The organism is Ochrobactrum sp. PL_is483, assembly GCF_055816855.1.
Map to the genome: position 1 here is coordinate 1 of NZ_JBVPGS010000028.1, position 89,936 is coordinate 89,936.

Below are 89,936 nucleotides of genomic sequence, written 5' to 3' on the forward strand. Positions count from 1 at the left end.
TGGTCATGCCTGGCGATAACGTCGCCATGGACGTTACCCTGATCGTGCCGATCGCGATGGAAGAGAAGCTTCGCTTCGCTATCCGTGAAGGCGGCCGCACCGTCGGTGCAGGCATCGTCTCCTCGATCATCGAGTAATGAAGGTTTGTGCAGGAACGCTCGCTTCAGAGCGAGCGTTTCCGCGTAACAAGGAACAGATGAAATGAACGGTCAAAACATCCGCATTCGCCTGAAGGCGTTTGATCATCGGATCCTTGACGCTTCGACGCGGGAAATCGTGTCGACTGCCAAGCGTACCGGTGCAAATGTGCGCGGACCGATCCCGCTTCCAACGCGGATCGAGAAGTTCACGGTTAACCGGTCGCCGCACATCGACAAGAAGAGCCGCGAGCAGTTCGAGATGCGCACGCACAAGCGTCTTCTCGATATCGTTGACCCGACCCCGCAGACGGTGGACGCGCTGATGAAGCTCGATCTGTCCGCCGGTGTCGATGTCGAGATCAAGCTTTAATCGGCTTGAGGACGGAAGGAACGAACCCGATGCGTTCAGGTGTTATTGCACAGAAGCTGGGCATGACCCGCGTCTATAACGACGCTGGAGAGCATGTGCCGGTGACGGTTCTCCGCATGGAGAATTGCCACGTGGTAGCTCAGCGTACAGTTGAAAAGAACGGTTACACGGCTGTTCAGCTTGGCGTTGGTATCGCCAAGGTAAAGAACACGTCCAAGGCTATGCGCGGTCATTTCGCGAAGGCCGAGGTCGAGCCGAAGGCGAAGGTCGCGGAATTCCGCGTTTCGCCGGATAACCTCCTCGAAGTCGGCGCTGAAATCACCGCCGAACACTTCGTCGCCGGCCAGAAGGTCGACGTGACGGGTACTTCGATCGGTAAGGGCTTTGCCGGTGTTATGAAGCGTCATAACTTCGGTGGCCATCGTGCTTCGCACGGTAACTCCATTACCCACCGCGCTCACGGCTCGACCGGTCAGCGTCAGGACCCGGGTAAGGTGTTCAAGGGCAAGAAGATGGCTGGTCACATGGGCCAGACCCGCGTAACCACGCAGAATATTGAAGTTGTCTCGACGGACAGCGATCGCGGCCTGATCCTGGTTCGCGGTGCGGTTCCGGGCTCCAAGGGCGCCTGGATCCTCGTGCGCGACGCGGTAAAGGTTTCGCTGCCTGAGAACGCGCCGAAGCCGGCCGCTCTGCGTGCAGGTGCCGCGAAGGCTGAAGCTGCCGTGACTGAGGGAGCCGAATAATGGATCTCACGATTACCACTCTTGAAGGCAAGGATGCCGGCAAGGTCAAGCTGAACGAAGAAATCTTCGGTCTCGACCCGCGTGACGACATTCTCCAGCGCGTCGTGCGCTGGCAGCTGGCTCGCCGCCAGCAGGGCTCCCATAAGGCTCAGGGCCGTGGCGACGTAAGCCGCACCGGCGCCAAGATGTACAAGCAGAAGGGTACGGGCCGCGCTCGTCACCATTCGGCTCGCGCTCCGCAGTTCCGCGGCGGTGGTCAGGCTCACGGACCAGTTGTCCGTTCGCACGATCACGATCTGCCGAAGAAGGTTCGCGCTCTTGGCCTGCGTCATGCCCTGTCTGCAAAGGCAAAGGCATCCGACCTGATCATCATCGATGATCTGGCTGCAACGGAAGCCAAGACGAAGCAGCTTGTTTCGCAGTTCGCCAAGCTCGGTCTCGAAAATGCACTCCTTATCGGCGGTGCAGAGATCGACGTGAACTTCCAGCGCGCGGCTTCGAACATCCCGAACATCGACGTTCTGCCAGTGCAGGGCATCAATGTTTACGACATCCTTCGCCGCGGCAAGCTCGTTCTTTCCAAGGCGGCTGTCGAAGCCCTTGAGGAGCGTTTCAAATGACTGATCTTCGCCATTACGACGTGATCGTCAGCCCGGTTATCACCGAGAAGTCCACCATGGTTTCCGAACACAACCAGGTGGTCTTCAACGTAGCCCGCAAGGCAACGAAGCCGGAAATCAAGGCTGCAGTCGAAGCGCTGTTCGGCGTCAAGGTTACGGCAGTCAACACTGCAGTGCGCAAGGGTAAGGTCAAGCGGTTCCGCGGCCTTATCGGGCGCCAGAGCGACGTCAAGAAAGCGATCGTTACTTTGGCCGAAGGCCAGAGCATCGACGTTTCGACCGGTCTCTGAGAGGCCATGGAGTAAGAGACAATGGCACTCAAGCATTTTAATCCGATCACGCCAGGCCAGCGTCAGCTGGTCATCGTGGACCGTTCGGAACTCTACAAGGGCAAGCCGGTCAAGTCCCTGACCGAAGGTCTGTCCAAGAAGGGTGGCCGTAACAACACCGGTCGTATCACCGTCCGTTATCAGGGCGGCGGTCACAAGCGTTCGTACCGTTTCGTTGATTTCAAGCGCCGCAAGCTTGACGTCGTCGGCACTGTCGAACGTCTGGAATACGATCCAAATCGTACTGCGTTCATCGCGCTGATCCGTTACGAAGACGGTGAACTGGCCTACATCCTGGCTCCGCAGCGTCTGGCTGTCGGCGACAAGGTTGTTGCAGGCAATTCCGTCGACGTGAAGCCGGGCAACGCAATGCCGCTCGCTTCCATGCCGGTTGGCACGATCATTCATAACGTCGAGCTGAAGCCGGGCAAGGGCGGTCAGATCGCACGTTCGGCTGGCACATATGCCCAGCTCGTCGGCCGCGATCAGGGCATGGCCATTCTGCGCCTCAACTCCGGTGAACAGCGTCTGGTTCCAGGTGCCTGCTTCGCTTCGGTCGGTGCAGTGTCCAACCCGGACCATGGCAACATCAACGACGGTAAGGCCGGTCGTTCGGTATGGCGTGGCAAGCGTCCGCACGTTCGCGGCGTTGCAATGAACCCGGTCGATCACCCGCATGGTGGTGGTGAAGGTCGTACTTCGGGTGGTCGTCACCCTGTCACTCCGTGGGGCAAGCCTACGAAGGGCAAGAAGACGCGCTCGAACAAGTCGACCGACAAGTTCATCATGCGTTCGCGCCATCAGCGCAAGAAGTAAGAGAGGTAGTCTGAAGTGGCTCGTTCAGTTTGGAAAGGTCCGTTTGTCGACGGCTATCTTCTCAAGAAGGCTGAGAAGGTACGCGAAGGCGGTCGTAATGAAGTTATCAAGATGTGGAGCCGCCGCTCCACCATCCTGCCGCAGTTTGTCGGCCTGACTTTCGGCGTCTACAACGGCAACAAGCATGTGCCGGTGTCGGTTTCGGAAGAAATGGTCGGACACAAGTTCGGTGAATTCGCGCCTACGCGTACCTATTACGGTCACGGCGCGGACAAGAAGTCGAAGAGGAAGTAACGATGGGCAAGGCTAAAGCTCCCCGTCAGCTCAAGGACAACGAGGCTCAGGCCGTTGCCCGCACGCTGCGCGTCAGCCCGCAGAAGCTGAACCTTGTTGCGAGCATGATTCGCGGCAAGAAGGTGAATGCGGCACTTGCCGATCTGACGTTCTCGCGCAAGCGGATCGCCGATACGGTGAAGAAGACGCTTCAGTCCGCAATTGCGAACGCTGAAAACAACCATGATCTCGACGTCGATGCTCTGATCGTCGCCGAAGCTTATGTCGGCAAGTCGATCGTCATGAAGCGCTTCCACGTCCGCGGACGTGGCCGCGCCAGCCGTATCGAAAAGCCGTTTTCGCATCTCACCATTGTTGTCCGCGAAGTCGCGGAAAAAGGGGAGGCCGCATAATGGGTCAGAAGATTAATCCGATCGGTCTTCGTCTCGGCATCAACCGCACCTGGGATTCGCGTTGGTACGCGAATACCGGTGAGTACGGCAAGTTGCTGCATGAAGATGTCAAGATCCGCGAGTTCCTCTCCGAAGAACTCAAGCAGGCCGCGATCTCCAAGATCGTGATTGAGCGTCCGCACAAGAAGTGCCGCGTGACGATCCATTCGGCACGTCCCGGCATCATTATCGGCAAGAAGGGTGCAGACATCGAAAAGCTCCGCAAGAAGCTTTCCGAGATGACCAATGCCGATACGTCGCTCAACATCGTCGAAGTTCGCAAGCCGGAAATCGACGCTACGCTGATCGCCCAGTCGATCGCTCAGCAGCTCGAACGCCGTGTGGCATTCCGTCGCGCCATGAAGCGTGCCGTTCAGTCGGCAATGCGTCTTGGAGCCGAAGGCATCCGTATCAACTGCTCGGGTCGTCTGGGTGGCGCGGAAATCGCTCGCATGGAATGGTACCGTGAAGGTCGCGTTCCGCTTCATACGCTGCGCGCCGATATTGACTACGGCACGGCAGAAGCGAAGACCGCTTATGGTATCTGCGGCGTGAAGGTCTGGGTCTTCAAGGGCGAAATCCTTGAACACGATCCGATGGCTTCCGAGCGTCGTGCGGTCGAGGGTGACAATCAGGGTTCCTCGTCGAACCGCCGCCGCGAAAACGCTTAAAAGCGGGCCGCGGGCGAGAAATTTGGAGTAGAGAACAATGATGCAGCCTAAGCGCACCAAGTTCCGCAAGCAGTTCAAGGGCCGTATTCACGGCAACTCGAAAGGCGGCACGGATCTGAATTTCGGTGCATTCGGTTTGAAGGCCGTTGAGCCGGAACGCGTCACTGCACGTCAGATCGAAGCGGCTCGCCGCGCGATCACCCGTCACATGAAGCGTGCCGGTCGCGTGTGGATCCGCATCTTCCCTGACCTGCCGGTAACTTCGAAGCCTACCGAAGTCCGTATGGGTAAAGGTAAGGGTTCGGTTGACTACTGGGCGTGCCGTGTGGCACCAGGTCGCGTGATGTTTGAGCTTGACGGTGTCCCTGAAGATGTGGCACGGGAAGCCCTCCGACTCGGCGCAGCAAAGTTGCCGATCAAGACGCGCTTTATCCAGCGCATTGCTGAATAAGAGAGGCAACGATGAAAGCCGCAGACGTTCGGGCGAAGAGCCTCGATCAACTGAATGACGAGCTGGGCACCCTGAAGAAAGAGCAGTTCAACCTGCGCTTTCAGAAGGCCACCGGCCAGCTCGAAAAAACCGCGCGCGTGAAGCAGGTTCGCCGCGACATCGCGCGTATCAAGACTATTGCCCGCCAGAAGGCGGCCGCAAGCAAGGCATAAGGAAGAATATAATGCCTAAACGCGTTCTGCAGGGCGTTGTCGTCAGCGACAAGAATGACAAGACTGTTGTGGTCAAGGTTGAGCGGCGCTATTCGCATCCGCTTCTCCAGAAGACCGTGCGTCAGTCTAAGAAGTACAAGGCGCATGACGAAAACAACCAGTTCAAGGTTGGCGATCAGGTTTCCATCCAGGAATCGGCCCCAATCTCGAAGGACAAACGCTGGGTCGTTCTGACGAACGAAGCAGCAGGCTAAATTATAAACACGCAGCTTAGGTAGGGCAGGAGCCCTTAACCAGCTGAGAGGAAAGAAGGCGGCCAGTCATGATTCAGATGCAAACAAACCTCGACGTGGCGGATAATTCCGGCGCACGTCGTGTCATGTGCATCAAGGTGCTGGGCGGCTCGAAGCGGCGTTACGCTTCCGTTGGTGACATCATTGTGGTGTCGATCAAGGAAGCTATTCCGCGCGGCCGCGTCAAAAAGGGTGACGTGATGAAGGCGGTTGTTGTACGCACCGCCAAGGATATCCGTCGTCCGGACGGCAGCGTTATTCGTTTCGATAACAATGCAGCCGTTCTCATCGATAACAAGAAAGAGCCTATCGGCACGCGTATCTTCGGACCGGTTCCGCGCGAACTTCGCGCAAAGAACCACATGAAGATCATCTCGCTGGCTCCGGAAGTTCTGTAAGGAAGCAAGACGATGCAGAAGATTCGCAAAGGCGACAGCGTTGTCGTGCTGTCCGGTAAGGACAAGGGCCGTAAGGGCGAAGTTCTCAAGGTTATGCCGAAAGACGAGCAGGCGCTCGTTCGCGGTATCAACATTGTAAAGCGCCATCAGCGTCAGACCCAGACCCAGGAAGCCGGCATTATCTCCAAGGAAGCGCCGATCCACCTGTCCAACCTGGCAATTGCTGATCCCAAGGACGGCAAGCCGACTCGCGTCGGTTTCCGCGTCGAGGACGGCAAGAAGGTTCGTGTCGCAAAACGTTCTGGAGCGCTGATCGATGGCTGAAGCTAAGGCACTTCCCCGCTTCAAGAAGCTTTACAACGAAAATATTCGTAAGGCTCTGCTTGAAGAATTCAAATACGACAACGAGATGCAGATTCCGCGCATCACCAAGGTTGTCCTCAACATGGGCGTTGGCGAAGCCACTGGCGATTCCAAGAAGCCTGCGGTTGCTGCTGAAGACCTCAGCCAGATCGCTGGCCAGAAGGCTGTCATCACGCGCGCCCGTAACTCGATCGCAACGTTCAAGTTGCGTGAAGGCATGCCGATCGGCACGAAGGTTACCCTTCGCCAGGACCGCATGTACGAATTCCTTGATCGTCTTGTCACGATCGCTCTTCCTCGCGTCCGCGACTTCCGCGGCCTGAACCCGAAGAGCTTTGACGGCCGCGGCAACTATGCCATGGGCATCAAGGAGCACATCGTGTTTCCGGAAATCAACTACGATAAGGTTGATCAGATCTGGGGCATGGACATCATCGTTTGCACGACCGCCAAGACGGATGATGAAGCACGCGCTCTTTTGCGTGCATTCAACTTCCCCTTCCGGCAGTAACGGCAAGCGTAGCGAGGTATATTAATATGGCCAAGACTAGCGCAGTCGAAAAAAACAAGCGCCGCGAAAAGTTGGTTAAGCGTCACGCTGGCAAGCGTGCACGTCTGAAGGCGATCGTAATGGATCAGGGCCTTCCGCTGGAAGAGCGCTTCCGCGCCACCATCCGGCTTGCCGAACTGCCGCGCAATTCATCGAAGGTTCGTATTCGCAACCGTTGCGAAGTTTCGGGCCGTCCGCGTGGTTACTACCGTAAACTGAAGATGTCGCGTATTGCGCTCCGTCAGTTGGGTTCGCTCGGTCAGGTACCGGGCATCGTCAAGTCGAGCTGGTAAGGAGTAGCATATGTCTGTGTCAGATCCTATCGGCGATATGCTGACCCGTATCCGCAACGCAGTAGGCCGCAAGAAGACCAAGGTTACGACCCCGGCTTCGAAGCTGCGCGCCCGCGTTCTGGATGTCCTTCAGTCTGAAGGATACATCCGCGGATACACGCAGAGTGAATTCGTGAACGGCAAGGCCGAGATCGAAATCGAACTGAAGTACTACGAAGGTGTTCCGGTTATCCGTGAGATCAGCCGCGTATCGAAGCCTGGCCGTCGCGTTTACGTGTCGGTCAAGTCGATCCCGCAGGTCGCGAACGGCCTCGGCATCTCGATCCTCTCCACGCCGAAGGGCGTGATGGCGGATCATGAAGCCCGTGAACAAAACGTTGGTGGTGAGCTGCTCTGCCGCATCTTCTGATGCGGCTGACAGCGAACAGATAAAAGACAGGTATCAAAATGTCTCGTATCGGTAAAAAACCCGTGCCGGTCCCGGCAGGCGTGACCGCCAGTGTTGATGGGCAGATCGTCAAGGCAAAGGGCGCGAAGGGTGAACTCTCCTTCGTCGTGCACGATGAAGTTCTGGTCAAGATGGAAGACGGCGCTGTCAGCGTCGATCCGCGCGATCAGTCGAAGGAAGCTCGTTCGAAGTGGGGCATGTCCCGCACGATGATCTCCAACATTTTTGTTGGCGTGAAGGACGGCTTTGAAAAGAAGCTCGAAATCAGCGGCGTCGGTTACCGCGCTGCCATGCAGGGCAAGAACCTGCAGCTTTCGCTCGGCTTCAGCCACGAAGTGGTCTACGACGTGCCTGCTGGCATCACTGTTGCTGTTCCGAAGCCGACGGAAATCGTCGTTTCGGGTATCGACAAGCAGCAGGTCGGTCAGGTCGCGGCTGAGATCCGCGAATATCGCGGCCCCGAGCCTTACAAGGGCAAGGGCGTCAAGTATGCTGGCGAGAAGATCGTCCGCAAAGAAGGCAAGAAGAAGTAAGGGAAGCGCGTCATGGCATCGCCAAAAGAAACTTTGCAGCGTCGCGCTGCTCGTGTACGCCGCCAGGTCAAGGCTGTCGCCAATGGCCGTCCGCGTCTCAGCGTGCACCGTTCTTCCAAGAACATCTACGCCCAGATCATCGACGACGTCCGCGGCGTTACGCTTGCGGCGGCTTCGACCCTCGATGGCGACCTCAAGGGCAAGCTCAAGACCGGTGCCGACTCCGCAGCAGCCGCTGCTGTTGGCAAGCTGGTTGCTGAGCGCGCCGTCAAGGCTGGCGTCAAGGACGTAGTGTTCGACCGTGGTGCATTCATTTACCACGGCCGTGTGAAGGCTCTCGCCGAAGCTGCTCGCGAAAGCGGCCTCAGCTTCTAATTAGCATTTGTGCTTCCGGAAAAGAAAAAGGAAATCAGGATATGGCACAGAGAGAACGTAACCGCGAAGATCGCGGCCGTGAGGAGCGCGACAGCGAATTCGTCGATAAGCTCGTTCACATCAACCGTGTTGCCAAGGTCGTCAAAGGCGGCCGTCGCTTCGGTTTTGCTGCGCTCGTCGTTGTTGGCGACCAGAAGGGCCGCGTAGGCTTCGGTCATGGCAAGGCACGTGAAGTGCCGGAAGCTATCCGCAAGGCAACCGAAGCTGCCAAGCGCGACATGATCTTCGTACCGCTGCGTTCGGGCCGTACGCTGCATCATGATGTTGAAGGCCGTCACGGCGCCGGCAAGGTTCTGCTTCGCGCAGCTCCTGCTGGTAAGGGTATCATCGCCGGTGGCCCGATGCGTGCAGTGTTCGAAACGCTCGGCGTTCAGGACGTTGTTGCCAAGTCGCTCGGTTCGTCGAACCCTTACAACATGGTTCGTGCGACGTTCGATGCTCTGAAGCATCAGATGCATCCGAAGGACATCGCTGCACAGCGCGGCATCAAGTACTCGACCCTTCAGGCTCGCCGCCATGATGTGGTCGGTTCGGAAGAATAGCCGATAGTTTGTGTTCGTCCGGGGCCGCTCAGGCGACCGGATACGCCATAGACAAGGGATTTGAGTGATGGCTGAGAAGAAGGGCAAGACGGTTACGGTCGAGCAGATCGGAAGCCCAATCCGTCGTCCAGCCGAGCAGCGTGCAACGCTGATCGGTCTGGGTCTTAATAAAATGCACCGCCGCAGCACGCTGGAAGATACTCCGGCGGTCCGTGGCATGATCGCCAAGCTTCCACACCTCGTTCGCGTTGTGGACGAGGCGTGATAGCGCAGGGAGATAGAGATATGAAACTCAACGATCTGCGTGACAAGCCAGGTTCGGTCAAGGCGCGCAAGCGTGTTGGTCGCGGTATCGGTTCGGGCACCGGCAAGACCGGCGGTCGCGGCGTCAAGGGTCAGAAGTCCCGTTCGGGCGTTTCGATCAATGGCTTCGAAGGCGGCCAGATGCCAATCTACCGCCGTCTGCCGAAGCGCGGCTTCACCAACATCTTCGCAAAGAGCTTCAACGTTGTATCGCTCGGCCGTATTCAGGCTGCTATCGATGCAGGCAAGCTCGATGCCAAGGCTGTTGTGAACCTCGATTCGCTGAAGGCTGCTGGCGTGATTCGTCGCGCCAAGGACGGCGTTCGCATCCTTTCGGACGGTGAACTGAAGGCAAAGGTTGCCTTCGAGGTAGCCGGTGCTTCCAAGGCTGCGGTCGAAAAGATCGAAAAGGCCGGCGGTAGCATCAAGCTTCCAGAAGCCGCTGCCGAATAAGGCTTCGATACAAAAATAAAAAGCGGCGGCCTTAGTGCCGCCGCTTGCACATTTATGCCAATGCGCATATCTGGGTAGGGTCTTTTCAGTCTCGAGGCGCGACCGCTATAGATTGCGCTGACGGGGGCGGAGGACCGGAGACTTTTCACCGGAGAAATTTAATGGCATCGGCTGCTGAACAGCTAGTTTCCAATCTCAATTTTTCGGCTTTTTCGAAGGCAGAAGAACTCAAGAAGCGCATCTGGTTCACGCTGGGGGCTTTGCTCGTATACCGGTTCGGCACCTATATTCCGCTTCCCGGCATCAATCCTGACGCGCTTGCGCAGGCTTTCCAGCAGCATAGCCAGGGTGTGCTCGGGCTCTTCAACATGTTCGCCGGTGGCGCCGTCGGTCGTATGGCCATTTTCGCGCTCGGCATCATGCCCTATATCTCAGCCTCCATTATCGTGCAGCTCATGACGTCGGTCGTCCCGTCGCTTGAAGCGCTGAAGAAGGAAGGCGAGGCGGGTCGCAAGATCATCAATCAGTACACGCGTTACGGCACGGTGCTTCTGGCGCTTGTGCAGGCCTACGCGATTTCAGTCGGTTTGCAGTCCGGTAACGGCATTGTCACCAGTCCAGGACCTTTCTTCATCGTTTCGTCGGTGATTACCCTTGTGGGTGGCACGATGTTCCTGATGTGGCTCGGCGAGCAGATTACGGCGCGCGGTATCGGTAACGGCATTTCGCTGATTATCTTCTCGGGCATTGTGGCCAACCTGCCGCATGCAATTTCCGGCACGCTGGAACTCGGTCGTACAGGCGCACTGTCTACAGGCCTTATTTTGGGTGTCATCATCCTTGCCGTTGTGCTGATCGCGGTCATCGTTTTTGTTGAACGCGCACAACGTCGCCTTCTGATCCAGTATCCGAAGCGTCAGGTCGGCAACCGTATGTTCCAGGGCGACACGTCGCATCTGCCTTTGAAGCTCAATACCGCAGGCGTTATTCCTCCGATTTTCGCCTCGTCGCTGCTGCTTCTGCCTGCGACGGTTGCAGGCTTTGCCAACACGACTGAAATGCCCGCCTGGGCGACGACAATTCTCAATGCGCTCGGTCACGGGCAGCCGCTTTACATGCTGTTCTATGCTGCATTGATGGCATTCTTCTGCTTCTTCTATACGGCCATTGTGTTCAATCCCAAGGACACCGCTGACCAGCTCAAGAAGCATTCCGGCTTTATTCCGGGCATCCGTCCGGGTGAGCGCACTGCCGAATACATAGACTATGTGCTGACACGCATCACTGTTGTCGGTGCCATCTATATCGTGCTTGTCTGTCTCCTGCCGGAATTCCTGATTTCCGCAACCGGTGTGCCGTTCTATCTCGGTGGCACCTCGCTGCTGATCGTTGTGAGCGTGACGCTCGATACGGTTGCGCAAATTCAGGGGCATCTGATCGCCCATCAGTATGAAGGGTTGATCAAGAAGTCCAAACTCAGAGGTGGGAAACGCAATAAATGAGACTGATACTTCTTGGGCCGCCCGGAGCAGGTAAGGGGACGCAGGCTGGACTTCTTACCAAGAAGCATGGGATTCCTCAGCTCTCGACCGGCGACATGCTGCGTGCGGCAGTCGCCCAGCAGAGTGAGATCGGGAAGCGCGCCAAGGCCGTGATGGATGCCGGGCAACTGGTTTCCGACGAGATCGTGAACCAGATCGTATCGGAGCGCATCGATGCTCCTGACTGCGCAAACGGTTTCATCCTCGACGGTTATCCGCGCACGGTTCCACAGGCTCAGGCTCTGGGAACGATGCTGGCGGGGAAGGGCTTGAAGCTCGACGCAGTTATTGAGCTGAAAGTCGATGAAAATGCTCTCGTCAAGCGGATGGAAAGCCGGGTGGCCGATACGATCGCCAAAGGCGGTCAGGTTCGTTCGGATGATAATCCGGAAGCTTTCCGCAAGCGCCTCGTGGAGTACCGCGAAAAGACTGCGCCGCTTTCCAGTTATTATGCAGGAACCGGTGAATTGCGCGTCATCAATGGCATGGCGCCGGTTGAAGAAGTTACTGCCGAAATCGAGAGAATTCTCGTTCCGGCGTGAAAATTGAAGAGGCTTGAAGAAGCCTTGTTCGAATACGGGCAGGGAAAGCGTGAAGCGTTTTCTGCCCGTTTATTGCTTCCAGAAGTTGCTTGGGTTGCCTGTTAGGCCGGTTTGATGGCTTTACGGACAGTTAAGAGTTGACTTTTTCGGGCGATTCCGTCAAAGACTGCGCCACTTCAACTGGTTTTGAATGGCGGGTATCGGCGGAAATCGAAAGAGGCCGGTACCGGTCATTTAATGCTGTCTGGTTGATCGCATCTGCCAGATGGAAATTTTTATAACTCAAGGAGAACAGACGTGGCACGTATCGCTGGCGTCAACATCCCGACGAACAAGCGCGTTGTTATTGCGCTTCAGTACATTCACGGGATCGGACCGAAATTTGCTCGGGAAATCGTAACGAAGGTTGGCATTGCTGACGATCGTCGCGTTAACCAGCTGTCGGATGCTGAAGTCCTTCAGATCCGCGAAGCAATCGATGCTGACTACCAGGTCGAAGGTGACCTGCGTCGTGAAGTTTCGATGAACATCAAGCGCCTGATGGACCTGGGTTGCTACCGCGGCCTGCGTCATCGTCGTTCGCTGCCGGTTCGCGGCCAGCGCACGCACACCAACGCACGCACTCGCAAGGGTCCGGCGAAGGCAATCGCAGGCAAGAAGAAGTAATATAGACGGGACGCAAGTTCCGTCGAGCCTTTCCGGTGTGCCGGTTGGGTTTGATGCTGGTCCTTTCTTGAGGACCGGTGTAGCCGCTGGAATTACGGCGGTGTAGAGATCGATTGAAAGGACTATCATGGCCAAGGAAGCCACGCGCGTTCGCCGTCGCGAGCGTAAAAACATCTCGTCGGGCGTTGCCCACGTAAATTCGACGTTCAACAACACCATGATCACCATTACGGATGCTCAGGGCAATGCGATTGCCTGGTCGTCTGCCGGTGCTCAGGGTTTCAAGGGTTCGCGTAAGTCGACCCCGTTTGCCGCACAGATCGCTGCCGAAGACTGCGCCAAGAAGGCACAGGAACATGGCATGCGCTCCCTCGAAGTCGAGGTTTGCGGACCGGGCTCTGGCCGTGAATCCGCGCTGCGCGCCCTTCAGGCTGCCGGCTTTGTGATCACGTCGATTCGCGATGTTACGCCGATCCCGCACAACGGTTGCCGTCCGCGCAAGAAGCGCCGGGTCTAATCCTCGTTCACATGCCGTACGAGCCTCGGGCTTTTCAAGTTCGGGGCTCCTCTGCGGTTTCTTCACTTGATCGCTACGATAGGATGGTAGCGACGGATGATAGAGGGATATCTATATGATCCAGAAGAACTGGCAGGAACTCATCAAGCCGAACAAGGTGGATTTCATCACCAACGGCTCCCGCACGCATGCAACCGTCGTCGCTGAACCGCTGGAACGCGGCTTCGGTCTGACGCTCGGCAATGCCCTGCGTCGCGTGCTTCTGTCGTCGCTTCGCGGCGCTGCCGTGACCGCCATTCAGATCGATGGCGTTCTGCATGAATTCTCTTCGATCCCGGGCGTCCGCGAAGACGTTACGGATATCGTTCTGAACGTCAAGGAAATCGCTATCCGTATGGAAGGCGAGGGCCCGAAGCGCATGGTCGTCCGCAAGGAAGGCCCAGGCGTCGTTACGGCTGGCGACATTCAGACCGTCGGCGATGTCGAGATCCTCAATCCGGATCACGTCATCTGCACGCTGGACGAAGGCGCTGAAATCCGCATGGAATTCACCGTCAACACCGGCAAGGGCTACGTGCCTGCCGACCGCAACCGCGCGGAAGATGCTCCGATCGGGCTTATCCCGGTTGACAGCCTGTATTCTCCGGTTCGCAAGGTGTCGTACAAGATCGAGAACACCCGTGAAGGTCAGGTTCTTGACTATGACAAGCTGACGCTGAACATCGAGACAAACGGCTCGGTTACAGGCGAAGACGCGGTGGCATATGCCGCTCGTATTCTCCAGGACCAGCTGGCGATCTTCGTCAACTTCGAAGAACCGCAGAAGGAAGCTCCGCAGGAACAGGTTGCGGAACTGGCTTTCAACCCGGCTCTGCTCAAGAAGGTGGACGAACTCGAACTGTCTGTCCGTTCGGCAAACTGCCTGAAGAACGACAACATCGTCTACATCGGCGATCTGATCCAGAAGACGGAAGCCGAGATGCTGCGGACTCCGAATTTCGGCCGCAAGTCGCTCAACGAGATCAAGGAAGTTCTGGCATCGATGGGTCTCCATCTCGGTATGGAAATCCCGTCCTGGCCGCCGGAAAATATCGAAGACCTCGCCAAGCGCTACGAAGACCAATATTGAGCATTTCCAGCGAAAGTGCGCCGCGGTTTCGCGTCGGATAATGCGTAAAATGAAAATGAGACCGGAAATATCCCGGCTAGAACTAATTAAGGAGAAGGCTCATGCGTCACGGTAACGGATACCGTAAGCTGAACCGCACTGCCTCGCACCGCAAGGCGATGTTCGCCAACATGGCTGCTTCGCTTATCGAACACGAGCAGATTGTGACGACGCTTCCGAAAGCTAAGGAAATTCGCCCGATCGTTGAAAAGCTTGTCACGCTCGGCAAGCGCGGCGATCTGCATGCCCGCCGTCAAGCTATCTCGGCTATTCGCGACGTCAAGCTCGTCGCAAAGCTGTTCGATACGCTGGCTGCTCGCTATGCAACCCGCAACGGCGGCTACATCCGCATCATGAAGGCTGGCTTCCGCGCTGGCGACAACGCGCCGCTGGCAGTTGTCGAGTTCGTGGAACGCGACGTCGATGCAAAGGGCAAGGCTGACCGCGCCCGCGTCGAAGCCGAACAGGCCGCTGAAGCAGATGCAGCGTAATCTGCGCTGATTTCTGATCAATAAAAGGGCCGCCTCGTGCGGCCCTTTTTGTTTGCTCATTTGACGGAAAATTGCACGGCTTTTATCCAACGTCACAATGTAGCCCTTTATCCTTGTCCTCAGTTGACTACATTCAAGATTGATTCATGTCCGCTTTCACAGAAGCGGCAGTAAGCTTGATAAGCGCGGAGTATGTGCATGAATTGGCGACGTCTAGGTATATTGGGGCTTGTACTGACAACCATCGGATTGGCTGTGCCGCCAGCTCTGGCGCAGGACGCGCCTGCGACGCCTCAAAAACAGATACCTCTCAATCGTGCCGATATGCAGTTGTCTTTCGCTCCGCTTGTGAAGGAAACAACACCGGCTGTTGTGAATGTCTATGCGGCGCGTCAGGTGCAGGCACGTTCGCCGTTTGCCGGTGATCCATTCTTTGAGCAATTCTTCGGCCGGCAGTTCGGTGAAAGCAAGCCGCGCATTCAGCAATCGCTCGGTTCCGGGGTTATCGTTGACAGTTCGGGTATCGTGGTGACGAACAATCATGTCATCAAGGATGCCGATGAAATCAAGGTCGCCCTGTCAGACGGTCGCGAGTTTGAAAGCAAACTGCTTCTGCGCGATGAAACAACAGACCTTGCCGTTCTCAAGATCGAATCCAAGGACAAGTTTCCGGTGCTTGGCCTCGGCAATTCCGATGACGTAGAAGTCGGCGATCTGGTGCTAGCCATTGGCAATCCATTCGGCGTTGGCCAGACGGTAACGAGCGGTATCGTTTCCGCGCAATCGCGCACTCAGGTCGGCATTTCCGATTTCGATTTCTTCATACAGACCGATGCGGCCATCAATCCCGGAAATTCGGGCGGTGCGCTGATCGACATGCGCGGACGCCTGATCGGTATCAACACTGCGATCTATTCGCGCTCCGGAGGCTCGGTGGGGATCGGGTTCGCGATTCCTTCGAACATGGTTCGCGCCGTTGTCGAGGCCGCCCAGAAGGGCAGCGCGAGTTTTGAGCGCCCTTATATCGGCGCTACTTTCCAGGGTGTGACCGCCGATTTGGCCGAAGGTCTCGGCATGGATAAGCCATACGGCGCCTTGATCACCGCGATCGCAAAGGGCGGTCCGGCTGAAGCTGCTGGGCTGAAAATTGGCGATGTGGTTTTGTCCGTTCAGGGCGTCCGCGTCGATAATCAGGACGTTCTTGGCTATCGTCTTTCGACTGCCGGCATTGGTAACACCGTGTCGATCGAAGTCATGAGGAAAGGAAAGAACCAGACCATCCCGGTGAAGCTCTCCAAAGCGCCTGCTGTGAAGGAAACGGAACCGCAGGTTATCGAAGGCGACAATCCCTTTGCGGGCGCATCCGTGCTTGAACTCACGCCTTCGACGGCTGCGAAATTGCGCCTCAAGCGCGATAGCCAAGGCGTGGCGGTCGTTGACGTCTATTCCGGTTCTCCGGCAGCACGTTTGGGCTTGCGCCCCGGCGATATCGTTCGCAGCATCAACGGAAACTCCATCCGCACCGTAGGCGATTTTACTGCGATTCTGGAAGCGGGGCGTGGCCTCGCGTGGCGGCTTGAAGTGGAACGCAACGGCATGCTGTTGCGCCAGTTTGTGCGTTAATCCGATGCCCGCCGATCGCTAAACGTTGCATGCCGCTTCGGGCCGCATTATGCCTGAGGCGGTATAGTCTTTTGATAGAGCAATGGAATGAGCGACCTTTTCTCAGCAGCGGCAGACCCGAACGCGGATCGCAACCGGCCGCTTGCTGACCGCCTGCGACCGAGACACTTGTCGGAAGTGACCGGCCAGGAGCATTTGACCGGGCCTGAAGGTGTGCTGACACGCATGATCGCGTCCGGCTCGCTCGGCTCCATGATCTTCTGGGGGCCTCCAGGTACCGGCAAGACGACGGTCGCTCGCCTGCTTGCCGGAGAGACCGATCTGGCGTTCGAACAGATTTCGGCGATCTTCTCCGGCGTTGCCGATCTCAAGAAGGTATTTGAAGCCGCCCGCGCGCGCCGCATGTCCGGTCGACAGACGCTGCTTTTCGTGGACGAAATTCATCGGTTCAATCGCGCGCAGCAGGATAGTTTTCTGCCGGTCATGGAGGACGGTACCGTTATCCTGATCGGCGCCACGACGGAGAATCCATCGTTCGAGCTCAATGCCGCTCTTTTGTCCCGGGCGAGGGTGCTGACCTTTCATCCCCATGATGGCGAAAGCATCGCAACCCTTCTGACCCGTGCCGAAGAGCAGGAGGAGCGTCCTTTGCCGCTGGACGAGGAGGCGCGTGCAAGCCTCATTCGCATGGCCGATGGAGACGGACGTGCTGCGCTGACGCTTGCCGAGGAAGTCTGGCGCGCTGCGCGCCCGGATGAGGTGTTCACGGCAGAAAAATTACAGGACGTGGTACAACGTCGCGCTCCGGTCTATGACAAGGGGCAGGATGGGCATTACAATCTGATTTCTGCGTTGCATAAGTCCGTTCGCGGATCGGACCCGGATGCGGCGCTCTATTATCTTTCGCGTATGTTCGATGCAGGCGAGGACCCCTTATACCTCGGTCGGCGGCTTGTTCGCATGGCGGTCGAAGACATAGGCCTTGCCGATCCACAGGCCCTTGTCATCTGCAATGCCGCCAAGGATGCCTACGACTATCTGGGGTCGCCGGAAGGTGAACTGGCGCTAGCGCAGGCTTGTGTTTATCTGGCGACCGCACCGAAATCGAACGCTGTTTATGTGGCCTACAAAGCATCGATGCGCGCTGCGAAGGAAAATGGTTCTCTGCTGCCGCCGAAGCATATCCTCAATGCGCCGACCAAGCTGATGAAGAACGAGGGGTATGGCGAGGGCTACGCTTATGACCATGATCAGCCGGATGCTTTTTCAGGGCAGGATTACTTTCCGGAAAGCATGGGAAGGCAGAAATTCTACGATCCCCCGGAGCGGGGCTTCGAGCGGGATATTCGTAAGCGCCTGGAATACTGGGCTCGCTTGCGACAGGAGCGCCAAGGACGACGCTGACCTCTGGAGCGGGTTTGCTTTTGGTGGGAGCGCTACAATCCCCATAGTTATCCACATTCGTCCACAGTTTGAGCCGCGGCCGCTTTGATCGCGGCTTTTGTTTTGCTTCTTCACACGGTTTTGAAGGTGCCGGAAAGGGACGGCCCATCGTTAGAAAGGTCTTTTTAATTTTTACGCTTTATCAATCTTTGCAAAGAGACGAGGTTTTCCATGATGCGCGTTTTGTTTCTCGTCGCGCTCGTGATCCTTGGAGGCTGCGCAACCGCCCCACGGCAGGTCAACAATGTGTGCGCGGTCTTCGATCAACGCGACGGTTGGTTCAATAATTGGCAGACGGCTGCCACGCGGGTTTCACGCGAGTTCGGTGTGCCGGTTCCGGTTCTGATGGCGACGATATATACCGAATCCGGCTTCCAGCCCTATGCTCGCCCGCCACGCACCAAGATTCTCTGGATCATTCCGTGGAAGCGGGCTTCGAGTGCCTATGGCTATTCGCAGGCGCTGAACGGCACCTGGGACCGTTACAAGCGGGAAACCGGTCGCTGGACCGCGTCGCGTACCAATTTTGCGGACGCTATCCATTTCATCGGCTGGTATCATTATCAAAGCTATCTGAAGAACGGCATCAACCGCTCTGATGCCTACAGCCTTTACCTCGCTTACTATTCGGGTCATGGCGGCTATGCGCGCGGTGCCTGGCGCGGAAATGCAACGGCGCTTAACGGGGCGAAACGCGCCCAGGCCATGGCTAATCGCTATGCTGTGCAATTGCGAAGCTGCGGACGATTCAGCTAAAATGCGGGAAGGGCGGGCTTTTGCCTGCAATCGGAACACCATCCGGCCTTATTCGCTATTATCATGCAAGCCGAATCGCTAATTGAGGATCACCATTTCATGCTGAAGAAGATCGGGATTGCCCTTTTCGCCGCCACTTTTCTTGCCGGTTGCACCACTGATCCCTATACCGGGGAACAGAAGATGTCGAACACCGCCGGTGGTGCCGCGATCGGCGCGGCTGTGGGCGCTCTGGGTGGCCTGATGGTCGGTGGGTCCAGCCGTGCGCAGCGTAATGCCGTGCTGATCGGTGCTGGTATCGGCGCACTCGGTGGCGGCGCCATCGGCAATTACATGGATCGTCAGGAAAACGAGCTTCGCGCACAGTTGCAGGGGACGGGCGTGTCCGTGACCCGCAATGGCGACCAGATCATCCTGAACATGCCTTCGAGCATTACTTTCGATACCGATCAGGATCAGGTGAAGAGCCAGTTCTATCCGACGCTTAATTCAGTCGCGATTGTGCTGCGCAAGTTCAACCAGACGCTTGTGGACGTTTACGGTCATACCGACTCGACGGGCAGCGCCAGCTACAATCAGGGCCTCTCGCAGCGTCGTGCCGCCTCGGTTGCAAGCTACCTCGGTTCGCAGGGAATCGATCCGCGCCGCTTTGCAGTTATCGGCTATGGTGCGAGCCAGCCGGTCGCGACCAACGCAACGCCGGAAGGACGCGCACAGAACCGTCGCGTGGAAATCCAGATTTCACCGCTTCGCGCTGCGAGCTGATTCCGTTTCGCAGAGTTAGATGCTGCAATGACGCGGTCCTTCGAAAGAAGGGCTGCGTTTTTGTTTGTCCTCGCGAATCGTCGGCCGTCATGATTGGGCTTGAACTAGGCTAATTGCTGAATGGTTCAATTATTTTCGCAATCTCTGATATTAGAGAACAATTATAGAACAAAAATACAGAGTCCTTTTTAATCAATGGCTTAGCCTCATTGCCAAATGAGAACAAAAAGGATACAAATAGATCGTGGCAACGAGCCTGCCGGGCTTCTAGCGAGACAAGAGGATGGTGTAAGATGTCTCAGAATTCATTGCGACTTGTTGAGGAAAATTCAGTGGACAAGACTAAGGCTCTCGATGCGGCACTGTCGCAGATCGAAAGGGCGTTCGGCAAGGGCTCGATCATGCGCCTTGGCCAGAACGATCAGGTTGTCGAGATTGAAACGGTATCGACCGGATCGCTCTCGCTGGACATTGCGCTTGGCGTTGGTGGCTTGCCCAAAGGACGTATTGTCGAGATTTACGGCCCGGAAAGCTCCGGTAAGACGACATTGGCGCTGCACACGATCGCGGAAGCACAGAAAAAGGGCGGTATCTGTGCATTCGTCGATGCGGAGCATGCGCTTGATCCGGTCTATGCACGCAAGCTGGGTGTTGACCTTGAAAACCTGCTGATTTCGCAGCCGGATACGGGCGAGCAGGCGCTTGAAATCACCGATACGCTTGTGCGTTCGGGCGCTATCGACGTTCTCGTCGTCGACTCTGTCGCTGCCCTGACGCCGCGCGCCGAAATCGAAGGTGAGATGGGTGACTCCCTGCCTGGCCTCCAGGCGCGTCTCATGAGCCAGGCGCTGCGCAAACTTACTGCGTCGATCTCGCGTTCGAACTGCATGGTGATCTTCATCAACCAGATTCGCATGAAGATCGGTGTCATGTTCGGCTCGCCGGAAACGACGACTGGTGGTAACGCTCTCAAGTTCTATGCTTCGGTTCGGCTCGATATCCGCCGTATCGGCTCGATCAAGGAGCGCGACGAAGTTGTGGGCAACCAGACTCGCGTGAAGGTCGTCAAGAACAAGCTTGCGCCGCCCTTCAAGCAGGTCGAATTTGACATCATGTACGGAGCTGGCGTTTCCAAGACCGGCGAACTGGTCGATCTTGGCGTGAAGGCTGGTGTTGTCGAGAAGTCCGGTGCGTGGTTCTCGTATAATTCCCAGAGACTGGGACAGGGCCGTGAAAACGCCAAGCAATATCTCAAGGACAACCCGGAAGTGGCCCGCGAGATTGAGACGACACTTCGTCAGAATGCCGGGCTGATTGCCGAGCAGTTCCTTGAGGACGGCGGACCGGAAGACGACGCAGGCGACGCTGCAGAAATGTAAGAAGCAGTGTCGGTTGAATTTTCAAAGCCCCGTGCATTCGCGCGGGGCTTTGTTTTGGAAAGATGAATTCCTGCGGCGTGAAAAGTGCCTACCTGATCATCTTTCAGCAGAAATTGCTTTTATGGGGCAGCGTACTTATCTGGACAGAAAAGCAAGGCACCGTTAAAAGCGGTCAACCGAAAACTCCACTTCACGTCCTAGCAGTGCGGGAGAGCCTCGGGCCTTCGACGACCGTTGGCGGCTGTGGGAGTTTGAACAGGACAATTGATGTAGCTTTCTGCGAAGCTTCATCCGTGCAGGGCAAACAAGCCCAAAGGTGACTTATGGCTGGCGTCAACGAGATCAGGTCCACATTCCTCGATTATTTCCGCAAGAACGGGCATGAGGCCGTTCCATCGAGCCCACTCGTTCCGCGTAACGATCCGACGCTGATGTTCACCAATGCGGGCATGGTACAGTTCAAGAACGTTTTTACGGGACTTGAGCATCGCTCCTATAATCGCGCCACGACTTCCCAGAAATGCGTTCGCGCCGGCGGCAAGCACAACGATCTGGACAATGTCGGTTATACCGCACGTCACCATACTTTCTTTGAAATGCTGGGCAATTTCTCGTTCGGCGACTATTTCAAGGAAGATGCCATCAGCTTCGCCTGGAACCTGATCACGAAGGAATTCGGCCTTCCAAAGGACAAGCTGCTCGTCACCGTTTATCATACGGATGATGACGCTGCGAATTATTGGAAGAAGATTGCCGGTCTTTCCGACGACCGCATCATTCGCATTGCTACCAGCGATAATTTCTGGGCGATGGGCGATACCGGTCCTTGCGGTCCATGCTCGGAAATCTTCTTCGACCACGGCGATCATATCTGGGGCGGCCCTCCCGGATCGGCTGACGAAGACGGGGACCGTTTCATCGAAATCTGGAACCTTGTTTTCATGCAGTTCGAGCAGATCACGCCCGAACAGCGTATTGACCTGCCGCGTCCGTCCATCGACACCGGCATGGGGCTGGAGCGCGTCGCAGCGGTCTTGCAGGGCGTGCATGACAATTACGATATAGATCTCTTCAAGGCATTGATCCGCGCTTCCGAAGAAGCGACCGGCGTGAAGGCTGAGGGCGAATTTCGCGCCAGCCATCGCGTGATTGCCGATCATCTGCGCGCTTCGAGCTTCCTGATCGCGGATGGCGTGCTGCCGTCCAATGAAGGTCGTGGCTATGTGCTGCGCCGCATCATGCGCCGCGCAATGCGCCACGCACAGTTGTTGGGCGCGAAAGAGCCGCTGATGTGGCGTCTGCTGCCCGCCCTGATCCGCGAAATGGGACAGGCCTATCCGGAATTGATCCGTGCCGATGCGTTGATTTCGGAAACGCTCAAGCTCGAGGAAACCCGTTTCCGTAAGACGCTTGATCGTGGCCTTGGTCTTCTGTCGGATGCAACGGAAAACCTCGTTGAAGGTGATCGCCTCGACGGTGAAACCGCTTTCAAGCTTTACGATACTTATGGTTTCCCGCTTGATCTGACGCAGGATGCGCTGCGCCAGCGCGGCATTGCTGTCGATACGGAAGGTTTCAGTGCCGCCATGGAACGCCAAAAGGCCGAAGCGCGCGCCAACTGGGCCGGTTCTGGCGAGGCTGCGACAGAAACCATCTGGTTCGGCGTAAAGGACAAGGTCGGCGCGACTGAGTTCCTTGGTTATGAAACCGAAAGCGCGGAAGGTGTTATCACGGTGCTTGTTCGCGATGGTGCAGAAGTGCAGTCCGTTGCCGAGGGCGAAGCTGTTTCGGTCGTTGTCAACCAGACGCCGTTCTACGGAGAATCGGGTGGTCAGCAGGGCGATACGGGTACGATTTCCGGTGAAGGTTTTGTCATCACCGTCAAGGATACGCAGAAGAAGGGCGAGGGCGTCTTCGTTCACATCGGCGAAGTTACCAAGGGTACGGCCAAGACCGGCGATGCGGTTGAGTTGAAAGTGGATTCGGTGCGCCGCACGCGCATCCGCTCCAACCATTCGGCGACCCATCTTCTGCATGAGGCGCTGCGGGAAACGCTCGGCAGCCATGTCGCGCAGAAAGGTTCGCTCGTAGCACCCGACCGCTTGCGCTTCGACTTCTCGCATCCAAAGCCGATTTCGGCAGAAGAGCTGGCACAGGTTGAAAACCTTGCCAATGAAATCATTTTGCAGAACGCGCCCGTCAGCACGCGCCTGATGGCCGTAGACGACGCCATTGCCGAAGGTGCCATGGCGTTGTTCGGCGAGAAATACGGCGATGAAGTTCGCGTTGTTTCCATGGGCACCGCCAAGCATGGCCCGAAGGAAGGCAAGGCCTATTCTGTCGAGCTTTGCGGCGGCACGCATGTGCGCCAGACAGGCGATATCGGCCTTGTCCGCATCGTTTCGGAAGGTGCGGTTGCCGCCGGTGTTCGCCGTATGGAAGCACTGACGGGTGAGGCGGCACGTCTTTATCTCGAAGAGCAGGACGAGCGCGTAAAGGCCATTGCTGGTGCATTGAAGACGACGCCGTCGGAAGCGCTGGAGCGGGTCAATGCGCTGCTTGATGAACGCAAGAAGCTCGAACGCGAACTCGCAGATGCCCGCAAGAAGCTGGCGCTCGGCGGCGGTTCGGCAGAGGGTGGCAGCGCCGTTGAAGCCGTGAATGGCGTCAATTTCCTCGGCAAGATCGTGACCGGCGTTTCCCCGCGCGACCTGAAGCCGCTTGCCGATGAAGGCAAGAAACAGGTCGGCTCCGGCGTCGTGCTGTTCATCGGCGTGGGCGAAGATAACAAGGCCAGTGCTGTCGCCGCCGTGACGGAAGATCTGGTCGGCCGTTTCAGCGCGGTCGATCTGGTCCGCGCAGCTTCGGCGGCGCTTGGTGGCGCAGGTGGAGGCGGTCGCCCGGACATGGCGCAGGCCGGTGGGCCCGATGGCGCGAAGGCACCAGATGCAATCGCCGCTGTTAAGGCTTTCATTGGTTAAGGCAGATATGGAAGTGGAAAAGCCGGGTTTTTGCCCGGCTTTTCTTATGCGGCATGGACAGCCCGGCTGTCTTCGGGTGCTTCAATACGCTCCTTCAGGCCATAATCACGCATGACGGCCGCTACGCGCAGACGGTAATTCTCAAAAACACCGTCGCGGCCCTGTCCCTGTGCCACCCGATGAGAGGGCAGATTGCGCCATTCGCGCACGGCTTCTTCGTCGCGCCAGAAAGAGAGCGAGAGCAGCTTGTCGGGATCGGCCAGGCTCTGAAAACGTTCAATCGACAGAAAGCCGTCGATCTTTGCAAGATCTTCCCGCAGGTTTGCGGCAATGGAGAGATATTGGCCGCGTCTGTCGTCGTTGGCTGGCCAAACTTCGAATATAACGGCGATCATGGCTTGATGAACTCCCCATGCGGTGCGGATTGGAGTTTGAGGAAGATGCGATCCTCGGATCGGATGAATTGCTCCCGGCGCGCGAATTCATAATTCTCCCGTCCCAGCGGATCGGCGGCGAGCCGGGCCCGGTATGCCTCGTAAGCAGCAAGGTTTTCGATAGAGTAGACGCCGTAGGCCGTTGTCGACGAACCCTCATGCGGCCCGAAATAACCAATGAGATTGGCGCCGCATCGCGGAATGGCCTGTCCCCAATTGCGTGCATATTCGGCAAATGCATCCGCCTTGAACGGGTCGATCTGATAGCGGATGAAACAGGTAATCATGCATGTCTCCTTCAAATGCCTGTCTTCAATGGTGACAATATAGCAATTGAAACATCTTTATGGTTCGGTTAGCATCGAAGTATGAAAGATGGTCCGATCATAGCTTCCGTTGCCGCACTCCTTGGCGATCCTGCGCGCGCAAACATGCTCACGGCGTTGATGGATGGCCGCGCGCTGACGGTCAGCGAACTTGCGTCGGCGGCGGGCGTGACGCTGCAAACGGCAAGCGGACATCTTGCAAAGCTCGATGCAGCCAATCTGCTGGTTGCGGAGAAGCAGGGGCGGCACCGCTATTTCCGTCTTTCAGGAACGGATGTTGCACAGGTTCTGGAAGGACTGATGGGGCTTGCGCAACGTACCGGCGCTGTGCGGGTGCGGACTGGTCCCAAAGATCAGGCGCTGCGCAAGGCGCGGATTTGCTATGATCATCTGGCGGGCGAACGCGGTGTCGAGATGCTCGATGCCTCGCATCGGCTGGGGTTGATCGCCGATGGCAATGAGCCGGTGCTGACAGAGAAGGGCAAATCGTTTTTCAGCTGCCTTGGCGTGGATGTGAGCCATCTGGAGCGGGGCAAGCGCCCGGTCTGCCGCCACTGTCTCGACTGGAGCGAACGCCGCAACCATTTGGGTGGTGCGCTTGGTGCCGCGCTGTTGAACCATTTCATTTCGCAAGGATGGGCGCGTCGGGAAGAGGGACGCGTCATCGCGTTTTCGCCCAAGGGGGCGCAGGCTTTCTCGCGGACGTTTGAACTGACTGGCCAGATTACGTGATCTGAACAGCCAGTGAATTCAGGATCAGTGTTGTGTGGCGGCCGCGGCTGCGTCGTCCAACTCTGTGGCCCGTTTCATCGCGGGGCGATCCTTAAGGCGATCCCAATAGGTGACGAACGCGCCACGAGCAGGCAAAGTGCCAAAGCGCAGACCCCAGCCAATGTGTGAACCGACATAAACGTCAGCGGCCGTGAAACGGTCGCCGGTGATGTAGGGATGCTGTGATACCGCTTTTTCCAAAGTGTTGACCACCGTGTCGTAATTGCCGTAGCCGACCATCCCCTGCTTGTCTGCCGGGATCTCGAAGCCAAGCGCATGATTGGACAAGGCGGCTTCCACGGGGCCGGATGCGAAGAAAAGCCAGCGGAAGAAATCCGCGCGCTCATCGGGGTGCGGCGCCAGACCGACCTCGGGAAATGTCGTCGCCAGATAGGCGCAGATCGCCGCCACTTCCGTCACCACCGCATCGCCGTGGCGGAGGGCTGGAACTTTTCCCATCGGGTTGATCGTGCAGTAGTCGGGTCCCTTCATTGGAGGTCCGAAATCCAGTATTTCCACGTCATAGGGTTTGCCGATCTCTTCCAGCATCCAGCGCGCGATACGTCCGCGCGACATCGGGTTGGTATAGAGCTTCAACTCAGCCATTTCATCCTCCTGTAAGAATGGGCAGGATGCGCTTTTTCCCTTGAAAAAGAAATAAAAAACCCGGCAGCAGCGCTGCCGGGTTTTCATTTCGACGATAGGGTCGAATATTCTATCAGGCGGCCATAGCCTTCTTCAGGTTCTCATCGATCTTGTCGAGGAAGCCGGTGGTCGAAAGCCAAGGCTGATCCGGGCCGATGAGCAGCGCCAGATCCTTGGTCATGTAACCGCTTTCAACGGTGTCCACGCAGACCTTCTCCAGCGTGTCGGCAAAACGCTTCAGCTCGGCATTGTCGTCAAGCTTGGCGCGATGAGCGAGACCGCGGGTCCATGCGAAGATCGAAGCGATCGAGTTGGTCGAGGTTTCCTCGCCCTTCTGATGCTGGCGATAGTGACGGGTCACGGTGCCGTGGGCAGCTTCAGCTTCAACGGTCTTGCCATCCGGCGTCATCAGAACGGAGGTCATCAGGCCGAGCGAACCGAAGCCCTGTGCCACGATGTCCGACTGAACGTCGCCGTCATAGTTCTTACATGCCCAGACGTAGCCGCCCGACCACTTGAGCGCCGAAGCAACCATGTCGTCGATGAGGCGGTGTTCGTACCAGATTTTCTTTTCTTCGAACTTCGACTTGAATTCTGCGTCGAAGACTTCCTGGAAGATATCCTTGAAGCGGCCGTCATAGGCCTTCAGGATGGTGTTCTTCGTGGAGAGATAGACCGGATAGCCGCGCTGCAGGCCATAGTTGAACGAAGCGCGGGCGAATTCGCGGATCGATTCGTCAAGGTTGTACATGGCAAGAGCCACGCCAGCCGAAGGAGCCTGATAGACTTCGTGTTCGATGGTCTCGCCATCTTCACCGACGAATTTGATCGTCAGCGTGCCCTTGCCGGGGAACTTGAAATCCGTCGCGCGGTACTGGTCGCCGAATGCATGGCGGCCAACGATGATCGGCTGGGTCCAGCCCGGCACAAGGCGCGGAACGTTCTTGCAGATGATTGGCTCACGGAAGATCACGCCGCCCAGAATATTGCGGATGGTGCCGTTTGGCGACTTCCACATTTTCTTGAGCTTGAATTCTTCAACGCGCGCTTCGTCGGGCGTGATGGTTGCGCACTTCACGCCGACGCCATGTTCCTTGATGGCATTGGCTGCATCGATGGTGACCTGGTCGTTGGTCGCATCGCGGTTCTCAACCGACAGATCGTAATATTTCAGATCGATGTCGAGGTAAGGATGGATAAGCTTGTCCTTGATGAACTGCCAGATAATGCGGGTCATCTCGTCGCCGTCGAGTTCGACGACCGGGTTCGCAACCTTGATTTTTGCCATGGATGAAGCCTCTTTTTCAATGCGTCGCGCCCGTATAGCACTCACGGCGAATAAGGCAAAGCGTAAGAGGCTTATTCTTTGGCCTATAAACCGTCTGAATGGTCAAAATTTCGGGAGAGAGCCGATCATGCCGCGCGATGTGCAGCATGATCGCTATCGCGCGATTTTTCCCATGAGGATTGCCGCCGACGATAGTGTTTCTCTTCGCTCGCCAGAATGGCGTCAGCATCCAGCGTGGAAATGGCAGCCGACTTGTCTGAGGGGACAAGACCATTCAGCTGCAGCGAAAGATAGCGTCCGCAGCAGACCCGCAGAAACGAGGCGAAATTGTCGAGGTCGTGCCCTTCATTCCGGGATTCATCGTAGAGCTTGCCGATAAGGCGACTGACGGTGAGATCATCGCGCGCCGCAATATCTTCCAGAGCCCACCAGAAAAAATTTTCAAGCCGCACGCTGGTTACAACGCCGTCTATGCGCAGTGATCGTGTCACGCTTAGCCAGAGTTCAGGATTGGCGCCGATGAACAGCCTGCACATGGTTTCCTCCGGATCGTTCTCCCGAACTTACTGTCGCGCAGTTTTGTCCCACCTGCAACCTTGATGGTCACAGGCGGGTGTTGCGATCAGCTGTGGGTGATCCTTGTGCCGAGGACTGCAAGAAACTGCGCCAGCCAAGCCGGATGGGCAGGCCATGCAGGCGAGGTGACGAGATTGCCATCCGTCACGGCCTGATCGACCGGGATATCAGCATAGGTGCCACCAGCAAGTTCAACTTCGGGGCGACACGCCGGATAGGCCGAGCAGTTGCGGCCCTGTAGAACGCGCGCGGCGGCCAGCAATTGTGCGCCGTGGCAGACCGCAGCGACGGGCTTGTTCGCCTCGAAGAAGTGCTTCACCACGGCGATAACATTGTCGTCGAGACGCAGATATTCCGGAGCCCGGCCACCGGGAATGACAAGTGCGTCATAGCTTTCCGGCTTCACGTCGGCGAATGTTGCATTGAGGGTGAAGTTATGCCCGGGCTTTTCCGTATAGGTCTGGTGGCCCTCGAAGTCGTGAATGGCTGTCTCGATATGATCGCCAGCTTTCTTGCCGGGGCAGACGGCGTGCACCGTATGACCAACGGTCAACAGCGTCTGGAACGGGACCATGGTTTCATAGTCCTCACCAAAGTCGCCGCAAAGCATCAGTATTTTCTTACCGGACATGGTTTCCTCCCTTGATTGTGCATCTGGTGGCGGCAGTCTGACACGAATGGGCGGTGAGCAGGTGTTATCGGGCTACTACACGGGCTTTTCGTCCGAACACGTAAGGGGAATCTTTGCGATTCAGCGTCAATTATGTCAGGGAAGCGCCACGATTTTATAGCACAGCGGAAAACATCATGGCAGGAACAGATAAACAGCGCCCCATTCTCGCGGAAGGACCGGCAATCGTGCTGGTGGAGCCGCAATTGCCGGAGAACATCGGCATGGTGGCGCGCGCCATGGCGAATTTCGGACTGGCGGAACTGCGCCTCGTCAAACCGCGCGAGGAGTTTCCAAGCGAAAAGGCGAGGGCTGCGGCGAGCAAGGCCGATCATGTGATCGACAATGCGGTGGTCTATGACGATCTGCCTTCTGCTATTGCTGATCTCAATTTTGTTTATGCGACGACTGCACGCGAACGTGACGGCTTCAAGCAGGTTCGAAGTGCGGTGGAAGCCGGTGGCGAGTTGCGCCGTCGTTTCAGGAATGGAGAGAAGACAGGTATCCTGTTCGGCCGCGAACGCTTTGGTCTCAGCAATGAAGAAGTGGGACTGGCGGACGAACTGGTGACATTCCCCGTCAATCCAGCCTTCGCATCGCTGAACATCGCGCAGGCTGTCCTGCTTATGTCCTATGAGTGGATGAAGTCGGGACTTGAGACGGAAACGGAGACGGTGTTTCGAGGGCCGGAGCTTGAGATGGCGCCGAAACAGGAATTGCAGGGACTTTTCAACCATCTTGAAGAAGCCCTTGATGTGCGTGGTTATTTCCGCCCCGAAGCGCGCAAGGAAATCATGGTCAATAATCTGCGTGCTGTGCTGACGCGCGCCGGGTTTGCATCGGCAGAGTTGAAACTGCTCCGCGGCGTCATCACGTCGCTCGATGTTTTCACGCCGAAGAAGCCGCGTGGCTCTGGCGCGCCGGAAGGACGTGCGCGAAAGCCTGCTACCGAGGCTCCAGCAACAAAGGACAAGGACGAATGAAAAACGCACCCGCTGTGAGCTTTTCCGCTATCCCTTCTGTCGACCTTGAGAAACCCGTTCTGGTTTTCGACAGCGGCATCGGGGGCTTGACGGTTTTGCGGGAAGCGCGGGTGCTGATGCCGGATCGCCGCTTCGTCTATGTCGCCGACGATGCCGGATTTCCCTATGGCGGATGGGAAGAAGACGCGTTGAGAGCCCGAATAGTAGAGCTATTCGGCAGGCTTATTGCCGCCTATGATCCAGAAATCGCGGTCATTGCCTGCAATACAGCCTCCACGCTGGTGCTGGACGATTTGCGGCAAGCCTTTCCTTCGGTGCCATTTGTTGGAACCGTACCGGCGATCAAGCCGGCTGCCGAAAGAACTTCGTCAGGCCTTGTTTCCGTGCTGGCGACCCCTGGCACCGTCCGGCGCGCTTATACGCGCGATCTCATTCAATCCTTTGCTTCCCAGTGCCATGTTCGTCTTGTGGGTGCTGACCAACTTGCGGCAGTAGCGGAAGCACATATTCGTGGCGAGAAGATCAACGAGGCGCTGGTCGTGGAACAGATTGCCCCCTGTTTCATTGAACAGGATGGCAATCGGACCGACATTGTCGTTCTGGCCTGCACACACTATCCGTTTCTGGCCAACGTGTTTCGCCGCTTGGCGCCATGGCCGGTCGACTGGCTTGATCCTGCGGAAGCGATTGCCCGGCGCACTGTGTCACTCCTGAAACCACGCCGCGCAGATGAAGAACTGCACCATCACGATGATCTGGCGGTCGTGACTTCCCAAAAACCGGACTACGCCATCCGCAGGCTCATGCAGGGTTTCGGTCTGCATTTCGCTTGATCCTTGCGCGTGGCCTTGAATTATGCGGCTAAGTGACAATCATGGCAGTGATCGTTTCACAGGGGAAAATGCAATGACCGGAACCATCCCGCAGATTACCCTGCCTTCGGGCCAGACGGTGCCAGCGCTCGGACAAGGCACATGGTATATGGGCGAGGACAGCACACAACGCCCCTATGAAATCGAAGCGCTGAGAAGCGGCATTGATCTGGGGATGACGCTGATTGATACGGCTGAGATGTACGCCGATGGTGAGGCGGAAAATGTTGTGGGTGAGGCCATCACGGGCCGCCGCGACGACGTGTTTATCGTCAGCAAGGTGCTGCCGTTCAATGCATCACGGAAGGGAACAATCGAGGCTTGCGAAAGAAGTCTGCGGCGGCTTCGTACTGAGCGTATCGATCTTTATCTTCTGCACTGGCGCGGGCGATATCCATTTGAAGAGACTGTCGCGGCTTTTGAAGAGCTGAAGCACGCGGGCAAGATCGCGAGTTGGGGTGTCAGCAATTTCGACACAGACGACATGAAAGAGCTCGCTAGTGTAGCGAGCGGCATGGACGTCGCGACGAACCAGATACTCTATAATCTGACCCGACGCGGACCCGAATTCGACCTGATGCCTTGGTGTGCTGAGCGCAAAATTCCCTTGATGGCTTATTCGCCAATCGAACAGGGACGGTTGCTGCATGATCCGGTACTGGCGGAAATTGCGGGTGAAACAGGCGGAACGCCAGCGTCGGTCGCGCTTGCCTGGACGATGCGCAGCGGCAATGTCATCGCAATTCCAAAGTCGTCCAACCTGCATCATGTGCGGGATAACAGAAAAGCCGCTGAGTTGCGGCTTTCCGACGATCAGTTGAAACGTCTGGATCAGGTTTTCACGCCGCCGTCCCGAAAGACGGCGCTGGAAATGTTGTAACGAGTGACGTGCCAGAGCATTTCCAGTCTAACTTGAATCGTTGGAAATGCGCTATCTCTTTGTTTTTACGCATTATCCTACGCAAAACCGCTTCGCACTTTTGCTGGAAATGCTCTAACCCGCTTCCTTCTGGCGGGCATCCTTCTTGGCTTGGGCGACACTCGCAGCCTTCCGCAACCGTCCGCGTTCTGCCGGGCGGATAAGGCTGTCGTATTTTTCATTCGGAATGTTGCGCATACCTTTGAGGGCATGGCGCGTGTTGAAATCTTTACCTTTCTTTTCCTTGGCTTCCTTGGTTGCCAACGCCTTTCGCGCGTTGGCGATGAGTTCAGCGCTAGCTGCCATGCGACGGCGGCGCTCGACTTCGGTGTTGATGCGACGCACTGCCATGGCCAGCACGGAAACTTTCAGATGAGAACCGTCGTCGGCCTTGGAGGGTGTGGCTCCGCGAGCTGCTGCCTTTCCGCGCATTTCGCGCCTGCGCTGATGGGCCTGATCTTGTGCCTTCTTGCGGCGTTCGCGGATCAATTTCGCCAGATGGCCAAGCTCTTCATCTGGAATGTTTTGCAAAAAAGGATGATGTGATTTTTCGACCAGTTCTTTTTCGTCGGCATTGAGCGCGCGAGCTTCCTGCTTTCTGGTGACGGCCATAGGACATCCTTTCTGCTAGCGATGAGACTTCCCGGTAGAATATAGGCGTGGCCGCCAGCATGGAAAGATAGGCTCCTCATTTAGGCTTTTCGGTCTGGATGACTTCGCTTTGCTCTTCAAACCGTTGTAAAAGCAGCTTCAACTCTTTGAGGGGCAGGTGCTCTGCACCAATGGTTTCGATCTTGGTCGTCGAGACGATGGTCAGGATTTCATCAAGTTTGGCCTGTGTCGCAGTTGCTTCGCGGTTCTGTGCATTCTGGATAAGAAAGACCATCAGAAATGTGATTATGGTGGTCGATGTGTTCACCACAAGTTGCCATGTGTCCGAGAAGTTAAACAAGGGCCCGGTGATGCCCCATATGATGATGAACAAACTCGCCAAGACAAATGCCAGGTAATGACCTGCAAGTTCGGCAGATTTCTCGCTGAGCTTTGTGAAGAATTGTGTCATCGCAACCTCCAAAATGGCTGACATGAAACGCTGGATGGAGGGGCGTGGTTCCGTACTCGCATGAAGCAGGGAACTTTCACGCGCTGGTCGACGTTTGTTCTGCATGGAAAACGCGGAGGTTGGTCGATGGACATTGTTGAAACCCGCATCAGCTCGGTGGGGGGCTTCAAGCTCTACATGGTGGAATTTGTCACCGAGGGCGAAGAGAAGATCACCGTCAAGGTGGAGAACGAGACAGAAGCAGAATTGGCGCGCGATGAAGTTCTGCGGCGCGCTGCTATGAAACTGGGTGAGGCTCTTGGGGTTGCATGTACGGAATGCGGTATTGAGCCGGGCAGTTTTGTGACGCGTCCAAGCGCACGCCGCTCCGGTGACCGGGCAGAGCTTGAGCGTCAGCTCGACGAAGGTTTGGAAGACACGTTTCCAGCCAGCGATCCCGTCTCTGTTACGGGTTCGACGATTGCCGGCTTTACCGGGCCGAAAGATTGAACGACTGCTAAAAATAGGAAGCCGGACTGTTCGCCCGGCTTCTGAAGTCGTTCAGAAAATGAGTCCTGTAATGAACATATCTAACTGATAATATTCAAAGATTGCGGCGTTTGCCTTCCATCAGGTCGAGTACGGCGCGGGCACAGTCGAGCACATTCGAACCTGGTCCGAATACCGCCGCCACCCCATGATCGAACAGGTACTGATAATCCTGACGTGGAACGACACCACCGCAGACCACGATGATGTTTTCAGCGCCTTTCCTGCGCAATGTGTCCACAAGCTGAGGCAGGAGTGTCTTGTGACCGGCTGCGAGTGATGAAACTCCCAAAACGTGCACCTTCGCCTTGATAGCCATGTCGGCGGCTTCATCCGGCGTCTGAAATAGTGGTCCAGCCAGCACCTCAAAGCCAATGTCACCAAATGCGGAAGCAATGATTTTAGCGCCACGATCATGCCCGTCCTGACCGAGCTTTGCGACCATCACCTTTGGCGTTTCGCCGGTCTGTTTGGAGAAATCTCCGAGCCGGTCCATCAGCGTCTGGTATTCCGGCTCGTCCTTATAGGCCGCGCCGTAGACTTTTTTTACGACCTTCGGAACCGCTGCATGATCGCCGAATGCGCGGCGCATGGCATCGGAAATTTCACCGACGCTGGCGCGGGCACGCGATGCTTCAACCGCGGCGGCCAGAAGGTTGCCTTCGCCCGTCCTCGCGACCTTTTCCAACTCCGCAAGCGCGGCTTCGACCTTTGCCTTGTTGCGCGTTTCCTTGATGCGGTTGAGACGCGCAATCTGCGATTGGCGCACGGCCGAATTGTCGATCTCCAGAATGTCGAGTTCGTCTTCCTGTTCCAGCCGGAACTTGTTGACGCCGACGATGACTTCCTCGCCTTTATCGACTGCCGCCTGCCGCTTGGTGGCAGCTTCTTCGATGAGGCGTTTCGGAAGGCCGCTTTCGACGGCCTTTGTCATACCGCCGAGCTTTTCGACTTCCTCGATCAGCGCCCACGCCTTTTCGGCCAATTCGTTGGTCAGGCTTTCTATGTAATAGGAACCCGCCAGCGGATCGACCACTTTGGTCACGCCGGTCTCGTTTTGCAGGATAAGTTGCGTGTTGCGGGCAATGCGGGCGGAGAATTCTGTTGGCAAAGCAATGGCTTCGTCGAAAGAATTGGTGTGCAGCGACTGGGTGCCGCCGAGTGCCGCCGACATGGCCTCAAAAGCCGTGCGGACGATGTTGTTGTAGGGATCCTGTTCCTGCAAGGAGACGCCGGAAGTCTGGCAATGCGTGCGCAGCATCAGCGAGCCGGGCTTCTTTGGATTGAATTCCTTCATGATGCGCGACCAGAGCAGGCGTGCAGCGCGTAGCTTGGCGATCTCCATGAAGAAATTCATGCCGATTGCGAAGAAGAAGGACAGGCGTCCCGCAAACTCATCGACATTCAGCCCCTTGTTGAGCGCGGCGCGTACATATTCGCGCCCGTCGGCAAGTGTGAAGGCCAGTTCCTGAACCAGCGTCGCTCCAGCCTCCTGCATGTGATAGCCGGAGATAGAAATGGAGTTGAATTTCGGCATTTCGGTTGCCGTATAGGCGATAATGTCCGCAATAATCCGCATGGATGGTTCGGGCGGATAGATATACGTATTGCGAACCATGAATTCCTTGAGGATGTCGTTCTGGATCGTGCCGGAAAGCTGGGCGCGGGGCACGCCCTGTTCTTCGCCCGCAACAATGAAATTGGCGAGGATCGGGATCACGGCGCCATTCATCGTCATGGATACGGAAATTTTTTCCAGCGGGATGCCGTCGAAAAGGATCTTCATATCCTCGACGGAATCGATCGCCACGCCAGCCTTGCCCACATCGCCTTCCACGCGCGGGTGATCGCTGTCATAGCCGCGATGGGTGGCAAGGTCGAAAGCAACCGATACGCCTTGCTGACCGGCAGCGAGAGCCTTGCGATAAAAAGCGTTCGATTCTTCCGCCGTCGAGAACCCGGCATATTGCCGGATTGTCCATGGACGACCCGCATACATGGTAGCACGCGGACCGCGAACGAAAGGCTCGAAACCGGGCAGGGTGCCTAGGTGATCGATCCCTTTCAGGTCGTCTTCCGTGTAAAGCGGTTTTACGTCAATGCCTTCCGGCGTGTGCCAGATCAGGCTGTCCGCTGGTCGCTTCAATTCCTTTTCGGCCAACGTTTCCCAGTCTGCGCGGGTGGTGGGGCGCTCGCTCATATCGAACCTCACTCGAATTCCATGATCAGCTCATCGACAGCGAGGCTTGCGCCCGCTTCCGCTGCAATTCGCTTTACGGTAGCACGGCGTTCGGCACGCAGCACGTTTTCCATCTTCATGGCTTCCACGGTGGCAAGCGGCTGGCCTGCTTCAACCGTCTCGCCATCCTTCACGAGAATGGAGGTGATGACGCCGGGCATCGGGCAGAGCAGCATTTTCGACGTGTCCGGCGGCAGCTTCACGGGCATGAGCTTCGCAAGTTCTGCGATGCGCGGCTTGCGAATGTGGGCCACCACGTCCATGCCGCGCCAGCGCAGACGCCAGCCGGTGCCGGCGCGCGAAACCTTCACCGCAATAGGCTTGCCTGCGACGGTAAACGAACCAAGCTGGCTGCCCGGATGCCAGTCGCTGGCGATGGGCAAGCTGCCGCCATCCACGAAATTGATCGTGGTGCCGCCTTCGCCTTCAGCAATTCGAACCGGCAATGTGAAGCCGCCGAGCGTCGCCACCCAATCAGTCGCAACCGCTTGCTGTTCGCTGGAAATCCGTCCGGAAATCTGCGCGTTGCGCCGCTCAATCGCCAGATTGATCTGTGCGGCTACTGCGGCAAGCGCACGCGCATCGTCTTCCGAAACGGGAACTCCGGCGAAGCCGTCCGGATATTCCTCGGCAATGAATGCGGTGGTGAGCGCGCCCTCACGGAAGCGCGGATGATCCATCACAGCCGACAGGAAGGGCAGGTTGTGGCCGATGCCTTCAACTTCGAATGCATCCAGAGCATTGCCCATTGCGTCGACGGCGCTGGCGCGATCCGGACCCCAGGTGCAAAGCTTGGCGATCATCGGATCATAATACATTGAAATCTCGCCGCCCTCGAACACGCCAGTGTCGTTGCGTACGATTGTGCCATCCGGGTTACGGCCTTCGACCGGCGGACGGTAGCGGGTCAGCCTGCCGATAGACGGCAGGAAGTTGCGATAGGGGTCTTCCGCATAAAGACGGCTTTCAATCGCCCAACCGTTCAACTTGACGTCGCTCTGGCCGAAGCGGAGCTTTTCACCGGATGCCACACGGATCATTTCTTCTACAAGATCGATGCCGGTGATGAGTTCCGTCACCGGATGCTCGACCTGCAATCTCGTATTCATTTCAAGGAAATAGAAATTGCGACTGCCATCGACGATGAATTCCACCGTGCCTGCGGAAAAATAGCCAACGGCCTTTGCGAGAGCCACGGCCTGTTCGCCCATTGCCTTGCGGGTGGCTTCATCAAGGAATGGCGAAGGCGCTTCTTCGATGACCTTTTGATTACGGCGCTGGATGGAGCACTCACGTTCGCCCAGGTAGACGACGTTCCCATGCTGGTCGCCCAGAACCTGGATTTCGATATGGCGCGGCTGGGTGACGAATTTTTCGATAAATATGCGGTCGTCGCCGAAGGAGGATTTGGCCTCATTGCGCGAGAGCTGAAAGCCTTCGCGGGCCTCTTCGTCATTCCATGCGATGCGCATGCCCTTGCCGCCGCCGCCAGCGGACGCCTTGATCATCACCGGATAGCCGATGCTGCCCGCGATCTTGACCGCCTCGTCGGCATCCTCGATCAAGCCCATATGGCCGGGCACGGTGGAAACACCGGCTTCGGCTGCGAGCTTCTTCGAGGTGATCTTGTCGCCCATGGCGTTAATTGCGTTCACCGGGGGGCCGATGAAGGTGACGTTGGCGGCTTTCAGCGCTTCGGCAAAACGCGGGTTTTCCGACAGGAAGCCATAGCCGGGATGCACGGCATCCGCGCCGGTTTCCTTGATCGCCGCGAGGATTTTGTCGATGACGATATAGGATTGATTGGATGGCGCTGGTCCGATGTGGATCGCTTCATCGGCCATTTTGACATGGAGCGCATTACGGTCAGCGTCAGAATAAACGGCAACCGTCGCGATACCCATTTTCTTCGCCGTCTTGATGACCCGGCACGCGATTTCGCCGCGATTGGCAATGAGAATTTTCTTAATCATCTAATTTGTACCTGGGGCCATCTACTCAAAGAGGAATAGTATCGTGCTTCTTCCACGGCGCGCTTTGGCTCTTGTTGCGCAGGCTGGCAAAAGCGCGGGCAATGCGGCGGCGTGAGGAATGTGGCATGATGACTTCGTCGACGAAGCCGCGTTCAGCAGCGACAAACGGATTGGCAAAGCGCTCCTCATATTCCTTCGTGCGCGCGGCGATTTTTTCAACGTCGCCCAGTTCGGAACGATAAAGGATTTCCGTTGCGCCTTTGGCGCCCATAACCGCGATTTCCGCCGTCGGCCATGCGTAGTTGATGTCGGCGCCGATATGCTTCGAAGCCATCACATCATAGGCGCCGCCATAGGCCTTGCGAGTGATGAGCGTAACCATGGGAACTGTAGCCTGGGCGTAGGCAAAGAGCAGTTTTGCGCCGTGCTTGATGACCCCGCCATATTCCTGCGCTGTTCCTGGCAGGAAACCCGGAACGTCCACAAGCGTCAGGATCGGGATGTTGAAGGCATCGCAAAAGCGAACGAAGCGAGCAGCCTTGCGCGATGAATCGATGTCGAGGCAGCCGGCGAGCACCATGGGCTGGTTTGCAACGACACCGATGGTCTGACCGTCCATGCGGATGAAGCCGGTGATGATGTTCTTGGCAAAAGCTTCCTGAATTTCAAAGAAGTCATTTTCGTCGGCCAGCGCGTGGATAAGCTCTTTCATGTCGTAAGGCTTGGTGGCGCTATCCGGGATCAGCGTGTCCAGCCGCATTTCAAGCCGCGCAGGATCATCGAATACCGGGCGCACAGGGGGCTTCTCGCGATTGTTGAGCGGCAGGAAGTCGAACAGAATGCGGACCTGTTCCAGCGCTTCAATATCGTTCTCGTAAGCTCCGTCTGCCACCGACGATTTTCTGGTGTGGGTCGAGGCGCCGCCCAATTCCTCAGCCGTGACAATTTCATTTGTGACGGTTTTCACCACGTCAGGCCCGGTCACGAACATATAGGAGCTATCCCGCACCATGAAGATAAAGTCGGTCATGGCGGGCGAATAGACAGCGCCGCCAGCACAGGGGCCCATGATGACGGAAATCTGCGGCACGACGCCGGAAGCGTCCACGTTGCGCTTGAACACGTCGGCATAGCCCGCGAGCGACGCGACGCCTTCCTGAATGCGCGCGCCGCCGGAATCGTTGAGGCCGATGACCGGCGCGCCGTTCTTCACCGCCATGTCCATGATCTTGCAGATTTTTTGCGCGTGCGTTTCAGACAGAGAGCCGCCCAGAACAGTAAAGTCCTGGCTGAACACATAGACCTGACGGCCATTGATTGTGCCCCAGCCCGTCACCACGCCGTCGCCCGCAACTTTCTGCTGCGCCATGCCGAAATCGGTGCAGCGATGCGTGACATACATATCAAACTCCTCGAACGAGCCTTCGTCGAGGAGCACTTCAATCCGTTCGCGGGCGGTAAGCTTGCCTTTGGCATGCTGGGCATCAATACGGCGTTGGCCGCCACCAAGTCTGGCTTCCATGCGGCGGGCTTCGAGCTGTTCAAGGAGTTCCTGCATAAATCCCCACTTTTGGGCGGCCTTTGAAAGGCGAGTTATGAAGCTGAAAAGATAGTCTTTTTCTCCCTTCTGCTTAAAATCCGAAGGGGGCCGGGAAAAGCTTGAAAAGGTGTGATTGTGTAAGCTATAAATTTGCAAATAGCGAAATGCGAATTTGCAAAATGGCACCGAGAAAACTTTATATCGGAAGAAAGATACGGGAAATACGCGAGCAACATAAGGCAACCCAGTCGGGTTTTGCCGAGCGGCTTGGTATTTCAACGAGCTATCTCAACCAGATCGAGAACAATCAGCGACCTGTCTCCGCAGCCGTGTTGCTGGCGCTGGCTGAAAACTACCAGATTGATATAGGTGCCATTTCGCTGGGAGATGATGACCGTTTGCTATCTGCGGTTTCCGAAGCCTTGGCCGATCCGGTCTTCGACAATTACAAGCCGAATTTGCAAGAGCTGAAACTGATTACGCAAAATGCGCCGGGGCTTGCCCATGCGCTGATCGCCTGCCATCAGGCCTATCGCCGCAACAGTGAACAGCTGGCCAGTCTGGATAATCAGCTTGGTCGCGCTCCCTCTGCTGCCGAACCAGCTCCTTACGAGGAAGTTCGCGACTTTTTCCATTTCATCGATAATTACGTACATGAAATTGATATTGCGGCAGAAAAACTTGCTGCGGAACTGAATATTCCCGGGCGAGACATCGGTGTGGCCCTGCCTCAATATATGGAGGAGCATCACCGGGTGCGCATTGCGCGAGCGGGGCCGCAGGAGGCGGTTTTGCGTCGGTTCGATCCTATGGCGCGGGTCCTTTATCTCAATCCTTATTCTCCTGCTTCAACCCGCAATTTCCAGATAGCGTTTCAGATCGCCGAACTAGAGATGGAAGAGCTTGTGAGCGCTATTGCAAGGCGGGCGGATTTCCGTTCCGCCGAGGCAATCGAAATTTGCAAGATTGGCTTGCGCAACTATTTTGCCGGGGCGCTTATGCTGCCCTATCAAACATTCCTTTCGGCAGCGAAAGAACTGCGTCACGATCTTGAATTGTTGGCATCACGTTTCGGCGCCAGTCTGGAACAGGTCGCCCATCGCCTCAGCACCTTGCAGCGTTCCGGCCAGCGCGGTGTTCCGGTGTTTTTCGCCCGCATAGACAGGGCCGGAAACATCACAAAACGGCACAGTGCCGCCAAGTTGCAATTTGCCCGCTTCGGGGCCGCATGCCCGCTGTGGAATGTGCATCAGGCCTTTGAGACACCGGGGCGGATCATTCGACAGCTCGCCGAAACACCGGATGGCGCGCGCTATCTTTGCATTGCGACGGAACTGACCAAGAGTGAGGGGGGGTTCAATGCACCCCAGCGGCGCTACGCCATCGCCCTTGGCTGCGAAGTGGCCTATGCGCAGGATTTTGTCTATGCGGATGGTCTAGACATCGCGGTGCGTTCTGCCTTCGATCCGATCGGTGTTTCCTGCCGTATTTGCGAGCGCGCGGAATGTGTGCAGCGTGCGGTTCCGCCGCTAAAAAGCAGATTGGCGGTCGATCATGACCGCCGCGGAATTCTGCCATATCGCTTGTTATAAATCAGAAGCCCGCATGTTCCTTGAGGAATTCGGCTTCCTCATGGGTCGTGTCGCGTCCGAGCACCGTGTTCCGATGCGGGAAGCGCCCAAAGCGCTCAATGATATCGTGATGCTGGCGGGCAAAGCCGAGCGAAAACTCGTCGCCGAGCTTTTCATAAAGGTCGACACAGCGCTTCTGGTCGCTCAGATGTTCGCTATGCATGAACGGAAGATAGAAGAACTGGCGTTGCTCAGGTGACAGCTTCCGGTCGAAATCATGATCGAGTGCCTGTGCCGCTACGTCTCGAGCCAGCCCGTCGCTTTCGAAAGAGCGAGGCGAGCCGCGGAACATATTGCGTGGAAACTGGTCGAACAGAATCGTGAGTGCCAGGGCGCTTTCCGGCTGCTGTTTCCACTGTTCCAGCTTGTCGGCGCGGGCATCCTCATAGACGGTCAGAAACTTCTCACGAATTTCGGCGTCTATCTCGTCACTTTTGCTGAACCAGTTTTCCTGCATTTTGGGCGAAAACCAGAAATTGAGGACGTCCTTCGGTTCAATAGCCATGGTTGGCCTCCTTTCTGACTTTACTGTTCCTTCTGGCTTGCAGCTTCCGGCTGCGGGCAAGGCGGCTCGCCCTTGAAATTGCGCGACATGCAGGCGAATCGATCAAAGCTCTTGCCTGTGTCCATGGCTGCCTTTCCAGCTCCCCCGCATCCGGCAAGAACGGCAAGCGAAATCAGAATAGCAAAGTTCTTCATGGGGGTCCTTTCAGGGCCATGGTGTCTGCATGGATAATAGAGATCGCGATCTTCAGTCGCAACACTGGCGCCGATCAACTAGAGCGGTTCCGGTTAACACAGAATCGTAGAACCGCTCTATCTCTTTGTTTTTACGCATTATCCGACACAAAACGCTTCGCACTTTTGCTGGAAATGCTCTAGCCGCGTCCACGATAGTTAGGTACGCCCTGTTCCGGTATCCAGACGTTCTGCGGTGCCGGTCCGGTCTGGTAGAAAACATCGATTGGGATGCCGCCGCGCGGATACCAGTAGCCGCCGATCCGGAGCCATTCCGGCTGTAGCAGTTCTACAAGACGCTTGCCGATGGTTACCGTGCAATCTTCATGGAATGCGCCGTGATTGCGGAAGGAAAACAGGAACAGTTTCAGAGATTTGCTTTCTACGAGCCACTGTCCGGGAACGTAGTCTATCACCAGATGCGCGAAATCAGGTTGCCCTGTCATCGGGCAAAGCGACGTGAATTCGGGTGCAGTGAAGCGAACACAATAGGGTGTTTCGGCTTGCGGATTTGCAACCCGTTCAAGGACGGCTTCTTCCGGAGTTTGCGGTATCGAGGTGTTGGAGCCGAGTTGCTTCAAGTCGGAATATATTGTCTTATCAGACATTTACGCGCCTTTGTTTCAAGCCACGGCGCAGTCTTTCAGCGCATGATTGCGCTTGTCCTTGTTTTGACCGGGTAGGCTGCGACCGGTGGCAAATTGCCAATGCCAGAGAACTGGCAGATCATGAGGTAGCAGACCACGGCTTTTTGGTAAAGGATACAAACATAGCCCGCGCATCGGGCGCGGGCATCAATGTCAGAGGTTGATTGCTGGTTCAGCGTCTATCGGAAATGGCGCATCCAATGGCTACGCCAATAAGAATGCCGATAATCCCGGCCGTTCCGAAAAGTGTGGTGGCCGTGCCCGGATTTTCACGCACCGTTTCAGCAACCACCTGGCCGCGTTCGCGCACGGTTTGAGCGGCTTGACGGAAACGGCCGGACGCATCATCCATGGCATCCTCTGCACGTTCCCTCAATTCGCTGGAATGCGACGACAGCGATTTTGAAAGACGTTTCAATTCGGTGCGCATATCGGCAATCTGCTTTTCAAGTGCCTGCTGGATGTCATTCGTGATCTTTTCGTCGGCCATTAGAATTCTCCGTTGAATTGATGACGGTTAAACGAGTGAAAACTCGTTAGGTTCCATGCTGCGCAACGCGGTTAATGAATATGGTAAACCGGTCGTAAACCATTTTAATTTAACTTTTTCGAATACAACAAGATGATCTGGAGCGGGGCCAGAATGTATATCGAAAAAGACGCGTTGATCGGCGGCTGCGAGCCGGTAACTGCACGTATTGTCCGTGCGGCCCATCTTGCCCGGCAATGTGTGGATCAGTTGCAGCCACAAAATATCCGCGCGCAGGCAGAAGCGGCTTTGACGCTTTTGCTTGATGATCCTTCCCCGAAAGTCCGCATGGCAATGGCTGATGTGCTCTCAACAAGTGCGCATTCGCCTCTGCATATTGTAACGGCGCTTGCCGCTGACCAGCCGGAGGTCGCGGGGTACATCCTTGCACGCTCAACGCTTCTCAGTGATGCTGATCTGGTCGATTGTGTTGCCTATAGCGCCCCTTCAATGCAGGTTTTGATCGCGGCCCGCCCGCATGTTTCATTCGCAGTCGCTGCTGCAATCGCAGAAATCGGCAACCACGAAGCCGTTGCCGAAATGCTGTTTAACAGTTGCGCTCGCATTGCTCCTGTTTCATTCCGGCGCATAAGCGAGCGCTGTGGTCATGATGCTCTTGTGCGTGAGGCTTTGCTGGCCCACCCGCATCTTCCAACAGAATGCCGCTATCTTCTGGCTGTGAAAGTAGGGGAGGTTCTGCAATCTCATCCGTTGGTGAAGTTACTTCTGGGTGATCGCCGCGCCGATAAGGTCGTCGGAGATGCAACCGCCCGCGCATCCATGCATCTGGCCGAAAACTGTTCGCCGGAAGAACTGCCGGCGCTGGTAGAGCATCTGCGCCTGCGCGGTGAAATTACGACAAGTTTCGTTATCCGTGCCGTTGCAGGGGGACGTATAGATTTTTTTGCAAGCCTGCTCGCAGCGCTGTCCGATCTTGATGACGCCCGCATTTGTGCGATTATTTCCGGCGGTCGGCCTGCGGCGCTTGCTGCGCTGCTGCACTCCGCCGGATTGAGCGACGCCACGCATGCACCCTTGATAGTGGCAATTGAAGCCTGGCGGGCCGTTGCTGCCGGGCGGAAGCGGATGGGGGCTGTGGAAGTATCAGCCCTTATGTGCGAAGCCACACGTGCCAGCCGATACGCTGCCGCCAATGACGATCTGGCCGCGCTTCTGCGTTCTATCCATCTGGAATTTATGCGTGAAACAGCGCGGGACAGGCTGCAGGCTATTCCCGCCTGATCAGGCTTTTTGCCGAAAGGGGCCGACGAGGCTGAGGCCGTAGCCGACAGCGATGCCGAAGACGGCTCCGGCGGCCTTGAAAACGAAGTCGATAAACTCGCCATGCCGTCCCGGAGCAAAACGTTGCATCAGCTCGAAAAGCGCAGCGCAGCCGACTGTCAGGAGGAGAACGCGCATCCAGTGGCGTGGGTAGGCGAGCGCAAACAAAGCGCCTACGAGAAAGAAAGCTCCAAACCGTTCGAGATCGACAGGTTCACCGGTGACAGGACGGAATTTTATCGGGCTGATTGTGACCATCAGGATGGTCAGGAGTATGATCCAGGCGCTTATGCGCAAAAATCGCTTCATGAAGAGCGCCTTTATTCGTCTGTATAATCGCCAGGTGGCTCGTCCTGCTTTGGGTCGCCACAACGTTTGTACATCCGGTCGGTTATTGAGGTTTTCAATCCGTTGCCGAATGGCAAGTCATAATGGGAAATGACATCGACGCCCATACACCATTTGACGTCGTGAGGCGACAGGCCATAATTGGTTTCGAGAAAACCCAATGCGTAATTCATGCCCTCATCGCATTGGTCTGTTTTGCAGAAATTTCCGTCCCGGGCGAGCTGGCGAATCGAACCTTCGCCTATCTTCACCACGATTGGCTCCACGGCAAAAGGAGCTGTGCCTACAACGGCGATGATGACAAGTCCGATTAAAGTAAATTTTGTAGAGCGCCGCATGAATCGCCGTTTTTAGCTGGTTTCCGCAAGTTCATAACGCATTAGCGGCAACAGAATGGCAAGTCGCAATCGATGGAAAACTGACGCAATTAGGGGTTTTCCCGGACAATGCTGCCTCTAAACCGCATTCGTCCGTTGCTATGACATATTGAGGTGATGGCTTCGTTCTCCAGCCAAATTATTGCTAGTTGTATTTTAGTCTATGTCGGTTTCGTATTGACTTTTACGTAAATGCGGGAGCAAAACTTAAGCTCCGATCCGGTTGGGGTCTGGAGCCTGGTTGGTAAAGGCAGGAATGTTGTGGTGCGCGAGTATTATACGATCACGGAGCTGACACGCGAGTTCGGGATTTCAACCCGTACTTTGCGCTTCTATGAGGACGAAGGCCTGATTGCTCCAGTGAGACGCGGCCGTACGCGATTGTTTCGTCCTGCTGATCGCCATCTCGTGAAGCAGATTCTACGAGGCAAGAGGTTAGGGTTCTCCATAGCCGAAATTCACGAGATTATTCAGATGTACCGCGAGCCGCCTGGCGAGACGGGACAGCTGAAGCTGCTTATGAAGCGTGTCGAGGAAAAACGCGCCGATCTTCGCCAGAAACGACGCGACATCGAGGAGACGCTGGGCGAACTCGACCAGATCGAGGAATCCTGCATTGAGCGTCTAGCCGAGCTTGGCGTTAACACCTGAACCTATTGACCGTCGGGCACAGGGGAGCACATTTGTGCAATATCCCGGACCGTGCTGTTGTTCTCCTGATCGACCTTGCCGCTGAAGACATCATCGAACAGCGTTGCCTTGTCCAGTTCGCTCACAACGCAGCCGCAAAACTGTCGACATAGCTGTTCGCCACCGTTTTGCAGGCATGCAGCCACGCAGGATTGCGTGAAGGCTTCTCGCGGTGCCGGTTGCGCAGGCGGCATGAGTTGGGAAAACACGTAGACCAACGCGATCAAAACCGGTTGATGAATGAGGTAGAAGGCGAGGCTGTGCCTGCCGATGAATGTCAGCGGCCTTTCAAGAAGTTTTGGCTTTATTCCGCCAGCCAATAGCTCAAGCCACCCAAAATGCTGAAAAATGCGCGCAGCCGCGATGCCGGCAAGAACCGCCCCGAACCACGGAAACAGCGGTACATAATCATTGGAGCGCAGCGTTACGGTCGAAAGCCCCACCCAACTCAATGCTGGATGATTGAAAATATCGGCCTGCGCAAATAGCGGAGCGGTTGTGACGAATACCGCGACGATCAAGGTTGCAAGAGCGGGTAGGCGCAGAAACAGGAGACCTAACACGCTTGCCAGAGCGATCTGGTGCAGAATGCCAAAGAAAATGAAGCTGTCCGGGGACATATACCACGTGACGGCTGAAATAGCCGCCGCCGCCGCGACAATCTGAGCCAACCGTTTCGCCATCGGCTTCCAGCGTATCCCATTGCCATGCGCCAGAACGAGGCTGAAACCGACCAGAAACAGGAAGCTTGACGCGATACAGCGCGCGAAAAGTTTCCATCCTCCGTGCGCGGTCGTGGCGGGCGCCATATAGCCGAAAAACTCGATGTCCCATCCGAAATGGTAGATCGCCATGGCGATCAACGCGATCCCACGCGCAATATCAATGCGCTCGAGGCGAAGGCGAGAAGAAGGTGCAGTATCCTGAGTCTTGATGTCAGACATGGTTCCTTCCGGCGAGATCATGATGCCCGGCTTTTTCGATTCCCGGCAAATCTCTAACACAGGCTTTGGCAACACTATAGTATGCGGTCATGCACGGATTCGTGCAGGCAGAGATACGGGCAGGCACAGATCAGGGCAGGGTGCCTCATGTTGGGAGAGTGTGGTTGTTCTATAGCTTATCGAAGATTTTCTGGCTGCTTTTTCAACCCATCACAATCATCTTCGTCCTCATCGTCATTGCCTCTCTGGCGATATGGCACGGCTTTCGTCGATTTAGTCTGGGTGTCCTTGGCCTGTCGATAGCCATTCTATTCTTTGCGGCTTTTACGACGCTGGGCGCCGTCCTGCTCGCCCCATTGGAAGATCGCTTTGCAAAGCCGGATGAACTGCCGCAGCACGTGGAGGGTATCGTCGTTCTCGGCGGCTATATGAACGGTGAGATCAATGCGGGACGCAAAGGTTTTGAGTTGAACAGTGCGGCTGACCGCATTCTCGAAACCATGCGGCTTGCAAGGCTCTATCCGAATGCCAAGGTCATCGTTTCAGGAGGTGAGGGAGCCTTTTTCGAAGAATCTGCCAAAGAGGCGGATAGCACCCGGCAGATGTTGGCAGATCTCGGTTTTTCCGGCGAGCGCTACATATCTGAGAACAAATCTCGCAATACGGTTGAGAATGCTATTTTTTCAAGGGAGCTGGCTCAGCCCAAGCCGGGCGAAACATGGCTTCTTGTCACTTCCGCATACCATATGCCGCGTTCTATTGGCTGTTTTCGCAAGGCGGGTTTCGAGGTTGTCGCCTGGCCGGTAGATTACAAAACGCGCGCCAGCGAGCGGTTTGCCCTGTATCTCGAATCTCCGAATGAAGCGCTATCCCGGTTCAGTGTGGCCGTTCGTGAGTGGGTAGGACTGGCCGCCTACTGGCTGGCGGGGAAGACTGATATGCTGTTGCCGCAACCCTGATGCCGCATTTTCGCCGCCACTTTAAAGCTTTGTTAAGGCTGTTTATTGATAACTGACTGATTATAAAGCCATTTTATTATTGGATGTGCGGTGGCGGAGGTTCGCTGCCGTAATTCAGCCGTTTTTCGTCGTTGCGTTCCGGTGATCACGAAGCTATATAATTGGTAACAGCGTTGTGAAGGATGCTGTGTAAAAAGAGTTGTACAACAAGGTTGCCATAATCTCCATGGACGAAACCGTTCAAAAATCCTGCTGGGGCGTTACGCTCTGGGCAGTCGTTGGTCTTGCTGCCGTCATCCTCATGGCTTATCTGTTCTCCGTCTAGGCGTTAGACGGTGTTACGTATTTCGGAAATTTGATGCCGCATTTCGGCATTCCGTTGGCGTTGAACCTTTCCTACACTATCTGATAGAGATACGCGGTTTTCGTGTGTTAGCGACTTCTTGCCGATTTTTGTCTAGAATGGACGATCAGGCAAATCGCGGGCGATGCCGCGATCAGGATCAATCAGTCCTATAACGGGCTGTAGAAGGTGTGGCATGTTTCTGTCGGTTTTCGATCTTTACAAGATTGGCATTGGGCCTTCCAGTTCGCATACGATGGGGCCAATGACGGCTGCGCGCATGTTTCTTAACGAGATAATCGGCGGAAACTGGCCAAGGCCCGCGCATTCGAAAATCCATCGTCTGAAAGCGAGCCTGCATGGCTCGCTGGCTTATACCGGCGTCGGGCATGCAACGGACCGCGCCGTTATTCTGGGGCTCTGCGGTCATCTACCCGATACGATTGATCCTGACATTATGGATGTCGAAGTCAAAAAGGTGTTCTCCGAGAAAAAGGTGAGACCGGAGGGGCATCCAGCTTATCATTTCGACCCTAAGGTCGATCTGGTGCTTGATCGCAAGACGCCGTTGCCAGGCCATGCCAATGGCATGGCTTTCTCCGCATTTGATGCCGATGACAATCTCCTGCTGCGCCGCGCATATTTTTCTATCGGGGGCGGCTTCGTTGTAACGGAAGAAGAACTTAGCCGTGTTCAGCGCAGCGGTGCGAAGCAGGACGACAAGGCCGACGTGCCGTTTCCGTTCCGCAGTGCCGCCGAAATGCTTGAGATGGCCCATGACAGCGGCTTGTCGATTGCCGAGATGAAGCGTGCCAATGAAGAAAAACATATGGCTCGCGATGATCTCGACAGCGGACTTGATCGAATTTGGGGCGCCATGCGCGGCTGCATCGAGCGCGGATTGAGCCGCGACGGCGTCATGCCGGGCGGTCTGAATGTCCGCCGTCGTGCGCGGCAACTCCACGATAAATTGCAGGACGATTGGCGTAATAATCGCAGCAATCCGCTTCTCGCGAATGATTGGTTGTCTGTCTATGCCATGGCCGTCAACGAGGAAAATGCCTCCGGTGGCCGGGTGGTGACCGCACCGACAAACGGTGCTGCAGGCGTCGTACCGGCGGTACTCCGCTATTATCTGCATTTTCATGATGACGCCGACCAGAAAGGCATCCGGGATTTTCTCCTGACATCTGCAGCGATCGGTGGGGTCATCAAGCACAACGCATCGATTTCCGGTGCTGAAGTCGGCTGTCAGGGCGAGGTAGGTTCCGCATCTGCAATGGCTGCGGCGGGTCTCGCAGCCGTGCTTGGCGGGTCGCCGGAGCAGATTGAAAATGCCGCTGAAATTGCGCTTGAACATCATCTGGGCATGACCTGCGATCCGGTTGCCGGGCTTGTTCAGGTGCCGTGTATCGAGCGCAACGCGCTTGGCGCTGTAAAAGCTGTGACTGCGGCCTCGCTCGCCGTAAAGGGTGACGGCAAGCATTTTGTACCGCTCGATGCCTGTATCGAGACGATGCGCCAGACCGGTCACGATATGAGCGAGCGCTACAAGGAAACCAGCCAGGGCGGTCTTGCCGTGAATGTGGTTGCCTGTTGATTCGCAACTTGGGGAATGCGACGCTTGAGGCTTGAAGCGCGCATTCGTCTTGGCTAAATCAACGGCATGGCTCTCAATCTCGTCAAACTTTGTGTCGGCTGCGATAGTATCGAAGATCTCGCGGCTTGGATCGATTTCCGTCTGGCAGAGCAACGCGCTGCCGGTCTGGTGCCGGAACAGTTTCATACAACGAGAATGGTGCCAAAGCGGATTGACGAACTGCTGGAAGGCGGTTCGCTCTACTGGGTTATCAAGGGCAATGTGCAATGCCGCCAACGCTTGCTCGACGTGCGCCCATTTACAGACAACGACGGCATAAACCGCTGCCATCTTGTTCTTGAGCCCAAGGTCATTCCTACCGAGTGGCAGCCGCGCCGCGCCTTTCAGGGCTGGCGTTATTTGAACGAGAATGAGGTTCCGCGCGACGAGGCGGCTGGTAAGGCGGGCAGGGCTGCTTTGCCTGCGGAATTGCGTCAGGAACTGGCCGCGCTGGGCTTGCTTTGAAGAGAATATATCCACGAAAAAGGCCTGCCGATCATCGGCAGGCCGTTTTCATTTCATCCATCGGTTGATCAGTTTTCTATCGTCAGGCGTACCGAAATCCGGTCAAAATTTACCGGAAGGGTCATGCGCATGGATGCGCGTGGCTGGACCAGTCGCTTGTTGCGCGCCGCGTGGCAGACGAGCAGCCCAACCAGATCGCGGGTCTGGAAGCCGGTTCCGCGCCGCACATCTGCAATTCGCAGCGCGGCCTGCTTGAGCCCTTGCACGGAGAACAGCGCCCCGACGGCTGAAGTCCTGCCTTCATCCTGTGTCCAATTGGCAGTCTTGAACGGCGGCAGGCCGAAAGTTTCTCTCATATTTGACATCTCGAAACCCTCTACGCACTACAAATTCGGGTTTGAAGCTGGCAGCGATGGGGCAGAGCCCCTCGCAATCGATTAGTTCGCGACCGCATAGCAGCCGAATTTTTTCTTCTTCAACGATGCGCATGCATCCCAGGCGGCTTGCTTTGAGGAGAAGCCGACAAAGCGAGCGCGGTAGAAAGTTGCACTGCCCTTGTTGAATGTCTCGGTATAGGGCGATGCGGCGCGTAGCGTTCCGCCTGCTGTGGCGGAAGCCTTGGCCAGCATGTCACGCGCTTGGCCTTCGCTCGGCAGAGAACCAATCTGGATTGCCCAGCCACCGGCAGCAGGTGCGGAAGCGGTCGTGACCGGATCTACGTCCTGGGTCGGTGCAGATGGAAGGGCGGCCTTCGGCGTTGGGCGAACCGCAGCCTGTGCCGCGAGTGCTGCCGGGCGTGCAGTCGGAGCTGCAAGCGCCAGAACCTGCGGCTGGTCGCTGTCACCTTCGCCGCTTTCATTGTTGATGACATCTTCCACGGCGGCGGCCTGACGTGTTACCGGAACCGGGGCATTCCGGGCCTTCGGAAGATCAATCGAGGCAACAACCTGCGGTGCATCGTTGCGCATTGCGACGAGCGGTGCGGCATTACGGCTGCGCGTTGCCATCGGGAGATATTTGCGAATGAGCTGAGCCATATGGGCGTCGCGGCTTGCACCGGTGTTGCCGCCCATTACGACGGCCACGAGCCTGCGTCCGTCGAGGCTTACCGAAGAAGCCAGATTGTAGCCGGAAGCGTTGGTGTAGCCGGTCTTGATGCCATCGACGCCTTCGACGCGACCGAGCAGACGGTTGTGGCCATTGATGGTCTGGCCGCGGAAAACGAAGCTGCGACGTGAGAAATAAGAGAACTCATTCGGGAAATGCTGCCGAAGCGCAATGCTGAGGATCGCCATGTCGCGCGCGGTCGTGTGCTGCGCCATGTTGGGCAGGCCTGAAGCATTCCGGAACGTGGTGTTTCGCATGCCAAGACGGCGCGCTTTCGCCGTCATCATCTGGGCAAAGCGCTCTTCAGAGCCGCCGATATATTCGCCGACGGCAGTTGCGACGTCGTTGGCCGATTTCGTAATCATGGCAAGGGCTGCATCTTCAGCACGAATGCTCTGGCCGGGACGAAAGCCGATCTTCGTAGGAGGACGGGCAGCAGCATAAGCGGACACCGGGATACGGGTGTCCTTGTCCATGCGACCGGCCTGCATTGCCTCAAACAGCATGTATAGCGTCATCATTTTCGTGAGAGAGGCGGGATAGCGCTGCGCATCGGCATTCGAAGCGAACAGCGTCTTGCCGGTGTTCGCATCAATTACGATAGCTGCGTATCGGTCGCCTGCGGCTATCGCCGGTATCGTTGTGGAAGCTGTTGAACATCCCGTTACAACTGCAAGAAGAAGCGTGGCTTGTGCCGCTCTTTTCAAGGCATATGCGACTTTACTAAACGCGGTACGCACGATGATGACCTACCTGTATCCCTGATTTTTTAAACTGCGGCACAAAAGGCACACAGCGTCTAATTCAGTGATCCTACTGCCATCAGCGTTACCAATCCGTTTATGGTAACCGAGTTATTCATAAATTTCGGAAAATTTTTGGGTAGGGTTGCAATGCCTGCGACGGGTTCCAGTCGCAGCGATTTCAGCCGATCACGCAGATGTGTCGTTGAATTATAGTTCGCGTCTTATCCGATCGAAGCCGGATCAAAAAACAGTCCGGTGGGATGATTTTGAAAATGGAAATTTGTTCTCTGATTTCTCCGGGCCGGATTTTATGCCCCGATTATCAACGTATTTGTTTATGAGACCTGCATTTTATCAGCTGTTTTATGCAGGTCGTTTAGCCGGGGCTTATTGTTCGCCCGATATCATATAACTGTGTCAAGCCTCGTTATTGCAATAAGTCTCGGTTGCAAGTGCCAATGAAGGGCTTAAAATCACCACATGACGACCTACATAATAGGGCAAGTTGGGTCAGACAGATGGGCATCCGGGTAATAGGTTTCATGAGGCAACTTGATACAGTTATGCAAAGCAAGACCGACGGCGGAAATGGCCCGGAAAACGGCACCGTTGTGGTTACGCGTACGCAGCCGAAAACCAAAAAGCCCAGCCTCTATCGTGTCCTGCTCCTCAACGACGACTACACCCCCATGGAGTTCGTCGTTCATGTCCTGCAGCGGTTTTTCCAGAAGAACCGGGATGATGCCACGCGCATCATGCTGCATGTTCACAATCACGGGGTCGGCGAGTGCGGCGTATTTACATACGAAGTCGCCGAAACCAAAGTCAGCCAGGTCATGGATTTCGCCCGCCAAAACCAGCATCCGCTGCAATGCGTGATGGAGAAAAAGTGAGGTCATATGCCATCGTTCTCCCCAAGCCTTGAAAGGGCCCTGCATCAAGCCCTTACAATAGCAAACGAGCGGCATCACGAATATGCGACGCTCGAACATCTTTTGCTTGCCTTGATCGACGATCAGGACGCGGGCGCAGTGATGCGTGCCTGCAGCGTCGACCTTGAGCATCTCAAGCGTATCGTCACCGATTATATTGATCGCGAACTGGATAATCTCGTCACTGGTTATGATGAAGATTCCAAGCCAACCGCCGCTTTCCAGCGCGTCATTCAGCGCGCAGTCATCCACGTGCAATCCTCGAACCGTGAGGAAGTGACCGGCGCCAATGTGCTGGTTGCCATCTTTGCGGAACGGGAAAGCCATGCTGCCTATTTCCTCCAGGAGCAGCAGATGACCCGTTATGACGCGGTGAATTATATTTCGCACGGCATTTCCAAGCGTCCGCAGAGCAGCGAAACCCGCCCGCCGCGCGGCGCAGAGAGCGCAAGCGAAGAACGGACAAATACCGAACAGGAAGAAAGCGCGAAGAAGAAGCAGGACGCGCTGTCCGCCTATTGCGTCAATCTCAATGAGAAGGCCAAGGCTGGGCGCATTGATCCGCTGATCGGACGTGACAGCGAAATCAGCCGCACCATTCAGGTGCTCTGCCGCCGTTCGAAGAACAACCCGCTTTATGTGGGCGATCCGGGTGTTGGCAAGACCGCAATCGCTGAAGGTCTTGCCAAGCGGATCGTTGAGGGACAGGTTCCGGAAGCACTTGCCGATGCGACGATCTTTTCGCTCGACATGGGCACGCTTTTGGCTGGCACCCGTTATCGCGGTGACTTCGAGGAGCGTCTGAAACAGGTCGTCAAGGAACTCGAAGAGTATCCGGGTGCAGTCCTGTTTATTGACGAAATTCACACTGTCATCGGCGCAGGCGCTACTTCGGGCGGGGCAATGGACGCGTCGAACCTGTTGAAGCCTGCGCTTTCATCGGGTGCCATCCGCTGCATCGGGTCGACGACCTATAAGGAATATCGTCAGTTCTTCGAGAAAGACCGGGCCTTGGTGCGTCGTTTCCAGAAGATCGATGTGAATGAGCCGTCGATCCCGGACGCGATTGAAATCATGAAAGGGCTGAAGCCCTACTTCGAGGATTTCCACAAGGTCAAGTACACGGTTGATGCCATCAAGACGGCGGTGGAATTGTCTGCTCGTTATATTTCGGATCGCAAATTGCCCGATAAGGCAATTGATGTGATCGACGAAACAGGCGCGAGCCAGATGCTGTTGCCTGAGAACAAGCGCAAGAAGACCATCGGCGTGAAGGAAATCGAAGCGACAATCGCGACGATGGCCCGTATCCCGCCGAAGTCTGTATCGAAAGATGACGAACAGGTTCTGTCGCATCTGGATGCCGAGCTGAAGCGGGTCGTCTATGGCCAGGATCTGGCAATCGAAGCACTGTCAGCCTCGATCAAACTTGCGCGTGCGGGACTACGTGAACCGGACAAGCCAATTGGCTCCTATCTGTTCTCTGGCCCGACCGGCGTAGGCAAGACGGAAGTTGCCAAACAGCTGGCAAGTTCGCTTGGCGTGGAACTCCTGCGTTTCGACATGTCGGAATATATGGAGCGTCACACCGTATCGCGGCTTATCGGTGCACCTCCCGGTTATGTCGGCTTCGACCAGGGCGGTCTCCTGACCGATGGCGTCGATCAGCATCCGCATTGCGTGCTGCTGCTCGACGAAATCGAGAAGGCGCATCCGGATTTGTTCAATATCCTGTTGCAGGTCATGGATCACGGTTCACTAACCGATCACAACGGCAAGAAGATCGACTTCCGCAATGTGATCCTGATCATGACCACCAATGCCGGTGCGTCGGATATGGCCAAAGCGGCAATCGGCTTCGGTTCCACGCGTCGCGAAGGCGACGATATGGAAGCGATCAACCGCCTGTTCACGCCCGAGTTCCGTAACCGGTTGGATGCGATCATTCCGTTCGGTCCGTTGCCAGTTCCGGTCATTCATCAGGTTGTGCAGAAGTTCGTGCTTCAGCTCGAAGCACAGCTTGCTGAACGCGGGGTGACTTTTGAGTTGACGGAGGGTGCAATCGCTTGGTTGGCTGACAAGGGATACGACGAGCGCATGGGTGCACGTCCGCTTGGCCGGGTTATCCAGGAACACATCAAGAAGCCATTGGCTGATGAAGTGCTGTTTGGAAAACTCAAGCATGGCGGCACGGTTCGTGTGGATGTCGTGACCAAGCCGGATGGAAAGACCGATCTGGCGCTGGAGAGTGTGGCCGACAAGCCGGTAAGTCCGAAGAAGGACATTCCGGCGGAAAAGAAGCTGCCGCCGCGCAAGAAGGCTGCTCCGAAGAAGGCAGAGAAGGAGAAGGTATTGGCTGGCAAGGCTGAGCCTGCGCCAAAATCCTCATCGAAGACTTCGGCGACCAAATCTTCGGTGCCCAAGGTGCCGCGCAAGAAATAATCGGAACGGATACGGCCCCTCCGGGGGCCGTTTTTCTTGGATATGTGACGAGCATGGACGAAAACTGAGATTTTCCCATTCAGGCGGAAGAAACTGGGTGCAACTTGCTTGGACCTTGCTCTAACGTGGCTCCATGCCTCTGATTCATTCCAGTGCTCCTCAGCAGACCGTGGAAGATCGTCGTCAAATGCGATGGTTTTTGCGCGGTTGTATGCGCATTTGCAGCATTCCAGCTCTATTATTGATGAGTTCCTTTATCGGTTTCGCGGGACTGGCGATCGAAAGTGGCATCACCGTTGTTCAGGCCGTTTTCATGACCCTGACCATCTGGGCTCTTCCGGCGAAGGTTGTTCTGATCGGTGCGATTAGCGCAGGTGTGGCTCTGCCTGCTGCGGCGCTCGCCGTTGGTTTGTCTTCTGTGCGTCTGATGCCGATGGTGGTTGCGCTGCTGCCTGAGTTGCAGGGGCCGAAAACGCGGAAGCTGACACTGTTGGCTCTTTGCCATTTCGTTGCGGTTACCGCCTGGGTCATGGCCATGGAAGAACTGCGCAAGATCCCGCGTGATATGCGAACCAGTTATTTCGCGGGAATAGGGATGGTTCTGGTGGGAACCAATGCGGTTATCGTCGCTATCGTCTATTCGCTATCGACGTCTTTTCCACCAATCGTTTTTGCTGCACTTTTCATGCTGACGCCAATGTACTTTCTGACCTCGCTTTGGCGCTCTGCCAGGGAGCGGGCGGGGCAGGTTGCGATGATCTCGGGGATGGTTCTGTTTCCCATATTCCATCATCTGGCCCCCGGCTACGACCTGCTGATCACTGGTGTTCTCGGCGGATTGATTGCGTTCGGTTTTCACCGTATGCGCCGTCGGCCGACAGGAGCAGATGAATGAACTGGGATAGTTTTTCGACCTGGTGGTGGCCGTTTCTGTTTATTTTGCTGGCCGGAGCACTTCCAACCTATCTGTTCCGCGTGATGGGAGTGCTGGTTGGTGGGCGCGTACGGGAGGATTCGGAGGCTCTTGTTTTCGTGCGCTGCGTTGCAACGGCGCTGGTTGCAGGTGTTATTGCGCAGCTTATTCTCTATCCCAATGGAGAACTGGCCAATTCACCTCTCTGGCTCCGCGCTGGTTCCGCCGTTGCAGGATTTGCCGCCTTCCTCCTCACAGGCAAGCGATTGCTTGTCGGCGTGCTGGTTGCGGAAATCCTGCTGGTCATCGGCCTGCTTACTCTTTGAAAGTGTAAGTCATATCAGAGTGCTGCACGAATTTTTTCAGCATTTGCTGAAAGAACCGTGGCGTCTTCCATCTGTCCGGTATGCGGCTTGAGCGCCACGCCTTCAAAGCGCGGGATTACGTGGAAGTGCAGGTGGTAAACGGTCTGCCCCGAGGCCGGTTCGTTGAACTGCATGACGGTTACGCCGTCGGCATTGAATGCTTTTTTTACGCCTTGCGCGATTTTCTGCACGGCCTGAATGACGTTTGCGAGCGTTTCCGGCTTGGCATCGAGCAAATTGCGAGAAGGCGCCTTTGGCACAACCAACGTATGGCCCGTGCCTTGCGGCATCACATCCATGAAAGCAACGACATCGTCCGTTTCATAAACACGGGTGGATGGGATTTCGCCGCGCAGGATTTTGGCGAAGATATTGTTGTCGTCATAGGTGGCTGACATGCGATTCTCCAATGCGAAATGTTTGGCAGGATCAGACCGTATCAAGTCGCGTTAGGCAAGGTGGATAGGCTTATGCATCCCTGAACGGCGAATGTTCTTCCAGAGCGCTTCGAATCTGTTCGACTTCACGGCGTTCATGATCGAGATAGTCGCGCACTGCATTCCGAAAACCTTCATGGACAATATAATGCGCCGAATGAGTTGTGACCGGAACGTAGCCGCGTGCAATCTTATGCTCGCCCTGTGCGCCAGCTTCGACGACGCTGAGCTTGCGCTCAATGGCAAAATCGATTGCCTGATGGTAGCAAACCTCGAAATGCAGGTAGGGATGATCTTCAATGCAGCCCCAATGACGACCGAAAAGTGTATCGCCACCGATGAAGTTGATCGCGCCGGCAATATAATGTCCGTTGCGTTTGGCCATCACGAGCAGGATGTCGTCGGCCATACTTTCACCGATCAGCGAATAGAACTGCCTGTTCAGATAGGGGCGCCCCCATTTGCGGCTGCCCGTATCCATATAAAATGCAAAGAAATCGTCCCACACAGATTCCGTAAGGTCACTGCCGGTCAGCCAGTCGATTTGGATGCCATCCGACACAGCCTCGCGCCGTTCTTTTTTTAATGCCTTGCGTTTCCGGGATACAAGTTCGCTCAAAAAGTCATCGTAGCTTTTAAAGTTCTTGTTTTTAAAGTGAAACTGCTGATCCGTGCGATGAAGAAAGCCGGCGCGCTTTAACGCGGCGATCTCATCCGGCAGTGCAAATGTAACATGCGCTGATGAAACACCGGTCTGATCTGCCAGCTCCCGCAGTCCGCCAGCCAGCGCCAGTCGAACCGCTTCGCTTTCATAGGCGATGTGATTGAGCAGGCGTGAGCCGGCGACCGGGGTGAAAGGCACCGCAGCCTGAAATTTCGGGTAATATTGTCCTCCAGCGCGCTCGAAAGCGTCGGCCCATCCATGGTCGAAGACATATTCACCTTGGCTGTGCCCCTTGAGATAGTTCGGAACGGCCCCGATGAGGCGTCCTTGGTTATCCTCAAGGCGTAAGTGACGAGGAAGCCAACCCGCTTTTGGTGAAACCGAGCCTGATTCTTCCAGAGCCAGCAGGAAATTGCGGGTAATGAAGGGATTGTAATGTGTGTCCTGCCGGGATGCCCCGACAAGACTGTTCCATTCGTCTGCCGTGAATTCGCTGATATTTTCAACGACACGAAGAACGAAGCTCTGTTCATTCTGCGGATCTTCGTCGTTCACCGCTATTCCTTTGCCGTTATCGCGCATATTCTGCTGCGCTCGGCGTGTTGCCGTCAAGCCACGAGGGCGTGTGGATCAAAGCCTTCGAAGGTGATCTGGTCGACATTGAGATCGCTATGCTTCTGCATTTCCCGATCCCGCACGGTCCAACTGATCACCGGCATCTGCAACTTTTCCCGAACGAAGGTGACGAACGGGTTAGGCAGATGGTGCACATTATAGGATACGAAGGAGATACCACGCGCCAGCATGGAGAAATGACGCTCAAAGTCTTCCATGCGAGTACCTTCGGCGGTAAGTCCCCCTGGGATTCCAGGTGCATCTGCTGCAAAGCGGCGAATGAGGTGGTGATCGAAAGACATGATCGCGGCTTCGCCCTTGTAGGACGACAGTTCTCCGGCAACAGCGGCAACCAGGCCGTCATCCTTGCCCTCGATGCCCTTCAGCTCGATAACGAGTGGGACGCGGCCATCGACCAGTTCAAGCATCTGGCGAAGCGTCGGCACATGATCGGCGGTGCCGCCGACCTTGAGCGCTGTCGCTTCGGCAAGCGTCAAATCGCTGATGTAGCCTTCGCGACCGGCAAGCCGCTTCAGATCATCGTCGTGGAAAACGACCACGCCACCGTCACGGGTGAGATGAACGTCGCATTCAATGGCGAACCCCGCTCTTGCTGCTGCCTCAAACGCTGAAAGGGTGTTTTCCCAGCGTTCCTTATTAAGGTCGTGCAATCCACGATGCGCGATGGGGCGCTTCTTGATCCAGTCGATGGAGGTCATGTCAGGCAACCTCAATGATCGCTTCTATTTCGACAGGTGCATTCAGCGGTAAACTCGCAACGCCAACAGCCGAGCGGGCATGTTTGCCTGCGTCGCCAAGAACAGCCACGAGGAGATCCGATGCGCCGTTGGCAACCAGATGCTGTTCCACAAAGTCGGGAGTGGAGGCTACAAATACGGTAATTTTTACAATCCGCTTGATGCGGCCTAGATCACCGAGAGCAGCCTTCGCCTGAGCAAGGATGTTGACAGCGCAGGCACGCGCAGCGGCTTGTCCGTGCGCTACCGTCAGCTCATCACCGATCTGACCCGTATGCACCAGCTTGCCACCTTCCAGCGGAAGCTGGCCAGATGTGAGAAGCAATGAACCGCTTTGTGCAAAAGGAACGTAGTTGGCGGCAGGTGCCGCAGCTTCCGGAATGGATATACCCAGATTTTTAAGGCGGCTGTCGATCGTGTCGGTCATTGTATTAATCCTTGCTTGCAAAGGTACTTCTCGATCTGGCTACAGGCAGAATCGGTGAAGCTTATGGGAAGGGTGCTTTTTTTGCCTCGCTTCCGCCACGAGTTTTTTTATCATGCTCGTCAACTCATCGGGAGATTCATGTATGCGTTTTTTCAAGAGTGCGGTTGTGGCGGGCGGAACGGTCGCTTGTGTATGGGCCGGATTTGCTGGCGTTGCCTATGCGGCCTCAACGGTAACGTTGGTTCCACATCGCGCGGTCTACGATCTGACACTGGATCGGGCCGATGAAAAATCAGGGATCAGCGGTTTGACTGGTCGCATGGTCTATGAGTTTAACGGATCGGCGTGCGAAGGTTACACCACCAATTTCCGCTTTGTGACGCGAATTGATATGGAAGAGCAGCCGCAGCGCGTGACCGACCAGCAGACGACCACATTCGAAGGCGCGGACGGAAAGAACTTCCGCTTCGTCAACAAGACCTTTGTGGACAAGGAGCTGGTCAAGGAAGTGCGCGGCGACGCAAAGCTCGAGGGCGGCAAGACAGTTGTTGAGCTGAGCAAGCCAAAGGAAAACAAGCTTGACCTCAAGGGAACGCAATTTCCCACCGGTCATATGGAAGAACTTATAGGCAAGGCGGAAGCGGGGCAGAAATTCTACCAGACATCGCTTTTCGATGCTTCCGAAGATGCTGATCGCGTAGTCGCTACCACTGTCGTTGTCGGCAAGCAGCAAGCTTTGCCGGACGATGAGACCAAGGTCATGGGCAAATTTTCCAAGGATCAGGTCTGGCCGGTAACGATTGCCTATTTCGACGATAAGGAAAAGCAGGACGGACTGCCGATCTATCGCATCAATTTCAAGCTCTATCGCAATGGCATTACCCGCGACCTCACAATGGATTATGGAGATTTCTCCATGCGCGGAAAACTTGTGAAGCTTGATGTCTATGATGCGGCAAAACAGGCGGCGACCTGCAAATAAACGTGTTGGGCGGCGTGGTTTTTCGCCTGTTCGCTGCTATATTGTGCGGGCGACTTGCAATTTGCGGCGCGATCAGTTAACAGCGCGCCTATTCCACACACGGGATTGGGCTTTTGTCGGGAGAAATCCGGCAAAAACCTCCGGTGGCGAGAAATCGCCTCAGCCCGTGGAGGTTAAACCGGAAAAGGAAAATAAAGATGGCATTGCCTGATTTCAGCATGCGCCAGCTTCTGGAAGCTGGTGTTCACTTCGGCCACCAGACTCATCGCTGGAACCCGAAAATGGCACCATACATCTATGGTGACCGCAACAACATCCACATTCTCGATCTGTCCCAGACCGTTCCTCTGCTGCACAATGCGCTGAAGATCGTTTCGGACACGGTTGCTCGCGGCGGTCGCGTGCTGTTCGTCGGCACGAAGCGTCAGGCTTCGGACATCATTGCCGATGCTGCCAACCGTTCGGCACAGTACTACGTCAATGCACGCTGGCTCGGCGGCATGATGACCAACTGGAAGACGATCTCCAATTCGATCCAGCGTCTGCGCAAGCTCGACGAACTTCTGGCTGGCGAAGCTCAGGGCTTCACCAAGAAGGAACGCCTCAACCTCGAGCGCGAGCGTGAAAAGCTTGACCGCGCCCTCGGCGGTATCAAGGACATGGGCTCGGTTCCGGACCTGATGTTCATCATTGACACCAACAAGGAAGCGATCGCTATTCAGGAAGCCAAGCGTCTTGGCATTCCGGTTGTCGCAGTGATCGACTCGAATTGCGATCCGGACCAGATCGACTACCCGATCCCGGGCAACGACGACGCCGCGCGCGCTATCGCTCTTTATTGCGATCTGATTGCTCGCGCCGCTCTCGACGGTATCGCTCGCCAGCAGGGTGCAATGGGCATCGACGTCGGTGCACAGGTTGAAGCTCCGGTTGAGCCAGCCCTCGAAGCCCCGGCTGAAGGCGCTTAATCAGCGTATGATTTCATCCATCCGTCATATCTGTGATAGGGCGGGTGGATAATCTCGTTTCATCCCGGTGCGAGATTGTGATTCCTGCAGTGCAATGCTCAGGTCAGGTCGCGATCCAGAAAACAAGCGCCGGTTAAATGTTGGCACACCCATCCGGTGTGCCTTCGCTTTCATGAAAGGCGACATCATGAGCATTTCCGCATCTCTCGTCAAAGAACTCCGCGACCTCACCGGCGCCGGCATGATGGACTGCAAGGCTGCACTTGCTGAAACCAATGGCGACATCGAAGCTGCCGTCGACTGGCTGCGCGCCAAGGGTATTGCAAAGGCCGACAAGAAGGCTGGTCGTACGGCTGCCGAAGGTCTGGTTGGTGTTGCAGCTTCCGGTAACAAGGCTGTTGTCGTAGAAGTCAATTCCGAAACCGACTTCGTTGCCCGCAACGAGGCTTTCCAGGATCTCGTCCGCAAGATCGCTCAGGCCGCCCTGTCGACCGATGGTTCGACGGAAGCCGTGGCCGGCGCCAACATTGACGGCAAGACCGTTACCGAAACGGCAAAGGACGCTGTTGCCACCATTGGTGAGAACATTGGCTTCCGCCGTTCGGCTGCGCTGACCGTCCCGCAGGGCGTTGTCGCGACCTACATTCACAACGGTGTTGCTGATGGCCTCGGCAAGCTCGGCGTTCTCGTTGCAATCGAAACCGCTGGCGATGCAGAAGCTGCAAGCGCATTTGGTCGCCAGGTTGCCATGCACGTCGCTGCGATCAACCCGTTGGCGCTGACCGCCGAAGACGTTGATCCGGCTGCTGCCGAGCGCGAAAAGGCAATCTTCATCGAGCAGGCCCGTGAGTCCGGCAAGCCGGACAACATCATCGAAAAGATGATCGAAGGCCGTATGCGCAAGTTCTACGAAGAAGTTGTTCTTCTTTCGCAGGCTTTCGTCATCAATCCGGACCTGACGGTCGCGGCTGCCCTCAAGGAAGCTGAAAAGACCATTGGTGCTCCTGCCAAGATCACGGGTTTTGTCCGTATCGCTCTCGGTGAAGGCATCGAGAAGGAAGAAACCGATTTCGCTGCTGAAGTGGCTGCTGCTGCCAAGGGCTAATCGATCGGTTTTTCAGCGCATCTTGTCCCGAAAACCGGTTTCCGCTTTTCGGAATGCGCTGAATGCCTGAAAAGGCTTTTGATTATGAAGGGCATCGCGTGACAACGCGGTGCCCTTCGTGTATCGGAACCCGAACACATCCACTTGATCACAATCTGCGGAGAGCATCCAATGCCAGGTCAACCCGCCTACAAACGCGTCCTTTTGAAAGCCTCGGGTGAGGCATTGATGGGCAGTCAAGGCTTTGGCATCGATGTTTCCGTTGCAGACCGTATTGCAAGCGATATCAAGCAGGCACGGTCGCTCGGAGTCGAAGTTGGCGTCGTCATTGGTGGCGGCAACATTTTCCGTGGCGTCGCTGTGGCTTCCAAAGGCGGCGACCGCGTGACCGGCGATCATATGGGGATGCTGGCTACCGTCATCAATTCGCTGGCGCTGCGTACCTCCCTGCACAAAATCGGTGTCGATTCTGTCGTGCTCTCCGCCATTGCCATGCCGGAAATCTGCGAGAGCTTCTCGCAGAGACAGGCTACGGCCTATATGGACGAGGGCAAGGTCGTGATCTTTGCTGGCGGCACCGGAAATCCGTTCTTCACGACGGATTCGGCAGCGGCTCTTCGCGCTGCGGAAATCGAGGCGGATGCTCTTTTGAAGGGCACGCAGGTCGACGGAATCTATTCTGCCGACCCCAAAAAAGATCCGAACGCCACACGTTTCGACCGTCTGACCCACAAAGAAGTTCTCGATCGCGGGCTTGCGGTCATGGATACAGCCGCTGTTGCCCTTGCGCGTGAGAACAACATTCCGATAATAGTCTATTCCATCCATGAAAACGGCGGCTTGGCCGAAATTCTGCAAGGCAAGGGGCGCTGCACGATCGTTTCCGATAATTGATCGACCCTTGCTGCGTATCGAAGGAGAAAATGCATGAGTGATGCTTTTGACATCAACGACCTGAAACGCCGCATGGAAGGCGCTATCAATTCTTTGAAGCACGATCTTGGTGGCCTGCGTACGGGCCGTGCTTCCGCAAGCTTGCTGGAGCCTATTGTCATTGAAGCCTATGGCTCGACAATGCCGATCAACCAGGTTGCCAATATTACGGTTCCCGAATCGCGCATGCTGTCGGTTTCCGTGTGGGACAAGAGCATGGTGGGTGCCGTGGAACGCGCAATTCGCGATTCAGGTCTCGGGCTCAATCCTATCACCGACGGTACGACGCTGCGCATTCCGCTTCCGGAGCTGAACGAACAGCGCCGCAAGGAACTGGTCAAGATAGCACACCAATATGCCGAGCAGGGTCGCATCGCTGCCCGCCATGTGCGTCGCGACGGTATGGACACGCTGAAAAAGCTGGAGAAAGACAGCCTCATCAGTCAGGATGATAGCCGTGTTCTGTCGGAAAAAGTGCAGAAGCTGACCGACGAAACCATTGCAGAGATGGATAAGATCGTTGCAGTGAAAGAAGGGGAGATCATGCAGGTCTAGGACTTGCATGGTTTTCATTGAAGGAGAGCTTCGCCATGTCCGAACCGCGCCACATCGCCATTATTATGGATGGCAATGGCCGTTGGGCGAAGGCACGCAACTTGCCCCGCAGCGCTGGACACCGGGCAGGGGTCGAAGCTCTTCGCGAGACTGTACGGGCAGCCGGGGATCGTGGCCTTGGCTACCTTACCTTGTTTGCATTCTCTTCGGAGAACTGGTCGCGCCCAAGCGGAGAGGTGAACGACCTCCTTGGTTTGCTGAAGATTTTTATCCGTCGCGATCTCGCGGAGTTGCACCGTAATAATGTGCGCGTCAGCATCATCGGCGAACGCGAGGAGCTTGCCGCCGATATCCGGACGTTATTAGTCGAGGCGGAAACGCTTACCCATCGCAATACCGGCCTCAACCTGATCATTGCTTTCAACTACGGTTCCCGCGACGAGATCGTTCGTGCCGTGCGAAGCTTGGCGCGCGACGTCGCAGCCGGCCTGCTTGATCCGGCGTCTATTTCCGCTGAACTGATCTCAGCTAACCTTGATACGGCAGGCATACCCGATCCGGATCTTATCATCCGCACGAGCGGGGAAATGCGGTTGTCGAATTTTCTGCTCTGGCAAGCGGCATATTCGGAGTTTCTGTTTCTGCCCATTCACTGGCCAGATTTCCGCTCATCGGACCTCGATGCAGCCTATGAGGCTTTCCGCCAGCGTGAGCGTCGATTTGGCGGTGTTGAAGTGCGCGCGGGAATCGAAGAACTCGAAGAAGAAATCGCATGCCCTTCGACCAAGGGGGCAGCAGTCTAAAGTGGTTCCCGAGAATCGGAACCACTGAAAATGCTCTAATGAGGCGCAAGCCGGTCCGTCGAAAGGTCTCAATGTCCAATCTTCAAACCCGCATCATTACTGCTATTGTTCTCGGTGCAGCTGCCTTGTGGCTGACCTGGATAGGCGGTTTGGGTTTCACGCTGTTTTCGATCACGATCGGATTGGCCATGTTCCACGAGTGGACCAGCTTGACTGCACCCAAGCAGACGTTGTTTTCGCGGGTGTTCGGTTGGGGATGGCTGGTGCTTACCAGTATTCTGCTCCTTATGGACCGAAGCGCATTGTTGACGATTGGCGCTCTAATAGCGGGCGCTTTCATACTTCTGCTCACCCAATGGCGGACAGGGCGCGGCTGGCCAGCGGCAGGGCTATTCTATGCGGGGTTCTCCGCCGTTTCGCTTTCGCTCCTGCGCGGTGACGAACCCTTCGGCTTTACGGCAATTGTTTTTCTTTTTGCAGTTGTTTGGTCCACCGATATCGCAGCCTATTTCAACGGCCGGGCATTGGGCGGGCCGAAACTCGCACCGCGCTTTTCGCCGAACAAAACATGGTCCGGCGCTATCGGTGGTGCCGCTGCCGCGGTGGCGGGTGGCATTCTGGTTGCCTCTCTGGTGGCGGCTCCAGGCAGTTGGCTGGTGCCGTTGCTCGCATTGCTACTGTCTATCGTTTCACAGATCGGCGACCTTGCAGAATCGTGGGTGAAGCGTCAGTTCGGCGCAAAGGATTCGGGGCGTCTGCTACCAGGACATGGCGGTGTTCTGGATCGTGTGGACGGACTTGTAGCGGCCGCCGCACTTTTGTACCTGTTTGGTGCAATTTTCGCCGAGCCAGATGTGCCGTCTGCGATTTTCTTCAGTTTCTAAGGGCCCAAGAGAATTGTTTGATTCATATGGTTTTGGTAGCCCGCTAGTGTTTTGTAAGGAGCAGTGATTTGCAGGAGGCGTTGGCCTTTTTTCTCGGTGGCGAAAGCCTGCTTGTCGGGACCATCATTCCATTTCTCTTTGTTTTAACCGTTGTGGTCTTTGTTCACGAGATGGGCCACTATCTCGTTGCGCGTTGGTGTGGCATCGGTTCGCAGGCTTTTTCCATTGGCTTTGGGCCGGAGTTGATCGGATTCACGGATAAGCATGGAACGCGATGGAAGATTTCGGCCATTCCGCTTGGCGGCTATGTCAAATTCATCGGTGACGAGAGTGCCACAAGTTCTCCTGTGGACGTCAATAATGCACACCTGAGCGCGGATGAGCAGCGAAGGGCGTTTCACACCCAACCAGTGTGGAAGCGTGCGGCAACGGTTTTTGCCGGGCCTGCTTTCAATATCATTCTGACTATCGTGATCTTCAGCGTGTTCTTCGCGCTTTATGGACGCCAGATTTCCGATCCGCTTATCGCAGGTGTTCAGCCGGGCAGTCCGGCCGCTGAGGCCGGATTCGAAGCCGGAGATCGCTTTGTCAGTGTTGACGGCGAAAAGATCGCTACTTTTTCCGATGTACAGCGCATCGTATCCGGGCGGGCCGGGGATAAGCTGAATTTCACTGTCGAACGTGATGGCAAGATGGTCGACCTTCAGGCCGTTCCGGCAATAGTCGAGCGTACAGACCCGCTTGGAAACAAGATCAAGCTTGGCGCTATTGGCGTAGAAACTACTGAAGCTGTAGGCAATTTCCGCCGGATTGAATATGGCCCGCTCGAATCAGTGGCACAAGCTGTCATGGAAACGGGTTATATTATCGGTCGCACGGGAGAGTTTTTTCAACGCTTTGCGGTGGGGCGTGAGGATAAATGCCAGCTTGGTGGTCCGGTCAAGATTGCCAATATGGCTGGCAAGGCAGCAAGCCAGGGATTTGATTGGCTCATCCAGTTGATGGCGATGTTGTCCGTCGGCATCGGGCTTTTGAACCTGTTTCCGCTGCCTCCGCTGGATGGTGGTCATCTGGTTTTTTATGCGGTGGAGGCCATAAAGGGTAGTCCGGTGTCTGTCGCAGCGCAGGAAATTTTTTACCGTGCAGGATTCCTTCTTGTTATGGGATTCATGGGGTTCGTACTTTTCAACGACCTGTTTGCCTGCTAGATGACTCTCCGGCTGGCTCAGGTGGTGATCTTGGGGATCGGTGCAGGCTGGAGAGTTCCAGTCGGCTTACTGCTATGATGCGCATCTTCTCCGGTGAGGACTGGGCAAGATGTTAAACAGAAGTGAAAATTGGGAGTGACTGCTGGAAAAGCTAAGCGATTTGTTTACCATAACGCTTAAATCGCGTGGCGCGGATGCCACGCTGGTTGCTTAAGTAAACAGAATTTAACCGTGACGCTTGCTTGTATGGAAAAACCGGGTATGACGGTTGTATCTGTACGTGCTTTTCTGGGTTAATCGCCCCGGGGACAGAAAGAAACGAAGGTTCGGAAAGCCTATGACGGCAAGTTCTAAATTCTTTGGCGCCGCTTCTGCGCTCGCCATGTCAGTGGCTCTTGTGGCTTCGGGTACTGCTGCACTCTCGCTGGCTTCGGTCAATGTTGCCGAGGCTGCTGTCGTTAGCCGTATCGAGGTGCGCGGTAACACACGCGTCGACGCGCAGTCCATCCGTGACAACATCGAGATTCGCCCGGGCAAGGCCTTCACCAGCGCCGATATTGATGCTGCGGTGAAGCGTCTGTTCGCGATGGGGCTGTTCTCGGACGTTCGCATCAACCAGTCCGGTAGCACGCTCGTCGTCAATGTTAGCGAGCGTTCGGTTGTCAATAACGTCCTTTTCCAGGGCAACAAGAAGATCAAGGACCCTGATCTCGCCCGCGCAGTCCAGCTCAAGGCCCGTTCGCCTTACGATGCTGCGACGATGGAAGCTGATGTCGAGGCTATCAAGGGAGCTTACGCGCATATCGGGCGCAGCGATGCGACTGTGAATGCGCGTACCGTTGATCTCGGTCAGGGTCGTGTAAACGTTGTTTATGAAATCAACGAAGGTTCACGCACGAAGATCGCGAACGTTGATTTTGTTGGCAATCAGGCGTTTAGCGCCCGTCGCCTGCGTGATGTGATCTCGACCAAGCGCTCAAATCCGCTTTCCTGGCTGACGCGTAATGACGTGTATGATGAGGGTCGTCTTCAGGCTGACGAGGAAACGCTCCGCCGTTTCTATTACAATCGCGGCTATGCGGATTTCCGTGTCATTTCGTCCAATGCCGTTCTCGATCCGTCGACAAACGAATACACGATCACCATCACGGTTGATGAAGGTCAGCGCTATACGTTTGGCAATGTGAGCGTCGAAAGCAATGTTGACGGTGTAGACGGGCAGGCTCTGGATCATCTGGTCAAGACGCGTTCGGGCAAGCCTTACAGCGCCAAGGAAATCGAGGATTCTGTTCTCGCGGTTACCGAAAATGTCGCTGGAAGCGGTTACGCTTTTGCAAAGGTCGAGCCGCGTGGTGATCGTGATTTTGAAAATCACACGATCTCGGTGGTTTATAGCGTCGATGAAGGTCCGCGCGCTTACATTCAGCGCATTGAAATTCGCGGCAATGACAAGACCCGCGATTTCGTGATTCGCCGCGAATTCGACGTGAATGAAGGTGATGCCTTCAATCAGGTCATGGTGCAGCGTGCGAAGCGTCGTCTTGAGGCACTTGACTTCTTCCAGACCGTCAACATTTCGACCGCACCTGGCTCCGAGCCAGATCAGGTTATCCTGGTCGTTGACGTTGTTGAAAAGTCGACTGGTGAATTTTCGATTGGCGGCGGTTATACGACCGGTGGGGAATCGCCGGGTGCCCAGGTTGAAGCCGCTATCACCGAGCGTAACTTCCTCGGACGTGGCCAGTATATCCGTATCAGCGCGGGTGCCGGTCAGGACGATATGCGCAATTACGGCCTGTCGTTCACTGAGCCCTATTTCCTCGGTTACCGTTTGTCGGCTGGCTTTGACGTCTTCCGTCGCACGTACCGCGTAAATGACGACTACGACGTCGAGCAGACCGGTGGTACGATCCGTTTTGGTCTTCCAATTACGGACAATTTCTCGGCAGGTATCGCGTACAACCTGGTTCAGGAAAAGTATGACCTGTTCCGTTCTGATGCCGATAATTACTATGCTCCTGCCTTGCTTGAAGCGGCTGAACATAGCCCATGGCTGCGTTCGTCCATCAGCTATTCGCTGACCTATAACTCCATTGATGACATGAAGAATCCGCATGACGGTATTCATGCCAAGTTCACGCAGGAGTTTGCCGGTCTCGGTGGCGACGCGAAGTATATCAAGACGACAGCCAAGGCTAACTACTACAAGACGCTTTCTCAGGAAGCCGACATCGTCGGTATGCTGGGCATCGGTGGTGGTTATATCCATGAATTTGGCGACGATGGCGTCCGTATCTTCGACTTGTTCAAGAACAATTCGGATATCATTCGCGGTTTCAAGTTCAACGGTATCGGTCCATATCAGGATGCGGCGAACGGCAAGCGCTACTGGATGGGCGGTACGACCTACATCAACGGTACGGCTGAAGTTCAGTTCCCGATGCCGCTCGTTCCGGAAAGCCTCGGTATCCGTGGTGCTTTGTTCGCGGATGCAGCAACGCTTTATGGTAACGACTCCTCGCAAGGCGGTTCGCCAATTTATGGCGACGACAAGAAGCTTCGCGCTTCGGCAGGTGTAAGCTTGATGTGGGCTTCTCCGTTCGGTCCGCTGCGCTTTGACTATGCGTTCCCGATCGCGAAGGCTGACACCGACAAGGTTCAGAACTTCAACTTCGGTGTTTCGACCAAGTTCTAGTAGATTTGCCTTTTCCCGGGGTGTAATAGCCCCGGGGAAGAAAGTGTTTTGATGGCAGATCCTGTTTTTTTCACGCCCTCGCGTGAGCTCACGATTGGCGATATAGCAGATTTTACCGGTGCAAGACTTCGTGACCCGAAGCTTGCGCCGCGTTCTGTTGCGCGTCTCTCTTCTCTCAAAGATGCTGTGGAAGGTTCTCTTGTCTTCGTCGAAGGCAAAAAGAACGCTGATGGACTTTCTTCGATCCATGCTGCTGCGGTTCTGTGCACGGAAGCTGTGGTGGATAGTGTGCCATCGCACATAGCTGCGCTCATTACCCGTAATCCACAACGAGATTTCGCATCGGTTGGGCGGATGTTGTTTCCTTCGTCCGTCAAGCCGCTCAGCTGGTTTGGAGAGACAGGGATTTCGTCGGCTGCTATCATTCATCCGACAGCGCATATCGAGGATGGTGCGACCATCGAAGCCGGAGCCGTGATCGGTAAGGGCGTTACCGTGGGTAGCGGTACTCTGATCGCTTCGACTGCTGTCATTGGAGAGGGAAGCCAGATCGGCCGCAACAGTTATATTGCGCCGGGCGTAACCATCCAGTGTGCTTTCATCGGCAATCAGGTTTCGCTTCACCCGGGAGTTCGTATCGGACAAGACGGGTTCGGCTATGTTCCGGGTCCTGCTGGTTTGGAAAAAGTGCCTCAGCTCGGCCGGGTTATCATTCAAGATCATGTTGAGATTGGCGCCAATACCACGGTGGATCGTGGCTCCTTGAACGATACCATTATCGGTGAAGGTACCAAGGTCGATAACCTTGTCCAGATCGCGCACAATGTGCGGATAGGCCGGTTTTGTATCATTGCCGCGCATTGCGGCATCTCCGGCAGTTGCGTTATTGGTGACCAGACAATGCTGGGCGGGCGTGTTGGGCTTGCCGACCATTTGATCATCGGCTCACGCGTGCAGGTTGCCGCGGCAAGCGGCGTTATGAATGACATACCCGATGGTGAGCGCTGGGGTGGTATTCCCGCGCGGCCTATCAAGCAGTGGTTCCGCGATATTGCGAACATCCGCAGCATCGGGCAATCGAGAAAGGAACAATCCTCTGATGAGTGATGCAAATCAGACCAAGCTGGAAGCAGCAGATATCCAGGACCTTCTGGCCGTGCTGCCGCATCGCTATCCGTTTTTGCTGATTGACCGGATCGTCGATATTGACGGTGACGTCTCTGCGACCGGCATCAAGAATGTGACGATCAACGAGCCGCATTTCACCGGCCATTTTCCCGAAAAGCCGATCATGCCGGGCGTATTGATTGTCGAAGCCATGGCACAAACGGCGGGTGCCATTTCCCTGCTTCAACGCAAGACTGGACGGCCGGGTGTGGTCTATTTCATGACCATCGACAATGCGAAGTTCCGTCGTCCCGTCATACCGGGAGACAGGCTTTTGCTTCATGTCAAGAAAATCAAGCAACGTGCAAATATCTCTAAATATGAATGCGTTGCGGAAGTTGATGGTGTGAAGGTTGCGGAAGCTGAAGTCGCTGCCATGATCAGCACAGCTGAAGAAAACCAGTGAGCATATCAATGAAAGAAACAACTATTCACCCCACCGCTTTTGTAGAGCAGGGCGTGGAACTGGGGCAGGGTGTGTCTGTCGGCCCCTTCTGTCACATTCAGTCTGGCGCGGTCATCGGCGACAATTCGGAATTGATGAGCCACGTAGTCATAACGGGAGCTACCACACTTGGTGCGGGTGGCAAGGTCTACCCACATGCTGTTCTGGGGTGCGATCCGCAGAACAATAAGCATAAGGGCGGTCCTACCAGGCTTAATATCGGTGTAAACTGCCTTATCCGCGAAGGCGTGACCATGCACAAAGGGTCAGACAACGCGCGCGGTTACACTTCGATCGGCGACAATTGTTCGTTTCTGGCTTACGCTCACGTGGCGCACGATTGCGATATTGGCGATTATGTTACCTTCTCCAATAATGTGATGATCGGCGGTCATACGACTATTGGCCATCACGTCATTCTCGGCGGTGGCGCTGCGATACATCAGTTTGTGCGCATCGGCCATCATGCCTTCGTCGGCGGTATGGCTGCGGTCGTGAGTGATCTCATTCCATATGGCATGGCAATCGGTGTGCATGCGCATCTCGGTGGCTTGAATATCATCGGTATGAAACGCTCCGGTATGGAACGCAAAGAGATCCATAATCTTCGTCATGCCGTTCGGATGCTGTTCGACCGCACAAAACCAATCCGGGACCGTGCAAAGGACGTTCTGGTTGCGATTCCAGACTCTCCGGCTGTTATTGATATGATTGATTTCATCAATGTCGATACCAAGCGTGCCTACTGCACGCCTCCGCTCGACGCGGTCCATGGTGTGGCCGGGCATGACAGCGGCGAAGATTGAGAAAATAGCGCGTCCGGCAGATGATGCTGGGCGCGTTGCGATCATCGCTGGAAATGGGCTATTGCCAATAAATGTGGCAGAAGCTCTTGAAACTGCGGGAAATGTGCCTTTCCTCGTACCATTGCGAGGAGAAGCCGACCCGGTACTTTACAAGTATGAGCATCAGGAAATCTCGATTGTAGAGTTTGCAAAGCTCGTACGGTCGATGAAGGCTGCCGGTGTGGAGCGGGTTGTTCTCGCTGGCGGAGTGACAAGCAGGCCCCATGTCAGCGACTTGAAGTTTGACTGGCCGACCCTGCGTGCGGTGCCATACGTTTTGCGCGCATTGGGCCAGGGCGACGACGCGCTTCTGCGCGCGTTCATAGGCTTGTTGGAATCCTTCGGTTTCAAAGTCGTCGGCGCTCATGAAGTCGTCCCGAATTTACTTTCCCCATTTCCGCCCCAAATCCTGACCTCGAAAGCACCAGACGCACGAGAACGCCAGAACCTTGAACTTGCGATGGAGTCCGCGCTTCGTTTGGGCGATCTTGATGTCGGGCAAGGCGCTGTTGCGGTTGGCGGTCGTGTGGTGGCGCTTGAAGGAGCTGAAGGCACAGACCAGATGATTGAGCGCGTGCGCGATTTGCGTGCGGTTGGCCGCATACCTCGACGCGGCGGTGTTCTCGTCAAGATGGCGAAGCCGAGGCAGGAGGAAAGGGCTGATCTTCCAACCATAGGGATTTCGACAGTAAATAACGCCGCGCAAGCGGGTTTGTCAGGAATTGCGGTTGAGGCAGGCAGGACATTCATTTTAGGCTTCGGCGAAACCATCGCTGCGGCAAACGACAAAGGCCTCTTCGTCGAGACGGTCAGTCGCGAGACAAAGGACATCAAGAAGTGAGCACCACCAGCTGGCCATTGAAAATAGCAATCGTGGCCGGTGAAGAATCCGGTGATCTTCTCGGTGCCGATCTGATCGATGCGCTGCGGACGCAGACAGACCGATTGGTCGACATCGTGGGGGTCGGTGGCGATCACCTCGCGGCTCGGGGAATGAAGTCTTTTTTTGATCCGCACGAGATCGCGTTAATGGGACTGGGTGCAATTCTCAAGAATTTACCGGGTCTGATGCTGCGTATCAGGCAAACGGCACAACGCATTGTTGCGGAGAATCCCGATTGTGTCGTGCTGATCGACAGCCCTGAATTTACACATCGTGTCGCCAAAAAGATCAGGGCGGCAAGGCCGTCGATTCCGATCGTGAAATATATTGCGCCGAGCGTGTGGGCGTGGCGACCGCAACGCGCCCGCGCGATGAAAGCATATTTCGACCATGTGCTGACTATTCTTCCCTTTGAAGTCGATGTCATGCAGCGGTTAAGCGGGCCTAACGCCACTTATGTGGGGCATCGTCTCTCCAGTTATGACCCGATATTGCGGGCGCGCGCCGGGCAAATGGTTCTTGAGACCGAGCGAACGGACGAAACAAGGAAAACCTTGCTTGTTTTGCCGGGGTCTCGCCGTACCGAAATCCAAATGCTCATGGAACCATTTGGGCAGGCTATTGGCGAACTCGCTGCTCGGGTTGAAAAGCTCGACGTTATTCTGCCGACCTTGCCCCGCATCGAGGAAATGGTACGGGCTCTCTCCATGAACTGGGCAGTCAAGCCGCTTATAGTCGTGGGAGATGAGGAGAAGTGGAAAGCATTTTCGAAAGCAGATGCAGCGCTCGCAGCTTCTGGAACGGTCTCGCTGGAGCTCGCCCTGTCGCGCATTCCAAGCGTGCTTTCCTATAAGGCGGACTGGTTTGCGCGCAAATTTCTGATGCCGAAGATTACGATCTGGAGTGCGGCGCTGCCCAATATTATCGCCGATGAGCCTGTTGTTCCTGAATATTTTAACGAGTTCGTTCGTCCGGGAATGCTCGCCCGCAACCTCGAACGGCTTATGCGGCCCGGATCCGCGCGACAGGCTCAACTGGATGGGTTCGATAAGGTGGCTTCAATCATGGCGACCGAAAAGCCGTCTGGCGATATTGGAGCGCAGGTTATTCTGGAACTGGCTGGCGTTTCCAAGAACTGATTTGTTAATGCGAGGAAAAAACGAAAACCCCGGTCGCTTTTGGCGGCCGGGGTTTTTCTTTTAGCTTTGGTGCTTATTTACGCTTTGCGAGCGGCACGTAATCACGCTCGGCAGCGCCGGTATAAAGCTGGCGCGGGCGACCGATCTTCTGCTGCGGATCTTCGATCATTTCCTTCCACTGTGCGACCCAGCCAACGGTGCGGGCGAGAGCAAAGAGAACCGTGAACATTTCGGTCGGGAAGCCGAGAGCCTTCAGCGTGATGCCGGAATAGAAGTCGATGTTCGGGTAAAGCTTCTTCTCAATAAAGTATTCGTCGGTCAGAGCGATCTTTTCGAGCTCCATTGCGACGTCGAGCAGCGGATCATCCTTGATGCCGAGTTCGCCCAGAACCTCATGGCAGGTCTTCTGCATGATCTTGGCGCGCGGGTCGTAGTTTTTGTAAACGCGGTGGCCGAAGCCCATCAGGCGGAACGGATCGTTCTTGTCCTTTGCACGCGCGATGAATTCAGGAATACGGTCGACAGAACCGATTTCAGCCAGCATGTTAAGTGCAGCTTCATTTGCACCGCCGTGGGCAGGGCCCCAGAGGCAGGCAACGCCAGCAGCAATACATGCAAAAGGATTGGCACCCGACGAACCGGCGAGACGCACCGTCGAGGTTGAGGCGTTCTGTTCGTGATCTGCATGGAGGATGAAGATGCGGTCCATAGCGCGCGCCAGAACCGGGTTGACCTTGTAATCCTCGCATGGGACGCCAAAGCACATGTGCAGGAAGTTCGATGCGAAATCGAGGTCGTTCTTCGGATACATGAACGGCTGGCCGATATGGTACTTGTAGGCCATGGCGGCTAGCGTCGGAACCTTGGCGATCAGGCGAATGGAAGCAACCATACGCTGATGCGGGTCAGTGATATCGGTAGAGTCATGATAGAATGCCGACATCGCGCCGACGCAGCCAACCATCACTGCCATAGGATGGGCGTCGCGGCGGAAGCCCGAGAAGAACTTCGTCATCTGTTCATGAATCATCGTGTGGCGCGTCACACGATAATCGAAGTCAGCCTTCTGGGTTGCGGTCGGCAGTTCACCATAGAGAAGCAGATAGCAGGTTTCCAGAAAGTCACCGTGTTCGGCGAGCTGATCGATCGGGTAGCCGCGATAGAGCAGGGTGCCTTCATCGCCATCGATGTAGGTGATCTTGGATTCGCACGATGCCGTGGACGTGAAGCCTGGATCGTAGGTGAACATCTGCGAGTTCTTGTAGAGTGGACCGATATCAACGACGTCTGGTCCGACAGTGCCTTGTCGCACAGGCAGGTCGAATGTTTTGCCTTCTAGTGTAAAGCTGGCTGTCCTATCTGACATCGTGTTTCCTTTCATGTCCACTTTGCCGCCCGCACGACGGCAGAATTGTAATCGCCGTTATAATTTGTCTTTTATCTCTTGGTGTGATCCCCGAGCCGCGGGGACCATCAGCGTTGCAACGCATTATCCTAACGATTTTGCACGTCAAACTATCCCAAACGGTTCGCGATGCAATGCGTAATTTGAACTATTTACGCCGGTTTTGTCACGTCAGCGTGAATGTTCCCACCTTAACCGATTTGATCGTGGATACGTCCAAGCGACTCTTCACGGCCAAGGACAAAAAGCACGTCGAACACGCCCGGAGAGGTGGCGCGACCGGTCAATGCTGCACGGAGCGGCTGTGCAATCTTGCCCAGCTTCAGGCCGGTTTTCTCTGCGTGAGTCCGTACGACGGCATCAAGTGATTCAGCGGTCCACTCGCCTGCTGCTTCCAAATCCGGCAGCACGGACTTGAGGACGGCGCGGCCTTCCTCATTCAAGAGTGACGCCGCCTTTTCATCCAGATCAAGCGGGCGAGCAGCGAAGATGAACTTCGATCCGTCGGCCAGCTCCACCAGAGTTTTGGCGCGATCCTTCAGGCCCGGCATGGCGGCGAGCAGTTGTGCGCTTCGCTTCTCGTTCAGCGCGTCCGCAATTTCCTTGCCGCCTTCGATTTCCGGCAGAACAGCGATAAGCGCATCATAAAGCGCCTTGTCATCGCTGGCGCGCATATAGACGCCATTGATCGCCTCAAGCTTCTGAAAATCGAAGCGAGCGGCACCCTTATTGATATCCTTCACGTCGAACCATTCGATCATCTGTTCGGTCGACATGATTTCGTCGTCGCCGTGGCTCCAGCCGAGGCGCACCAGATAGTTGCGGAGTGCGGCGGGCAAATATCCCATCGCACGATAGGCGTCGACGCCCAAAGCGCCGTGGCGCTTGGAGAGCTTTGCGCCATCTGCACCATGGATGAGCGGGATATGCGACATTTGCGGCACATCCCAACCCATGGCGTTATAGATAACGGTCTGCCGGGCGGCATTGGTCAAATGATCGTCACCGCGAATGATGTGTGTCACGCCCATATCGTGGTCATCGACAACGACCGCATGCATATAAGTTGGCGTGCCATCAGAGCGCAGGATGATGAAATCATCAAGGTCCTTGTTCGGGAAACGTACGTCGCCCTGCACGGCATCCTGTACAAGCGTTTCGCCCTCCTGCGGAGCCTTGATCCGGATGACGGGCTTTACGCCAGCAGGCGCTTCCGACGGATCGCGATCACGCCAGCGGCCATCATAGCGCGGTGGGCGGCCTTCGGCGCGTGCTTTCTCGCGCATTTCTTCAAGTTCTGCAGGCGTGGCATAACAATAATATGCCTTGCCAAGAGCCACGAGTTCTTCCGCAACTTCGCGATGGCGAGGTGCGCGCTCGAACTGCGAGATGGCATCGCCGTCCCAATCCAATCCCAGCCAGGTCAGACCATCAAGAATTGCAGCCGTTGCTGCGTCTGTGGACCTTTCCCGGTCGGTGTCTTCAATGCGCAGCAGCATCTTGCCGCCATTGTGCTTGGCAAAAAGCCAGTTGAACAAGGCAGTACGCGCGCCGCCAATGTGCAGATACCCCGTGGGCGAGGGGGCAAAACGGGTTACAACCGGTTTCGGCATGATAGCTCCACTATGTCATGCGCCTTTTGAGAACAGCGGCGAATGCCGAGACATTGGCGCAAACTTGAATTCTGAAGCCTGCGGGAGATACCCGGCAGGGTAATCGAGGCTCTTGATGTGAACCCACTCGATTTCGGCTGCGGTTCATGTAGCATAGGCAGCAATGTGCGCAAGGGTTTCGCATCCCTTTCGTGCTGATGTGCCGTCGTTCTTTTGGGGTATCAAGGCGGTTTGGGCTAACTTTTGCGGTCAGGCGGGGGGCATGACGGGCATCAGGGAGGCGAGCGATGCAAACGAACGGGCGCTTGTCAGAAGCATGCCCGATGGTTTTGTGCGCACATTATTGCCAGAGGTATGGCCCCACGATGAAACGGAATTTCCGGCAAATCCGGAACTGGTCAAGTCATCTGCATCCCGCCTGCGTGAACGTCTTCTATCTATTCCTTCCATTGCGAAAAATCTGATCAGGGCCGCGATCGAAACTGAAGTCGGGCGTGGCCTGTTTTTTCTTTTGCTGCCAGTTTTCGCCGGTGTTGGCGCGATCATTTATTTCACGCTCTCATTCGAACCTGAATGGACACCGCTTTTGTCCATGCTTGCAATTGCCGTCATCGTTAGAAGTGCAACGCGCCGGTATTATGTTGCAGCTCAAGGCATAACATTGAGCATCGCTTTGGTAGCGGGGCTTGTAGTCGCCAAATGGGAGACGGAACGCCGAGCAACGCCCCTGTTGGGCTCAGATGTCGCAACACGCGTAACAGGCAGGGTTGTTGCTCTTGAATATCAGGATAATGGCAGTTGGCGAGTAACACTGGATGTGCTCCAGACCGAACGCCCAGAGCTTCGTTTTCCACCGAAACGCATTCGCATCAATGCAAGGGATATTCCAGCCTCTACGACAATTGGCAGTGGGCTGACGGGTTTCGCGCGATTGCGTACACCGTCAGGTCCGGTTCGTCCCGGCAATTATGATTTCTCATTTCATGCTTATTTCAATGGGATTGGCGCCAATGGTTTCTTTCTCGGAACGCCTAAAGTTGCGACGGTTCCTCCGCCAGATGAACTGACCGCCGAAATTTCCCAGTGGATTGCGATGTTGCGTGTTCAGGTGTCTGAACGCATTGAGGAAGTGATAGGTGGTGAGGACGGTAGTGTCGCTGCGGCACTCGTAGCAGGCACGCGCGCGGGGATCAGTGAGCAGACGAATGAAGATCTGCGTAAAGCAGGGCTTGCGCATATTCTGTCGATCTCAGGCTTGCACATGGCGCTTGCCGCAGGGGTCGTCATGCTGACGTTGCGGTCTCTCTTCGCGCTATTTCCGGCTTTCAGCGTAAGACATCCGGTGAAGAAGTATGCGGCATTTCTCTCCTTGCTAAGCTGCACCTTCTATCTTGCCATGTCGGGTGCTGATGTCGCTGCACAACGAAGCTACGTGATGATCGCAGTCATGCTTGGCGCATTGCTGGTGGACCATGCTGCCATCAGTATGCGTAATCTGGCGATTGCAGCGGTCGCTATGATTGCAATTTCGCCGCATGAGATATTGGGGCCGAGTTTTCAAATGTCTTTCTCGGCTACGGCTGCGTTGATTGCCGGCTATGCCTGGTGGAGCGAACGCAATGCGAGCAAGCGTTTTGGTGCGGAAAAACGCGGGAAGGCAGCTCCTGGTTTTGCCGGAAAAATCTTGAAGTTGCTCACAGCGGCGGCGGGCACATCTCTCATTGCCGGGCTGGCGAGCGGGATTTTTGCAGCTTATCACTTCAACAACACAGCGCCGTTTGGTTTGGTAGGAAATGTCCTTGCCGAACCCGTAATAGCTCTTCTCGTAATGCCGTTTGCCGTCTTCGGTCTTGTGCTGATGCCATTGCAACTGGACTGGGGGCCTTTGCAGATAATGGGCTGGGGTATTTTTGCTGTCCGTCATATAGCTGCTTTCGTGGCGACATGGTCACCCGACGGCAATCCGGGGGCCATGCCTTCTCTCACGCTTGTTGTTTGGACCATCGCGCTCGTTCTGGGTGTCGTTTTGTCGACGCGACTGAAGGCGCTGGCGCTCCCCTTCATTATTCTTGGGTTCGTAGCTTTCGTCAGTGAGCCTTTTCCCGACATCGTGGTATCGGAAGATGCCAAACTGGTGGGCGTCCGACTGGCTGATGGGAGGCTGGCAATCAATCGAAGTCGCCCCTCGCAATTTACAGCCGACAATTGGAAAACTGCCTATCTGGTCGATGAGTTTATCGCGCCGGCGACAGGCAAGAATAACGAAGGAACCGATGGAAATCGGTTCGAGTGCGAAGATGGTTTATGCACGATCAGCTTGCGCGATGGACGCATACTTGCCTATACGGCAGACACTGCAATGCGAGAGATAGCCTGCGATATTGGCGATGTGGTTATTCTCGCTGTTCCCGGTAAAGAAGCTTCGTGCCGTCGTTCAACTATCCTGAGTATCAGTAAACGTGATTTGGCGTTAAAGGGAGCTGTGGAGATAAGACTCGGAAAAGCATCAGAACAAAACGGAGTTTCCCAGGCTTTACTCGTAGTTTCTCCCGAAACAACAAGAGCCGAGGTGGGGCAGCCAATATCTACTCTGCAACAAGACAACCGGATAAGATTTGCAGTCGACACGCCGAGCCGCCCTTGGCATCTACATCGCATCCATTCACGTCCAGCTCGCGGTTTGGCTGAACGCGAATACAAACCAAAATCCCAGCCTGGCAGAAATTCAGGGAGCTGTTCAGCAGACGCCGACGGTGACGAAAATCGCTGCGAATGACCCTTAAGCGCTGCCAACTAAAAACGACGGATCAATCTGCTCGGACTTTTTGCTTTATGCATTTGCGCCAACACTTTAATAGCGGCGGATCAAGCCAACGAGCTTGCCTTGAACCCTAACACGGTCGGGGCCAAAGATTCGGGTCTCATAGGCGGGATTGGCTGCTTCCAGCGCGATGGATGCTCCTTTGCGACGAAAGCGTTTCAAAGTCGCTTCTTCGTCATCGACAAGCGCTACGACGATTTCACCGGGATTTGCGGAATCGCCACGTTTGATAATGACTGTATCTCCGTCAAAAATTCCAGCATCGATCATTGAATCCCCTTTGACCTCGAGAGCGTAATGCTCGCCTGCGCCAATCATTTCCGGTGGAAGGCTGAGGGAATGGGTTTGATTCTGGATCGCGGAAATCGGTACACCGGCAGCAATTCGTCCCATGACCGGCACGGAAACTGTTGCAGATGTATCGTCATTGGTAGCCGCAGGGGCGGGGCGCGATGGTGGAGGGGCTGGTGGTGCTTTGCCGAGGCTACCTTCGATAACGCTGGGAGCAAACTTCTTTTGCGCATTGAGCCCCGGAGCGATGGAATCTGGCAGACGCAAGACCTCGAGCGCACGTGCCCGGTTCGGCAGGCGGCGGATAAAACCACGCTCCTCCAAAGCGGTAATCAGACGATGGATACCCGATTTCGATGCCAGATCGAGCGCTTCCTTCATTTCATCGAAAGATGGGGGAATACCCGTCTCTTTCAGACGTTCGTGAATGAACAGCAGAAGCTCGTGCTGTTTGCGGGTTAACATGCGCGATACCCTCCCGGCAAAGAATCGAGAAAAACAAAACCAGAACGAACACTATATGTTCCAGTCTTGTTCTGCAATGGTTTTAAAATCCTTAACGTTTGCGTCGAGAATGGATGGAAAGCCGGTATCCGATAACGTCGCGGCGTTTCCACGTGGTGTCCAATAAAATAATGTATATTTTATATATCGTTATATGCGTTTTCTCGTGTAACTTGGCAATGGGTGCCCACGGGCGCTCTATAGCATAAGAACACGACAATCATCACCGATAGCGGCGGTAGGTGCATTCTCGTCCCTGATGATGAGGGCATCCGAGCCGACGAGGCCCGAAAGCATGGACGAATCCTGAACTGGAAACGGCTTTGCTATCAGCGTTCCATTCGGAGATGATTCGATTATTGCTCGAATATAATCGCGGCGATGATCGTTGGCGGGCAGGGTAACGCCCAGCTTGGCCGGACGGATGTCGGCGTCGAGATTGGTTCCGGCGAGCTTGGCAACAAGGGGACGAAGAAAGACGAGGCCACAGACCAGGCTTGAGACAGGATTACCCGGCAACCCTATGATGTGCACAATTTTATCTTTCACGCTGATGCGGCCATACATCAGGGGTTTGCCCGGCCTCATGGCTATTTTCCAGAAGTCGAGGCCGACTCCCAGTTTTTGAAGTGCGCCGTGCACAAAATCCCGGTCACCGACGGACGCGCCGCCAATCGTAACCAGAACGTCGATGCCATCTTGCAGGCTGTCTGCTATCGCCTGTTCAATCTTGGCAGGATCGTCCGGAATGATCCCCTTATCTTCAGGGCTGCCGCCCGCACGCCTTATGATTTCGGCGATTCCAACACTGTTCGATGCAACAATTTGATCCTTCCCCGGAATATCACCGGGAGGCACGAGTTCATCACCAGTCGCAACGATCGCCACCTTGGGTTTCTGGAATACGTCAACCTTCGCATTGCCGCTCGCGGCTGCCAGCGACAGTGCCGCGGCATCCAGCTCGCGTCCTGTTGAAATGACGATGTTGCCGGGCGAAAAATCGAGGCCCGCACGGCGGATATGCCGTCCTGACTCCATGCCTTCATGGACGATCAGCTGGTTGCCTGAACGCTCGGTGTGTTCTTGAATGACAATGGTATCAGCGCCTTTGGGTATTGGCGCGCCAGTGAAAATGCGAACCGCCTGTCCGATCCCCAATTCGCCCTCGAAGCGATTACCCGCAGCCGATTCGCCGATGATGTCGAACTTTACAGGATAAGAGATGTTGTCGGGCGCGATCAGGGCATAGCCGTCCATCGCCGACCCGTCGAAAGGCGGTTGGAGAAAATGTGCCAGCACAGGTGTTGCCACCACGCGCCCTCCCGCATCGGACAAAGCGACTTGCTCCTTGCCGTGCGGTTCTGCGGATTTCAGAATGCGGGCCAGTGCGTCATCGACCGGGAGAAGGGACATTGCGTTTCCTCTCGAACTGAATTGTTGACCTCTTTAGAACAGAAAGGCCGTCTGGATGAATTGATCCAGAGCAAAGTTCAGCGCTTTATGCTTTCCAGTCACCGGATTTGCCGCCGCTTTTTTCTGTCACGTGGATACCGCCGATCTCCATATGTTTGTCGACGGCTTTGGCCATGTCGTAGATGGTAAGGCACGTGACGGAAACGGCGGTGAGGGCCTCCATTTCCACGCCGGTACGTCCTTTGAGCTTGGCGAGAGCACGAATGCGTAAACCAGGCAACGCCTGATCCGGCTCGATCTCGACAGCAACTTTGGTCAGCATCAACGGATGGCAGAGGGGAATCAGATCGGCGGTCTTTTTTGCCGCCATAATACCCGCCAGACGCGCTGCGCCTATAACGTCACCTTTCGCGGCATTCCCTTCAAGAATGAGCGCCAGCGTTTCCGGCATCATTCTGACCGATCCTTCGGCCGTGGCTTGACGTTCGGTTTCATCCTTTGCCCCAACATCCACCATATTGGCAGCACCGCTCTGGTCGATATGCGTGAGCTTGGACATCATTGGTCAAGCCTTGCCGGTCAGGAGTTCGCGGGTAGCTGCCGCCACATCTGCCTGGCGCATCAGGCTTTCCCCGATGAGGAAGGTTCCAATCCCAGATTCTTCCAGACGCAGGCAATCGTCATGTGTGAATATGCCGCTTTCACCTACCAGAACGCGATCAGAGGGCGACATTTTCGACAGGCGTTCCGAGACAGCGAGGTCGACTTCGAATGTACGTAGGTTGCGATTGTTGACGCCGAGAAGACGTGATGAAAGCTTCAATGCGCGTTCCATCTCGGTTTCGTCATGTACTTCGATGAGCGCATCCATGCCTAGCTCGAACGCAGTTTCTTCCAGCGCCTTCGCCAGATCGTCATCGACGCTTGCGAGAATGATCAGGATGCAGTCCGCCCCCCAGCTACGAGCTTCATGCACCTGATAGGTATCGAACAAAAAATCTTTGCGGAGCGCCGGAAGGCCGCATGCGTTGCGGGCTGCCGTAAGGAACTCTGGCGCTCCCTGAAAGGAAGGGGTGTCGGTCAGCACGGATAGACATGCCGCGCCGCCAGATTCATAGGCTTTGGCAAGTGCAGGCGGATCGAAATCAGGACGGATAAGGCCTTTCGAGGGGCTTGCCTTCTTGATTTCAGCGATCAACGCGAATTCACCGGCAGCGCGTTTTGCCTCCAGTGCCTTCAGAAAGCCGCGCGGGGCTTCCTGATCCTGTGCGCGTGCCTTGAGATCAGCGACGGTACGCTTTGCCTTGGCTGCGGCGATTTCTTCGCGCTTGTAAGCCTCGATCTTGCGCAAAATGTCGGTGGACATAGTGAATCCTTTCGGTCAGGCCGCTCTATCGTTCGAAACAGCAATCACCTTTTGCAAGACGGCAAGCGCTGCACCGCTATCTATGGATTGCGCCGCTAGCGTGATGCCTTCCTTCAGATCCTTCACTTTGCCGGCAATGACGAGGGCAGCGCCCGAATTGAGCAGCACGATGTCTCTATAAGCATTTTTATCGCCTTCAAGTACGCCCAGCAAAGCCTTGGCGTTGGCTGAAGCTTCGCCGCCTTTCAGTTCTGCCGGATCGCAACGACGGAGGCCAACCTCTTCCGGCGTGATTTCAAAAGTACGGATTTGGCCGTTTTCGAGGGCCGCAACTTGCGTTGTGCCTGCGGTGGTCATTTCATCAAGACCATCGCCATAGACCACCCATGCCGCTTCGGAACCCAGCTCTTTGAGCACTTCGGCCAATGGTACCAGCCATTGGGGCGCAAATACCCCAACGAGTTGACGCTTGACGCTGGCTGGATTGGAAAGGGGGCCAAGCAGATTGAAGATGGTCCGCGTTCCAAGTTCGACACGGGAAGGGCCGACATGGCGCATGGCGGAATGGTGCATTGGTGCAAACATGAAACCAAGACCGGCGTCAGTGATGCTGCGGCCAATCGTGTTTGCATCAGCTTCGATATTGATGCCAAGCGCGGCTAGCGCATCAGCCGCGCCCGAACGTGAGGAAAGGGCGCGGTTGCCATGCTTGGCGACAGGAACACCCGCGCCCGCAACGACAAACGCCGAGCAGCTTGAAACATTGTAGGAGCCGGATTGGTCACCGCCGGTTCCAACTATATCGATTGCGTTGTCGGGAGCGGAAACTTCCAGCATGCGCGAGCGCATGGAGGCAACGGCACCGGCGATTTCCGGTACTGTTTCACCACGTACACGCAACGCCATCAACAGTCCGCCGATCTGCGACGGCGTCGCCTGGCCAGACATCATAATGTCGAAAGCGGCTCTGGAATCTTCCAGCGAAAGCGGCTCTCCAGCAGCTGCTTTCGCAATATAGGGTTTTAGATCAGCCATTTTGGATGCCCACCGTCCTTAAAACGCCAGAGCGTTGTTGATGACGGTCTGGTTTATCTTAACAGGGTATTGCTTCTGCAATTCACCGACGAGCTGTTCAAGGACGTCGTCCGACAGAGAAGTTGCCAGATATTTCTGCTGCTGTTCCGGAATGGCTTCGGGGCCCGCTGCGGCAGGTTCTGTTACTTCCACAACTTTGAACAGAATCTGGGCATTGTCAGAAGGTGCGGCAGCGCTGCCGGTGAAACCATTTGTTCCGCGGAAAATCTGCGCGGCGGCAGCCGTTCCGATATCGGCATCGTTGGTCGTGCGGATAATACCGCGTTTGGTCTGCTTCTCAACGCCCAGTTCGGCAGCGATCGTGTCGAGCGTCGCACCGCCGTCCAGGCGCTTCTTGAGCTCGTCCACACGCTGATTGAGGCGCTTGACGGCTTCTTCACCCTTCCAAGCGGCGACAACCTTGTCTTTGACTTCGTCCAGTGTGCGTTCACGTGCTGGCGTTACGCCATCGACCTGATACCAGAGATAGCCGACATTGCCCATGGTAAGTGCGTCGTTGTCAAAACCCTGGTCGGCCTGGAAGGCAGCGGAAAGCAGTGCTTCGGAATTCGGTAGCTGCACGGGATTGCCAGAAGGATCGTTACCCTCTGCATCAACGGCTTCCACTGTGACCGATTTGAGGCTCAGCTTCTTTGCGACGTCGGCCATGGAAGCGCCGTCGGAGCGCTCCTGTTCATAGGAGTCGTGAATCCCGCTGATGCTGCTTGCTGCAATGTTGTTTGCAAGCGTGGTGCGAATTTCGCCTTCAACTTCTGCCAGCGGCTTCACATGAGCCGGTTCGATTTGTGTCACACGCAGGATAACGGGACCAAAACTACCTTTGACGATTTGGCTCACGCCATTTTCCGAAAGGGCAAAAGCTGCATCGGCAACCGCCTGATCAGGAATAGCGGATTTTTCGAACGAACCAAGTTTCAGGTCGTCTTCCGTTTTGCCTTGTTCCTTGCCGATATCAACAAAGCTGGTTCCTGCGGCGATTTTTTGCTGGGCGGCTTCTGCGGCGGCATCGTCGGCAAAGCTAAGTTGCTCGATGGTGCGTTTTTCTATCGAGCCGAAGCGGTCCTTGTTTTTTTCGTAATATTCGTTGACTTCATCCTGCGTGACGGCAGACGGATCTGCAATATCAGCCGGTTCCAGCTTCACATAGGTTATCTTCCGGTATTCCGGTGCCTTGTATTCGTCTTTCTGCGTCTCAAAATAGGTTTTGAGCGCATCATCGGAAGGGGCCGGAACAGCATCGGCCTTTTCAGCCTGAATAGTCACGTAATCAACGCTGCGGGTTTCCCCCTGATAAAGGGCGAGCGCCTTCAAGGCCGCATTCGGGAGCTTGATTCCGTCGGTCGCGGCTTCCACAATCTGCTGGCGGCGCGCGACTTTCGCGCGATTGTCGAGGTAATCCTGTGCGCGAATGCCGGATTGACGAAGCACCGCATCAAACTGCGCACGATTGAAGTTGCCGCTTGCGTCATGGAAAGCCGGGTCTTCGCCGGTCAGCCGCGCAATCCCATCCTTGGAGAGGCCGAGCTGCATGTTTCGTGCGCCTTCATCAAGGACTACTCCGGCTGCAAGCTGTGCGAGTACCTGATTTTCGACGCCAAGCGCCTGTGCCTGTTCACGCGTCAGGCGCTGGCGAAACTGTTGCGACAGGCGCATCATCTGCTGCTCATATGCGAAACGATAATCGGTGGCGCTTACTTCGGAACCACCAGCCGTCAAAGCGGCATTGCCTGACAGGCCACCGCGAAAGACATCGGAGATGCCCCAGATCGCAAAGCTCAGCACAAGCAGGCCAAGCAGAAGTTTGGCGACCCAGGATTGAGCGGCGGAACGCAGGCTGTCGAGCATTGGAAACCCTTCAAGAATAAATCGAAGCTCGGCTTTTATAGATAGAGCCAGTCAGGGGATAACCTTAAGCCAGCCCCATATGCAAGGTCTCATTGCAACTAGGAACCTAAGAACATTTGCATTGCGGCACGAATACGCTTAGTCAGTGGCAAATTTTGGCGCCGATCCGCTTTCGCGAGGCGGTAGCGCCTGCTGTTTTGAACAGGCGAGGAGAATAGCATGACTCCGGGAATCCGTCCGCTGGTTGCTGGCAACTGGAAGATGAATGGTACGGGAGAATCCCTGACCGAATTGCGCGCGATTGCTGCGGGTCTGAGCTCCGATCTCGGCCGCAAGCTCGATGCCGTAATCTGTGTGCCGGCGACGCTTCTTTCTCGCGCAGCAGAAACGCTCGAAGGCGAAACGGTTGGTCTCGGCGGACAGGACTCACATCATAAAGTATCCGGTGCGCATACTGGCGATGTCTCTGCCGAGATGCTCAAGGAAGCAGGCGCGACGCATGTCATTATCGGTCATTCTGAGCGCCGGACCGATCATCACGAAAGCAATGAGATCGTTCGCGCCAAAACTGAAGCCGCCTGGGCTGCCGGTTTGGTCGCAATCGTGTGCGTCGGCGAGACGGCCGATGAGCGCAAGGCGGAACGCACGCTGGACGTTATAGGCTCGCAGCTGGCGGGTTCCTTGCCGGATGGCGTGAATGCGGAGAATACAATCATCGCTTATGAGCCGGTCTGGGCAATTGGTACAGGTTTGACGCCAACGGTGCAGGACGTGCGTGCCGCTCATGCTTTCATGCGTGAGCAGCTGATTGAACGGTTCGGCACGAAGGGTGCGCATCTTCGGCTGCTCTACGGCGGTTCGGTCAAGCCTTCTAACGCATTGGAATTGCTTGGCGTCGCGGATGTGGACGGTGCGCTTGTCGGCGGTGCGAGCTTGAAGGCGAATGATTTTCTCGCCATATGCGAAACCTATCGTAATTTGTAACTGGCGTTTCACGTCTGTCTATCTTGGCCTCGGGGCTTGGATTATCCGACAATAGCGTGTAAAGAGCCGCTCTAGTTTTAGGGATATAAAGACCGTAACCCATGCAGACCGTACTCATTGTCATTCACTTGTTGATCGTGCTGGCGCTTGTCGGCGTTGTGCTTATCCAGCGTTCGGAAGGCGGCGGCCTTGGCATTGGCGGTGGTTCGGGCTTCATGACGGCTCGCGGTGCTGCGAACGCGCTAACCCGCACGACGGCCATTCTTGCGATCGGCTTTTTCGCGACCTCGCTTATTCTCGGCATCATGGCGCGCTACGGCGAAAAGCCGACCGACATTCTCAATCGTATTCCGGCGGCAACCGGCAGCCAGACTGCTCCGACGGGCGGCAATGGCGGCGGTATTCTGGACCAGTTGGGCGGCGGGTCTTCACGTCCTGACTCAAATCAGACGGCACCTGCGGCTCCAGGCGCAACTGCGCCAGCAACGCAGCCACAGGCTCCGGCTGTGCCGGAAACCCCGGCCAATCCGGTTCCAAGCTCGCAGTAAAAAACGCGTAGTGTGAATCCAATGCGGAAACCGGTCCTTGTGGCCGGTTTTCTTTTTGTTAACTATCGGGCTGCAAAGTGTTGCAGGTAGGCAATAGGCGCCGCCGAATCGCATTGCAGAACAGCGGCGCTGAATTGAGAACCGGATCGCTTTGCAGTAAGCAGAGCGAAAGTCTGGTCGCAATTAATGCGGCAGGCGTTTCTCCCTTGTGCTTGATTTTCGGGAACCGAACATGTTTTCACGCCGTATTCTGATGGCAGGTATTGCAAGTCTCTGTATTGGGGCGACTGCTCCGGCATTTGCAGCTTCGCCGGTAAGCGCTGAAGCGCAGCTCAACGAAGCTGCCGCATCCGTTCAGCAGGTAGCTCTTTCAAGCGACACCAAGGCCAATCCCGAAAAGCCGAAGAAGAAAAAGGCTTCCAAGGGCGGCAATGCGGTAAAAGCCAGCAAGTACAACATTGATCCGAAGTTCCGGGCACAGGAAGTAGCTTTTACCGGCTATAAGCCTGGCACGATCGTGATCGATCCGAAACAGCGTTTCCTCTACCTCGTTGAAACATCGTCGACGGCTCGCCGCTACGGCATTGCTGTCGGTAAGCAAGGGTTGGAATTCAAGGGCACCGGAACAATCAACGCAAAGCGTGAGTGGCCGCGCTGGATTCCGACCAAGGAAATGATCGAGCGTGATCCCGCTCATTATGGACGTTTCAAGAATGGTATGGATGGCGGTCCGGGTAACCCGCTCGGTTCTCGCGCCCTCTACCTGTTCCAGGGCAACAAGGATACCTACATCCGCATTCACGGCACCGTTCAGCCCTGGACCATCGGCAGCTCTGCTTCCAATGGCTGTTTCCGCATGATCAATGAAGATGTGATGGATCTTTACGAGCGCGTCGGTCTTGGAACCGAAGTGGTTGTTCTCTGATCTGCAAATGACTATGTGAACGTGGCCGGACCTACGGGGCCGGCCTTTTTCTTTTGCCTTACTCGCCGTTCCTGCCGGTGGAAGCTGTGGATTTCGAGCTTCGACATGGCTTTATGCGGACAGGGGCGCTAGAGAGAATAGACGTATTCGCTCCGGGGTTCTGGCTCCGGTTTTTCTATGTCCAACGAGGATTGCCGCCTGACTTCGGTGAAAAAACATGGCCGAAGTGCATTTTCTTGTGGCGGAATCAATCAAGAAAGTCTAACGAGATAAGCCCATGGCGCGATATGTATTCATCACTGGCGGCGTGGTTTCTTCCCTTGGAAAAGGCATAGCTGCCGCAGCACTGGCTGCACTCCTTCAGGCACGCGGTTACCGCGTGCGTATCCGTAAACTCGACCCTTATCTGAATGTCGATCCCGGCACGATGTCGCCTTACCAGCACGGTGAGGTGTTCGTCACTGACGATGGTGCTGAAACAGACCTTGATCTGGGCCATTACGAGCGGTTCACCGGTCGTCCAGCCAACCAGCAGGACAACATTACTACCGGTCGCATCTACCGCAACATCATCGAAAAGGAACGCCGCGGCGATTATCTCGGTGCGACGGTTCAGGTCATTCCGCATGTGACCGATGAGATCAAGAACTTCGTTCTTGAAGGCAATGAAGACTATGATTTCGTTCTCTGCGAAATCGGCGGCACAGTTGGCGACATCGAAGCCATGCCGTTCCTCGAAGCCATTCGCCAGCTTGGCAATGAATTGCCGCGCGGTACGGCAGTTTATATCCATCTGACTTTGATGCCTTATATTCCGGCTGCGGGCGAATTGAAGACCAAGCCGACCCAGCATTCGGTGAAGGAGCTGCGCTCTATCGGCATTGCTCCAGATATCCTTCTGGTTCGCGCTGATCGCGAGATTCCGGAATCGGAACGGCGCAAGCTTTCATTGTTCTGTAATGTCCGCGAAAGCGCAGTCATTCAAGCGCTCGACGTGGCAACGATCTATGACGTTCCGATTGCCTACCACAAGGAAGGCCTTGATTCGGAAGTTCTGTCGGCATTCGGCATCGATCCGGCGCCAAAGCCGCGTATGGATCGCTGGGCGGAGGTTTCCGACCGTCTCCATAATCCGGAAGGTGAAGTGACCATTGCCATCGTCGGCAAATATACCGGTCTCAAGGACGCCTATAAATCACTGATCGAAGCGCTTTATCACGGTGGTCTCGCCAACAAGGTGAAAGTCAATCTCGACTGGATTGAAGCGGAGGTCTTCGAAAGCGAAGATCCGGCTCCATATCTGGAAAAGGTACACGGCATTCTGGTGCCGGGCGGCTTCGGTGAGCGTGGTGCGGAAGGCAAGATTCTTGCCGCGAAATTTGCCCGTGAACGCAAGGTTCCGTATTTCGGTATCTGCTTCGGCATGCAGATGGCCTGCATCGAGGCAGCGCGTAATCTGGTTGGCATTGAGAATGCGTCTTCGACCGAGTTCGGTCCGACTAAGGAGCCGGTTGTCGGCCTGATGACCGAGTGGCTGAAGGGCAATATGCTCGAAAAGCGTGCAGCGGCAGGCGACCTTGGCGGCACTATGCGTCTTGGCGCATACGAAGCAGCATTGAAGCCGGGGTCTAAGATCGCGGAAATCTATGGGTCGACGGATATTTCAGAACGTCATCGTCATCGCTACGAAGTCAATATCGACTACAAGGAACGTCTGGAGACTGCTGGACTGAATTTCGCAGGCATGTCGCCGGATGGTGTTCTGCCAGAAACAGTCGAATATCCCGATCATCCGTGGTTTATCGGCGTTCAGTACCACCCGGAACTGAAATCCCGACCCTTCGAACCACATCCGCTCTTCGCTTCCTTCATTGAAGCGGCGATTGAGCAGAGCCGTCTGGTCTAAAATTCTAACGCGCCTCTCGGGGCGCGTCAGACCGCTGACAAACCCGTCGATATTTTTCGGCGGGTTTTGTTTTTGGGAGCGGGCGCCTTTTGTGACTGCACTGGCGAGGCGTTGCAAACGGCTGCAGCCGCTCATGCGCTGGCTGCCTTTGGCGTCTTTGTCAGGACCATGGCGATCTTCTTGATGTTCTGTGCGGCGGCTTGCAGCAGGCATTGGCAGGC

Annotated in this window: 100 protein-coding genes; 68 read left to right on the forward strand and 32 right to left on the reverse strand. The window is 55.8% G+C overall.

Going from position 1 to position 89,936, the window contains the following annotated elements:
* The 34 genes from AC0TNJ_RS05000 to alaS all read left to right on the forward strand — a co-directional run.
* Window positions 1-137, forward strand: a 137-nt coding sequence (locus AC0TNJ_RS05000; RefSeq protein WP_314309432.1) for an EF-Tu C-terminal domain-related protein, incomplete at its 5' end; no start/stop codon positions are given.
* 64 nt (window positions 138-201) lie between these two features.
* A complete protein-coding gene (rpsJ, locus tag AC0TNJ_RS05005; RefSeq protein WP_002964363.1) occupies window positions 202-510 on the forward strand; it encodes a 30S ribosomal protein S10 in 309 nt (102 codons plus the stop codon).
* A gap of 29 nt (window positions 511-539) precedes the next feature.
* Window positions 540-1,256, forward strand: a complete 717-nt coding sequence (gene rplC / locus AC0TNJ_RS05010) for a 50S ribosomal protein L3 (RefSeq protein ID WP_122001588.1) — start codon at window positions 540-542, stop codon at window positions 1,254-1,256.
* Window positions 1,256-1,876, forward strand: coding sequence for a 50S ribosomal protein L4 (gene rplD, locus AC0TNJ_RS05015; RefSeq protein ID WP_109987721.1), 621 nt, complete (start codon window positions 1,256-1,258; stop codon window positions 1,874-1,876). The genes rplC and rplD overlap by 1 nt, the downstream gene beginning before the upstream one ends.
* On the forward strand, window positions 1,873-2,166 hold the full coding sequence (locus AC0TNJ_RS05020) for a 50S ribosomal protein L23 (protein WP_006467028.1): 294 nt from the start codon (window positions 1,873-1,875) through the stop codon (window positions 2,164-2,166). The genes rplD and AC0TNJ_RS05020 overlap by 4 nt, the downstream gene beginning before the upstream one ends.
* 21 nt (window positions 2,167-2,187) lie before the next feature.
* Window positions 2,188-3,021, forward strand: coding sequence for a 50S ribosomal protein L2 (rplB, locus tag AC0TNJ_RS05025; RefSeq protein ID WP_122001589.1), 834 nt, complete (start codon window positions 2,188-2,190; stop codon window positions 3,019-3,021).
* A 15-nt stretch (window positions 3,022-3,036) separates the two neighbouring features.
* The gene (rpsS, locus tag AC0TNJ_RS05030) at window positions 3,037-3,315 is read left to right on the forward strand and encodes a 30S ribosomal protein S19 (protein WP_006467026.1); all 279 of its coding nucleotides are present in this window, start codon (window positions 3,037-3,039) and stop codon (window positions 3,313-3,315) included.
* Between the two features lie 2 nt (window positions 3,316-3,317).
* On the forward strand, window positions 3,318-3,707 hold the full coding sequence (rplV, locus tag AC0TNJ_RS05035) for a 50S ribosomal protein L22 (protein ID WP_006467025.1): 390 nt from the start codon (window positions 3,318-3,320) through the stop codon (window positions 3,705-3,707).
* The gene (gene rpsC / locus AC0TNJ_RS05040) at window positions 3,707-4,417 is read left to right on the forward strand and encodes a 30S ribosomal protein S3 (RefSeq protein WP_122001590.1); all 711 of its coding nucleotides are present in this window, start codon (window positions 3,707-3,709) and stop codon (window positions 4,415-4,417) included. Before rplV ends, rpsC begins: the two co-directional genes overlap by 1 nt.
* A gap of 37 nt (window positions 4,418-4,454) precedes the next feature.
* Complete coding sequence (rplP, locus tag AC0TNJ_RS05045) at window positions 4,455-4,868, forward strand: 50S ribosomal protein L16 (RefSeq protein ID WP_006467023.1); 414 nt, start codon at window positions 4,455-4,457, stop codon at window positions 4,866-4,868.
* Between the two features lie 11 nt (window positions 4,869-4,879).
* Window positions 4,880-5,080, forward strand: a complete 201-nt coding sequence (gene rpmC, locus AC0TNJ_RS05050; RefSeq protein ID WP_006467022.1) for a 50S ribosomal protein L29 — start codon at window positions 4,880-4,882, stop codon at window positions 5,078-5,080.
* Window positions 5,081-5,091: 11 nt separating this feature from the next.
* On the forward strand, window positions 5,092-5,334 hold the full coding sequence (rpsQ, locus tag AC0TNJ_RS05055; RefSeq protein WP_104756409.1) for a 30S ribosomal protein S17: 243 nt from the start codon (window positions 5,092-5,094) through the stop codon (window positions 5,332-5,334).
* A gap of 68 nt (window positions 5,335-5,402) precedes the next feature.
* Complete coding sequence (gene rplN, locus AC0TNJ_RS05060; RefSeq protein WP_004683923.1) at window positions 5,403-5,771, forward strand: 50S ribosomal protein L14; 369 nt, start codon at window positions 5,403-5,405, stop codon at window positions 5,769-5,771.
* 12 nt (window positions 5,772-5,783) lie between these two features.
* Window positions 5,784-6,095 carry a 50S ribosomal protein L24 gene (gene rplX / locus AC0TNJ_RS05065; protein WP_006467020.1) on the forward strand — a complete coding sequence of 104 codons (312 nt, stop codon included), beginning with the start codon at window positions 5,784-5,786 and terminating at the stop codon, window positions 6,093-6,095.
* Window positions 6,088-6,645: a 50S ribosomal protein L5 gene (gene rplE, locus AC0TNJ_RS05070; RefSeq protein WP_122001591.1), complete on the forward strand. Its 558-nt coding sequence runs from the start codon at window positions 6,088-6,090 to the stop codon at window positions 6,643-6,645. Before rplX ends, rplE begins: the two co-directional genes overlap by 8 nt.
* A gap of 26 nt (window positions 6,646-6,671) precedes the next feature.
* The gene (rpsN, locus tag AC0TNJ_RS05075) at window positions 6,672-6,977 is read left to right on the forward strand and encodes a 30S ribosomal protein S14 (RefSeq protein ID WP_006467018.1); all 306 of its coding nucleotides are present in this window, start codon (window positions 6,672-6,674) and stop codon (window positions 6,975-6,977) included.
* 10 nt (window positions 6,978-6,987) lie between these two features.
* Window positions 6,988-7,386, forward strand: a complete 399-nt coding sequence (gene rpsH / locus AC0TNJ_RS05080) for a 30S ribosomal protein S8 (protein ID WP_006467014.1) — start codon at window positions 6,988-6,990, stop codon at window positions 7,384-7,386.
* A 38-nt stretch (window positions 7,387-7,424) separates the two neighbouring features.
* Window positions 7,425-7,958 (forward strand): 50S ribosomal protein L6, encoded by a 534-nt coding sequence (gene rplF, locus AC0TNJ_RS05085; RefSeq protein ID WP_006467012.1) that lies wholly within the window; start codon window positions 7,425-7,427, stop codon window positions 7,956-7,958.
* Window positions 7,959-7,970: 12 nt separating this feature from the next.
* On the forward strand, window positions 7,971-8,333 hold the full coding sequence (gene rplR / locus AC0TNJ_RS05090; RefSeq protein WP_006467011.1) for a 50S ribosomal protein L18: 363 nt from the start codon (window positions 7,971-7,973) through the stop codon (window positions 8,331-8,333).
* Window positions 8,334-8,374: 41 nt separating this feature from the next.
* The gene (gene rpsE, locus AC0TNJ_RS05095; RefSeq protein WP_006467009.1) at window positions 8,375-8,935 is read left to right on the forward strand and encodes a 30S ribosomal protein S5; all 561 of its coding nucleotides are present in this window, start codon (window positions 8,375-8,377) and stop codon (window positions 8,933-8,935) included.
* Between the two features lie 67 nt (window positions 8,936-9,002).
* A complete protein-coding gene (gene rpmD / locus AC0TNJ_RS05100; RefSeq protein ID WP_002967737.1) occupies window positions 9,003-9,200 on the forward strand; it encodes a 50S ribosomal protein L30 in 198 nt (65 codons plus the stop codon).
* A 20-nt stretch (window positions 9,201-9,220) separates the two neighbouring features.
* Window positions 9,221-9,691, forward strand: coding sequence for a 50S ribosomal protein L15 (gene rplO, locus AC0TNJ_RS05105; protein WP_002964343.1), 471 nt, complete (start codon window positions 9,221-9,223; stop codon window positions 9,689-9,691).
* A gap of 161 nt (window positions 9,692-9,852) precedes the next feature.
* Complete coding sequence (gene secY, locus AC0TNJ_RS05110) at window positions 9,853-11,193, forward strand: preprotein translocase subunit SecY (RefSeq protein ID WP_122001592.1); 1,341 nt, start codon at window positions 9,853-9,855, stop codon at window positions 11,191-11,193.
* Window positions 11,190-11,774: an adenylate kinase gene (locus AC0TNJ_RS05115; protein ID WP_121983769.1), complete on the forward strand. Its 585-nt coding sequence runs from the start codon at window positions 11,190-11,192 to the stop codon at window positions 11,772-11,774. Before secY ends, AC0TNJ_RS05115 begins: the two co-directional genes overlap by 4 nt.
* Window positions 11,775-12,071: 297 nt before the next feature.
* Window positions 12,072-12,440: a 30S ribosomal protein S13 gene (rpsM, locus tag AC0TNJ_RS05120; protein ID WP_006467002.1), complete on the forward strand. Its 369-nt coding sequence runs from the start codon at window positions 12,072-12,074 to the stop codon at window positions 12,438-12,440.
* A gap of 127 nt (window positions 12,441-12,567) precedes the next feature.
* Window positions 12,568-12,957 (forward strand): 30S ribosomal protein S11, encoded by a 390-nt coding sequence (gene rpsK / locus AC0TNJ_RS05125; protein ID WP_002964339.1) that lies wholly within the window; start codon window positions 12,568-12,570, stop codon window positions 12,955-12,957.
* Window positions 12,958-13,072: 115 nt separating this feature from the next.
* Window positions 13,073-14,086 (forward strand): DNA-directed RNA polymerase subunit alpha, encoded by a 1,014-nt coding sequence (locus AC0TNJ_RS05130; protein ID WP_122001593.1) that lies wholly within the window; start codon window positions 13,073-13,075, stop codon window positions 14,084-14,086.
* A 101-nt stretch (window positions 14,087-14,187) separates the two neighbouring features.
* Window positions 14,188-14,616, forward strand: coding sequence for a 50S ribosomal protein L17 (gene rplQ, locus AC0TNJ_RS05135; protein WP_006467000.1), 429 nt, complete (start codon window positions 14,188-14,190; stop codon window positions 14,614-14,616).
* A 198-nt stretch (window positions 14,617-14,814) separates the two neighbouring features.
* Window positions 14,815-16,239: a DegQ family serine endoprotease gene (locus AC0TNJ_RS05140; protein WP_473770468.1), complete on the forward strand. Its 1,425-nt coding sequence runs from the start codon at window positions 14,815-14,817 to the stop codon at window positions 16,237-16,239.
* 87 nt (window positions 16,240-16,326) lie between these two features.
* Complete coding sequence (locus AC0TNJ_RS05145) at window positions 16,327-17,643, forward strand: replication-associated recombination protein A (protein ID WP_473770469.1); 1,317 nt, start codon at window positions 16,327-16,329, stop codon at window positions 17,641-17,643.
* Window positions 17,644-17,853: 210 nt separating this feature from the next.
* Window positions 17,854-18,438, forward strand: a complete 585-nt coding sequence (locus AC0TNJ_RS05150) for a transglycosylase SLT domain-containing protein (protein ID WP_122001596.1) — start codon at window positions 17,854-17,856, stop codon at window positions 18,436-18,438.
* A gap of 99 nt (window positions 18,439-18,537) precedes the next feature.
* On the forward strand, window positions 18,538-19,203 hold the full coding sequence (locus AC0TNJ_RS05155) for a YiaD family glycine zipper/OmpA-like lipoprotein (protein ID WP_122001727.1): 666 nt from the start codon (window positions 18,538-18,540) through the stop codon (window positions 19,201-19,203).
* A 293-nt stretch (window positions 19,204-19,496) separates the two neighbouring features.
* Window positions 19,497-20,582 carry a recombinase RecA gene (recA, locus tag AC0TNJ_RS05160; RefSeq protein WP_112591587.1) on the forward strand — a complete coding sequence of 362 codons (1,086 nt, stop codon included), beginning with the start codon at window positions 19,497-19,499 and terminating at the stop codon, window positions 20,580-20,582.
* A 323-nt stretch (window positions 20,583-20,905) separates the two neighbouring features.
* On the forward strand, window positions 20,906-23,563 hold the full coding sequence (gene alaS / locus AC0TNJ_RS05165; protein WP_473770470.1) for an alanine--tRNA ligase: 2,658 nt from the start codon (window positions 20,906-20,908) through the stop codon (window positions 23,561-23,563).
* 44 nt (window positions 23,564-23,607) lie between these two features.
* On the opposite strand, the gene AC0TNJ_RS05170 is transcribed toward alaS, so the two are convergent.
* Window positions 23,608-23,958 (reverse strand): antibiotic biosynthesis monooxygenase family protein, encoded by a 351-nt coding sequence (locus tag AC0TNJ_RS05170; RefSeq protein WP_473770471.1) that lies wholly within the window; start codon window positions 23,956-23,958, stop codon window positions 23,608-23,610.
* A complete protein-coding gene (locus AC0TNJ_RS05175; protein ID WP_176074098.1) occupies window positions 23,955-24,284 on the reverse strand; it encodes an NIPSNAP family protein in 330 nt (109 codons plus the stop codon). The genes AC0TNJ_RS05170 and AC0TNJ_RS05175 overlap by 4 nt, the downstream gene beginning before the upstream one ends.
* Window positions 24,285-24,365: 81 nt before the next feature.
* Between AC0TNJ_RS05175 and AC0TNJ_RS05180 the strand changes: the two genes are divergently transcribed.
* On the forward strand, window positions 24,366-25,055 hold the full coding sequence (locus AC0TNJ_RS05180) for an ArsR/SmtB family transcription factor (RefSeq protein WP_473770472.1): 690 nt from the start codon (window positions 24,366-24,368) through the stop codon (window positions 25,053-25,055).
* A 24-nt stretch (window positions 25,056-25,079) separates the two neighbouring features.
* Here AC0TNJ_RS05180 and AC0TNJ_RS05185 read toward each other — a convergent pair whose 3' ends face one another.
* From AC0TNJ_RS05185 to AC0TNJ_RS05200, 4 genes are all read right to left on the reverse strand, one after another.
* Window positions 25,080-25,700 (reverse strand): glutathione S-transferase family protein, encoded by a 621-nt coding sequence (locus tag AC0TNJ_RS05185; protein WP_473770473.1) that lies wholly within the window; start codon window positions 25,698-25,700, stop codon window positions 25,080-25,082.
* A gap of 112 nt (window positions 25,701-25,812) precedes the next feature.
* Window positions 25,813-27,027, reverse strand: a complete 1,215-nt coding sequence (locus AC0TNJ_RS05190) for an NADP-dependent isocitrate dehydrogenase (protein ID WP_122001602.1) — start codon at window positions 27,025-27,027, stop codon at window positions 25,813-25,815.
* Between the two features lie 125 nt (window positions 27,028-27,152).
* Entirely contained in the window at window positions 27,153-27,563 is a 411-nt protein-coding gene (locus AC0TNJ_RS05195) for a ribbon-helix-helix domain-containing protein (RefSeq protein ID WP_473770474.1), read from the reverse strand.
* A gap of 86 nt (window positions 27,564-27,649) precedes the next feature.
* A complete protein-coding gene (locus AC0TNJ_RS05200) occupies window positions 27,650-28,234 on the reverse strand; it encodes a DJ-1/PfpI family protein (RefSeq protein WP_473770475.1) in 585 nt (194 codons plus the stop codon).
* 176 nt (window positions 28,235-28,410) lie between these two features.
* Between AC0TNJ_RS05200 and AC0TNJ_RS05205 the strand changes: the two genes are divergently transcribed.
* From AC0TNJ_RS05205 to AC0TNJ_RS05215, 3 genes are all read left to right on the forward strand, one after another.
* The gene (locus AC0TNJ_RS05205; RefSeq protein WP_473770476.1) at window positions 28,411-29,256 is read left to right on the forward strand and encodes an RNA methyltransferase; all 846 of its coding nucleotides are present in this window, start codon (window positions 28,411-28,413) and stop codon (window positions 29,254-29,256) included.
* Window positions 29,253-30,089 (forward strand): glutamate racemase, encoded by an 837-nt coding sequence (gene murI, locus AC0TNJ_RS05210; protein ID WP_473770477.1) that lies wholly within the window; start codon window positions 29,253-29,255, stop codon window positions 30,087-30,089. The genes AC0TNJ_RS05205 and murI overlap by 4 nt, the downstream gene beginning before the upstream one ends.
* Before the next feature lie 73 nt (window positions 30,090-30,162).
* Window positions 30,163-31,008: an aldo/keto reductase gene (locus AC0TNJ_RS05215; RefSeq protein WP_473770478.1), complete on the forward strand. Its 846-nt coding sequence runs from the start codon at window positions 30,163-30,165 to the stop codon at window positions 31,006-31,008.
* A gap of 114 nt (window positions 31,009-31,122) precedes the next feature.
* Here AC0TNJ_RS05215 and AC0TNJ_RS05220 read toward each other — a convergent pair whose 3' ends face one another.
* Window positions 31,123-31,659 (reverse strand): hypothetical protein, encoded by a 537-nt coding sequence (locus AC0TNJ_RS05220; RefSeq protein WP_473770479.1) that lies wholly within the window; start codon window positions 31,657-31,659, stop codon window positions 31,123-31,125.
* Between the two features lie 76 nt (window positions 31,660-31,735).
* Window positions 31,736-32,215: a low affinity iron permease family protein gene (locus AC0TNJ_RS05225; RefSeq protein WP_473770480.1), complete on the reverse strand. Its 480-nt coding sequence runs from the start codon at window positions 32,213-32,215 to the stop codon at window positions 31,736-31,738.
* Between the two features lie 21 nt (window positions 32,216-32,236).
* Between AC0TNJ_RS05225 and AC0TNJ_RS05230 the strand changes: the two genes are divergently transcribed.
* Window positions 32,237-32,599 (forward strand): hypothetical protein, encoded by a 363-nt coding sequence (locus AC0TNJ_RS05230; RefSeq protein WP_122001729.1) that lies wholly within the window; start codon window positions 32,237-32,239, stop codon window positions 32,597-32,599.
* Window positions 32,600-32,693: 94 nt separating this feature from the next.
* On the opposite strand, the gene scpA is transcribed toward AC0TNJ_RS05230, so the two are convergent.
* Genes scpA through AC0TNJ_RS05245 form a run of 3 tightly spaced genes read right to left on the reverse strand, consistent with a single transcriptional unit; the run spans window position 32,694 to window position 38,408 of the window.
* Entirely contained in the window at window positions 32,694-34,838 is a 2,145-nt protein-coding gene (gene scpA / locus AC0TNJ_RS05235) for a methylmalonyl-CoA mutase (protein ID WP_473770481.1), read from the reverse strand.
* A gap of 8 nt (window positions 34,839-34,846) precedes the next feature.
* The gene (locus AC0TNJ_RS05240) at window positions 34,847-36,850 is read right to left on the reverse strand and encodes an acetyl-CoA carboxylase biotin carboxylase subunit (protein WP_473770482.1); all 2,004 of its coding nucleotides are present in this window, start codon (window positions 36,848-36,850) and stop codon (window positions 34,847-34,849) included.
* Window positions 36,851-36,875: 25 nt separating this feature from the next.
* Window positions 36,876-38,408, reverse strand: coding sequence for an acyl-CoA carboxylase subunit beta (locus AC0TNJ_RS05245; RefSeq protein ID WP_473770483.1), 1,533 nt, complete (start codon window positions 38,406-38,408; stop codon window positions 36,876-36,878).
* A gap of 161 nt (window positions 38,409-38,569) precedes the next feature.
* On the opposite strand from AC0TNJ_RS05245, the gene AC0TNJ_RS05250 reads away from it, so the two are divergent.
* Window positions 38,570-39,982, forward strand: coding sequence for a helix-turn-helix domain-containing protein (locus AC0TNJ_RS05250; RefSeq protein WP_473768986.1), 1,413 nt, complete (start codon window positions 38,570-38,572; stop codon window positions 39,980-39,982).
* Between the two features lies 1 nt (window position 39,983).
* Here AC0TNJ_RS05250 and AC0TNJ_RS05255 read toward each other — a convergent pair whose 3' ends face one another.
* From AC0TNJ_RS05255 to AC0TNJ_RS05270, 4 genes are all read right to left on the reverse strand, one after another.
* Window positions 39,984-40,526: a DUF924 family protein gene (locus AC0TNJ_RS05255; protein WP_473768987.1), complete on the reverse strand. Its 543-nt coding sequence runs from the start codon at window positions 40,524-40,526 to the stop codon at window positions 39,984-39,986.
* Between the two features lie 20 nt (window positions 40,527-40,546).
* The gene (locus AC0TNJ_RS05260; protein ID WP_473770484.1) at window positions 40,547-40,720 is read right to left on the reverse strand and encodes a hypothetical protein; all 174 of its coding nucleotides are present in this window, start codon (window positions 40,718-40,720) and stop codon (window positions 40,547-40,549) included.
* Between the two features lie 179 nt (window positions 40,721-40,899).
* Window positions 40,900-41,367 (reverse strand): preQ(1) synthase, encoded by a 468-nt coding sequence (gene queF, locus AC0TNJ_RS05265; protein ID WP_473768989.1) that lies wholly within the window; start codon window positions 41,365-41,367, stop codon window positions 40,900-40,902.
* A gap of 211 nt (window positions 41,368-41,578) precedes the next feature.
* Window positions 41,579-41,896, reverse strand: a complete 318-nt coding sequence (locus AC0TNJ_RS05270; RefSeq protein WP_122001615.1) for a hypothetical protein — start codon at window positions 41,894-41,896, stop codon at window positions 41,579-41,581.
* Between the two features lie 153 nt (window positions 41,897-42,049).
* On the opposite strand from AC0TNJ_RS05270, the gene AC0TNJ_RS05275 reads away from it, so the two are divergent.
* The gene (locus tag AC0TNJ_RS05275) at window positions 42,050-43,177 is read left to right on the forward strand and encodes a DUF2336 domain-containing protein (protein WP_473770485.1); all 1,128 of its coding nucleotides are present in this window, start codon (window positions 42,050-42,052) and stop codon (window positions 43,175-43,177) included.
* Here AC0TNJ_RS05275 and AC0TNJ_RS05280 read toward each other — a convergent pair whose 3' ends face one another.
* Together AC0TNJ_RS05280 and AC0TNJ_RS05285 are read right to left on the reverse strand one after the other, a co-directional pair.
* Window positions 43,178-43,525 (reverse strand): VanZ family protein, encoded by a 348-nt coding sequence (locus tag AC0TNJ_RS05280; protein ID WP_122001617.1) that lies wholly within the window; start codon window positions 43,523-43,525, stop codon window positions 43,178-43,180.
* A gap of 11 nt (window positions 43,526-43,536) precedes the next feature.
* Complete coding sequence (locus AC0TNJ_RS05285) at window positions 43,537-43,902, reverse strand: hypothetical protein (protein ID WP_473770486.1); 366 nt, start codon at window positions 43,900-43,902, stop codon at window positions 43,537-43,539.
* 303 nt (window positions 43,903-44,205) lie between these two features.
* Between AC0TNJ_RS05285 and AC0TNJ_RS05290 the strand changes: the two genes are divergently transcribed.
* Window positions 44,206-44,592, forward strand: a complete 387-nt coding sequence (locus tag AC0TNJ_RS05290; protein ID WP_006471625.1) for a MerR family transcriptional regulator — start codon at window positions 44,206-44,208, stop codon at window positions 44,590-44,592.
* Window positions 44,593-44,594: 2 nt separating this feature from the next.
* On the opposite strand, the gene AC0TNJ_RS05295 is transcribed toward AC0TNJ_RS05290, so the two are convergent.
* Entirely contained in the window at window positions 44,595-45,575 is a 981-nt protein-coding gene (locus tag AC0TNJ_RS05295; RefSeq protein WP_473770487.1) for a heparan-alpha-glucosaminide N-acetyltransferase, read from the reverse strand.
* Between the two features lie 164 nt (window positions 45,576-45,739).
* Between AC0TNJ_RS05295 and AC0TNJ_RS05300 the strand changes: the two genes are divergently transcribed.
* From AC0TNJ_RS05300 to AC0TNJ_RS05310, 3 genes are all read left to right on the forward strand, one after another.
* Window positions 45,740-46,534, forward strand: coding sequence for a YdcF family protein (locus AC0TNJ_RS05300; protein ID WP_473770510.1), 795 nt, complete (start codon window positions 45,740-45,742; stop codon window positions 46,532-46,534).
* Between the two features lie 539 nt (window positions 46,535-47,073).
* Window positions 47,074-48,477, forward strand: coding sequence for an L-serine ammonia-lyase (locus tag AC0TNJ_RS05305; protein ID WP_473770488.1), 1,404 nt, complete (start codon window positions 47,074-47,076; stop codon window positions 48,475-48,477).
* A gap of 66 nt (window positions 48,478-48,543) precedes the next feature.
* On the forward strand, window positions 48,544-48,981 hold the full coding sequence (locus tag AC0TNJ_RS05310) for a DUF1489 family protein (RefSeq protein WP_473770489.1): 438 nt from the start codon (window positions 48,544-48,546) through the stop codon (window positions 48,979-48,981).
* Window positions 48,982-49,049: 68 nt separating this feature from the next.
* Here AC0TNJ_RS05310 and AC0TNJ_RS05315 read toward each other — a convergent pair whose 3' ends face one another.
* A complete protein-coding gene (locus AC0TNJ_RS05315; protein WP_122001622.1) occupies window positions 49,050-49,346 on the reverse strand; it encodes a hypothetical protein in 297 nt (98 codons plus the stop codon).
* Between the two features lie 72 nt (window positions 49,347-49,418).
* The gene (locus tag AC0TNJ_RS05320) at window positions 49,419-50,828 is read right to left on the reverse strand and encodes an SPOR domain-containing protein (RefSeq protein ID WP_473770490.1); all 1,410 of its coding nucleotides are present in this window, start codon (window positions 50,826-50,828) and stop codon (window positions 49,419-49,421) included.
* Window positions 50,829-51,376: 548 nt separating this feature from the next.
* On the opposite strand from AC0TNJ_RS05320, the gene clpS reads away from it, so the two are divergent.
* The 4 genes from clpS (at window position 51,377) to AC0TNJ_RS05340 (ending at window position 55,447) form a co-directional block, all read left to right on the forward strand.
* Entirely contained in the window at window positions 51,377-51,727 is a 351-nt protein-coding gene (clpS, locus tag AC0TNJ_RS05325) for an ATP-dependent Clp protease adapter ClpS (RefSeq protein ID WP_473768995.1), read from the forward strand.
* Between the two features lie 6 nt (window positions 51,728-51,733).
* Entirely contained in the window at window positions 51,734-54,208 is a 2,475-nt protein-coding gene (clpA, locus tag AC0TNJ_RS05330) for an ATP-dependent Clp protease ATP-binding subunit ClpA (RefSeq protein WP_122001624.1), read from the forward strand.
* Between the two features lie 133 nt (window positions 54,209-54,341).
* Window positions 54,342-55,103: an AzlC family ABC transporter permease gene (locus AC0TNJ_RS05335; protein WP_473770491.1), complete on the forward strand. Its 762-nt coding sequence runs from the start codon at window positions 54,342-54,344 to the stop codon at window positions 55,101-55,103.
* Complete coding sequence (locus tag AC0TNJ_RS05340; RefSeq protein WP_473770492.1) at window positions 55,100-55,447, forward strand: AzlD domain-containing protein; 348 nt, start codon at window positions 55,100-55,102, stop codon at window positions 55,445-55,447. Before AC0TNJ_RS05335 ends, AC0TNJ_RS05340 begins: the two co-directional genes overlap by 4 nt.
* 14 nt (window positions 55,448-55,461) lie before the next feature.
* Here AC0TNJ_RS05340 and AC0TNJ_RS05345 read toward each other — a convergent pair whose 3' ends face one another.
* From AC0TNJ_RS05345 to AC0TNJ_RS05360, 4 genes are all read right to left on the reverse strand, one after another.
* Window positions 55,462-55,884: an HIT family protein gene (locus tag AC0TNJ_RS05345; protein ID WP_473770493.1), complete on the reverse strand. Its 423-nt coding sequence runs from the start codon at window positions 55,882-55,884 to the stop codon at window positions 55,462-55,464.
* 70 nt (window positions 55,885-55,954) lie between these two features.
* Window positions 55,955-57,142: a GNAT family N-acetyltransferase gene (locus tag AC0TNJ_RS05350; protein ID WP_473770511.1), complete on the reverse strand. Its 1,188-nt coding sequence runs from the start codon at window positions 57,140-57,142 to the stop codon at window positions 55,955-55,957.
* 53 nt (window positions 57,143-57,195) lie between these two features.
* Window positions 57,196-57,921, reverse strand: a complete 726-nt coding sequence (locus AC0TNJ_RS05355) for a glycerophosphodiester phosphodiesterase (protein ID WP_122001628.1) — start codon at window positions 57,919-57,921, stop codon at window positions 57,196-57,198.
* Window position 57,922: 1 nt separating this feature from the next.
* The gene (locus tag AC0TNJ_RS05360; RefSeq protein WP_122001629.1) at window positions 57,923-58,387 is read right to left on the reverse strand and encodes a RidA family protein; all 465 of its coding nucleotides are present in this window, start codon (window positions 58,385-58,387) and stop codon (window positions 57,923-57,925) included.
* 142 nt (window positions 58,388-58,529) lie between these two features.
* On the opposite strand from AC0TNJ_RS05360, the gene eipB reads away from it, so the two are divergent.
* From eipB to lpxB, 14 genes are all read left to right on the forward strand, one after another.
* Window positions 58,530-59,369 carry a cell envelope integrity protein EipB gene (gene eipB / locus AC0TNJ_RS05365; protein WP_473770494.1) on the forward strand — a complete coding sequence of 280 codons (840 nt, stop codon included), beginning with the start codon at window positions 58,530-58,532 and terminating at the stop codon, window positions 59,367-59,369.
* Window positions 59,370-59,566: 197 nt separating this feature from the next.
* On the forward strand, window positions 59,567-60,337 hold the full coding sequence (gene rpsB, locus AC0TNJ_RS05370; RefSeq protein WP_122001631.1) for a 30S ribosomal protein S2: 771 nt from the start codon (window positions 59,567-59,569) through the stop codon (window positions 60,335-60,337).
* Window positions 60,338-60,524: 187 nt separating this feature from the next.
* Complete coding sequence (gene tsf, locus AC0TNJ_RS05375; RefSeq protein ID WP_122001732.1) at window positions 60,525-61,442, forward strand: translation elongation factor Ts; 918 nt, start codon at window positions 60,525-60,527, stop codon at window positions 61,440-61,442.
* Between the two features lie 171 nt (window positions 61,443-61,613).
* A complete protein-coding gene (gene pyrH / locus AC0TNJ_RS05380; protein ID WP_006471613.1) occupies window positions 61,614-62,336 on the forward strand; it encodes a UMP kinase in 723 nt (240 codons plus the stop codon).
* A 33-nt stretch (window positions 62,337-62,369) separates the two neighbouring features.
* Window positions 62,370-62,930, forward strand: coding sequence for a ribosome recycling factor (gene frr / locus AC0TNJ_RS05385; RefSeq protein ID WP_006466949.1), 561 nt, complete (start codon window positions 62,370-62,372; stop codon window positions 62,928-62,930).
* 35 nt (window positions 62,931-62,965) lie between these two features.
* Entirely contained in the window at window positions 62,966-63,733 is a 768-nt protein-coding gene (locus tag AC0TNJ_RS05390; protein WP_122001632.1) for an isoprenyl transferase, read from the forward strand.
* Window positions 63,734-63,804: 71 nt separating this feature from the next.
* On the forward strand, window positions 63,805-64,617 hold the full coding sequence (locus AC0TNJ_RS05395) for a phosphatidate cytidylyltransferase (protein WP_473770495.1): 813 nt from the start codon (window positions 63,805-63,807) through the stop codon (window positions 64,615-64,617).
* A gap of 68 nt (window positions 64,618-64,685) precedes the next feature.
* Entirely contained in the window at window positions 64,686-65,825 is a 1,140-nt protein-coding gene (rseP, locus tag AC0TNJ_RS05400; RefSeq protein WP_473770496.1) for an RIP metalloprotease RseP, read from the forward strand.
* A gap of 337 nt (window positions 65,826-66,162) precedes the next feature.
* A complete protein-coding gene (bamA, locus tag AC0TNJ_RS05405; RefSeq protein WP_122001634.1) occupies window positions 66,163-68,520 on the forward strand; it encodes an outer membrane protein assembly factor BamA in 2,358 nt (785 codons plus the stop codon).
* 51 nt (window positions 68,521-68,571) lie between these two features.
* Window positions 68,572-69,627, forward strand: a complete 1,056-nt coding sequence (lpxD, locus tag AC0TNJ_RS05410; protein WP_473770497.1) for a UDP-3-O-(3-hydroxymyristoyl)glucosamine N-acyltransferase — start codon at window positions 68,572-68,574, stop codon at window positions 69,625-69,627.
* Window positions 69,620-70,093, forward strand: coding sequence for a 3-hydroxyacyl-ACP dehydratase FabZ (gene fabZ, locus AC0TNJ_RS05415; RefSeq protein WP_112700536.1), 474 nt, complete (start codon window positions 69,620-69,622; stop codon window positions 70,091-70,093). The genes lpxD and fabZ overlap by 8 nt, the downstream gene beginning before the upstream one ends.
* An 8-nt stretch (window positions 70,094-70,101) precedes the next feature.
* The gene (gene lpxA, locus AC0TNJ_RS05420) at window positions 70,102-70,938 is read left to right on the forward strand and encodes an acyl-ACP--UDP-N-acetylglucosamine O-acyltransferase (protein ID WP_473770498.1); all 837 of its coding nucleotides are present in this window, start codon (window positions 70,102-70,104) and stop codon (window positions 70,936-70,938) included.
* The gene (locus tag AC0TNJ_RS05425; protein ID WP_473770499.1) at window positions 70,919-71,818 is read left to right on the forward strand and encodes an LpxI family protein; all 900 of its coding nucleotides are present in this window, start codon (window positions 70,919-70,921) and stop codon (window positions 71,816-71,818) included. Before lpxA ends, AC0TNJ_RS05425 begins: the two co-directional genes overlap by 20 nt.
* The gene (lpxB, locus tag AC0TNJ_RS05430; protein ID WP_473770500.1) at window positions 71,815-72,999 is read left to right on the forward strand and encodes a lipid-A-disaccharide synthase; all 1,185 of its coding nucleotides are present in this window, start codon (window positions 71,815-71,817) and stop codon (window positions 72,997-72,999) included. Before AC0TNJ_RS05425 ends, lpxB begins: the two co-directional genes overlap by 4 nt.
* A 73-nt stretch (window positions 73,000-73,072) precedes the next feature.
* Here lpxB and gltA read toward each other — a convergent pair whose 3' ends face one another.
* Both gltA and gltX read right to left on the reverse strand, forming a co-directional pair.
* On the reverse strand, window positions 73,073-74,365 hold the full coding sequence (gltA, locus tag AC0TNJ_RS05435; protein ID WP_122001735.1) for a citrate synthase: 1,293 nt from the start codon (window positions 74,363-74,365) through the stop codon (window positions 73,073-73,075).
* Window positions 74,366-74,595: 230 nt separating this feature from the next.
* Window positions 74,596-76,017 carry a glutamate--tRNA ligase gene (gltX, locus tag AC0TNJ_RS05440; protein WP_473770501.1) on the reverse strand — a complete coding sequence of 474 codons (1,422 nt, stop codon included), beginning with the start codon at window positions 76,015-76,017 and terminating at the stop codon, window positions 74,596-74,598.
* A 262-nt stretch (window positions 76,018-76,279) separates the two neighbouring features.
* Here gltX and AC0TNJ_RS05445 point away from each other — a divergent pair, with 262 nt between their 5' ends.
* On the forward strand, window positions 76,280-78,793 hold the full coding sequence (locus tag AC0TNJ_RS05445) for a ComEC/Rec2 family competence protein (RefSeq protein ID WP_473770502.1): 2,514 nt from the start codon (window positions 76,280-76,282) through the stop codon (window positions 78,791-78,793).
* A gap of 75 nt (window positions 78,794-78,868) precedes the next feature.
* On the opposite strand, the gene lexA is transcribed toward AC0TNJ_RS05445, so the two are convergent.
* From lexA to AC0TNJ_RS05475, 6 genes are all read right to left on the reverse strand, one after another.
* Window positions 78,869-79,594, reverse strand: coding sequence for a transcriptional repressor LexA (gene lexA, locus AC0TNJ_RS05450; RefSeq protein WP_473770503.1), 726 nt, complete (start codon window positions 79,592-79,594; stop codon window positions 78,869-78,871).
* Between the two features lie 237 nt (window positions 79,595-79,831).
* Complete coding sequence (locus AC0TNJ_RS05455; protein ID WP_473770504.1) at window positions 79,832-81,046, reverse strand: molybdopterin molybdotransferase MoeA; 1,215 nt, start codon at window positions 81,044-81,046, stop codon at window positions 79,832-79,834.
* A gap of 85 nt (window positions 81,047-81,131) precedes the next feature.
* Window positions 81,132-81,608 (reverse strand): cyclic pyranopterin monophosphate synthase MoaC, encoded by a 477-nt coding sequence (gene moaC / locus AC0TNJ_RS05460; RefSeq protein ID WP_473770505.1) that lies wholly within the window; start codon window positions 81,606-81,608, stop codon window positions 81,132-81,134.
* 3 nt (window positions 81,609-81,611) lie between these two features.
* Window positions 81,612-82,412, reverse strand: a complete 801-nt coding sequence (gene trpC / locus AC0TNJ_RS05465; RefSeq protein ID WP_473770506.1) for an indole-3-glycerol phosphate synthase TrpC — start codon at window positions 82,410-82,412, stop codon at window positions 81,612-81,614.
* A gap of 15 nt (window positions 82,413-82,427) precedes the next feature.
* The gene (gene trpD, locus AC0TNJ_RS05470; RefSeq protein ID WP_473770507.1) at window positions 82,428-83,447 is read right to left on the reverse strand and encodes an anthranilate phosphoribosyltransferase; all 1,020 of its coding nucleotides are present in this window, start codon (window positions 83,445-83,447) and stop codon (window positions 82,428-82,430) included.
* An 18-nt stretch (window positions 83,448-83,465) separates the two neighbouring features.
* Window positions 83,466-85,352, reverse strand: a complete 1,887-nt coding sequence (locus tag AC0TNJ_RS05475; protein ID WP_473770508.1) for a peptidyl-prolyl cis-trans isomerase — start codon at window positions 85,350-85,352, stop codon at window positions 83,466-83,468.
* 219 nt (window positions 85,353-85,571) lie between these two features.
* Between AC0TNJ_RS05475 and tpiA the strand changes: the two genes are divergently transcribed.
* From tpiA to AC0TNJ_RS05495, 4 genes are all read left to right on the forward strand, one after another.
* Window positions 85,572-86,336: a triose-phosphate isomerase gene (tpiA, locus tag AC0TNJ_RS05480; protein WP_122001645.1), complete on the forward strand. Its 765-nt coding sequence runs from the start codon at window positions 85,572-85,574 to the stop codon at window positions 86,334-86,336.
* Window positions 86,337-86,437: 101 nt separating this feature from the next.
* A complete protein-coding gene (gene secG / locus AC0TNJ_RS05485; protein ID WP_473770509.1) occupies window positions 86,438-86,884 on the forward strand; it encodes a preprotein translocase subunit SecG in 447 nt (148 codons plus the stop codon).
* Between the two features lie 232 nt (window positions 86,885-87,116).
* On the forward strand, window positions 87,117-87,809 hold the full coding sequence (locus AC0TNJ_RS05490) for a L,D-transpeptidase (RefSeq protein WP_122001647.1): 693 nt from the start codon (window positions 87,117-87,119) through the stop codon (window positions 87,807-87,809).
* A gap of 277 nt (window positions 87,810-88,086) precedes the next feature.
* Entirely contained in the window at window positions 88,087-89,715 is a 1,629-nt protein-coding gene (locus AC0TNJ_RS05495; protein ID WP_122001648.1) for a CTP synthase, read from the forward strand.
* The last annotated feature ends 221 nt before the right edge of the window (window positions 89,716-89,936 follow it).

Bases quoted from the DNA above. Each gene is read 5' to 3' on its own strand.
- AC0TNJ_RS05220 (WP_473770479.1), bottom strand. From the start codon at position 31,659: ATGGCCGTCACCAGAAAGCAGGAAGCTCGCGCGCTCAATGCCGACGAA.
- trpD (WP_473770507.1), bottom strand. From the start codon at position 83,447: ATGGCTGATCTAAAACCCTATATTGCGAAAGCAGCTGCTGGAGAGCCG.
- gltX (WP_473770501.1), bottom strand. From the start codon at position 76,017: ATGCCGAAACCGGTTGTAACCCGTTTTGCCCCCTCGCCCACGGGGTAT.
- rplB (WP_122001589.1), top strand. From the start codon at position 2,188: ATGGCACTCAAGCATTTTAATCCGATCACGCCAGGCCAGCGTCAGCTG.
- AC0TNJ_RS05305 (WP_473770488.1), top strand. From the start codon at position 47,074: ATGTTTCTGTCGGTTTTCGATCTTTACAAGATTGGCATTGGGCCTTCC.
- AC0TNJ_RS05200 (WP_473770475.1), bottom strand. From the start codon at position 28,234: ATGTCCGGTAAGAAAATACTGATGCTTTGCGGCGACTTTGGTGAGGAC.
- secG (WP_473770509.1), top strand. From the start codon at position 86,438: ATGCAGACCGTACTCATTGTCATTCACTTGTTGATCGTGCTGGCGCTT.
- AC0TNJ_RS05445 (WP_473770502.1), top strand. From the start codon at position 76,280: ATGACGGGCATCAGGGAGGCGAGCGATGCAAACGAACGGGCGCTTGTC.
- rplX (WP_006467020.1), top strand. From the start codon at position 5,784: ATGCAGAAGATTCGCAAAGGCGACAGCGTTGTCGTGCTGTCCGGTAAG.
- scpA (WP_473770481.1), bottom strand. From the start codon at position 34,838: ATGAGCGAGCGCCCCACCACCCGCGCAGACTGGGAAACGTTGGCCGAA.
- AC0TNJ_RS05310 (WP_473770489.1), top strand. From the start codon at position 48,544: ATGGCTCTCAATCTCGTCAAACTTTGTGTCGGCTGCGATAGTATCGAA.
- rplV (WP_006467025.1), top strand. From the start codon at position 3,318: ATGGGCAAGGCTAAAGCTCCCCGTCAGCTCAAGGACAACGAGGCTCAG.
- rpmC (WP_006467022.1), top strand. From the start codon at position 4,880: ATGAAAGCCGCAGACGTTCGGGCGAAGAGCCTCGATCAACTGAATGAC.
- AC0TNJ_RS05145 (WP_473770469.1), top strand. From the start codon at position 16,327: ATGAGCGACCTTTTCTCAGCAGCGGCAGACCCGAACGCGGATCGCAAC.
- AC0TNJ_RS05455 (WP_473770504.1), bottom strand. From the start codon at position 81,046: ATGTCCCTTCTCCCGGTCGATGACGCACTGGCCCGCATTCTGAAATCC.
- rpsK (WP_002964339.1), top strand. From the start codon at position 12,568: ATGGCCAAGGAAGCCACGCGCGTTCGCCGTCGCGAGCGTAAAAACATC.
- AC0TNJ_RS05360 (WP_122001629.1), bottom strand. From the start codon at position 58,387: ATGACCGACACGATCGACAGCCGCCTTAAAAATCTGGGTATATCCATT.
- clpS (WP_473768995.1), top strand. From the start codon at position 51,377: ATGAGGCAACTTGATACAGTTATGCAAAGCAAGACCGACGGCGGAAAT.
- AC0TNJ_RS05205 (WP_473770476.1), top strand. From the start codon at position 28,411: ATGGCAGGAACAGATAAACAGCGCCCCATTCTCGCGGAAGGACCGGCA.
- rplF (WP_006467012.1), top strand. From the start codon at position 7,425: ATGTCTCGTATCGGTAAAAAACCCGTGCCGGTCCCGGCAGGCGTGACC.
- rplD (WP_109987721.1), top strand. From the start codon at position 1,256: ATGGATCTCACGATTACCACTCTTGAAGGCAAGGATGCCGGCAAGGTC.
- rpsQ (WP_104756409.1), top strand. From the start codon at position 5,092: ATGCCTAAACGCGTTCTGCAGGGCGTTGTCGTCAGCGACAAGAATGAC.
- AC0TNJ_RS05115 (WP_121983769.1), top strand. From the start codon at position 11,190: ATGAGACTGATACTTCTTGGGCCGCCCGGAGCAGGTAAGGGGACGCAG.
- AC0TNJ_RS05150 (WP_122001596.1), top strand. From the start codon at position 17,854: ATGATGCGCGTTTTGTTTCTCGTCGCGCTCGTGATCCTTGGAGGCTGC.
- queF (WP_473768989.1), bottom strand. From the start codon at position 41,367: ATGTCTGATAAGACAATATATTCCGACTTGAAGCAACTCGGCTCCAAC.
- AC0TNJ_RS05130 (WP_122001593.1), top strand. From the start codon at position 13,073: ATGATCCAGAAGAACTGGCAGGAACTCATCAAGCCGAACAAGGTGGAT.
- AC0TNJ_RS05355 (WP_122001628.1), bottom strand. From the start codon at position 57,921: ATGACCTCCATCGACTGGATCAAGAAGCGCCCCATCGCGCATCGTGGA.
- AC0TNJ_RS05185 (WP_473770473.1), bottom strand. From the start codon at position 25,700: ATGGCTGAGTTGAAGCTCTATACCAACCCGATGTCGCGCGGACGTATC.
- AC0TNJ_RS05260 (WP_473770484.1), bottom strand. From the start codon at position 40,720: ATGAAGAACTTTGCTATTCTGATTTCGCTTGCCGTTCTTGCCGGATGC.
- AC0TNJ_RS05020 (WP_006467028.1), top strand. From the start codon at position 1,873: ATGACTGATCTTCGCCATTACGACGTGATCGTCAGCCCGGTTATCACC.
- rpsC (WP_122001590.1), top strand. From the start codon at position 3,707: ATGGGTCAGAAGATTAATCCGATCGGTCTTCGTCTCGGCATCAACCGC.
- rpmD (WP_002967737.1), top strand. From the start codon at position 9,003: ATGGCTGAGAAGAAGGGCAAGACGGTTACGGTCGAGCAGATCGGAAGC.
- clpA (WP_122001624.1), top strand. From the start codon at position 51,734: ATGCCATCGTTCTCCCCAAGCCTTGAAAGGGCCCTGCATCAAGCCCTT.
- AC0TNJ_RS05390 (WP_122001632.1), top strand. From the start codon at position 62,966: ATGTCCGAACCGCGCCACATCGCCATTATTATGGATGGCAATGGCCGT.
- AC0TNJ_RS05225 (WP_473770480.1), bottom strand. From the start codon at position 32,215: ATGCAGAACAAACGTCGACCAGCGCGTGAAAGTTCCCTGCTTCATGCG.
- AC0TNJ_RS05140 (WP_473770468.1), top strand. From the start codon at position 14,815: ATGAATTGGCGACGTCTAGGTATATTGGGGCTTGTACTGACAACCATC.
- AC0TNJ_RS05490 (WP_122001647.1), top strand. From the start codon at position 87,117: ATGTTTTCACGCCGTATTCTGATGGCAGGTATTGCAAGTCTCTGTATT.
- alaS (WP_473770470.1), top strand. From the start codon at position 20,906: ATGGCTGGCGTCAACGAGATCAGGTCCACATTCCTCGATTATTTCCGC.
- AC0TNJ_RS05240 (WP_473770482.1), bottom strand. From the start codon at position 36,850: ATGATTAAGAAAATTCTCATTGCCAATCGCGGCGAAATCGCGTGCCGG.
- lexA (WP_473770503.1), bottom strand. From the start codon at position 79,594: ATGTTAACCCGCAAACAGCACGAGCTTCTGCTGTTCATTCACGAACGT.
- AC0TNJ_RS05335 (WP_473770491.1), top strand. From the start codon at position 54,342: ATGCCTCTGATTCATTCCAGTGCTCCTCAGCAGACCGTGGAAGATCGT.
- rplP (WP_006467023.1), top strand. From the start codon at position 4,455: ATGATGCAGCCTAAGCGCACCAAGTTCCGCAAGCAGTTCAAGGGCCGT.
- AC0TNJ_RS05340 (WP_473770492.1), top strand. From the start codon at position 55,100: ATGAACTGGGATAGTTTTTCGACCTGGTGGTGGCCGTTTCTGTTTATT.
- pyrH (WP_006471613.1), top strand. From the start codon at position 61,614: ATGCCAGGTCAACCCGCCTACAAACGCGTCCTTTTGAAAGCCTCGGGT.
- eipB (WP_473770494.1), top strand. From the start codon at position 58,530: ATGCGTTTTTTCAAGAGTGCGGTTGTGGCGGGCGGAACGGTCGCTTGT.
- bamA (WP_122001634.1), top strand. From the start codon at position 66,163: ATGACGGCAAGTTCTAAATTCTTTGGCGCCGCTTCTGCGCTCGCCATG.
- AC0TNJ_RS05280 (WP_122001617.1), bottom strand. From the start codon at position 43,525: ATGAAGCGATTTTTGCGCATAAGCGCCTGGATCATACTCCTGACCATC.
- AC0TNJ_RS05295 (WP_473770487.1), bottom strand. From the start codon at position 45,575: ATGTCTGACATCAAGACTCAGGATACTGCACCTTCTTCTCGCCTTCGC.
- AC0TNJ_RS05270 (WP_122001615.1), bottom strand. From the start codon at position 41,896: ATGGCCGACGAAAAGATCACGAATGACATCCAGCAGGCACTTGAAAAG.
- AC0TNJ_RS05475 (WP_473770508.1), bottom strand. From the start codon at position 85,352: ATGCTCGACAGCCTGCGTTCCGCCGCTCAATCCTGGGTCGCCAAACTT.
- AC0TNJ_RS05285 (WP_473770486.1), bottom strand. From the start codon at position 43,902: ATGCGGCGCTCTACAAAATTTACTTTAATCGGACTTGTCATCATCGCC.
- rplO (WP_002964343.1), top strand. From the start codon at position 9,221: ATGAAACTCAACGATCTGCGTGACAAGCCAGGTTCGGTCAAGGCGCGC.
- rpsJ (WP_002964363.1), top strand. From the start codon at position 202: ATGAACGGTCAAAACATCCGCATTCGCCTGAAGGCGTTTGATCATCGG.
- rpsB (WP_122001631.1), top strand. From the start codon at position 59,567: ATGGCATTGCCTGATTTCAGCATGCGCCAGCTTCTGGAAGCTGGTGTT.
- fabZ (WP_112700536.1), top strand. From the start codon at position 69,620: ATGAGTGATGCAAATCAGACCAAGCTGGAAGCAGCAGATATCCAGGAC.
- AC0TNJ_RS05230 (WP_122001729.1), top strand. From the start codon at position 32,237: ATGGACATTGTTGAAACCCGCATCAGCTCGGTGGGGGGCTTCAAGCTC.
- AC0TNJ_RS05215 (WP_473770478.1), top strand. From the start codon at position 30,163: ATGACCGGAACCATCCCGCAGATTACCCTGCCTTCGGGCCAGACGGTG.
- rplC (WP_122001588.1), top strand. From the start codon at position 540: ATGCGTTCAGGTGTTATTGCACAGAAGCTGGGCATGACCCGCGTCTAT.
- AC0TNJ_RS05175 (WP_176074098.1), bottom strand. From the start codon at position 24,284: ATGATTACCTGTTTCATCCGCTATCAGATCGACCCGTTCAAGGCGGAT.
- AC0TNJ_RS05395 (WP_473770495.1), top strand. From the start codon at position 63,805: ATGTCCAATCTTCAAACCCGCATCATTACTGCTATTGTTCTCGGTGCA.
- rplE (WP_122001591.1), top strand. From the start codon at position 6,088: ATGGCTGAAGCTAAGGCACTTCCCCGCTTCAAGAAGCTTTACAACGAA.
- AC0TNJ_RS05495 (WP_122001648.1), top strand. From the start codon at position 88,087: ATGGCGCGATATGTATTCATCACTGGCGGCGTGGTTTCTTCCCTTGGA.
- AC0TNJ_RS05255 (WP_473768987.1), bottom strand. From the start codon at position 40,526: ATGGCTATTGAACCGAAGGACGTCCTCAATTTCTGGTTTTCGCCCAAA.
- AC0TNJ_RS05345 (WP_473770493.1), bottom strand. From the start codon at position 55,884: ATGTCAGCCACCTATGACGACAACAATATCTTCGCCAAAATCCTGCGC.
- lpxD (WP_473770497.1), top strand. From the start codon at position 68,572: ATGGCAGATCCTGTTTTTTTCACGCCCTCGCGTGAGCTCACGATTGGC.
- gltA (WP_122001735.1), bottom strand. From the start codon at position 74,365: ATGTCAGATAGGACAGCCAGCTTTACACTAGAAGGCAAAACATTCGAC.
- recA (WP_112591587.1), top strand. From the start codon at position 19,497: ATGTCTCAGAATTCATTGCGACTTGTTGAGGAAAATTCAGTGGACAAG.
- AC0TNJ_RS05195 (WP_473770474.1), bottom strand. From the start codon at position 27,563: ATGTGCAGGCTGTTCATCGGCGCCAATCCTGAACTCTGGCTAAGCGTG.
- rpsE (WP_006467009.1), top strand. From the start codon at position 8,375: ATGGCACAGAGAGAACGTAACCGCGAAGATCGCGGCCGTGAGGAGCGC.
- rplR (WP_006467011.1), top strand. From the start codon at position 7,971: ATGGCATCGCCAAAAGAAACTTTGCAGCGTCGCGCTGCTCGTGTACGC.
- AC0TNJ_RS05250 (WP_473768986.1), top strand. From the start codon at position 38,570: ATGGCACCGAGAAAACTTTATATCGGAAGAAAGATACGGGAAATACGC.
- murI (WP_473770477.1), top strand. From the start codon at position 29,253: ATGAAAAACGCACCCGCTGTGAGCTTTTCCGCTATCCCTTCTGTCGAC.
- AC0TNJ_RS05155 (WP_122001727.1), top strand. From the start codon at position 18,538: ATGCTGAAGAAGATCGGGATTGCCCTTTTCGCCGCCACTTTTCTTGCC.
- AC0TNJ_RS05190 (WP_122001602.1), bottom strand. From the start codon at position 27,027: ATGGCAAAAATCAAGGTTGCGAACCCGGTCGTCGAACTCGACGGCGAC.
- AC0TNJ_RS05315 (WP_122001622.1), bottom strand. From the start codon at position 49,346: ATGTCAAATATGAGAGAAACTTTCGGCCTGCCGCCGTTCAAGACTGCC.
- secY (WP_122001592.1), top strand. From the start codon at position 9,853: ATGGCATCGGCTGCTGAACAGCTAGTTTCCAATCTCAATTTTTCGGCT.
- lpxA (WP_473770498.1), top strand. From the start codon at position 70,102: ATGAAAGAAACAACTATTCACCCCACCGCTTTTGTAGAGCAGGGCGTG.
- rpsN (WP_006467018.1), top strand. From the start codon at position 6,672: ATGGCCAAGACTAGCGCAGTCGAAAAAAACAAGCGCCGCGAAAAGTTG.
- tsf (WP_122001732.1), top strand. From the start codon at position 60,525: ATGAGCATTTCCGCATCTCTCGTCAAAGAACTCCGCGACCTCACCGGC.
- AC0TNJ_RS05245 (WP_473770483.1), bottom strand. From the start codon at position 38,408: ATGCAGGAACTCCTTGAACAGCTCGAAGCCCGCCGCATGGAAGCCAGA.
- rplN (WP_004683923.1), top strand. From the start codon at position 5,403: ATGATTCAGATGCAAACAAACCTCGACGTGGCGGATAATTCCGGCGCA.
- tpiA (WP_122001645.1), top strand. From the start codon at position 85,572: ATGACTCCGGGAATCCGTCCGCTGGTTGCTGGCAACTGGAAGATGAAT.
- trpC (WP_473770506.1), bottom strand. From the start codon at position 82,412: ATGTCCACCGACATTTTGCGCAAGATCGAGGCTTACAAGCGCGAAGAA.
- frr (WP_006466949.1), top strand. From the start codon at position 62,370: ATGAGTGATGCTTTTGACATCAACGACCTGAAACGCCGCATGGAAGGC.
- rpsH (WP_006467014.1), top strand. From the start codon at position 6,988: ATGTCTGTGTCAGATCCTATCGGCGATATGCTGACCCGTATCCGCAAC.
- moaC (WP_473770505.1), bottom strand. From the start codon at position 81,608: ATGATGTCCAAGCTCACGCATATCGACCAGAGCGGTGCTGCCAATATG.
- AC0TNJ_RS05180 (WP_473770472.1), top strand. From the start codon at position 24,366: ATGAAAGATGGTCCGATCATAGCTTCCGTTGCCGCACTCCTTGGCGAT.
- AC0TNJ_RS05275 (WP_473770485.1), top strand. From the start codon at position 42,050: ATGTATATCGAAAAAGACGCGTTGATCGGCGGCTGCGAGCCGGTAACT.
- AC0TNJ_RS05170 (WP_473770471.1), bottom strand. From the start codon at position 23,958: ATGATCGCCGTTATATTCGAAGTTTGGCCAGCCAACGACGACAGACGC.
- AC0TNJ_RS05425 (WP_473770499.1), top strand. From the start codon at position 70,919: ATGACAGCGGCGAAGATTGAGAAAATAGCGCGTCCGGCAGATGATGCT.
- rplQ (WP_006467000.1), top strand. From the start codon at position 14,188: ATGCGTCACGGTAACGGATACCGTAAGCTGAACCGCACTGCCTCGCAC.